Origin of the sequence: Streptomyces sp. GESEQ-4, assembly GCF_017948455.1 — a bacterium.
GTDB lineage: Bacteria > Actinomycetota > Actinomycetes > Streptomycetales > Streptomycetaceae > Streptomyces.
The window spans coordinates 113640-227359 of record NZ_JAFFSU010000014.1; the positions used below are offsets into that span (position 1 = coordinate 113640).

A 113720-nucleotide genomic window follows, 5' to 3' on the forward strand; every position below is an offset into this window, starting at 1 on the left:
CGCCCGGCCGCGCCAGCTTCAGCACACCGGTACCGAACCAGCGGTCGCGCCGCACGGTCCGCGGCTTGGTGTAGCGCGACCGCAGCGGCTCCTGGTGGACGGGAGTGCCGTCGGCGAGCACCGGCCTGACGCACTCCGTGCCGGGCGCCAGCCAGACGGCGAGAATGTCCGCGTCGTCCCGGACGACGGTCACGGGGCGGGCGATGTGGAAGCGGTCGCCGGCGTTCTCCCGGTAGCGCCACAGGATCCGGCTCCCGGGCGCCCAGAAGGCCGTCGTACCGTCCGCTTCCACTCGTCTCACCGCTCCGTCGTCTGGCATGCACAGATATTAGGTGTCACAGGCATACGACGCTGCGGTGCGCGTCACGGTTCACGCGGGCGGAACCTTTGGTTACGGGTGCGTCATGCGCAGCACGTCCAGGGCCTCGTCCAGTTGCTCCACAGTCAGGTCGCCCCGCTCCACATACCCGCTGTCCAGCACCACTTGACGGATCGTCTTCCGTTCCGCGAGCGCCTTCTTGGCGACCTTGGCGGCTTCCTCGTACCCGATGTACTTGTTCAGCGGGGTCACCACGGAGGGTGACGACTCGGCGTACTCGCGCGCCCGCTCCCGGTGCGCGACGATCCCGTCCACGGTCCGGTCCGCGAGCAGCCGGGAGGCGTTGGCAAGCAGCCGGATCGACTCCAGCACGTTCTTGGCGATGACCGGCAGCATGACGTTCAGCTCGAAGTTCCCGGCGGCCCCCGCGGTGGCGACGGTGGCGTCATTGCCGATGACCTGGGCGCTGACCATCAGGACGGCTTCCGGAATGACCGGGTTGACCTTGCCCGGCATGATCGAGGACCCGGGCTGCAGGTCGGGCAGGCTGATCTCCGCGAGCCCGGTCCGGGGCCCGGAAGCCATCCACCGCAGATCGTTGGCGATCTTGGTCAACCCCACGGCGATGGTCCGCAGCTGCCCGCTCGTCTCCACGATCCCGTCCCGCGCGCCCTGCGCCTCGAAGTGGTCGCGGGCCTCGGTGAGCGGAAGCCCGGTCGCCCTCGCCACTTCCTCGATGACGGCGGCGGAGAAACCGGGCGGGGTGTTGATGCCGGTGCCGACGGCGGTGCCGCCGAGGGGCAGTTCGGCGAGGCGGGGGAGGGAGGCGTACAGCCGCTCGACTCCGTACCGGACCTGGGCGGCGTATCCGCCGAACTCCTGCCCCAGGGTCACCGGCGTGGCATCCATGAGATGCGTCCGCCCCGACTTCACGACGTCGGCGAACTCCTCCGACTTGCGGGTGAGGGAGGCCGCGAGGTGTTCGAGGGCGGGGACGAGGTCACGGGTGACGGCGGCGGTGGCGGCGATGTGGATGGAGGACGGGAAGACGTCGTTCGACGACTGCGAGGCGTTGACGTGGTCGTTCGGATGCACGGCCTTGCCCAGCCGCTCACTCGCCAGCGTGGCGATGACCTCGTTGGTGTTCATGTTGGACGAGGTCCCCGAGCCGGTCTGGAACACGTCGACCGGGAAGTGCTCGTCCCACCGCCCCTCGGCGACCTCACGGGCCGCCTCCTGGACCGCCTCGGCGACGTCCTCGTCGAGCACCCCCAGCCGTGCGTTGACCTTCGCCGCGGCTCCCTTGATCCGCGCGAGCGCCTCGATGTGCGCGCGCTCGATGCGCTGCCCGGAGATGGGGAAGTTCTCGACGGCGCGCTGGGTCTGGGCCCGCCACTTGGCGTCCGCCGGGACGCGGACCTCGCCCATGGAGTCGTGCTCGATGCGGTAGTCGCTCATACCGGCTATAGCGATCGGGGGCGCCGCGATGTTCCGGGACTGGGGCCGAACGGCGACCCGGCTGCTCACCGGGCGAGCACGGGGTGATGGTCGGACAATGAAAGGTCGAGGGGGGAGATCCACCACCCCACAGGAGGCAGGACATGCGCCCCAACCTCAGGCGACTGGCCACGTTCGGGACCTGCCTGGTCGCAGCCGTCGCTCTCGGCGCCTCACACCCCGTGTCCGCCACCGACGGAGACGAGGACTTCACGCTCTACGCCAGGGAGGTCCCCGGCGACGAGGAAGGGGAGGGCGGAGCGCCCGCCCTCGGAGACTCCTTCTCCTTCGCCGACGACCTCTACCGCACCAAAGGCGGCGAGAAGGTCGGCCGCGACGGCGTGACCTGCACCATCGTCCGCCTCGGCAATCCGGGCGACCTGCAGTGCGTCGGCACCTTCGCGCTGTCCGGCGGGTACCTCACCGGTCAGACACTCATGCAGTTCGACCCGGCGAACGAGTCGGCGGAACTGCCCCCGTTCGACATCGCCATCACGGGCGGAACCGGCGACTACGAAGAGGCGCGCGGTTCCATCCGCTCGACCGACGACGGGGAGTACTCGAAGCTGGACTTCCGCGTCAGGGGCTGAACTGCAGTGCCGCGGGGGCGAAGGCGCTACGCCAGCCCGGGCCCCCGCACCGGAATCGACGTGAACGTGGGCGCAGGTGCCGGGTCCTGGAAGAAGTCGTTGCCCTTGTCGTCGACGACGATGAACGCCGGGAAGTCCTCGACCTCGATCTTCCAGACGGCCTCCATGCCGAGCTCCTCGTACTCGACGACCTCGACCTTCTTGATGCAGTCCTGGGCGAGGCGGGCGGCCGGGCCGCCGATGGAGCCGAGGTAGAAGCCCCCGTGAGCGTCACATGCGTTGGTGACCTGCTGCGAACGGTTGCCCTTCGCCAGCATCACCTTGGACCCGCCCGCCGCCTGGAACTGCTCGACGTAGGAATCCATGCGCCCGGCGGTGGTCGGCCCGAAGGACCCGGACGCGTACCCCTCGGGCGTCTTCGCGGGCCCCGCGTAGTACACCGGGTGGTCCTTCAGGTACTGCGGCATCTCCTCACCCGCGTCAAGGCGTTCCTTGATCTTGGCGTGCGCGATGTCACGGGCGACCACCAGCGGCCCGGTGAGCGAAAGCCGGGTCTTCACCGGGTACTTGGTCAGCTCGGCGAGAATGTCGTCCATCGGCTGGTTGAGGTCGATGCGCACCACGTCGGAGGCCTCGTCGAGATGCTCGTCCGTCGTCTCCGGCAGGAACCGCGCCGGATCCGTCTCCAGCTGCTCCAGGAAGACACCCTCCGCGGTGATCTTCGCGACGGCCTGCCGGTCGGCCGAGCAGGACACGGCGATGGCGACCGGGCAGGACGCACCGTGCCGCGGCAGCCGCACCACGCGCACGTCATGGCAGAAGTACTTGCCCCCGAACTGCGCCCCGATCCCGATCTTCTGCGTCAGCTCGAAGACCTTCTCCTCCAGCTCCTTGTCCCGGAACCCGTGCCCGAGCGGCGAGCCCTCGGCCGGGATCTCGTCCAGGTAGTGCGCGGAGGCGTACTTGGCGGTCTTGAGGGCGTACTCCGCGCTCGTACCACCCACCACGATCGCCAGGTGGTACGGCGGACAGGCGGCCGTACCCAGCGAACGGATCTTCTCCTCCAGGAACTTCATCATGGAGGCCTCGTTCAGGACGGCCTTCGTCTCCTGGTAGAGGAACGACTTGTTGGCCGAGCCGCCGCCCTTCGCCATGAACAGGAACTTGTAGGCGCCGCCGTCGGTGGCGTACAGCTCGATCTGCGCGGGGAGGTTGGAGCCGGTGTTCTTCTCGTCCCACATGGTGAGCGGGGCCATCTGCGAGTACCGGAGGTTGAGGTTCAGGTACGCGTCGTAGATGCCGCGGCTCAGCGCCTCCTCGTCCCCGCCCTCGGTCAGCACGTTCTGCCCGCGCTTGCCCATGACGATCGCCGTGCCGGTGTCCTGGCACATCGGCAGCACGCCCGCCGCCGCGATGTTCGCGTTCTTCAGCAGGTCCAGGGCCACGAACTTGTCGTTGCCGGACGCCTCGGGGTCGTCGATGATGCGCCGCAGCTGGGCGAGGTGCGCGGGCCGCAGATAGTGCTGGATGTCGTGGATGGCCTCCTCGGCGAGCTTGCGCAGCGCCTGAGGCTCGACCTTGAGGAAGGTGCGCCCGTCGGCCTCGAAGGTGGAGACACCCTCTGAGGTCACCAGCCGGTACGGGGTGTTGTCCTCTCCCATGGGGAGCAGATCGGTGTACGCGAACTCAGGCATGTCGCCCATTCCTCACTCGACAGACGCGACGGCTGACCTCCATCGGCAGCGCCCACCAGCGTAGAACCTGCGTCGGCGGCGGAGCTTGTGAGGTAATCCTCAGTTGGGGTAGTCGCGATCTATCGCGTTTGGGTACGCTGCTGTCGTGGACCTTCAGAAGCACACCGCGCCCGCGCAGACCGCGCCCGCCGCCACCGAGCTACGTGCCTCCGACGCCGACCGCGACCGGGTCGCGGACATCCTGCGCGAGGCACTCGCCGAGGGCCGCCTCACCGCCGACGAGCACGCCGAGCGGGTCGAGGGCGTGCTGGCCGCCAAGACCGTGGGCGAGCTGGACGTCTTCATCCAGGACCTGCCCGCCGCCCACCAGCGCCGGATGCCCCCGGCCGCCGCCCCCAACCGCCCCACCGCCGGCGCCATCCCGGTCGACCCCGATGACAACGTGGTCGCGGTGTTCAGCAGCACCGTCCGCAAGGGCCGCTGGCGCGCGGGCCGCCGTATCCACGCGTACGCGATCTTCGGCAGCGTGGAGATAGACCTCAGCGAGGCCCTCTTCGAGTACCAGCAGGTCGTGATCAAGGCCATCTCGGTCTTCGGCAACGTCGAGGTCCGCGTCCCGGAGAACGTGTCGCTGCGCGGCACCGGCGGCGGTGTCCTCGGCAACTTCGAGGTGGACACGCTGGATTCGACGGAATCGCAGGCGCCGGTCGTCTACGTCGACGGCTGGGCCGTCCTCGGCAACATCGAGGCAAGGCCCAAGCGGGGCAAGCTGGTTGCCGACATCCTCGACCGGGTCCAGCGCAAGGTCGACAAGGGTTTGCGCAAACATCTGGATCATTGACGGTTGTGAACCGGGGCCTGATCCAAGGGGATTCGATCAGTCTCCGGCGCCGCACGGCATCGCGCACGAAGCGCCGTATTCCAGCGGTTCGGAACACAGTGCATAGGCGTACGCACAGCGGGTATCCCTTGCTGCATCGTCTCTCGCTCGCGAAGCCGTCGTCAGGAGTAGACCGTGCTGCAACCGCCGCATTCGTCCCTGCAGGTAGCTGCCGCTCCGGCGCCGCGGGTGCCAGTGCGAGACAGGGACCAAGACGCGCCTTGGCACACCGAGGCGGTGTGCCGGCGCGACGAGGCCGGCCTGTTCTTCGCCCCCTCCAAGGAACCCACCGCCGCACGCCTCTCCCGCGAGGAGGCCGCCAAGCGCGTCTGCGCCCGCTGCCCCGTCATGGTCGAGTGCCGCGAGCACGCACTGCTGCAACCCGAGCCCTACGGCGTCTGGGGCGGCCTCACCGCCGCCGAACGCCGCGTGGTCCTGGCCAGGCGCCGCCGCCGCGACATGGAACTCAAGAAGGCAGCAAGGACAACAACGGACCGCATAGCCCAGGCAGGCTGAGCAACAAAGAAGGGCGCCCCCACCGCACCGGGGGCGCCCTTCTGATTCCGGGGGAGTGGTCCGACCCCCGAGCTATTTGGCGCGATCAAAGTCAATCGCGCTATAAGCCCGCAGCTTGCTCAACCGATGCTCGGAATCAATCCTCCGCACCGTCCCCGACTTCGACCGCATCACGATGGAATCAGTCGTCGCGTTCTCCGACCGATACCGCACCCCCCGCAGCAGCTCCCCATCCGTGATCCCCGTCGCCACAAAGAACACGTTCTCCCCGGACACCAGGTCGTCGGTCATCAGCACCCGGTCCAGGTCATGCCCCGCATCCACCGCCCGCCGCCGCTCCTCGTCATCCTTGGGCCACAACTTGCCCTGAATGGTCCCCCCGAGGCACTTCACCGCACAGGCCGAGATGATCCCCTCCGGCGTCCCGCCGATACCGAGCAGCATGTCGACCCCGGTGCCCTCGCGCAGCGCGTAGATCGACCCCGCGACATCCCCGTCCGAGATCAGCTTGATCCGCGCACCGGCGTCCCGGATCTCCTTGATGATCCCCTCGTGTCGCGGCCGGTCCAGGATGACCACGGTCACATCCTCCGGCGTGGACCGCTTCGCCTTGGCGACCCGGCGGATGTTCACCGAGACGGGCGCGTCGATGTCCACGAAGTCGGCCGCCTCGGGCCCGGTGACCAGCTTGTCCATGTAGAAGACGGCGGACGGGTCGAACATCGACCCGCGATCCGCGGCGGCGAGCACGGCGATCGCGTTCGGCATGCCCTTCGCGGTCAGCGTGGTCCCGTCGATCGGGTCGACGGCGATGTCGCACTCGGGTCCGGTCCCGTCACCGACGCGCTCCCCGTTGAAGAGCATCGGGGCCTCGTCCTTCTCACCCTCGCCGATGACGACGACGCCGTTCATCGACACGGTGGAGACGAGGGCCCGCATGGCGCGCACGGCCGCACCGTCGGCGCCGTTCTTGTCGCCGCGCCCGACCCAGCGGCCGGCGGCCATCGCCGCGGCTTCGGTGACCCTGACGAGTTCCAGGGCGAGGTTGCGGTCGGGGGCCTCGGAGGGGACTTCGAGTTCGGACGGCAGATGATGATGGTTCTCGGTCATCGACACGCACCTTTCTGATACGACGACGGCCGGATGAGGGTATGGCGACGACTCTATCGCCCGACCGACAGAATGAGCAGGGGACCCCACGGATGAGCAGGCCAGGGCACCTGCGACGATAGAGGGCGTGGCAGGTTCGAACGGAAAGCAGAAGACGGTCCGGGACATGGTCCTCTCCCTGGGCCTGATCGGGATCATGGCGGGGGTCATCTACCTCTTCATCCCGCACGACGACTCGGAGCCCGACCTCAAGCGGGTGGACTACCGCGTCGAGCTGCTCACGGCGCGTCGTGCGGCGCCGTACCCGGTGGTCGCGCCGGAGGGCCTGCCGAAGACCTGGAAGGCGACCTCCGTCCGCTTCCAGGGGGACGAGTTCGAGACCTGGCATCTCGGCTTCCACACTCCCGACGGTGAGTACGTGCAGGTCGAGCAGTCGACTCAGAAGCCGTCGGCGTTCATCGACGACTCCACGCAGGGCGCGGAGGCCGCGGACAAGAAGCAGGAGATCGGCGGCCGGACCTGGACCCGGTACACCGGCGGCCGGTACGACGCGCTCGTGCACCAGGCCGACGGGGCGACGACCGTGGTGGCGGGCACGGGCTCGTTCGAGCTGCTGACCGAGATGGCGCAGGCGCTCAAGACGAAGTGAACGTACGAAAGCCCCCGGCGGTGGTGCTGCCGGGGGCTTTCGTCATGTCTGGGATGTCTGCACGACGCGACGTCTATCGTGCCGTCCGTCAGACGGTCGTGACGACCTGCTCGTACGGCAGTCGCGGGGAGCGCGGGAACCAGGCGTCGTCGCCCGGCTTGCCGATGTTGACGACCATCAGCGGGGTGTGGTCGTCGTCCAGGAACTCCTTGCGGACGCCGTCGAAGTCCAGGCCGGTCATGGGGCCTGCGGCCAGACCGGCGGCGCGGACGCCGATGATGAAGTACGCGGCCTGGAGGGCGGCGTTGAGACCGGCGGCACCCTCACGGGCGGCGCGCTCGGCGAAGAAGACGTCCTTGGCCTGCGGGAAGTGCGGGAAGAGCTCGGGCAGCTCCTCGTGGAACTCGTTGTCCGCGGCCAGGATCGCGACCAGCGGGGCGGTGGCCGTCTTCGGCTGGTTGCCCTCGGCCATGTGCTGCACCAGGCGCTCGCGGGCCTCGGCGGAGCGGACCAGGGTGACGCGCAGCGGGCTCTGGTTGAAGGCGGTCGGGCCGTACTTGACCAGGTCGTAGATCGCCTGGACCTGCTCTTCGGTCACCGGCTCGTCGGTGAAGGTGTTCGCGGTGCGGGCCTCGCGGAACAGCAGGTCCTGGGCGGCGGGGTCAAGAACGAGAGTCATACGTGAACCTTCTCGGTGTGTGCGTCGGCCCCGGAAGCGGACCGTGGACCGGTTGACGTCCCCGACGGTACGCGAGTGAAGTTCAACGTTCAACAAAAAGCGGGGCGTGGTGATCCGCTTCACAGTTCACCCAGGCTTTTTACTCGGAGTCGCCCTCGGTCCCCGCCGCTTCCTCCTCGGCCAGCGCCGCGTCCAGCCGGGCCCGCGCACCGTCCAGCCAGCGCCGGCAGACCTTCGCCAGCTCCTCGCCCCGCTCCCAGAGCGCGAGGGACTCCTCCAGCGTCGTACCGCCCGCCTCCAGCCGCCGTACGACCTCGATCAGCTCGTCGCGAGCCTGCTCGTACCCCAGCGCCTCGCCCGCGGCCACGCTCTCCTCCACCTTGCTGGTCATGCGCCCACCCTATGCATCGCTTCGTGCGTCGACTCGTACGGAGAACTCGCCCTCGGCGACCCGCGCGCGCAGTGCCTCGTCCGCCGTCACCTCACCGGGATCCCGGACCACATGCCCGTCGGCCTTCTGCAGCACCGCATAGCCCCGCTGCAGGGTCGCCGCGGGGGAGAGGCCCACCACGCGCGCGTGGGTGTGCGTCAGCTCCGAGTCGGCGCGGTCGAGGAGGTGGCCGAGGGTGCGCCGGCCGCGGTCGGTCAGGGACGCCACATGGTCGGCCCGCTCGTCGATCATGCGGTGCGGATCCTCTATCGACGGCCGGGCCAGCGCATGCGCGAGCCCCCGCTCCTCCCGCTCGATGAAGGCCTCGACACACCGCCGAGCACGGTCACGCAGCAGCCGCACCCGCTCGTATTCCTCTCCCACGTCCGGTACGACCTTCTTGGCGGCGTCGGTGGGAGTGGAGGCGCGCACATCGGCGACGTGGTCGAGGAGCGGGTTGTCGGGCTCGTGTCCGATGGCGGACACGACGGGCGTACGACAGGCCGCGACCGCCCGTACGAGCTGCTCGTCGGAGAACGGCAGCAGATCCTCCACGCTGCCGCCGCCCCGCGCGACGATGATCACGTCCACGTCGTCGATCGCGTCCAGGTCCTTCACCGCCTGCACGACCTGCGGCACGGCGTGCACGCCCTGCACGGCGACGTTGCGCACCTCGAAACGGACGGCCGGCCAGCGGTGCCGGGCGTTCTCCAGCACATCCCGCTCCGCGGCGGAGGCCCGCCCGCAGACCAGCCCGATGAGCTGCGGCAGAAAGGGCAACGGCTTCTTCCGCTCGGCGGCGAACAGCCCTTCCGCGCCCAGTGCCTTCTTCAACTGCTCCAGCCGCGCGAGCAGTTCCCCCACCCCCACGGGCTTTATCTCGGCGGCCCGCAACGACAACTGCCCCCGCGGCGCGTACCACTCCGGTTTCGCCAGTACGACGACCCGGGCGCCCTCACTCACCACATCGGCGACGGCATCGAACACCTGGCGATAACACGTGACGCTCACGGAGATGTCGTACGACGGATCCCGCAACGTCAGGAACACGACCCCCGCCCCCGGTCGCCGCGACAACTGTGTGATCTGCCCCTCGACCCACACCGCCCCGAGCCGGTCGATCCAACCCCCGATGAGCCGCGACACCTCACCGACGGGCAGCGGCGTTTCCGCGGACGTGTTCAAGGCCATGCCGCGAGCGTAACGGCCACCGCCGACAGCACACCTCGCCAGTCGTGTCGAGCGCGGCCTTACGATGGGACGCATGACTGCTTCGCCTGGCCGCCGTGTCCTGCTCGCCGCCCCCCGGGGCTACTGCGCGGGTGTGGACCGCGCCGTGATCGCCGTCGAGAAAGCCCTGGAGCAGTACGGGGCTCCCGTCTATGTCCGGCACGAGATCGTCCACAACAAGTACGTCGTGCAGACCCTGGAGAAGAAGGGCGCCATCTTCGTCGAACGGACGGAGGAGGTCCCCCCGGGGAACATCGTGATGTTCTCCGCGCACGGCGTCGCCCCCGTCGTCCACGACGAGGCGGCGCGCGGCCGGCTCGCCACCATCGACGCCACCTGCCCGCTCGTCACCAAGGTCCACAAGGAAGCCGTCCGGTTCGCCGGCGAGGACTACGACATCCTCCTGATCGGGCACGAGGGCCACGAAGAGGTCATCGGCACGTCCGGCGAGGCCCCCGAGCACATCCAGCTGGTCGACGGTCCCGAGGACGTCGCCAAGGTCGAGGTGCGCGACGAGTCGAAGGTCGTCTGGCTCTCCCAGACGACGCTCTCCGTCGACGAGACGATGGAGACCGTCGACGCCCTCAAGGAGAAGTTCCCGCAGCTCATCTCCCCGCCCAGCGACGACATCTGCTACGCCACGCAGAACCGTCAGCTCGCCGTGAAGGAGATGGGCGCGCAGGCCGAGCTGGTCATCGTGGTCGGCTCCCGGAACTCCTCCAACTCCAAGCGGCTCGTCGAGGTCGCCAAGCTCGCCGGCTCCCGCGAGGCCTACCTCGTGGACTACGCCGACGAAATCGACGAGGCGTGGCTCGAGGGCGTGTCCACGGTGGGTGTCACCTCCGGCGCCTCGGTGCCCGAGATCCTCGTCGAGCAGGTGCTGGAGTGGCTGTCCCAGCACGGCTTCGAGGACGTCGAGCTGGTGAAGGCGGCCGAGGAGTCCATCACCTTCTCCCTGCCGAAGGAACTCCGCCGTGATCTGCGCGAGGAGGCGGCGACGCTGGTCGCGGAGCGCGGCGGGGCGGGTACGGAAACGGGCAGCGGGACCGGCGCCGGCACCGGTTCCGGCACCTCCGGGGAGTGACCGTCAGTCCACCGTCGTAACGTAGGGCCATGCAGATCTTCGGCGTGGACATCGGTGGATCCGGGATCAAGGGCGCCCCTGTGGACCTCGACAGGGGCGACCTGGCTCAGGAGCGCCTGAAAGTGCTCACTCCCCATCCGGCGACGCCCGACACGGTGGCCGACGGGGTGAAGGAGGTCGTCGACCACTTCGGCTGGACGGGCCCGGTCGGCATCACCTTCCCGGGCGTGGTCACCGGCGGGGCGACGATCCGCACCGCGGCCAACGTGGACAAGAGCTGGATCGACACCGACGCGCGCGCACTGCTGGGCGAGCGGCTCGGCGGCCTCCCGGTGACCGTGATCAACGACGCGGACGCGGCGGGCGTCGCCGAGATGCAGTTCGGCGCCGGGCGCGACCGACGGGGCACGGTGATCATGCTCACCTTCGGCACCGGCATCGGCAGCGCCCTCTTCATCGACGGCGTCCTCGTCCCGAACACCGAGCTGGGCCACTTGGAGCTGCACGGGCACGACGCGGAGAAGCGCGCCTCCAGCAAGGCCAAGGAAGACCACGACCTGTCCTGGGAGCACTGGGCCCACCGGGTCCAGGCGTATCTCGCCCATGTGGAGATGCTGTTCTCCCCGGAGCTGTTCATCATCGGCGGCGGCGTCAGCCGTAAGTCGGGCAAGTTCCTGCACTTCATCGAGGGCATCAAGGCCGAGATGGTCCCGGCGCAGCTGCAGAACAACGCGGGGATCGTGGGAGCGGCGATGCGGGCGGCCAAGGAGGGCTAGGGCCGGCGGGAGGGCACTACGCCCGTCGGCGGCGGCGCACCCAGCGGACCCTGCGCACCGTCACGATCACACCGGCGATCAGCGTCCCCCCGTACAGCCATCCCGCCTCGGTGGCGAGCGCCGTGACGAACCCCATCAGCCGCCCGTCGGCCCCGTCGCTCCCGTCGGCGACGGGCAGCAGCCCCACGGCGAAGGCGATCGGCACCACGACCGGCGCCGTCACCAGGTCGGCCTTGCGGATCCACACCGCCGTCAGCACGCACACCGGCAGGAACAGCACGCCGTACACCGTCGTCGACGACCCGAACAGCAACGAGTCGAGACAGCCGGACGCCAGCATCAGCACCCCGCAGAACAGCCCGCCGCCGAGCCCGGTGAGCCGGGGGTTCGGCATCCGGCGCACGGCCCGGGCGATCCGCCGCACGGCCAGCACCACCGGCGGAGCGGGCCGCCGTACGCCCGCCCCCGGCGGCCGCTCCTGAGGCCGGCCGCCCGGGCCCCGGCCCTGCGGGGGCAGCCGGGGTGTGCCGCGTGGCGTTCCGTCTCGGGGGGACCGCGTCCTGTGTTGCTCCACCGGACCAACCTAGGTCGGTTTATGTGCCGAATAGCCCGTCAGACACGCCGTTGGACAGACGTTGGCCAAGCGTTCGATACGACGCCGATACGGGGTTCGGCAGCCCGTAGACTGGTGGATCGGCCCAGGTTTCCACGCCTCAGTCCCCTCAGATCCCTCAGGTCCTCTCACGTACGGGAAGTCGCAACGTGTCGCTCACGATCGGAATCGTCGGTCTGCCGAATGTCGGCAAGTCGACCCTGTTCAACGCCCTGACCAAGAACGACGTGCTGGCGGCCAACTACCCGTTCGCCACGATCGAGCCCAACGTGGGCGTGGTCGGCGTGCCCGACGCCCGGCTCGCGAAATTGGCCGAGATCTTCTCCTCTCAGCGCATCCTCCCGGCGACCGTCGACTTCGTCGACATCGCGGGCATCGTGCGCGGCGCGAGCGAGGGCGAGGGCCTGGGCAACAAGTTCCTCGCGAACATCCGTGAGTCCGACGCGATCTGCCAGGTGATCCGTGCCTTCAAGGACGAGAACGTCGTCCACGTCGACGGCAAGGTCTCGCCCAAGGACGACATCGAGACGATCAACACCGAGCTGATCCTGGCGGACCTCCAGACCATCGAGAAGGTCCTTCCCCGGCTCCAGAAGGAGTCGCGGATCAAGAAGGACGTAGCGCCGAAGGTCGCCGCGATCGAGGCCGCCAAGGAGATCCTGGACAAGGGCGACACCCTCTTCTCCCAGGGCCTCGTCCAGGGCGGCGAGCGCGCGGAGCTCCTGCACGACCTGCACCTTCTGACCACCAAGCCCTTCCTCTACGTCTTCAACGTCGACGAGGACGAGCTGGTGGACGAGGACTTCAAGAACGAGCAGCGCGCCCTGGTCGCTCCCGCCGAGGCGATCTTCCTCAACGCCAAGCTGGAGGCGGACCTCGCCGAGCTGGACGAGGAGGACGCGATGGAGCTGCTGGAGTCGGTCGGCGCCGAGGAGCCCGGCCTCGCCACCCTCGCCCGCGTCGGCTTCAACACCCTCGGCCTGCAGACGTACTTGACGGCCGGCCCCAAGGAATCCCGCGCCTGGACCATCAAGAAGGGCGCCACCGCCCCCGAGGCCGCCGGCGTCATCCACACCGACTTCCAGAAGGGCTTCATCAAGGCCGAGGTCATCTCCTTCGCCGACCTGGTGGAGACTGGTTCGGTCGCGGAGGCCCGTGCGAAGGGGAAGGCGCGGATGGAGGGCAAGGACTACGTCATGCAGGACGGGGACGTGGTGGAGTTCCGCTTCAATGTGTAGTGGGTGACTGGGGTCGTGCCCCTGGTTTTTTCCCGTGCGATGTCCAGAACGCGGCGAGTGGGAGGTGCACGGGCGAACGGCCTCCCCGCGCCTTCTTCGCGGCTCCGAGGCCGAAGCGGATCTGCATCCGTCCGACGTCTTCAATCTCCTGACAGAGGACGGGCGTCGGGTCATTGAGCGTTTTCAGCGCGGTCACCGATCGGGTGACGCCGACGGGGTGCGCAACGCACGAGGCTCCCGTGCCGTTGGGGGAGGTGTTCGAAGTCTCAACCCACAGGCACAGGAGCCCCGTTGGTTCCGTATTCTGCCGCACTCGACCTGCCGCACGCCCTGGTCGAGTGGGTCACGATGCTCATAGCTCTGACGTACCTGCGTAAGCACGACACGCTCGCCCAGATCGCGGCCGGCTTCGGCATTTCGGTGGGCACCGCTCACGCCTACACCACCGCAGTGATCAGCCTGCTGGCAGAGCGTGCACCGGGCCTGCTCAAGGTGCTGCGCGAGACCGACCCCGACTACGTCCTGCTCGACGGCACTCTCGCGGAGTGCGACCGCCTGGGCAACGGCCGGGCCGACTACTCCGCCAAACACCGCCGACATGGCGTCAACGTGCAACTGGTGACCGATCCGTGTGGCCGGCTGCTGTGGATCTCACCCGCACTGCCCGGCCGCGCGCACGACTTGACCGCGGCCCGCACCCACCGGATCATCCGGATCTGCGAACGTCAGGGCGTTCCAGTCCTCGCCGACCGCGCCTACATGGGAGCCGGGCCGTGGGTGACCACGCCCCTCAGACGCCCGCCGGGCCGCGACCTCACGCCAACACAGCAGACCGTCAACAGAGCACGATGCAGCCCGAATCGAATGTCGTCAATCGCCGCGGCCGTCCTCACCCTGGAGCGACTCCGCTGAAAACGCTCAGTTCATGGCGACGTATCACCCGACCATGATCCACTACTGAAGATCATTTGAAGGCACCGCCTAGGTCGCTGGTGATCGGGTCGGCGGTCGTGGTCACGGCTGCCTCGTGCCGGTTGTGGTGGTGGACGGTGGGGGTGTGGCACCGGTCAACGCGCAGCCAGGGCGGGACAGGTCCAACTGTGAGCCCGCGGCCAGGCAGGCGGCAATCTGATAGACCTGCTGGCCATAGCTGCGACCCTTCACTGCGGTCACGGCTCCGTCCTGGCCGACCTCGCACGGGTTGTTGTTGGTGCACTGTTCGCCGTCGCGGTTGTGGGTGTTGTTGATGCCCATGACCGTGTTCCCGTCGGATGCCAGCAGCGCCGTGCCGGAGTAACCGGGCTTGCTGGTGCAGGTGTCGCTGGGGGCGTAGCGCACCGCGTCGTCTTGCTGGTAGCCGTCCTCCCGCAGGTGCGTCACCACGGCCTCCACCGTGCACAGCGGACGGCTGCTCTCGTAGGCCATGAAGAGCTGGTCACCCACGCGCATCGGGGTGGTGGACAACTGGAAGACTTTGGCGCCCTCCGCAGCCAGTTGAGCGTAGGTCTTGTCCAGCCGGTACAGCGCGGTGTCGGTGCCTGTCATCGTCGCGTACACCAGCCGGGTCGCGCGGGCGGTGGTCTGGGTGTAGCCGGCGGGGTCTTTGATGGTGACCGGGCCCTCCAGGTCGGCGGGCTGGTCCACCACCGCTGTCCCGGGCGCGGGCCGCCCGCTCGGCACGCAGTGGCCGTTGGTCAGCGCCAACGCCGGGTCTTCGGGGCGCGCAGTGGCGGCGCGCACCACCGACCCTTGGCAGTCGCCCACCTTGGCCGCGCCTTCCACGTTCGGGATCGGGTCGAATGGGGGCACGTCGGTTCCGGTCACGATGCCGTTGATCCAGCCGGCGTTCTTCGCGACATCGGTGTACATGTCGGGAAAGTCGGCGCCCCTGTCGCCGGGACCGATGACCGTTCCGGCCAGTACCCACTCGTCGCCCACACGGACCAGGGCAGGTCCTCCGGAGTCCGTCACCCCCGGCCCGACGGGAGGATTGGTGCGACCGACGCACAAGGGCAAGGTGTGGCCGTCGTCGTCCCAGCACTGCTTGAGCGGCACGACCTTGGTGTCAGCTTCGCGCAGTTTGCTGGGAAAGCAATTGGGGTCGTTGAAGTCGTCGCAGGATTCCGAAGCCGCGCCCCAGCCGAGGATGCGGACGGGCGTGCCATCGGCGGGCGTGGTCTCGGCGAGCCGCACGGGCTGGGCTCGCACCGGGTTGCGCAGGTGCAGCACCGCGATGTCCTCGCCGGGGGGATCGTACCTGTTGTGGCGCCGGTAGAACTTGTCGATCTCGGCGACTTCGCCACCGCTGGTGGTGTCCAGCGATCCGACGCGGACCTTCCAGCCGCGGGGAACGCCCGCCGTCGCGCCGGTCGGGGTGTTGGCGCAGTGGCCCGCGGTCACCGCCCACTGCGGGGCGATGAGCACCGCCCCGCACCGGTGCCCGTCCGGGCGGGGAGCGTCGTACTGAAGCGAGACCATGAAGGAATACGGCTGGGTGGACTCGGTGCCACCGACGATGGCCTGCGCCGGTAAGACGGCCACCAGGGTCGCGATCGCCGCGACCCCCGTCGTCAGGACGGCGGCCGTCCTGCGGTTCATCCACTTAAGCATGAGTGACTCCCGTTTCGTCCGCCGCCGGACATTGACTCCGGCGGGCTTGTACGGAGGAACAGCACCGGGCCGTTCCGTCTGGCCTCGATCCTGGGCTCAGAGGTCTTCCGGCTGGTCTCGCCCGCGTATCAGGCGCACCACGGCAACCGCTCAGTCGTGTATCAGCCCAGGGGTGAGCGCTGTGGATAGCCAGACATCACCACAGGGCAGCCAAATCCGCCCTCGGTTGAGCTGGGCGCGGGTGAAGCGGACGGCCAGGTAGGTGCCGGCGAAGATGCCGAGGATCTTGCCCGCGACCAGGCCGATGACCACCCCCGAGGGGCTCGGGGATCACCGGTCGAGCGCGGCGTCGCACGGCTCAAGTCGTGGGGATCTTCCGCAGGTCCCGGTGCAGCCCGAATCGAGTGTCGTCAATCGCCAAAGCCGTCCTCACCCTTGAGCGGCAACGCTGAAAAGGCTCATTGAGCCGTCAGGCCGGTTCGCGACCCAGCAGTGTGGCGCGTCGGTAGTACTCGTACAGTCCGTCGAAGACCGGCTTGGTGACGGCCATGGTGTGCTCGTCGTCGCCGATCATGGACAGGCCGCGCAGGACGACGTCCAGGCCGGGGGCCTCGGGGGCGTCGAAGCGTTCGTCGTCCAGGTCGGGCTCGTGGACGATCTCGGCGATGCGACTGAGGGCGGGGTCGGTGGTGAGGTCGTAGCGGCGCAGGATGGTTTCGAAGCTGCAGTCGCCGTGGTGGTGGCCGAGTTCGACGCCGCGCATGTCGAAGGGGGTGGCGTCGGCGGGGACTTCGGCCGGGTCGGTGACGAAGACGAACTCGGCATCGGGATCGATGAAGCGGCGGAGCAGCCAGGCACAGGCGGCGCGGTCGATGTGGATGCCGGCGCGGGTGGCCCACTTCATGCGGAGTTCTCCTCGGGGGCGGGGGGTTTCGTGTTGGCGGGGTTCAGTGCCTGCACCGCGGTCTCGGCGGCGCGGCGCTGCGGTGGGGGGAAGTAGTCGCGGCGGCTGATGCGGCGAAGCTCGGCGCGGAGCCGGCGCAGAGCGCGTTGGCGTTCGTCGTCCGGCTGTTGGCGCGCTTCTTCGGCCTGGATGCGCACCGCCTCGTATTCCGCGGCGCGTGCGTCGGCCATGGCCTGGGCGAGGCTGCGTTCCTCGGCGCGTGCGGCCGGGTGGGCGATCCACAGGGTGGCGGTGCCCCCGAAGTCGGTGATCTCCTCGGCGATCCACTCCAGTTGCTCGCGCGTGCGGGCGTCGGCGGGCAGCGCGATGAGACCGTCGCTGATCTGGGCGACGCCGAGCCGCTTGAGCTTGCGCCAGACGGTGATGCGCGGTGTCGAGGGTTCGCGCGGCAGGCGGTAGGAGAGCAGCACCCATTGGCTCGGAGCGCTGGGTGCCGGAGGGGGCGGGCTGTCGTGGTCGGTCACGTGGAGAGTCCTGGGTGCCGGTGGTTTCCCAACGCCCGGAGGGTACGGCTCGGGCGCGGTTCCGTCGTGGTCGGCCGCTGCAATGAACTGTTCACCTTCACCGGTACCTTCTTGCCTTCCGCCTCACGGCATTGCGAGGTAACCATGGTTGCACTTTGTTGCTGCCGCATGGACGGAGACCTCCGCGGATGACCGCCACTGACCGCCCGACCTCGCAGATGTCGCAGGTCGAGCCCGACCGGGGCGATCTCATACCGTTCCGCGAGGCCCTGCGGACCTGGTTCGCCATTTCGCTGCAGACCTTCGGCGGCCCGGCGGGACAGATCGCCGTGATGCAGCGGACGCTCGTGGAGGAGAAGCGCTGGATCGGCCAGCAGCGCTTCAACCACGCGCTCAGCTACTGCATGGTGCTGCCCGGACCGGAGGCCCAGCAGCTGGCGATCTACACCGGCTGGCTGCTCAACGGCACCCGGGGCGGCCTGGCCGCCGGCACCCTCTTCGTACTGCCGGGTGTCGTGGCGCTGCTCGCGCTGTCCGCCCTCTACGTCGGCTTCGGTACGACCGCCGCGGTCACCGGTCTGTTCGCCGGGCTCGCCCCGGCCGTGGTCGCCATCGTCGCGCAGGCCGTGTGGCGGGTCGGCCGCCGTTCGCTGACGCACCCGCTGCTGGTGGGTCTCGCGGTGGCCTCCTTCGCGGCGTTGGCCCTGTTCCAGGTGCCGTTTCCCGTGGTGATCGTCGCCGCCGGGGCGGCCGGATGGCTCATCGCCCGCTGGGCGCCCGCCGTCTTCAAGCCCGCCGCGCACGGCTCCGGCGACGACGGCCCGGCGCCGCTGATTCCCGACGACGCCCTGCACCACGAGCGCCCGAGCCGCCGCCGTACCGCGCGCATCCTGCTGGCGGGCCTGCTGCTGTGGGCCGTCCCGGTGGCCGCCGTGGCCGTACTGACCGGCACAGGCAGCGTCTTCACCACCCAGGGACTGTTCTTCTCCGGCACCGCCCTGGTCACCTTCGGCGGTGCCTACGCCGTCCTCGCCTACGTCGCCCAGCAGGCCGTGCAGACGTACGGCTGGCTCAGCGCCGGCGAGATGGTGCGGGGGCTTGCGCTGGCCGAGACCACGCCGGGGCCGCTGATCATGGTGGTGCAGTTCGTCGCGTTCCTCGGCGCCTACCGGGACCCGGGCTCCCTCGACCCGTGGGCGGCCGCTCTGCTCGGCGCGCTGCTGACCACTTGGGTCACCTTCGTGCCGTGCTTCCTGTTCATCTTCCTGGGCGCTCCCTACATCGAGCGGCTGCGCGGCAACCCTCACGTCTCCGCCGCCCTCAGCGGCATCACGGCGGCCGTCGTCGGCGTCATCGCCAACCTGGCGCTCTACTTCGCCGAGCACACCCTCTTCACCACCGTCGACAGCCGCACCCTCGGGCCGCTGCACGTGGGGCTGCCGGACCTCACCACCTTCCGCCCTGTCGCCCTCGGCATCGCGCTGGTCGCCGTCGCTCTGATCTTCCGGCTGCGCTGGAGCGTCCTGCGCACGCTGGGCGTGTGCGCCGGCCTCGGCCTGGTAGCGGCGTTTGCCGGGCTGACGGGAAGCTGATCTGTGTCAATCTCCGGGGAGCCGCGCCCTGTCCTCGCCTTGAAGGGGGTGCCCGCGCGGCGCTCCTCCGCGCTGTTGCTCGACGACGTGACCCACCGGTTGCCCGCCGGTGCGTGCACGGTGCTGGTCGGGCCGTCCGGGGCAGGCAAGTCCACGCGCCCGCCGGGGCACCCTCTCCTCCACGCACCACGAGAGCGGCACCCTGTGGCTGGGCGAGGACCCGTCCTCCTCGGTCACGGACGTCTGGGGCCGCCTGCACGAGAGCGACAATCTGCACGCCGTCGGCCCCGCCGTGCTCCCCACCATCGGCTCGCCGAACCCCATGCTGTCCGGCGTCGCCCTCGCCCGCCGCACCGGCGACCATCTCGTGCCCGCGTCCCAGCCCACGGCCCCTGAAAGCGGGTTCCGGTACCTCTTCGACGGCACCGACAAGACCTTCGCCCTCTGGCGCGGCGTCGGCGGCGGCGCCTTCGCCCTGATCGACGGCGCCATCGTCCCGCAGCCCGTCGGCGGCGAACTCGGACTGCTCTACTTCGCCCGCCGGCCCTTCAGCGACTTCATCCTGCGCCTGCAGCTCCGCGTCGGATCCGTCCAGGACAACTCCGGGATCTTCCTACGCTCCCGGGACCCGCGCCGCCCCGTCCCCGACCGGACCGACCCGGCCAAGACGCACGCGTACCTGAACCAGGCATGGGTAGCCGTCCACACCGGCTTCGAGGTCCAGATCGACGACACGGCGGCACCCGACGGACTGGACAAGCACCGCACCGGCGCGATCTACGACATCGAGACCGGGGGCGTCCCCGGTGGCCAGTCCTACCAGCGGCCGGCACCGCTGGTGGCAGGCCAGTGGACGGACTGCGAGATCGAAGTCAGCGGCGACACCTACACGATCCGCCTGAACGGCGCCCAGACCACGGTGTTCACCAACACCGACGCCTGGCGCGGCAAGCCCGCGACCGCCGACCCGGCATCGGGCTTCATCGGACTGCAGGCGCACACCGGGATGGTCGGGTTCCGGAACATCAGGATCAAGGAGCTGTGACTCAGGGGCCAGTCAGCGTGTCCAGCGTCATGGCCGCCAACTGGCCCTCCAGCTCCGTCTGTTCCTACGAGAAGCGGTGAGTGGTCGAGGCCGTCAGCAGATCGGGGCCGGGGGGACGTCCTTGCCGTACTTCGTCAGGGAGCACACGGTCTTCGCGGAGACCTTCCAGGTGTCGTCCTGGAGTACGGACGCCCCCGGGCTGTCCGGCCCGACCTTCCTGTCGCCGGAGAACAGGGTGTAGCCGACCCGTGCGTGCAGGTCGGAGGTGAAGGTCACCGAATCGACGCGTACCCGCAGCGCACGGGTCTTCGGGTCCTTGGCGAGTGCCTCGATCATGAGCTGGTACAAGTCGCCGTCCTCCGCGACGTCCGCCCGGTCTTCGACCGAGGTTTCGGGACTGAAGAAGCGCGCCCAGGCTTCGCGGACCTCCTCCTCGGCCTCGGCCGGTTCCTCGGGGGCGCTGGCGGTCGGGGTCGGGGCCTGAGAGGTGGTGGGAGGCAGTGTCCGCGTCGGCGTACCGGGCGACGCGGGGGTCAGCGGCGGGGGCTGGGGTTCGTCGTCCGTGCATGCGGCGGTGACTGCGAGGAGTACGGCAGCCGCGACGGCGGCGGGAAGTGCTCGCCCTTGTGGACCCATGGTCTTTCCTCCTCGGAGGCCCTCACGGGACCGCGTTCCCAGCCCTGCGGCGACTCATCCTCGGTGCGGAATGCGGCATGGGGCCGTCTCCGGTGGGAATCAGGAGCGTGTGAGCCTGTGGATGCGTCGTGTCGGCCTGGCCGCCGGAGTGGTGGCGGCAGTGATCGTCGTGCTCGTCGCCGCCTACTGGGGCATTCAGCGGCTCTGAGCCGGATGGGGCCGGCGGGCAAGGGCTGCGCGTCGCGCGCTGATCGTGCGTAGCTGATTGATTACGCTGCGCGCGTGATCTCCGTGATGGCCGGCAGCCGCGCTCAGCGTCCCGCGCCATCCGTGCTGCTCATCGGGCTGATCCTGCTGGTTGCGCCCCACTTGCTGGGCGTGGTGCACGGGCCGGGCTTCCTCGGCCCGCACCAGCCGCTCACCGCCGTGGGTGTGGCGCAGTCGGTCGTCCCGCTGGAGGCGGTTGGATCCGACCACGATCACGGCCACGATCACGAATACGTCGAGGACACCGTCGAGCATGCGGTGGACCGGGTCCGTTCCTCCGCCGACGGTCCGGTCCGCACCCCGCAGATCGACGAGCCCGTCACCAGCCGGCTCGCCGCGAGGTCATCGCTCAGCCACACCGGCCCAGAGGCTGGTGTTCCAGAGCTCTCAAGCGGCCGCTCCGCATGTGCACGGCACTGCGTCTGGCGTCAGTAGGCCCGACCCGCACGCCCTGATCGGGGCCACGCCGCCAAAAAGCGGCGCTGGCCCGCGGTCCGGCGTGCCCGCGCGCCCTTGCACCGCCAGCACCGCGCCCGCCCGACCAGCGGGTGCGAAGGAGCCGTACCTTCATGGACCCCACCCTGCTCGCATCCCTCGTCCCCGTCGGGGCCGACGCCCCCGTACCCCCGATCGCCCGCCGTCCGGCCCACCTGGTGGGCAACACCCCGGTCCTGTGGATCGACGAGCCGTTCGCTCCCCAGGGCCGCGGCTTCCACGCCAAGCTGGAAGGCACCAACCCCGGCGGCATCAAGGACCGCCCCGGGCACATGATCCGCGAGGCACGGCGCCGCGGTGATCTCACGCCGGGGGCGCCGATCATCGAGTCCTCCAGCGGCACCCTCGGCCTCGGACTCGCCCTGGCCGGGCTGACGTACGGCCATCCCGTCATCGTCGTCACCGACCACGGCATGGAGTCGTCGATGGTCCGGCTGCTGAGCGCACTCGGCGCGCACGTCGAGAAGGTCGCCGCCCCGCATCCCGACGGCGGCTGGCAGCAGGCCCGCCGCGAACGCGTCGCCGAACTCCTGGCCGACGCCCCGGACGCGTACTGCCCGGACCAGTACCACAACCCCGACAACACCGCCGCCTACCGGCCGCTGGCCGCCGAGCTCATCGCCCAACTCGGCCGCATCGACGTCCTGGTGGCGGCGGTGGGCACGGGCGGACACTCGGCCGGCATCACGGCGGGGCTGCGTAAATCGTGGCCCGAGGTGAAACTGATCGGCGTGGACACGGTCGGCTCGACGATCTTCGGACAGCCTGCGGCGCCGCGCCTGATGCGCGGTCTGGGATCGAGTATCCACCCGTCGAACGTCGACTACGAAGCCTTCGCCGAGGTCCACTGGATGGCGCCGGCCGAGGCGGTGTGGGCCTGCCGACAGCTGGCCCGCCGGCACTACGCGTCCGGCGGCTGGAGCGTCGGGGCGGTGGCACTGGTGGCCGGGTGGGTGGCACGGACGTATCCCGTCGGCACCCGGATCGTCGCGGTCTTCCCGGACGGCCCGCACCGCTACCTGGAGACCGTCTACAACGACGCGTGGTGCCGCGCACACGACCTCCTCGGCCATGAACCTCCGCCGGAACCCGACGAGATCGCCGCGCCGGACGAGTGCGTCGTGACCGCGTGGACGCGATGCAGCCGGGTGCGGGATCCCCTGGGCCGCGAGGCAGCCGCACGGAAGGCGGGCGCGCGATGAGGCGGCTGCGGGCCCAGGTGGCCTCCTTCGACCGTCCGGCTCGGCTGCTGATGATCAACCAGTTCGCCATCAACCTCGGCTTCTACATGCTCATGCCCTACCTCGCCGACCACCTGTCCCACGGCCTCGGACTCGCCGCCTGGACGGTCGGCCTGGTGCTCGGCGTGCGCAACCTCTCCCAGCAGGGCATGTTCCTCATCGGCGGCAGTCTCGCCGACCGCTACGGCTGCAAGCCGATGATCCTCGCCGGGTGTGCCCTGCGGACGGTTGCCTTCGGGCTGCTCGCGGTGGCGGGCAGCCTGCCCGCGCTGATCGTCGCTTCGGCCCTGACGGGCCTGGCCGGGGCGCTGTTCAATCCGGCGGTGCGGGCGTATCTGGCGGCGGAGGCCGGAGAAGAGCGGCGCGTGGAGGCGTTCGCCGCCTTCAACGTCTTCTACCAGGCGGGCATCCTCGTCGGCCCGCTCGCCGGACTCGCGCTGCTGACTTGGGACTTCAGCGTGGTGTGCAGGGTCGCGGCACTCATCTTCGGGGCGCTGGCAGTCCTCCAGGCCCGCGCCCTGCCGACCCGCCCGCCGAAGGACCGGGGCGCCGAGCCCGCCTGGCGCTCGGTGGCCGCCGACTGGCGCACCATCGCCGCCAACCGGCCCTTCCTGCTCTTCGCCGCCGCGATGTCGGGCTCGTACGTCCTGGCCTTCCAGGTCTACCTCGCTCTGCCACTGCGCGCCCGCGAACTCTTCGGCGAGCGGGCCGGGTTGGTGACGGGAGCGGTCTTCGCGGTCTCGGCGCTGGCCGCGCTGTCGGGCCAACTGAAGCTGACGGCCTGGGCGAAGCAGAACCTGTCCGGGCCGCGGGCCATCGTGTACGGGCTGGTGGTGATGGGGGTGGCCTTCCTGCCGTTGCTGCCCAGGTCGTACGACGCCGTGGTCGGGGTCGCCGCCCTGACGGTGTGCGCCGCGCTGCTGGCCTGGGGCGGGGCGCTGCTCTACCCGTTCGAGATGGACACCGTCGTACGGCTCTCCGGCGACCGGCTGGTCGCGACATACTACGGCGCCTACAACACGGCCTCCGGCATCGCGATCTCGCTGGGGAACCTGGCGGTGGGGGCGCTGTTCGACACCGGGGTGCGCTGGCTGCCGTGGGTGGCGCTGGCGGTCACCGGGCTGGTGTGTGCGGGCTCGGTGGAGTGGCTGCACCGCACCGGGTGTCTCGCGGCGCGGCCGACGCCTGTTCCGGCGCCGGGGTAGGCGGGACCGCTGCGCTCAGCGGTGCTCTTGCTGTCTGCTCCTGGAGGTCACCGCGGGCACCGCTCCAGGCAGTGGGCGGTGTCCGCGACGGCGAACGCAGGGCCGAGCACCATGACGGTCGGCAGTACGAGCACGGCCGCCGTGGCGCAGCCGATCAGGACGGGCAGCAGACGGCGGCCCTGTCCCGGGCGGGCGGCAAGGAGGCGGCGGATGCGCTCGGCGGGGTCCGGACCGCTCATCGCCAGTGTTGCGGAGCCCTCGGCCGACGGTGCGACGGAGCACATCTCCAAGAGCCCCACGCCGCACCCACCGAGTCTCCGCCGCCCTCCTGCTCAGCCTGGCGCTGGCGGTCACCGGCTGCGGCAGTCCCGACGCACCCCCGGCCCAGTTGCCCGACCAGAAATCCTCACCGAGTTCCAGCCCCAGCACACCGCCCTCACCGTCCGCGGCCCCCGTGACCAAGGAGGTCACCGTCGAGCAGTGGCAACGCATGGTGGAGTCGGGCATGTGGCGTAAGGGCTGCCCGGCCACCCGCGCAACACTGCGCCGCGTGGAGATCAACTACTGGGACTTCGAGGGCGCGATCAAGCGCGGAGTGCTCGTCGTCAACGAGGACATCACCGCCAGCATCTCCCGGATCTTCACCAAGCTGTTCGACGCGAAGTTCCCGATAGACCGGATGCAGGGCGTCGAGGCGTACGACGGCGACAACAACGCCAGCCTGAGCGCCAACAACACGGCCGCCTACAACTGCCGCCGCCCGAACCAGATCAACGCCCCGGTCGAGGAGTCGCCGCACGCCAACGGCCGGGCCGTCGACATCAACCCGGTGCAGAACCCGTGGCAGGACCTGCGCTGCAAGTGCTGGTCCCCGGCCGCCGGCGCGAAGTACGCCGAACGCGTCCCGGGCAAGGGTGTGATCGTCAAGGGCGGAGTCGTCTGGCGGGCGTTCATCGACGAGGGCTGGGTCTGGCAGAACATCAAGGTGCCCGACTACATGCACTTCGACACCGGATACCCGTCGGCGCCGTTCACCGACCCGGCCTCGGGATGATCGCGGGCGCCGTGGCCGGCCCGGCCCGGTGAACGAGGCCGCCAGGTCCGCCGTACGACATCACGAGCGTCGCACCCCGACAGCAGTACCGCACCGACACCTGAGGAGGCAGGCCCTTGAGCCTCAGGCCAGCTCGTCGTCCGGGTCGCCGAGTGGCAGCCCTCGCCCTGCTCCTGGGTACGGCCCTCACCCTCCTGCTCGCCGGCGCGGGACCCGCCGCCGCACACGCCAAGGTGCGCTCGACGGATCCGGCTGCGGAGACGGTACTGAAGTCCGCGCCCACCCAGGTCACCATGACCTTCACCGAAGCGATGTCGCTCGCCGAGGACTCGATCAAGGTCTACGCGCCCGACGGCAGCCGTGTGGACACGGGAACCACGGACCACGTCGGTTCCGACGCCGCAACCGCCCGGGTGGCGTTGCAGAGCGGTCTCGCCGACGGCACGTACACGGTGTCGTGGAGGGCGGTGTCCGCCGACAGCCATCCCATCGGCGAGGCGTTCGTGTTCTCCGTGGGCAAGCCCTCGCCGACGAAGGCCGTCGATGTCGACGCGCCGCCGGGCGGGGGCCTGGTGGGCACCCTGTACTCCGTCGCCCGGTACCTCGCCTACCTCGGTTACGTCCTCGCGGTCGGCGTCGGCGCGTTCCTGCTGGTGTGCTGGCCGGGCGGCGCCTCTCGGCCCCGGCTGCGACGGCTGCTCCAGGCCGGCTGGTCGGCCCTGCTCCTGTCCGGCCTCGCCCTGCTGTTGCTGCGCGCTCCCTACACCTCCGGCGAGGGGCTCGGTCAGGCCGTCGACCTGACCGCCCTGCGCGCGACCCTCGACACCGGGCCGGGCTCGGCCCTGTTCGTACGGCTCCTGCTGCTCGGCGGCGCCGGTCTCTTCCTGGCCGTACTCGCAGGCTCCGCGTTCCGTCCCGACGGCGACGAGGCCGACGGGTCCGACACGGGGAACCGGCCGCCGCCGAGCAGGAGTCGGCCAGGGCTGATCGGGGTCGGCGCGCTGATCGCCGTGGCGCTGGCCGGGACTTGGGCCGCCACCGGACATGCCGCGGCCGGCTCGCAGACCACGCTCGCACTTGTGGCGGACGCCTTGCACCTGGTGGCCGTCGCGCTGTGGCTGGGTGGGCTGGCCGCGCTGGTCGGCGTTCTCTTCCGTACCCCTGAGGGTGAGCGGGCGCCGGCGGAGGCGGTGACCCGCTTCTCTCGGCTCGCGTTCGCCGCCGTGGTGGCCCTCGTCGTGACGGGCCTCTACCAGTCCTGGCGGCTGATCGGCTCCTTGGACGCTCTCGTCTCCACTCGCTTCGGCACCCTGTTGCTGCTGAAGACGGCCGTCGTGGTGACCATGCTGGGAGCGGCGGCGTACTCGCGCCGCTGGACGGCCCGGCTGCGGAAGCCGGTCGCAGAGCGGGCATCGGGGCGACCGGCACTCGCCATGGCGGCATCGCGCGCGGTGGCGTCCGCGTCCGCGCAGGACGCGGAGAAGGGCCTGGACCCCGAAGCCGGGGCTGTTGCGGCGGGGGCGGGGGACGGCGGGGACACCGGCGGACCGACCCGGCGGCTGCGACGCTCGGTCGCGGTCGAAGCCGTCCTCGCTCTCGTGGTCCTGGGGATCACGACTCAGCTCACCGTCACCACCCCCGCACGCACCGAAGCAACCTCCGCAACCGAGGCTCCGCCCACGGCCGCGGTCGCTCAGCCCACCGGGGTCAGCCGCACAGTCCCCTTCGACACCGGCGCCGAGAACGGCTCCGGCAAGGTTCTCATCACGCTCACCCCCGCGAGCACCGGCCGCAACGACCTCCAGGCCGTGGTCTTCGCCGCCGACAACGGCATCTCCTCCGTCCCCGAACTGCGCATCGCGTTCACCCACGCCGAGCGCGGCATCGGCCCGCTCGACGCCGGTATGAAGGAGGTGGGCGGCTACTGGCGGGCGGGAAACCTCCAGCTCCCCGCGGCCGGGAAGTGGGAGATGTCGGTGACCGTCCGCATCTCCGACGTCGACCAGGCCACGGTGACGACGACCGTCACGGTCAGCTGAGGCGCAGTGGACCGCCCGCGGCGTCACACGCGCCCGGCCGCCACGGGGTGCAACTCGTCCGCCGGGTAGTCGTGGCTGTGCCGCCAACCGTCCGCCACCCGCGTGGCATCGGCGAGATGGGGGTGGTCGTCGTGGAGGTCGGTGTGCTCGTGAGCGACGGGCTCCGGCTCCCGCGCCGGCCACAGTCGCACCGCCAGCAGCGAGGCGAACAGCGCGATCGCACCCAAGGCGACCACGGCTGCGCCCAGCCCGGCCTCGGCGCCGAGCCAGCCCGCCAGCGGATACGTCAGCAGCCAGCAGCTGTGCGAGAGCGAGAACTGGGCGGCGAAGGCGTCCCTGCGTTCCTCGGCCGGTGCCGAGCGGCGGATGAGCCGCCCGGCCGGCGTGAGCACCATCGAGCAGGCGGCACCGAATACGGCCCACAGGGCGAGCAGCGCGGGCCAGCGCCAACTCCCGTCCCGCACAGAGGTGATGGCGCCGAGCCCGGCGAAGACGACAGCGACCAGCAGTGCGCCGCGCAGCATCACCACCCGGTCCGGGGCCCTGTCCAGGATGCGTGGCAGGACGAGCGCCACGACCATCGAACCGGTACCGAACGCCCCCAGCGCGAGGGGTACCGCGCCCGTCGGCAGCCCCAGGAAGTCGCGTACGTAGACGACGGAGTTGACGGTCACCATCGCGCTCGCGGAGGCGACCGCGAGGTGCAGGGCGAGCAGGGCACGCAGTTGCGGGACGGCGAAGAAGAGGCGCGTGCCCGCGGTGGCCTTGCTGTAGGGGCCGCCGGTGCGTGGGGCCAGGGTGGGCTTCGGAAGAACTGCCGAGACCACCAGCACGGCCGAGGCGAGAAAGCCCAGCACAGTGCCGGCGAACAGCCAGTTGTAGGTGATCACGGACAGCAGAGCGGCCGCCAGCGCGGGTGAGAACAGGTTCTCCAGGTCGTAGGCGAGCTGGGACATGGACAAGGCCCGCGTGTAGTCGCGCTCCTCGGGCAGCACGTCCGGGATGACGGACTGGAACGTCGGCGTGAACGCGGCCGAGGCCGACTGGAGCAGGAAGACCAGGACGTACACCTGCCAGACCTGGTCCACGAAAGGCAGCATCAACGCGACCCCGGCGCGTATGAGGTCGGCCGACACCATCAGCGCCCGGCGCGGTATTCGATCGGCGACCGCGCTGACGGCCGGAGCGATCGCCACGTACGCCACCATCTTGATCGCGAGCGCGGTGCCGAGCACCGAACCGGCGTCGGCGCCCGCGATGTCATACGCCAGCAGCCCGAGCGCCACCGTGGCGAGGCCGGTGCCGACGAGGGCGATGACCTGGGCGGCGAAGAGGTGGCGGTAGGTGCGGTTGCGCAGGACGGCGAGCATACGGGCGGCTCCTGGGAGGGGCGGTCCGGGCGGTCTGGTCCGTTCGGGTCTCGACGAGTGTAGCCATCATGTGCGCACCTGTGCACATGATGGCTGGAAGTCGGCGGGCTGCGACTGGACCCGGCCCTTGCCGAGTGGCTCTAGGCTGACCTCATGCCTGAAAGCCACCCCGTCTCACTTGCGGCCGATGCGCATCTGCGCGCTCCGGACAGCGCGCGGCTCGCCGAGGCGACCGGGGTGTTCGCGATGCTGTCGGACGCCACCCGGCTGTATCTGCTGTGGCTGCTCGCGCAGGGCGAGTCGGACGTGGGCTCGCTCACCGAGCGGTGCGACGCGTCGCGCACCGCGGTGAGCCAGCACCTGGCGAAGCTGCGGCTCGCCGGGCTCGTGGACACCCGCCGCGAGGGGCGGCACATCTACTACCGCCTCAGCGACGGGCATCTGCGCCGCCTGGTGGTGGAGGCACTCAGCCACGCGGACCACCGGGTGAGCGGGAAGGCCCCGCACGACTGACATGCCAGGGCCTTTGCACCCCGAACCGCCCGGAGTGCAAGGGCCCTTGAAGCGTGCTCGGCTCTACTGCTGGGCGCTGCCCCGGCGGCGCATCACAAAGACCACGGCCGCCGCTGCGACGAGGATCGCCGCGATGATGCCGGTCCAGGCACCCGCCGACAGCCCGCCGTCGTCATCCTTCTCGGTGTCCGCTGCCTGCGGGGAGGGCGAGATGTCCGTCTCCTCGGCGGTCGGGGTCGGGGAGACGGAGGGGCTCTCCGACTCGCTGGGTGAGGGGCTGACCGGCTTCGCGCCGGGTGCGGCGGCCTTCAGCTCCAGGACGGGAGCCTCGTTGCCGTGGCCGCCGCCGCTGGACTCGCTCAGCTCGATCCAGCGGTCGATCTTGCCGTCGCTGTACGTCTGCAGCGTCTTGAACGCCAGCTCCTTCGCGTCCGGGAGCTGCCGGACGACGACCGAGTACTCGGCGTCCTCGCCGGTCTTCACAGCCGGGCCCTTGACGGTGTAGCCGTCGTCGGTGGCGCTGAACTTCCAGCCCTTGGGGCCCTCGCCGTACGTCACGTCGGTGGGCGCGATGCCCTTGGGCAGGACCACCCGCAGCTCGGTGATGCCGGCCGTGGCGGACTCCGACTCGGCGACGAAGGCGAGTTCGACGTTCTCGGCGAGGGCCTGGGCGTTGTCGGACTCGACCTCCACGTGGGCGGCGGCCGGAGCGGCGGTGAGGAGCAGCAGGGCGGTGGTCGCGCCCGCCGCGAGGGTCAGGCGGCGTGCAGTGCGGTGCTTCGCCTTGATGGCATGGAACATGGATGTCTCCAGGCGTGGGGGAGTGCGGGACGGCGGCGCTCATCGGAACGACCGCCCGGCATGGTCAGGTGGCGAGAGTGAGCCCCGCCTGGGGAGGCCCTCTCCGTACCACCGTGCCCGTGAGCACCGCCTCGTCGGGCGGCGGCCGCTCCAGCCATGCGAGGGCGTGCGCCGACAGCCCTTGATCCGCCGACAGGGCCGGGCGGTCACCGAGCAGCGCCCGGACCGTCGCGATCCGGGCGCGGGCCGCGTCGACCGCCGTCGTCAGCCCGCGCGCCAGTGACCAGCAGACGGTGTCCGCGCGGTGCAGCAGCACGGCGACGAGTACGGCCGCGACCATGTGTACGGCCGTCATCGCCGGCGCGTCGTGCCATGCCTGGTGGGTGTGGGCGGCGTGCTGTGTGTGGCTGGGCATGGACATGGGCGCCGCGGTGGCGTCCGCGTGCGCGGCCATCAGCCACAGATGCAGCCCCGCCTGAGCCACCCCGCACGTCACCACGACCGTGGCCAGGGAACGCGGGCGCCGTGTACCGACGAGACCGATACCGAAGAGCACCAAGGCTGCCGGCGCAGTCTGCCGCCACGGCGTGGTCCCCTCGGCGACCAGCTGGTGCGCGCTCACCCCGAGCACCGTCCCGACGCCCGCGAACACGGCCGCCCGCAGAACGGCAAGCGGCGCGCGGTGCGACGGCGTACGGAGTGAGCTGGGAGTGGTCATGGTCCGCCCATCATCGGGCATCGCTCACTTCGCCCGGAGGCCGGATCCGCAAAGAGACGACTCGTCCGGTATTTCGTCAGTCGATCATCCGAGCGTGACGGCCGCCTGCGCGACGCTCCGCTCGCGTCCTCGTGACGCGACTGTGGGCCGGAATGCCGCATTCGCACCAGGGCTCGCACGAGGTGCGCCATGATTGTCGGACCTGACCTGGCCCCATCGCACTCGCCCGCACCGCAGCGGCACCGCCGGCCGCGCGGTCGGCCTTGCCCTGGCGGCCGTACCCCTGGCCGCCGGACTGCACCAAGCCACGTCGCACTCGTCCCTGTCCTGCACGGCGCTCGGAATCGCGGCGATGGTGCTCGCGGCGTGCGCGCCCTGGCCGCCGTCCAGGCACTCCTGCCCGCCTGGCACCACAACCCGCTGGCCATGGCGGCGTTGTACCTCCTCGCGGGTCTGGCCCTGGTCCAGCTCTTCCGCAGCGCCTCTGCGTGCCGGCACGCCTTGCGTACGCCGTCGCCGCCACCATGCGCCGCCGGTGGGACGGGCTGCTGTACGTCGCTGACCAGCCGTACATGCCGCAACACACCGACGAGGGCAACGGCGTCCTCGAGTTCTTCACCGCGGCGCAGGCCGTCCTCGGTCTTGTGGCGGCCGTGATCGTACTGGCGCTGCTGCTGCTGTCGCTGCGGCCCGGTCGGCGCGGGGCGGGTCGGTTCGCGGCTCAGCGGGGATCGCGCAGGTCGAGGCGCAGGTGCTCGATGTGGTGGACGGCCTGGTCGAGGAGTTGGGCGACGTGGTCGTCGTAGAGGCGGTAGACGATGCGGCGGCCGTCGCGTTGCCCGGTGACCAGGCCCAGGGCGCGCAGCAGCCGCAGTTGGTGGGAGACCGCTGACTGCTCCATGCCGATGGCGGCGGCGAGTTCGGTGACCGAATACGCGGCGTGGCGCAGAGTGGTGAGGATCAGCAGCCGTGAGGGGGTGGCCAGGGCCTGGAGCGTGGTGGCGACGGAGGCCGCGGTGACCTCGTCGAGGCGGGCGGCCGCGATGACGTCACGGCCGCCCACATCCCCGTCGGGGCGTACGGGCTCAGCGGCGTGCACGGGCTCGGGCCTCGCGCGGCGGGCGGACGATCTGCAGCTCCAGTGCGGGTGGGGGAGCGGCGAGGCCGGGTCCGCCCGCGGCGGCCCAGTCCAGCAGGTCGCCGGTGCAGTCGTCGTCCATGGCGAAGCCGACCCAGACCGCTCGGCCACCGGCCCGGCGTCCGGCGGCGGATGGCTGGACGACGATGACGTTGGCCTGGTCGCAGGGGCCCAGGCAGTCTGTCGTACGGACCTGGAAGCCGTGCTCGGCGGCGCCGGCCCGCAGCCGGTCCAGCTGCCAGGCGTGGTCGGTGCCGGGGTACTTGCGTGGATTTCCGCAGCAGCAGCCTCGGCACACGGCCAGCGTGCACGGCCGGTTGGCCGCTCGGATCACCGACCGGTTCACAGTGCCGCCGGCGAGGGCACGGTATAGGCGCGGACGTGTCCGTCGCGGTACGCGGTGACCAGCAGATGCGGCCCCGCCCAGGCCACCGCGGCGACGGACGAGCCCACGTCGTCCAGTACGCGCACGGGCCGCAGCCGGTTGGCGGGCTGTCCGGCGGTGGCGTACCAGAGCGCGACCGTGCCGTTGTGACCGCCGCTGGCGAGATGCCCGCCCGAGCCCGGCCGCCAGGCGAGCGCGGTGATCGTCTCGTGGCAGCGCAGTTGACGCGGTGCGGTGCCGGCTGGGCCCTTGCCGGAGAAGTCCCAGACCGTCAGATCGGGGGCGCCGTCGGCGGCGAGCCAGCGTCCGGTGTCGTCGAAGGCGAGGCGGGAGACCTTCTCCGGGTAGCCGGACATGGTCAGTTCGCTGCCGTCCCGCGTGCGCCAGATATGAATGGAGGCGTCCTGGTTGCCGCTGCAGATCCACTTGCCGGTGGGGGCGACAGCGAGCGCGAGGTGCGAGCCGACGTAGGGGTAGGTCACCACCGGCTGGGGCGTGTGCCTCTCATGTCCGCGCACGGCACCGTACGCGGCAACCGCCAACCGCCGCCCCTGGCGCAGCCACGCCAGGTCGGAGACGGTGGACGCGGCGCGCTCCGTACGCCACAACTCGCCACCGTCCGCGTCCCGTACGACCGCGACCCGCCCGGAGGCGACGGCCACGCGTTCGTCGTCGGCCCAGGCGGCGGACGACGCCCAGGCACCGGACTCGCGGACATGGACGCGTCCGTCCGACCGGCGCCACAGCGCGTACCCCAGGGGTCCGGTGACCGCCAAGTGCACGGCAGTGGAGGAGAGTTCGACCTTCAGGGCGCCGCCAGGAAGCTCAAGTGCCCCCATCTCGGCGCCCATCGCCGCGTCCAGGACCCGTACCGTGCCCTCGGCTCCGGCGACGGCCACGAGGTCGCCACGTGCGCTGAGCGCGACGGGTGCGTCGTCGACGGTGATCTCCCAGGCGATGGACAGCGCCTGGTCGGCTGCGGTGAGGCTCACGCGGCTGCTCCCGCGGTGGCGAGGCAGTCGGTGAAGCCGCGCTCCAGTTCGTCGCGGTCGAGGTTGCGGCCGATGAAGACCAGCCGGTTGCGGCGCGGCTCGTCGGCCCGCCACTGGGCGCCCTCCTCGCCCATGAGCAGCATGTGGACGCCCTGGAAGACGTACTGCCTGCTCGAACCGGCGATCGCGAGGATGCCCTTGGAGCGGAAGATGTCGGCGCCCTTGGTGCGCAGCAGGTTGCCGAGCCAGGCGTTGAGGCGGGCGTCGTCGACCTCGCCGGGCACCTCGATGCCGACCGAGGTGACGGTGGTGTCGTGCTGGTGCTCGGTCTCGGTGAGGAACGACGGGTCGTCCTTCAGCACCCGGTCGAGGTCGAAGGCGCCGACGTCGAGGATCTGCTCTAGGTCGACTTCGGCGTTCCTGGCGCGCAGGATCTGCACCGGCGTGTTGATCGCCTTCACCCGCTTCTCGACCTCGGTGATTGTCGCCTCGTCGACCAGGTCGGTCTTGTTGAGCACGATGCGGTCGGCGAAGGCGATCTGTTCCACGGCCTCGTTCTCCACGCCTTCCGGCTTGACCTCGTCGAGATGCTGGAGGACGTGGGCGGCGTCGACGAGGGTGACGATGGCGTCCAGGCGCAGCTGGCCGGCGATCTCGTCGTCCATGAAGAAGGTCTGGGCCACGGGTGCGGGGTCGGCGAGGCCGGTGGTCTCGATGAGGATGTGGTCGAACTTCTCGCGGCGGCGCATCAGCGCGCCGAGGATGCGGATGAGGTCTCCGCGGACGGTGCAGCAGATGCAGCCGTTGTTCATCTCGAAGATCTCTTCCTCGGCGTCGAGCACGAGGGCGTCGTCGATACCGATCTCGCCGAACTCGTTCTCGATGACGGCGATCCTGAGGCCGTGGTGCTCGGTGAGGATGCGGTTGAGCAGGGTGGTCTTGCCGGAGCCGAGGAAGCCGGTGAGGACGGTGACGGGGACGCGGCCGTCCACGGGGGTGGGGGCAGTCATGCGGAGTGGGCTCCTTCGGGGGCGGTGGTGAGCAGGACGGCCCTGAGGCCGTCCTCCGTGATCTCGTCGGGGGGCTGGTGCAGGGTCCAGCGGCGGGCCGGGCCGTTCATCGGGAGGACGGCGACGACCGTCTCCAGCGGCGGGCAGCCCGGTTCGGTACACGTGAGTTGGCGGATGACGACGGCGGTGTCCTCGTCGAGATCCAGCAGGGTGCGTAGGGTCTCCTTCAGTTCGCGCAGTCGGGGGTTCGGTGTTGCGGGGTTTCCGGCCCTGAATCCCAGGGGCATGGCGGTAGTTCTCCTCAATCGACGGCGGGTTGGCAGCCGTCGCAGACGCCGGTGAGTTCGACGACGTGCTCCACCCCGGCGAATCCGGAGTCGGCGGCGATCTGTCCCGCCCACTCCTCGACGACTTCGGAGTCCACCGGGCGGCTGAAGCCGCAAGCGCGGCAGATGAGGTAGTGGCGGTGCCCGGTGTCGGGCCGCCATCTGTAGAGCCGTTCCCCGGCTGCGGCTTGAGCGACATCGACTTCGCCCGCTGCCTCCAGGTCACGCAGCGCCCGGTAGACGGTGGTCAGGCCGATCCGGGTCCCGTCGTCTGTCATGCGGGTGTGCAGGTCCTGCGCGGAGACGAAGTCACGGCAGTTCGCGAGGGCTTCCAGGAGAGCCGAGCGCTGACGGGTCGGTCGCTGTCGGGCGATGGGGGTGCGCACAGCGGTTTCACCTCCAGCGTGGGTGCTGAGTCGCTGCCGCCAAACGCTAGATGGAAATGAAAGCCATGTCCATATGAATGATAGCTCATGCGTCCTGGGTGTCGGGTATGACCCTTCCATGTGGAGTCAGGGCCTCGCCGCCGCAGAACAGCAGCCGCAGGTCGAGGCAGTCCTGGAGTTGCATCAGCCGGACCAGGCCCAGGCTGTCGTACTGCATCCCGGGTGGGGCGATGACGAGGGTGCCGCCGGCCATCAGCGGCGAGAAGATCTCGTGCAGGGACGCGTCGAAGGCGATCGACGCCTTGTGCAGCACCCGGTCCGTCGCGTCGAAGTGGTACTGGTTCAGCCCCCGCTCCAGGCGGTTGACGAGTCCGCCGTGGTGCAGGCGGACGCCCTTGGGGGTGCCGGTCGAGCCGGAGGTGAAGAGGATGAGCGCGGGCTGCTCGTGGGCGGCGACGACGGGCGCGGTGCCTCCCGGGCCGAGTGCGGGACGGGAGTGGAGCTCGGTGCCCGCGCCGGGCAGGTCGCCGACGTCGGCCCAGCGGTCGGGCCGCAGCGTCTCGTCGGGGTGACGGCCGCCGCTGCCGCGCAGCACGAGCCGGGGGTCTGCCGCGGCGAGAACGTGGTCGATGCGCTCGGCCGGGTACTCCGGGTCGAGCGGTACCGCGACCGCGCCGACGGCCAGCACCGCGAGCAGGGACGTCACATAGTCGGCGGAGCGGAAGGAGAAGAGGCCGACCGCGTCTCCCGGCCCGACGCCCCGCGCGGTCAGCAGCTCCGCCGTCACGGCGATGCGCTGCCACAGGGCGCCATAGCTGAGTTCGCCGTCCGCGCTGACCACGGCGGGCGCGCCGGCCCCGGTCTCCTCGGGGCTCCGCACGAGATCGTGGAGCAGCCCGGCGGTCATCGCGGGTCCGTTCCGGCGATCCTGGTGGAGCCGCGGCGCCGGGTGTGGGTGACGACCTCGCGGAGGACACCGCCGTAGAAGGCCCAGTAGCTGCGTTCGGTGTGCTTGGCGAACCGCAGGACCTCGTCGTGCCGTTCGGGCAGCCGGTTGATCGGGACCGTCATGGCGGCGTGGTGCTCGATGTGCAGGTTGTTTCCGTTGGTGTACCAGGTGCTGAACCAACTACCGCTGATGGAGCGGGTGTTGCGCAGGACGTCAGCGGTGTCGTTGTCGCAGCGGATGTGCTCGGGCAGCTCGACGAGGAAGTGCAGCGGGGTCGAGACCAGCAGCATCGGCAGCAGCCACAGCTGGAGGACGAGAGCGCCGTGGCCGAGCAGGGTCAGACCGGTGGCGGCGAGGACGACGACACCCATCAGGCGGTACTCGGCCACGCTGTCGCGGCGCATCCGGGCCGAAATCCTGTCGTTGTCTGCCTCCCAGGTGCCGCGCCAGCTGCGCCAGCTGTCGCCGGCGACGGCCGCGAGCCGCTGGTAGTCGAACATGCGCAGACTCTCGTGGCGCCGCAGGACGTCCCGCCATGCCATGCACAGGGCCGGGCGGTCCAGCGCGCCGCCGAGCCGCAGCATCAGTGGCGCGTTGAAGGTCGCGTTGGGCCCCTCCAGCCGGTTCGGAAACCACAACCGCTGCTGCGCATAGGACAACGGGATCACTGTTTCTCCTCTGTTCGCGACGTACGACGGGCCATGGAAATGGAATGCCGGACGAATATGGGGCGGCACGTCCTCGCATTCCTGGAAATCCCGTCACGATGCCTCTGTGGCAAGGTTCCGAATTTCATGGCGCCGACTGTCTCCGAGAATGCCGATCGAGGGTCCGGACCCGGCGTCGATCGACGGTATCCCTGATTTCCGGGGTGGTTCCGGCACTCGGGCAGGCATTGATGAGGCAGTTGTCCCGGTGTCCCCGCACACGATCGAGGGGCCCACCGAAGCGGGCCCCTCGATCGCCGTTCCGGCGGTTCAGAGCGCGGGTTGGATGTCCGTCCGGAGCCAGTAGCGGCCGCCCTCGCGGCCGAGCAGGCACAGGTCCACCAGGTAGCGCCGCACGGTCACATGGTCGGTGCCGACGCCCTCGCACCACACCTTCAACTTCTCGTTCACGGTGCGCTCGTCGTAGGTCGTGCCGTCCTTGAAGGTACGGTGGGTGTGGTGCTGCAGCACCACACGGCGGCGCACCCACTGGGACGGGAGGCGGATCAGCCGGTCGTTCCGTACGAATGTCCGCAGCAGCGACTCCACCTCGTCGTTCTCGTAGCCATGGCTCTCCGGCTCCTCGGCGGGCGGACGGGTGGTGCGGACGATGTCCTTGAAGTGCTCGGTCAGGGCGTGGAGTTCGCCGTCGGTCTCCGCCACGAGACCGCCGTCGGTCAGTCGCCGCACGGCCACGGCCGCCTCCTTGACGGAGACGCCGGCCGCCCGGGCCGCGGACGGCAGCGACGTCGCTCCGAGGACGACCGCGGAAAACACCTGAAGCCGGCTGGGCTCGGCGAGCAACGCGACAACTGACTCTGGCCTCATCTGTTTCTTTTCCCATTTCTCTGCGGTGGGCGGAGCTCTGGCGGAATTACCCCTCGACTCGATGCTCCAAGTCGAGCCGCCGTCGCGTCAAGCGATTACCGGAATTTTCCGCGGAGCGCACAGTTCCGGTGTTTTCTTCGACACCGACTCAGCTGGATCTCCATCGTGCGCTGTATGACGAACAGAGCTACGCATGCGTGGCGCGTCGTGCCATCAAGCCCATGCCTCGGACGACCATGCGCCGGGGCAGGAACCTCCCGGCGACGGCGAGGGGGCGGCCGTTGGTGACGACCGACGGCGGTGCGGAGCGCCGGTCGAGGGTGTCGAGGGCCGTCCGTACGACGTGGTCGACGGTGGCCCGTTTCGATCCGTAGTCGGCCGACTGGCTGCCGGCGGCGTCGTAGAACTCGGTCTGAACCGCACCGGGGCACACGGCCAGGACGCGCAGACCCGTGCCGCGGGTCTCCTCCCACAGCGACTCCGTGAAGCTGAGGACGAAGGCCTTGGTGGCGCCGTAGACGCTCAGGTACGGGGTCGGCTGGGCGCGTACCTGCTGCGCTCGCCTGCGAACGCCCGGCGACTCCTCACGGCGTACGAGAACGCCCTCGGGGACATCAATGTGTCGGAGCGCGAGCTGATCGATCCGGACGGGGCGGACCCGGATGCGGGTGCCGCGTGAGGCTCGTCTTCGAGGATCAGGGCTGGGAGGACTACACGTCCTGTCTCAGGAACGATCGCAAGACGCTCGCCCGGATCAACAAGCTCATCGAGGACGTCAAGCGTGACCCCTTCACGGGGATCGGCAAGCCTGAGCCCCTCAAGTACCACTTGCCCGGGGCCTGGTCGAGGCGGATCGACGATGAGCATCGCCTCGTCTACCTGGTCACAAAGCAGGAGATCGTGATCCTCGCGGCTCGCTGTCACTACTGACCTTCAGAGCATGGCCCAGCACCGTCACCCCCGCCGCCAGCAAGCCCAACGCGACGAGTGAGGGGACCAGGGTGATCACCGGGCCCGCCGCCAGGCAGACCGCGGCTGCGGCGAAGAGTGCCGGGGAACGGCGGTTCGAGGTGCGGAGCACGATCAGGGCCGCGGCCAGGAGGAACAGCCCGACGCCTCCGGGGAGGGCCCAGGCGACCACGCCGTGCAAGGGTTCGGACAGGTCGTAGTGGTCCGTGTCGGCGATCTGCTGGAGGGTCTTCTTCATGCCGAGGGCCGTGATGACCACGCCTGCCACCAGCGGAAGGTGAAGGAAGGTGTACACGTCGCGGGCGAGGCGCGTGCGGTCGTCGGCCGTCAAGGTCGTCAGGCGGTGTTCGGCGGAGTCGGCGACCTGGCGGAAGTACAGGTGCCACAGGCCCGCGGCCAGGAACAGGCCCACGGCCGCGGCGCCGACGGTCGGGCCGCTCAGGGGGAAACCGGTGACGCCGACGCCGATCGCCACGATCGACTCGCCCAGGGCGATGATCACGATCAGCCCGTGGCGTTCCGCGAAGTGGCCGGGGGACGACACCCGCCAACCGGACTTGCCCGTGACGAAGATGGCCAGGTAGTCGAAGGCCACCGCCGACAGCCAGATCAGGATCCGGGGTACGCCCGTGAACGCCGTGCCCAGGAGGAGCAGGGCGAAGGGCGGGGCCACCGAGAGGAGGGCCGTACGGCGCAGGACGCGGTGCAGTGCCTGGTCGCCGGGGTCGGAGAGCCAGTACGTGACCAGGTGCAGGACGCGGACGGTGCCGTAGCAGAGGACGAAGAGCAACGGGGTCGGCAGGCCGCCGGGGGCGTCGGAATAGACCTCGGGGACCGCCAGGGAGACGATCAGGACGACCGCCATCACGGCCACCAGCACCGTGAACATCGCGCCCGAATCGGCGCGCACCACGTTGCCCAGCCAGGCGAAGCTGGTCCAGCACCACCACAGAAGCGCCAGTACGACCACTCCGCCGAGCAGGCGCAGCGAGCTCGGGTCGTCCGCCATCAGGGCGGTGACCTGGGTGATGGCGTACACGAAGACCAGGTCGAAGAAGAGCTCCGCCGGTGTCACCCGGTGGCCGCCCTCCGTCGCCACCAACCGGGCACGCTCGCTGTTCGTCGCCACGGCACCCCCAACCGCCCCGCACAGCGCGCCCTTCGCCCGCTGCCCCCATGCGGAACCCTACACACGGGGCATTTGTTCCAGCTGCGGGAGCACCTCACCCGCGATGAGTTCCAGGTGGTCGAGGTCGCTGAAGTCGATCAGACGCAGATGGATCCGGTTCGTCCCGATCGCGGAGAACTCGCCCAGTCGGTCCACGAGTTGGGCCGGAGACCCGATCACCGGGTCCTCCGGTGGCAGTGCGCTCTTGGCGTGCAGCGGGGCGGCCCGCCGCCGCGCCTCCGCGTCGGTACGGCCGATCGCGGCCACGACCCCCGCCGAAAGCACCAGCGGCGGCCGGTCGGCGTCGGCCCGACCGGTCCGCTCGCAGGCCTCGGCGACCCGCCGGTACGCCCGCGCCGTCTCGGCCACCGACTTGAAGGGCATGTTGAACTCGTCGGCGTACCGGGCGGCCAGCTCCGGGGTGCGCCGGGGGCCGCGGCCCCCGACGATGACCGGCGGGGCCGGCATCTGCACGGGCTTCGGCAGGGCGGGCGCGTCGAGCAGTCGGTAGTAGGTGCCGCGGTAGGTGAAGCTCTCGCCGACCGGTGTCCGCCACAGTCCGGTGATCACCGCCAGCTGCTCCTCCAGCCGGTCGAAGCGCTCCCGGACGGGCGGGAACGGGATGCCGTACGAGGTGTGCTCCCGTTCGTACCACCCGGCGCCGAGGCCGAGTTCGACCCGCCCGCCGCTCATCCGGTCGACCTGCGCCACCATCACGGCGAGCGGGCCGGGCAGCCGGAAGGTGGCCGAGGTGACCAGGGTGCCGAGCCGGATCCGGGACGTCTCGCGGGCGAGCGCGGCCAGCGTGAGCCAGGCGTCGGTGGGGCCGGGCAGCCCGGGATCGGCGCCCATCGCCTGATAGTGGTCGGCCCGGAAGAAGCCCTCGAATCCGCCGGCCTCGACGAGCCGTACGAAGCGCAGCTGATCGTCGTAGTCGGCGCCGCGGTGCGGCTCGGTGAAGACGCAGATCCGCAGGGTCATCGCCCCTCCGTTTCGGCCGGCGTGGGCACGTCCCGCTCCATCAGCAGCTCGTGCAGATCGGCGGTGCACCGGGCCACTTCGTCGAGATACGCGGTACGGCCCAGGGTCCTCGGCCGGGGGATGCCGATGTCGACGATCTTGCGGATACGGCCCGGACGCGGGGTGAGCACGACCACCCGGTCGGCGAGCAGCACGGCCTCGTCTATCGAGTGGGTGACGAAGACGACGGTGGCGGAGCTCTCGATGTGGATGCGCTGCAGCTCCACCGCGAGTTCCGCGCGGGTCAGCGCGTCCAGTGCGGAGAACGGCTCGTCCATCAGCAGCACCCGGGGCTCGCCCATCAATGACCGGCACAGCGACACACGTTGCTGCATCCCGCCGGAGAGCTCGTGCGGCCGGTGCTTCTCGAAGCCGCTCAGGCCGGCCGTCTCCAGCAGTTGGTACGCCCGGTCGCGATGCTCGGCCTTGTTCCAGCCGAAGATCTCCACGGGCAGCAGGACGTTGTCGAGGACGGACCGCCAGGGCAGCAGAGCCGGCCGCTGGAACAGCATGGCGACATCCCGCCGGGCTCCGGTGACCCGCTCCCCGCCGATGGTGATCTCGCCCTCGGTGACCGGCAGCAGCCCGGCGATCAGCCGCAGCAGGGTGGACTTGCCGCACCCGGACCGCCCCACCACCGCCACGAACTCACCCTCGGCGATGCGCAGATCGATGCCTTGAAGCGCGACCGTCGAACCAGACCGGCTGATGAAGCTCCGGGACACACCGGTGAGTCTGATCATCCGGCGGTCTCCCCATCCCTGGCGATCGCAACATCCCTGGCGATCGCAATGCCGGCCGGTTCGTGACGCCCGGTCAGGCTACCCGGGACGGGCCGCCCGGCGGTACCTGTCGTCCTGCCGGTGAATCCGGTGAATTCCGCACGCCCGGTTCCACAACTGCGTGGCTCTCGTACGCTGTTGCCCGCACGAAGTGTCATGCCCTCCGGCGGTCGGAAAGGACCTCACTGTGCGCATGAACAGCTTCGCCCGTACGACCGCCGCGGTGGCCCTGGCCACGGTGCTGGCCCTGGTGTCGGGATGCGGCGGCTCGGACTCCGACGACGGTGACGACCCGGACGCCAAGGCACCGCGGAAGGTGACCTACCTGACCTCGTTCGGCAACTTCGGCCGGGACGCGTACGCCTGGGTCGCCAAGGACAAGGGGTATTTCGAAGAGGCCGGTTTCGATGTGCAGATCAGGCCGGGCCAGGGCACCGGCGGTGTGATTCCGGCCGTGGTGAGCGGCCAGGCGCAGTTCGGCCCGATCGACCTGACGGGCGGTCTGCTGACCATGGGCAGCGGACAGGCGAAGGACTTCGTCGCGGTGGCCGCCATCCAGCAGCGCACCATGGCCGCGATCGCCTCCACCGAGGGCAACGGCATCACCGCACCCAAGGACCTGGAGGGCAAGCGGCTCGCCGATACGCCCGGCTCGGTCGTGCGCAACCTCTTCCCGACGTACGCCCGGCTGGCAGGAGTGGACGCGGCCAAGGTGACCTGGGTCAACGGCGACGCGCAGACCCTGATGGGCACGCTCGCCAGCGGCGCGGTGGACGGCATCGGCCAGTTCGTGGTGGGTGAGCCGACCATCGAGGCGGTGACCAAGAAGAAGCCCGTCCTGCTCCCGTACAGCGATGTGATCCCCGATCTCTACGGAAACGTGCTGATCACGTCCAAGAAGCTGGCCGAGCAGGAGCCGGAGATGGTGAAGAGGTTCGCCGCCGCGCTGCTCAAGGGCCTGGAGTACAGCCTGGCGAACTCGAAGGAGGCCGCCGAGATCCTGAAGCGGAACGTGGACGCCACGAATCCGGCCGCCGCGGCAGCCGAGTTGGAGCTGATGGCCGCGTACGTCAGGCCGGAGGGTTCCGGCGCGACGCTGGGGACGGTGGACTCCGGGCGGATCGCGAAGAGCATCGCGCTCCTGGAGGACGCGGACGCGCTGCCGGAAGGGATGACCCCTGAACAGATCATCGACTTCGACCTCGTACCGAAAGCCTGATCGCACCGGCAAGGGGACGAGTGCCGGCGCCGTGCTGCTCCCCTTCGCCGGGCTGCTGGTCGCGCTCGGCGCGTGGTGGCTGCTCACGTCGGTGCTGGAGGTGATCCACCCGGCCATCCTGCCTCCGCCCGGCGCCGTGCTCTCGGCGTTCACCGCGGCCCCGGCCCGGTTCCTGGACCACACCGGCGACACCACGGTGGAGACGGTGGTCGGGTTCGTGCTCTCCAGCGTCTGCGCGGTGGTCATCGGACTGTCGCTGGCCGCCTCGCGGGTGCTGGAGCGGATGTTCACGCCGCTGCTGGTCGCCGTCAACGCGGTGCCGAAGATCGCGCTCGGGCCGCTGCTGGTGGGGGCGCTGGGCTGGGGACAGAAGCCGGTCCTGACCATGGTCTTCCTGCTCTGCTTCTTCCCGATCGTGCTGTCCACCGCGACCGGCCTCACCTCGACCCCGGCGGACCTGGCCGAGCTGGCGCGCTCGCTGGACGCCTCGCGCTGGCAGGCGTTCCGCAAGGTGCGCCTGCCGGCTGCGCTGCCGCAGATCTTCGTCGGGCTGAAGGTGGCCATGCCGCTTGCCGCGATCGGCGCGGTCATCGGCGAGTTCCAGGCCGGTGAGACCGGGCTCGGCTATCTGATCGTGCAGGCCGGCGGGGTGGGCGACACCGCCACCGCCTGGGCGGCGATCATCCTGATCGGGCTGATGAGCATCCTGCTCTACTTCGCCCTGGTGCTGCTGGAACGGTTCGCGCTGCCCTGGGTCAGGGAAACCACCTCGCGCAGCTGACGGAGCTCACTCCGTGACCGCGAACTGCTCGCGCTCGTGCTGCTGCACCCGGAACGCGAGTACACCATCACCGAGCTGGCCACCGACATCGGCGTGACGCCCACCGCCGTCCTGCGCGAGGTCGACCGGCTGACCGGCGGCGGGATTCTCGCCGAGCGGAAAGTGGGACGCAGCCGCCTCGTCAGGGCCCGTACGGACACCCCGCTGTACCGCCCGCTGAGCGACCTCATGTCCGTCTCGTTCGGCCCCCTGCCCGTGCTCACCGAGGCGCTGGCGGGACTCGAAGGCGTTCGGCGGGCCTTCATCTACGGCTCCTGGGCCGCCCGGTACAACGGCGAACCGGGGCCGCCGCCCGCCGATGTGGATGTGCTGGTGGTCGGCGACCCCGACCCCGACGCCCTCTTCGATCTCGCCGAGGACGTCTCCCGTAGGCTCCGCCGCGAGGTCAACGTCCATCGGGTCTCCGGCGAAGCGTGGCACGCGCCCACGGACGATCCGTTCCTCACCAGCGTCCGCGAACGCCCGCTGGTCGAGCTGAACCTTGACGTGGAGGCGTAGTGGAGAGCTGGACTCAAGGGCGGTCGACGATCGACGCGCTCCTCGGCAGCGGGCGGCTCGAACGCGTCCCCGCGTCCCGGCAGGCCGCCGAAGCGGAACTGGTCCGCGCCCGCGTCCATGTCGGCTCCGCACGTCAGCTGGCGGCCCGGGACCCGGAGGGCGCGTACACCCTCGCGTACGACGCGGCCCGCCGAGCGCTGGCGGCGGTACTTCAGAACCAGGGGCTGCGCGCCACCAGCCGGGGCGGCCACCTCGTCATCTACGAGGCGAAAGCGCTCCGCTGATAGTGCCGCGATGTGCCGTCAGTCGGCTGCGACGCCGTCGTGGCTGGTCGCGCAGTTCCCCGCGCCCCTAGGGCGCTGCTGAACCGTCTCCGGCCACCCCCCGGCACGCTCGCGCATACCCCCGCACCAACGGCAGCTCCCCGTCCTCCCTCCGCCACGCCAGGGCATAGCGGCTGGGCGACAGGCCCCGCACCGGTCGGGTGGTCACGCCGCCCAGGGTGATCAGAGGGGCGTTCCCCTCGGCGACTAGGCAGATGCCGAGGCCGGCGACCAGGGCCTCGTACGTCTCCTCGGTGCCGGCGATCTCCGCGCCGATGCGGGGTGGGCGGCCGGCGCGGGCGTCGAGGGCGAGGAAGTGGTCGCGCAGGATGCCGGCGCTGCGGGGGAGGGCGAGGAAGGGCTCGTCGAGGAGGTCGGTGAAGGTGAGGTCGGTGCGGGCGGCGAGCGGGTGGGTGTCGGGGAGGGCGACCAGGCGGGGTTCCTCCGCGAGCACCGTCCACCCGTAGCGCTCGGCGTCGGGCAGTGGCAGCCAGACGAAGGCGACGTCCACCGAGCCGTCCGCGAGTCCCGCGGTGGGGTCGTCCCAGCTGACCTGCCGCACCCGCAGGGCCGTTTCCGGGTGGGCGGCCGTGAAGCGGGAGCGGATCGCCGGGAGCAGACCGCCGCGGCCCGGACTCGTGCTCATCCCCACGGTCAGCGTGGCGCGCTGGACCGCCCTGGCCCGCTCCACCGCCGCCGCGGCCTCTTCCCACGCCGCGAGCACCCGCCGGGCCGGTGCCAGCAGCGCCTCGCCCGCCGCGGTCAGCGCCACGCCCTGCCGGTCCCGGCGCAGCAGCTCCACCCCCAACTGCCGTTCCAGCGCCCGGATCTGCTTGCTCAGCGCGGGCTGGGAGACGTAGAGCCGCTCGGCGGCGCGGGTGAAGTGCAGTTCCTCGGCCACCGTCACGAAATAGCGCAAGTCGCGGCCGTGTACGTCCGAAGTCGCCATAACCATCGGCTATCACGAAGGGTCTTGGACGCGCCACGGGGAGGGCGCACAAGCTGGAAACAGAACGACGGATCCAGTCAGGGTCTACTCATGCTCACGAACCAGGAGGGGTCATGAACAAGGTATGGCTGGTGACCGGCGCGACCAGTGGGTTCGGGCGGGCGATCGCCGAGGCGGCGGTGGCCGCGGGGGACGTGGTCGTGGGCGCGGCACGGCGCCCCGAGGGCCTGGCCGACCTCGTGGCCGCGCACCCCGACCAGGTGGAGGCGCTCCGGCTCGATGTCGCCGACACGGGGGCCGCGGAAGCCGCCGTACAGGATGTGCTGGCGCGGCACGGGCGGATCGACGTCCTGGTCAACAACGCGGGGCGGACGCATGTCGGTGCGTTCGAGGAGACCACCGAGGACGAGCTGCGTGATCTGTTCGAGGTGCATGTCTTCGGGCCCGTCGCCCTCACGCGCGCGGTGCTGCCGGGCATGCGCGAGCGGCGCTCCGGCGCGATCGTGCAGATGAGCAGTATGGGCGGGCAGATGTCCTTCGCGGGCTTCTCGGCGTACAGCGGAACGAAGTTCGCGCTGGAGGGGCTGTCCGAGGGGCTCGCGGACGAGGTCGCGGAGTACGGCATCAAGGTGCTGATCGTCGAGCCGGGCTCCTTCCGCACCGCGCTGTTCGACCCGAGCCGGGCCGGACTCAGCTCGGACACCGGGCTGTACTCCAAGGTGGAGCAGACCCGCGGTTTCATCGCCGGCGGTGACGGCACCCAGGCCGGCGACCCGGCGAAGGCGGCGGCCCTCATCCGCGCCGCCCTGGAAGCCGAGCAGACCCCGCTGCGGCTGCCCCTCGGCGACGACGGCGTCAGCGCGGTCCTGGACCACCTCGACCAGGTCCGGCAGGACGTCGCCGCCTGGGAGAAGCGGACCCGGGCCACGGCGTTCGACGACTGACGCGGACCGTCGGGCCGGCAGGCAGAGCCACGCTTCGTGTACGAAGCGTGGCTTACTTACGTCTGTGCACAGGGCTTGTGCAATTCCTGTGGAAGCCTCAATCTTTCGGCTGACGCACAGGCGCGCGGCCTTGGAATTGACATGATCATGCCCATGGTCGCAGCGCCTTGGCTTCGTGCACCCCCCGCACCACCCCCCACCAACGCACCACCGATTGAGGAGGACCCCTCAGATGGCAGTGATGCGTCAGACCCGGCGAAGATTTGCCGCGATCAGCGTGGCAGCCACCGCGGCACTCGCCGCCGGCCTCGTCTCCGCCCTCCCCGCCGCGGCCGCCCCCGAAGGCCGCATCCAGTACGAAGGCGCCGCGAACGCCGTCGCCGACAGCTACATCGTGACGCTGAAGGCGGACACCAAGGCAGGCTCCGCCCAGGGCAAGGCACTCGCCCAGGAGTACGGCGCCGACATCGAGCGCACGTACACCAAGGCCCTGAACGGCTATGCGATCGAGGCCTCCGAGGCCGAGGCGAAGCGTCTCGCCGCCGACTCGGCCGTCGCCTCCGTCGTCCAGAACCGCACCTTCAGCATCGAGGCGACCCAGCCCAACCCGCCCTCCTGGGGCCTGGACCGCATCGACCAGAAGACGCTTCCGCTCAACAGCAGCTACACCTACCCGGATTCGGCCGGGACCGGAGTGACGGCGTACGTCATCGACACCGGCGTCCGCATCACCCACAGCGACTTCGGCGGTCGCGCCGCCAACGGCTACGACGCCATCGACAACGACAACGTCGCGCAGGACGGCCATGGCCACGGCACCCACGTCGCCGGCACGGTCGCGGGCAACGCGTACGGCGTCGCCAAGAAGGCCAAGATCGTTGGCGTCCGCGTCCTCAACAACTCCGGCCAGGGCACCACCGCCCAGGTCGTCGCCGGCATCGACTGGGTCGCCCAGAACGCGGTCAAGCCGGCCGTCGCCAACATGTCCCTCGGCGGCGGCGCGGACACCGCCCTCGACACCGCCGTACGCAATGCCATCGCCTCCGGCGTCACGTTCGCCGTCGCGGCCGGCAACGAGACCGTCAATGCCTCCACCAGGTCTCCCGCACGCGTGACGGAGGCCATCACCGTCGGCGCCACGACCTCGTCCGACGCCAAGGCGAGCTACTCCAACTTCGGCGCGGTCCTGGACCTGTTCGCCCCGGGCTCGTCCATCACCTCCGCCTGGAACACCAGCGACTCGGCCACCAACACCATCTCCGGTACGTCGATGGCGGCCCCGCACGTAGCCGGAGCGGCGGCGCTCCACCTGGCCGACAACCCCACGGCCACGCCCGCCCAGGTGTCCGCGGCCCTGGTGAGCGCCTCCTCGACCGGAGTCGTCACCAGCCCCGGCACGGGCTCGCCCAACCGTCTCCTCAACGTCGGCGGCGGTACGACGACTCCTCCGGGCCCGCGCTTCGACAACGGCGGTGACTACACGATCAGCGACAACTCCACCGTCGAGTCCCCGCTGACCGTCTCCGGCGTCACCGGCAACGCGCCTTCGGCCCTCGCGGTCGAGGTCCACATCGTCCACACGTACATCGGCGATCTCCAGGTCCAGCTGATCGCCCCGGACGGCACGGCGTACACCCTCAAGGCGTACGGCACCGGCGGCAGTGCGGACAACATCGACACCACGTACTCCGTGAACGCCTCCTCCGAGGCCGCGAACGGTTCGTGGAAGCTGCGGGTCAGCGACAACGCGGCGAGGGACACCGGGCGGATCGACGCCTGGGCTCTGCAGTTCTGATCAACGTTCTGACCAACCGCTCCTGAAGCAGCAGGCGGCGGTGCGGTGTGCGGACGGCGTGCTTACGATGCGCGCAGCATCAGTCCCGCATCGCGCCGCCGCCTGAACCAGGAGCACGGTACCCGTGTCCATACCTCCGCCCCCCGGGCCCCACCAGCCGCAGGAGCCCTACGGGCAGTACCCGCAGGCGCCGCAGTACCAGCAGGGCCCGTACTACGGGATGCCGTACCAACCCTGGGGGCAGGGCTACCACCCGTTCAACCAGCCGGCGCCGGTCAACGGCGTCGCCATCGGCTCGCTGGTCACCGGGCTGCTCTGCTTCATGCCGGGCGTGGGTCTGGTCCTCGGGCTGATCGCGCTGAGCCAGATCAAGCGGCGGGGCGAGCGCGGGAAGGGCATGGCGGTCGCCGGAACGGTGCTGTCCTCGGTCGGACTGGCCCTGTGGGCGCTGTCGTTGGCGACCGGGGCCGCCTCCGTGTTCTGGGAGGGCTTCAAGGAAGGCGCGCGCGACGACTCGAGCCTCTCGCTGGCGAAGGGGGACTGCTTCAACTCGCCCGGCGGCCTCGAGGGCTTCACCTACGACGTCGACTCCGTGCCCTGCGCCGGCCGGCACGACGGCGAGGTGTTCGCGGCCGTGGAGATGCCCGGCGGCTCCTTCCCGGGCGACGACAAGGTCTCCCAGGTCGCGGACGACAAGTGCTATGCCCTCCAGGACAGTTACGCGATGGACGCCTGGGCCCTGCCCGACACCGTCGACATCTACTACCTCACCCCGACCCGGCAGAGCTGGCAGCTCGGCGACCACGAGATCACCTGCGTCTTCGGCCACACCGACGGCACGACCAGCCTGACGGGCTCGCTGCGCAACGACGCGACGACACTCGACGAAGACCAGATCGCCTACCTGAAGGCGGCGGACGTCTTCGACACAGCCATGGATGCCGCTCCCGCCGAGGAGTACGTCGAGGACGACCTGCCGGGCTACAAGAAGTGGGCGGAACGCGTCGCGGACGCGCTGGCCAAGCAGGCCGGGATGCTCCGCGACCACCCGTGGCCCGCCGACGCCAAGACGCCGGTCGGCGAGACCGTCAAGGACCTGGAGGCCGCCCGGAAGGAGTGGGCCGCGGCCGCCGAGGCCGCCGACGTGGACGCCTTCTACGAGCACTACGACGAGGGCTACGCCCTCACCGCCCCGGAGAAGTCGGTCACCGCGCGCGAGGCTCTGGGTCTGGCCACCACGGTGCCGTCGTACGACTACGACGACGGCGGCTCGGACAGCGGTGGAGGGGACGCCGGGATCGAGGTGTGATCGCGGCCCCAGCGGGGAGAAAGTGCCTGCGTAAAGCCCTCCCGGCGAGTAAGTCATCACATCGAGTGATTCCCTGGCCTTCGCTTGCACCGGACAACCCACGGTTGCCACGCTGTTGCTGTCTGTACAACCTGATGGGAGCGGCCAGTGACATTCGGTGAGCAGCCGGCGTACCTGCGCGTCGCGGGTGATCTCCGCAAGAAGATCGTCGACGGCTCACTGCCCCCGCACACCCGCCTCCCGTCACAGGCCAGGATCCGCGAGGAGTACGGCGTCTCGGACACCGTCGCCCTGGAGGCCCGCAAGGTGCTGATGGCCGAGGGCCTGGTCGAGGGCCGCTCCGGCTCCGGGACGTATGTGCGCGAGCGGCCCGTGCCCCGCCGTATCGCCCGCTCGGGATTCCGTCCCGCCTCAGGTGCCACCCCGTTCCGGCAGGAGCAAGCCGACGGCGACGCGCGCGGCACCTGGGAGTCCAGCAGCCGCCAGGCCGAGGCGAGCGGGGCCGTCGCCGAGCGGCTCGCCATCCAGCCCGGGGACCGCGTGATGTGCACCAAGTACGTCTTCCGGGAGGCCGGCGAGGCGATGATGCTCTCCACCTCCTGGGAGCCCCTGGCCGTCACCGGCCGCACCCCCGTGATGCTGCCCGAGGAGGGTCCGCTCGGCGGCATGGGCGTCGTCGAGCGCATGGCCGCCATCGACGTGATCGTGGACAACGTGACGGAGGAGGTCGGCGCGCGTCCGGGCCTCGCCGAGGAACTGCTCGCTCTAGGCGGCGTCCCCGGCCATGTCGTCCTGGTCGTCTCGCGCACGTACTACGCCTCGGGCCGTCCCGTGGAGACGGCCGACGTGGTCGTCCCGGCCGACCGCTATCGGGTCGCCTACCACCTTCCTGTGAAGTAGCGCACGCCGTCACGGCAGTTGCCCCGGCCCCCGCCCAACGGGCGCCGGTCCACTCAGCGTTGGAATCCGGTCGTTCTCGCAGGTCGCCCCGGCAGGTGCGGCAACTCGCTGACCGGATGCGCGAACGCGTCCGCACGGCGCACTCGTCGTCGTGCGCCCCCTGCGTCTTGGCTGGTTGCGTACCTCTTTGTGAAAAGCCGTATTCGCTGCGTGAAGGTTAGGCGTAGGCTCAGGCATATGCGGATTGCGGTTTCCTTGGCGGGCGGGGCACGGCACAGGCCGCGGGCCGGACTCGTGCGGTCGTGGGCGGGAAGGAGCGGTGGGGCGGAATGAACGACAGCACGATCACTCTTCCCTGGCTCGTCATACGGCAGGACGACAACGGCAACCGCTACCGCGTGGGCCGGTACGCGACCCGGGCCGAGGCCCAGAAGATCGCCGACAGCCTCGACACCCGCGGACTCAAGCAGCTCTACTGGGTCGAGCGCATCGGGCAGAACGGATCGGGCGCGACCGACGACTGAGTAGGCGCCTCCCGTAGGCTCCCGCCCATGACGCAACCGATCGTCGTCGTGGGGGCGGCCCTCCTCGACACCGGCCGCCTCCTGGCCGCCCGCCGCAGCGCACCCCCCGAACTGGCCGGCCGCTGGGAACTCCCGGGCGGCAAGGTGGAGCCGGGCGAGACGCCCGAAGCGGCCCTGGTCAGGGAACTGCGCGAGGAACTGGGCGTCGAGACGGAGATCACCGGCCGCGTACCGGGCCAGTGGCCCCTGAAACCCCCGTACGTCCTCCAGGTTTTCCTTGCAGGCCTGCTGCCTGGCTCCCCCGACCCCAAGCCCCTCCAGGACCACGACGAACTGCGCTGGCTGACCCCCGCTGAGTTCTGGGACGTCCGGTGGCTGGACCAGGACGTACCGGCGGTGCAGGAGATCGCAGGCCGACTGAGGTAGCCCCGCAAGGGGCGCGGGGAACTGCGCGACCAGCCACAGCGAACCCGCACTCGCACGACAACACATCACCCCCGAGCTATTAGGCGCACCCAGCTAAACCCGAGGAGCACGCGGTACTGCCGCCGCGATATCGGGTATGTGCCCATTAACCCCATGAAACCGGACGTGCGTGGGCTGCTGGCCTGGGAAGTGATCGGCGTGATCGACACCGATGGCGACTGCGCCGAGTGGACCTTTCCCGCGGACCCCGGCGCCGTACGCGCCGCCCGCGCCGCCGTCCGCGCCAGACTGCACGCATGGGACCTGGAGAGCGTCGCCGACATCACCGCCCTGCTGGTCAGCGAACTGGTCACCAACTCCCTGCGGCATGCCACCGGCCCCATCGGCGTACGCCTGGTCCGCCCCGCGGACGTGGGGGACGTCCTGCTGGTCGAGGTCTCCGACCCGCTCCCGGACCCGCCGCGCGAGCGTGAGGCCCGGCCCGAGGACGAGAGCGGGCGCGGACTCCAGCTCGTCGCCCGCTCCTCGCACCGCTGGGGAACCCGGCCCGGCGAGGCGGGCAAGACGGTGTGGTTCGAACTGGCCGTACCGGGCTGACCGGGTGTACAGCCGCGGACGCACTGTCCGGTGACTGGTTCAGGCCAGTGGCGGTTGTCCCGTCGCGTGATTCGACGGCGTGTCCGCTGGTTAGAAGACTGGAAGTGTTGTCGCAGTGAGGACCGAAAACCGTCGGGACCGTGCTGTGATCGTGAACACCGTGTCAGGCGGCGTCGTAGTGCTGGATACTGCGGGCAGCCGCCCCCGGTGACCGGTGCCGGGCGCGGTGAGCTGGAGGGGACGGTTCGCGTGAGCGAGATACCAGCGAAGGCCACGGAGTCCAAGGACCCGTCGGGCGGCGCGACGACGGGAGCCGCGGCTGCCGCCGCGGCCGACGCGACGAGAGCCTCCGGCGCCGGGCGGCCCGGCGACGACGGGTCCTTCGGGGCTGTGCCGTCCGCCGACGCGCCCCCCGGTGACGCCATGTGGCAGAGCAGCCCGCCCGGCTCCATCTACGACTACATCAAGGTCGCGTCCTTCTCCATCGGTGCCGACGGCCTCGTCGACCAGTGGAGCCTGCGCGCCGAGCAGCTCTTCGGCATCCCCGCCGAGCGGGCCCTCGGCATGGATCCCATCGAGGCGTTCGTCGACCCCGACCTGCATGAGCAGGGCCAGCGGAAGATGACCGAGATCCTCGACGGCCGGGAGTGGACCGGTGTGATCCCCTTCCGGAAGCCGGACACGGCCGACGGAGAGGGCGGCGAGGCCCTCGCCGAGGTCTATGTCATGCCGACGCGCACCGAGGACGGCGAGAAGGCCGCGGTCTGCATCGTCGTCGATGTCCGCACCCTGCGCCGGATCGAGACCGACCTCGCCGCCTCGCAGTCGATTTTCGGCCAATCTCCGTTCGGCTTTCTGCTCATCGACCCCGACCTGCGGGTTCGCCGCGCCAACCAGCGGTTCGCCTCCGTATTCGGTGGCACCCCGGACGACCATCGCGGCCGCGGCGTGAACGACTATCTGACCCGGCCGGAGGCCGAACGGGTCACCGCGGTGCTGCGCCGGGTCCTGGAGACCGGCGAGACCATCACGGACATGCATGTCACGGGCTTTCTGCCGGGCTCCGACGAGCGCCGCCACTGGTCCATCAACCTCTATCGCGTGCACAGCGGCACCGGCCGTCCCATCGGCATCGCCTGGCTCTCGACCGACATCACCGCCCGCCGCGCCGCCGCCCGCGAGGCCGCCGCCGCCCGGCGCAATCTCGCCCTTCTCAATGAAGCGGGCGCCCGGATCGGCAACTCCCTCGACCTGGAGACCACGGCCCGCGAACTCCTCGACGTCGTCGTCCCCGGCTTCTGCGACCTGGCGACCGTCGACCTCTACCAGGGCCTGCTGGCCGGCGACGAGACCCCGCCCGGGCTCGCCGACGGCAGCGCGGCGCTGCGCCGGGTCGCCTACGCCAGCGCGGTCTCCGACGCGCCGTTTCTCAGCGGCGGCACACAGGTCGCCGTCGGGGCCGTCCACCACTACCCCTTCAACTCCCCTTGTGCGGACGCCCTGCGGACCGCGAAGCCGCGGCGCGTCCCGCCCGAGGAGGGCGGCCTCGTCCAGTCCACGCTCGCCGTCCCGATGGTCGCCCACGACACCGTCGTAGGACTCGCGCAGTTCTCCCGTACGAAGGGCAGCGAGCCGTTCGGCGACCGGGACCGGGAGCTGGCGGTGGAGCTGGCGGCGCGGGCGGCGGTCTGCATCGACAACGCGCGGCTGTATCGGCGTGAGCACGAACGGGCCCTGATACTGCAGCGGTCCCTGCTCCCGCCGGGCGACCCCGTGGCCTCCGGCCTCGACATCGCCTGCCGCTATCTGCCCGGCAACTCCTCGGCCGACCGGCCCAGCGAGGTGGGCGGAGACTGGTTCGACGTGATCGAACTGCCGGGCCACCGTACGGCGTTGGTGGTCGGGGACGTGATGGGACGCGGGCTCAGGGCGGCGGTGGCGATGGGCGAACTCCGCTCGGCCGTCCGTACCTTGGCCCTGCTGGACCTCGAACCGGCGGAGGTCCTCTCCGCGTTGGACGAGATCGCGCGGGGCCTCGGGGCGCCGGGCGGCGTCCAGCAGGCGACCCGCGCGGCCCGCCGCCCGCGTGAGGCGGACCTGTCCGAGGTGTATCTGGCGACGTGCGTGTACGCGGTCTACGACTCAGTGACCAGGCGCTGCACCTTCGCGAACGCGGGGCATCTGCCGCCCGTCCTGGTCGAGCCCGGCGAGGACGCGCTGATGCTGGACGTGCCGCCGGGCATGCCGCTGGGCGTCGGCGGGGAGCCCTTCGAGGAGGTGGAGGTCGAACTACCCGAAGGTGCGCTGTTGGCGCTCTACACGGATGGACTGGTCGAATCCCGCGATCATCCCCTCGACGAGGGGCTGCAAGCCTTCGTCGGCGCGCTGACGGACCCGTCCGCCCCCCTGGAGGACGTCTGCGACCACGTCCTCAACACCCTCGACACCCACCACGGCGAGGACGACATCGCGTTGCTGATGGCCCGCGTCCAGGGCCTGCCGGCGGACTCCGTGGGCGACTGGACGCTCGCCCGCGAGCCCCGCAGCGTCGGCCGCGCCCGTGAGTACGCGCGCGGGCAGCTGCTGAGCTGGGATCTGGAGCCGCTGGTCGACACGGCCGAGCTGCTGGTGAGCGAGCTGGTCACCAACGCGTTGCGCTACGGCGAAGGGGAGATCAGGCTACGGCTCCTCCTGGACCGCACGCTCGTCTGCGAGGTCTGGGACTCCGGCCTGGTCCAGCCCCGCCGCCGCCGCGCCCGCGACACGGACGAGGGAGGCCGGGGCTTGCAACTGGTCGGCCTGCTGTCGGCGGCTTGGGGCTCGCGACGCACCCCGCGCGGCAAGACGGTCTGGTTCGAACTCCCGCTACCGGACGGGGAGACGGGGCTGGCGGATCCGGCGGAGGCGTTGCTGAGTCTGTTCTGAGGGGCCGGCTGGGCTCGGCTGGGCTGGGGTCGGCTGGGCTCGGCTGGGCTGGGGTCGGCTGGGCTCGGCTGGGCTGGGGTCGGCTGGGCTCGGCTGGGCTCGGCTGGGCTCGGGTTGGCTGGGTCGGCTCGGCTCGGCTCGGCTCGGCTGGCTCGGCGGTTCAGGTGGTTGTGCTGCCGCCTCGGCGGGCCCGGGTGCGGGGTCCGCCGAAGCTCGCGGGTGGGCCGCCGCCGTCCGAGGCGCCGCCCAGCAGAATCCCGCCGAGGAGGGCCCCGCCGACGCCCAGTTCGCGCTCCGCGGCCCCGTCGACCGGGTTGCCGTGGACACGGACGTCCTGCTCGGCGAGTGCGTGGGCGTGCCGGGCGAGGGTGTCGGCCGTGACGCGATCGCCGGTCACGGTGCGCGTGGCCGCCGGCATCCGCCCCAGGCCAGGCACACGCCGCTGGTCCACGCCGGCCCGCGCCCGCAGCCCGGCCGCCACCCGCTCCTCCGGCCCCGCCGCGAGCAACCGCACCGCCTCCGCCAGCCGCGTCCGCGCCTCACCGCCCACCGCACCCCGGTGCGTCACTACGAACCCGTCCGCAAGCCCGACCGACTCCCGCGCGGCGAGCAGGGCAGCCGCCGCCACAACCCCCACCCGCCCCGACTCCACCGCCACGACCGCCCGCACGATCCGCCGCAGAGCATCGAGCGGATCGTACGACCCACCGACCACCTCTTCCCGTACGCCGGCCAGCACCCCGTCAGCCTGCCGAATCCGCGCCCGCAACTCCCCGACACCCATCCCAGAAACCCCACCCACAGGCCCAACGGCACCCCCCGAAATCACCCCCGGCACGCTGCCGCCGGACGCCTCGCCCGCCCCGTAACCGGTTGGCGTGCCCACCCCGCCCGCCTCACCGCCGGTGGCCGAGCCCGAGCTGCCGGTTCCGTCGCCGCTCCGCGTGCCTGGGCTGCCCGCCCCGCGCCCAGGCGCCCTGCCCGTCCCGTGATCGGACGGTGAGTTTGGCCCGCCCGCCTTACCGCCCTCCGCCTCGCCGTCACTCGGTGTGCCGCCGCCCGGCGCCCCCGCCCCGTCGTCGGCGGGCGTGCTCACACTGCCCGTCGCGCCATCGGTGGCCGAGCCCGGGCTGCCGATTCCGCCGCCGCTCCGCGTGCCCACCCCGCCCGCCCCGCGCCCAGGCGCCCTGCCCACCCCGCCATCGGACGCCAAGCCCGGTCCGCTCGCCCCGTCATCGGCCCACGTACTGATGCCGACTGACCAGCCGCCGGGCGTCCAGTCCGCCCCGTCGCCCGGCTCAGTCTCCGTCCCGCTCATGCCCCCGTTTCCGCCCGTCGGTCCCATCGCGCCCTCCGCCTCCGCCAGCCACCCCCGTGCCTCCGCAAGTTCCACCTCCGCGCCGGTGAGGGTGGCCGGGACGATGGTCGCGGCCTCGGTGAGGGACTGGGCCAGGCGGTCGAGGGTGTTGAGGAAGGCCGTGGCCTGGGCGATGGCGCTCTCGGCGGCGCGTAGGTGTTGTGCCGCGCGGTCGTTCTCGTCGGCGTCGGCGGCCTGGTGGGCCTCGTTGAGGCGGGACGTGGCGAAGACGAGGCGGTCCTTGGCCTGTTCGACGTGGCCGGCGACGGCGGCGGTCGCGGAAGGTGCGTACCGCTTGCCGAGGTCCGTGAGGGTGGCCTGCACGGCAGCCGTGCGGGACGTCAGTTCCCGGAACCGGGTCTCCGCGACCTCCAGCGCCTCGCCCACGCCCTGCTCCAGGCCACGCAGTTGATCGAACCCGGCCGCCTCCGCGTCCAGCCGCCGCCCCGCCTCCTGGCACCGACCGACGATCCCGGCCAGCGCATGCCGCCGGGCCGCACCGTCGGCCGGGACTCCGTCGTCGTACTGCTGCCGCATCCGGAAGGCGGCCGACAGCTCACCCTCCGCATCCCGCACGGCCCGCGCGAAGGGCGCAACGGCCGCCGTACCGAACCGGGCCTGAGCGAACCCCAGTTCCTCACGGCTGGTGCGGACCCAGTCGTCGGCCTCGACCAGCAACGCCCGTGCTCGCTCGTCGAGTTCGGCGAGGGGCGGTGGCGGGACGACGACGGGGATGCCGCCGGGCGTCGTCCGTGTACGCGCCCGCCTTGTCCGTCGTAGATACGCGTACCCGGCCAGTCCGACCGCCGCACTGGCTGCTACGAGCGGCAGCACAAGGTCGGCGGTGGACGTCTCGTCCACTTCCTGCGATACCTGCACGACCGTCCCCGTCGGGGCCGCCGGAACCGGATCACCGGCACTGATCGTCATCCCCGGCAACACAAGCCACACCAGCCCGGCCGCACCGCCCAGCCCGGCACGCGCCACCCATACGGCGGCACGCCGTCGCCGGTTCCGGATCAAGGATGACGTCACATTTCGGAGCGTATGACCGGGTATGCGGGCGCGCGAGCGGGGGACGTCGGGAGGGGACACGGGGATGGACGAACCGATGGCTGACGCAGAAGGCAAAGACGAACCGAAAGCCGCCGATGGTGAGAACCCCCCACAGGGGCCACCCGCACCCGACGACGAAAGCCGCACGGGTGGTGCGGGTGGGAACAAATGGCTCCGCCGGACCCGCCGCACCGCCGTCACCCTCCTCCTGCTCATCCTCCTCCCCACCCTCACCGCCGAAACAGCCCTCTACATCAACCACACCGGCGACATGGCCCCCGGCACCCACACCCGCAACCGCGACGCGATCTGGCTCGGCCACGCCTGGGTGGACGGCCGTAAGAAGGACGCCGACGTGACCGCGCTCGCCCGGCAACTCGACACCACCGGCATCAGGGACCTCTACGTCCACGCGGGCCCCCTGGAGCACGACGGAACGCTGCCGGAGTCGTCGTATCCGAGGGCCCGTTGGTTCATCGACGCGGTGCACGAGGAGATGCCCGGCATCCGGGTGCAGGCCTGGCTCGGTGACGTGCTGGCCACCGAGAGCCCGGACGGCATGCGGCTGGAGCGGCCGGAGACGCGCGCGGCGGTCGTCGGCTCGACCCGCCAGATCCTCGCGGCCGGCTTCGACGGCGTCCACTTCGACCTGGAGCCCCTCCACTCGGACGACGGCGACTACCTCACGCTCCTCGACGCCCTGCACCGCGTCACGAGCGCCCAGGACGCGCCACTCTCCGTCGCCGCCCACCAGATCGACCCGCTCCCCGGCTTCCACTCCTTCTGGGGCACGACCACCGGCCACCCCAAGTGGTGGTCGCAGAAGTTCTTCGGCCAGGTGGCCCGCCGCGTCGACCAGATCGCCGTGATGTCGTACGACACCATGCAGCCGCTGGAGAGCACCTACGGCGGCTATGTCGCCCAGCAGACCTCCCTCGCCCTGGAGGCCACCCCGCCCACCACCGACCTCCTGATGGGCCTGCCGTTCTTCCACGAGAACCGGTTCGGCCACTGGGCCCACGCCGAGACCGTGCCCGCCGCCGTACGCGGTGTCCGCCTCGGTCTGTCCCGCACGGACGCGGACCGCCGCAACTTCGGTGTGGCGCTCTACGTCGACTTCGCGGCGACCGCGGACGACTGGACGGCGTACCGGGTTGCCTGGGTCAATAAGCCTTGACCAGCATCTTCCTTCAACGTGACTGTTCCGTTATCGATTCGTCATGCGAACTTTCCCCACAGGGGTCCTTTAGTTTGTTGTGGACGTGCTGTGACCGCCCCTAGGGTCCACATCTCCTATCCCTGTGAGGTCGCACATTCATGCGAGCGCTAATCACCAGCAAGGCCGCCCGGCGCGCACTGCGCCCGATCGCCGAACTCATCGACCAGCGCATCGAACGTCAAGTCCGCCGTGTGGTCGAGCAGTCCGCCCGGGCCGACGTGACGCAGGAGGAACTGAAGAAGCTGCGTAACCGTCAGCGGCCACTGGAGCTGTTCTTCGACGGGACCGGACGGGGCGCGTCGCGGCTGCCGTCGGCGCCTCATCTCAACCGCACCATCGCTGAGTTGGTGGAGGTGTCCGGCGTGGACAGGGATGCCGCCGAGCGCAATGTGGCCCAGGCGTTCCGGCTGCTCATCGCGTTGGAGGCGCTCGGCGTCGGCCGTATCGCGGGCGGCACGATGAACATCGTCGGCAAGCTGTCCGCCGTACCGCTGCTCGATCCGCCGAACGACGAGATCCTTGAAATCGGCACGCTGTACGGGATGTTCGGCGCCGCTCTCATCCGGATGATGGAGCGGGCCGGGCGTGCGCCCAGCCTGACCATCGTCGATCCGCTCGCCGGAACGCAGCTGCAGCCCGGCGCCACCATGGGCACCGACGCTTCCGGCACCCCGGTGAACGGCGCAGCCGTGCGCACCAATCTGGCCCTCGCGGGCGCGGCCGGTGCCGCCGCCAGGATCCAGCAGGGCTTCTCGGAGGACCCCGAGGTGCGCGCCCTGGTCGCCGACCGCGCCTACGGCGTGGTCATCGTCGACGGTGACCACTCCGCCGCCGGTGTCGCCGCCGACCTGGAGTGGGCCGAGCAGATCGTCGCGCCCGGCGGCATCGTCGTACTCGACGATTTCGGGCACCCCAAGTGGCCCGGGATCAAGGAGGCTTTCGAGAAGCACATGACCACGGACACCCGGTTCAAGTACCTCGGCCAGGTGGCCCACTCGGGGTATCTGCGGGCCCAGGCCCAGTAGTACGACTCAGGAACGCCGCCGAATCTTGTTCCCCAGCCACACCAGGGGGTCGTACTTGCGGTCGACCGCGCGTTCCTTCAACGGGATCAGCGCATTGTCCGTGATCTTGATGCCCTCGGGGCAGACCTCCGTGCAGCACTTGGTGATGTTGCAGTAGCCGAGACCGTGTTCGTCCTGGGCGGTGCGTTTGCGGTCCAGGCCGGACTCGGCGGCGGCGTCCAGCGGGTGCATGTCGAGCTCCGCCACCCGCATGAGGAAGCGGGGCCCGGCGAACGCCGTCTTGTTCTCCTCGTGGTCGCGGACGACATGGCAGGTGTCCTGGCACAAGAAGCACTCGATGCACTTGCGGAACTCCTGCGAGCGGTCCACGTCCTCCTGCATCATCCGGTACTCGCCCGGCCCGAGACCGTCGGGCGGTACGAAGGCGGGCACTTCGCGCGCCTTGGTGTAGTTGAAGCCGACGTCCGTGACGAGGTCGCGGACGACCGGGAAGGCGCGCAGGGGCGTGACCGTGATCGTCTCGTCCGGCGTGAAGACGGACATGCGGGTCATGCACATCAGCCGCGGGCGGCCGTTGATCTCCGCCGAGCACGAACCGCACTTGCCCGCCTTGCAGTTCCAGCGGACGGCCAGGTCGGGCGCCTGGGTGGCCTGGAGGCGGTGGATGATGTCCAGGACCACCTCGCCCTCGTTGACCTCGACCTTGAAGTCCTCCAGGTCGCCGCCCTTGATGTCGCCGCGCCACACCTTGAAGCGGGCCTCGTAGCTGCTCACTCGTAGAGCTCCTCTTCGGCGAGGTACTTGACCAGCTCCTCCTTGTCGAAGAGGGCGAGCAGGTCGGAGCGGATGGGTTCGGTGGTCTCGCGCAGCAGGTCGATCTGGCCGCGCACCGGGTCGGTGGCCGCCAACCCGCCGGTGGGGTCGGCCAGTTGGCACAGCAGGTTGATGTTGCGCCACTTGCGGTCCATCGCCGGGTGGTCCTCGCGGGTGTGGCCGCCACGTGACTCCGTGCGCTCCAGCGCCGCCCGTGCCACGCATTCGCTGACCAGCAGCATGTTCCGCAGGTCCAGGGCGAGATGCCAGCCCGGGTTGAACTGGCGGTGCCCCTCGACACCGGCCCGCCGGGCCCGTACGCGCAACTCGGCGAGCTTGTCCAGCGCGTGCTGCATCTCGCCCTCGCGGCGGATGATGCCGACCAGGTCGTTCATGGTCTGCTGGAGTTCCTGGTGGAGGGTGTACGGGTTCTCCGGCGTGCCCTCTTCCGGGCCCTCCGCGGAGAACGGGCGCAGTGCCTCCGCCGCCGCCGCGTCGATCTGGACGTCGTCCACCGGCGGCCGCTCGAAGGCCTGCGCCGCCGCGTACTCCGCCGCGTGCCAGCCCGCCCGGCGTCCGAACACCAGCAGGTCGGAGAGCGAGTTGCCGCCCAGCCGGTTGGAGCCGTGCATACCGCCGGCCACCTCACCGGCCGCGTACAGCCCCGGCACCCCGCGCGCGGCCGCCGTGTCGGACTCGACCGCGATACCGCCCATCACGTAGTGACAGGTGGGCCCGACCTCCATCGCCTCCGCCGTGATGTCGACGTCGGCCAGCTCCTTGAACTGGTGGTACATGGACGGCAGCCGTCGCTTGATCACCTCGGCGGGCATCCGTGTCGACACGTCCAGGAACACGCCGCCGTGCGGGGAGCCGCGGCCGGCCTTGACCTCGGAGTTGATCGCGCGGGCTACTTCGTCGCGCGGAAGCAGCTCGGGCGGGCGCCGGTTGTTGTCCGGGTCCTCGTACCAGCGGTCGCCCTCCTCCTCCGACTGGGCGTACTTCTCCTTGAAGACGTCGGGGATGTAGTCGAACATGAACCGCTTGCCGTCGGAGTTGCGCAGCACCCCTCCGTCGCCGCGCACCGACTCCGTGACGAGGATGCCCTTCACCGACGGCGGCCAGACCATGCCCGTCGGGTGGAACTGCACGAACTCCATGTTCAGCAGGGGCGCGCCCGCGAGCAGCGCCAGTGCGTGCCCGTCGCCCGTGTACTCCCACGAGTTCGACGTCACCTTGAAGGACTTGCCGATGCCACCGGTGGCGATGACGACGGCGGGCGCTTCCAGGACGAAGAAACGGCCGGTCTCACGGTCGTAGGCGAAGACTCCGGAGACCTGGTTGCCGTCTTTCAGGACCCGGGTGACCGTGCACTCCTGGAAGACCTTCAGGCGTGACTCGTAGTCCCCGGTCTCCTTCTTGTCCTGCTGCTGCAAGGAGACGATCTTCTGCTGGAGCGTCCTGATCAGCTCCAGGCCGGTGCGGTCGCCGACGTGGGCGAGACGCGGGTACTCGTGGCCGCCGAAGTTGCGCTGCGAGATCCGGCCGTCCTTCGTACGGTCGAACAGGGCGCCCCAGGTCTCCAGCTCCCAGACCCGGTTCGGCGCCTCCTGGGCGTGCAGCTCGGCCATCCGCCACTGGTTGAGGAACTTGCCGCCGCGCAGGGTGTCACGGAAGTGCACCTGCCAGTTGTCGTGCGGGTTCGCATTGGCCATCGCGGCGGCGATGCCGCCCTCCGCCATCACCGTGTGCGCCTTGCCGAACAGCGACTTGCAGATCACGGCCGTACGGGCGCCCCGCTCGCGCGCCTCGATCGCGGCCCTGAGGCCCGCGCCCCCGGCGCCGACCACGACGACGTCCCACTCCTGCCGGTCCACCACGGACATCAGAAAAACCTCGGATCGTCGAAAGCGCCGGACGCGACGAGATACACGTAGAAGTCGGCGAGCGCCACGCTCACCAACGACGCCCAGGCGAGCAGCATGTGACGGTTGTTCAGCTTCCCCACCCACTGCCACATGCGATAGCGCACAGGATGCTTGGAGAAGTGCTTGAGCTTGCCGCCGACGATGTGCCGGCAGGAGTGGCAGGAGATCGTGTACGCCCAGATCAGCACGATGTTGACCAGGAAGACGAGCGTGCCGAGGCCCATGTGGCCCCACTCGTAGTTCTCGTCGCGGAAGGCGAGCACGGTGTCGTACGTCAGGATCCCGGCGACCAGGATCGCGGCGTAGAAGAAGTACCGGTGGATGTTCTGCAGGATCAGCGGGAAGCGGGTCTCACCGGAGTACTTCTTGTGCGGCTCCGCCACCGCGCAGGCCGGGGGCGAGGCCCAGAAGCCCCGGTAGTAGGCCTTGCGGTAGTAGTAGCAGGTCAGGCGGAAGCCGAGCGGGAAGATCAGGATGATGATCGCGGGGGAGATGCCCCACCAGCTCCCGAAGATCTCCCAGTTGGGGCCGGCGTGCATCGGCTCGCAGCGCTCCGCCAGACAGGGGGAGTAGAACGGCGAGACATACGGCGCCGCGTAGTAGTCCGCGTCGACGAAGGCCCGCCACGTCGAGTAGACGATGAACGCGAGCAGACCGGCCGCGGTGGCGGCGGGCGCCAGCCACCAGCGGTCGGTCCGCAGATGCGGGGCGTCGATCGCGGCGCGCGTACGGGTGCGTACGCCGCCGCCGACGGGATGGGGTTCAGTTGTCGGTGGTTCCGTACCAGTGGCCAACTCAGGACTCCGGTCGGTTCGATCGGCTCTAGCGGTTCGAACGGTTCGAGGGTTCAGGGGGCGTGGCGGTCACGGGCGCCGAGTCCCTCGTCGTCCGTGTCGATCCACAGAGAGTCGTCGTACGGGGTGTCGGGGATGGTGACGAGATCGGGGCGCTTGGGCGCCGCGGGGGCGGAGGCCGCCGCCTTCAGCAGGGCGGCGCTCTCACGCAGGTGATCGCAGTCGGTGCGGACCCGGCGGATGTCCAGCCCGCCGCTGCCCATCTGCTGTTCCAGGCGGCTGACGGACCTGGACAGGTCGTCGAGGCTGCGCTGGATGGACGTCAGTTCGTCGTGCACGGACATGACGTTTCCTCACTTCCGTAGGCCGGGCGGCCTTGGGCGGCAACGTTCATGCGCCTGCGAGTGTTGCGCGTCACACCTGCCGGTGGGAAGTCGTGTGCACCGATTGGCCGATGTTCGGTTGCGTTCACAGGTGCGAGCCCATTGGGCCGAGCGGGTGGGCTTCCCCTGCTCGCCGCCGTGTCGCACTCCGTTGCTGAACCCTTTCCTCTTAGGTGGCCGCATACGTGTGATCAGCTCCATATACCGCCAAAAGTGATCATAACGCCCTGTGGCCCCGGAGGTAAGAGATGTCCCGTCCTGAGCTGCGGTTGGGCAGCGCCCCAAAGGGGCGCGGGGAACTGCGCGACCAGCCACGACGCGCCCGCGGACGATCGACGGCCATCCGCGCTACGGCCTTCCTCAGCGCTGGCGCCCTCGCTGTGACCGGCTGCAACTCCAAGGACCCGGCCGGCAAGCCGCTCGCCCGGCAGGACATCGTGCCCGCCGCCCGCGCCCAGATCGCCGACGGCGGAACCCTGCGCTGGGCCGTGGACTCCGTACCGGAGACCCTGAACACCTTCCAGGCCGACGCCGACGCCACCACCAGCCGCGTCGCGCAGGCCGTCCTGCCGTCGATGTTCCGGCTGGACGCGAAGGGGAGCCCGGAGATCAATCCCGGGTACCTGGAGTCCGCGAAGGTCGTCGACACCGAGCCCAAGCAGGTCGTCCTCTACAAGCTCAGCCAGCAGGCGGTGTGGAGCAACGGCCGGGAGATCGGCGCCGCCGACTTCGCCGCCCAGTGGCGTGCCCTGTCCGGCAAGGACAGCTCCTACTGGACCGCCCGCAACGCCGGCTACGACCGCATCGAGCGGATCCAGCGCGGCGACAACGACCTCGAGGTCAAGGTCACCTTCGCCCGGCCCTACGCGGACTGGCGCTCGCTGTTCACACCGCTGTATCCGAAGGAGGTCATGGGCACGCCGGACTCCTTCAACGACGGGGCGCGGCGCAAGCTCAAGGTCACGGCGGGTCCCTTCCTGGTGAAGAAGATCGACCGCAAGGCCGACCGGATCACCCTCACCCGCAATCCGCGCTGGTGGGGACGGCCTGCCAAGCTCTCCCAGCTCGAGCTGCGCGCCGTACCGCGCGACGAGCGCGCCGACGAGCTGGCCGCGGGCAAGCTGGACCTGGCCGAGATCGAGCCCGGCCTGGCGCACCGCATCGTCCTCGCCGCCCGTCCGCAGGGCACCGGCACCCCGCTCCAGGGCCCCGACGGCTCGGACGACGCGGCGGCCCTGCGCGGCTTCGAGGTCCGTAAGTCCTTCGAGCCCGCCTACACCCAGCTCGCCCTCAACGGCGCCGACGGCCCGCTCGCCGACGAGCGCGTACGCCGCGCGGTGGCCCGCGCCCTCGACCGCGAGGAACTGGCCAAGGCCGTCCTCAAGCCGCTGGGCCTGCCCGCCGTCCCCGTCGGCAGCCACCTGGCCCTCGCCGGCCAGCCCGCCTACGCCGACAACAGCGACGCCCTCGGCGGCCAGGACACCAAGGAGGCGCAGGCGCTGCTCGCGGACGCCGGGTGGGTGCGGGGCGGTCCCGTCACGGACCAGCAGAAGAAGGGCGAGAAGGCGGCCGGCTCCAAGGGGAAGAAGTCCGAGGACGAGTCGCAGGGCGGCGACGACGGGACGTACATCGTCGGCGAGGACAACAAGGCGCGGGCGGCGGACCACAAGGCGCCGGGCGAGGCCGACCGGGAGAAGAAGCACCCCGAGAAGCGCAAGGAGCACTTCGCCCAGGACGGCGGACAGCAGCTGAAGCAGGGCGGTGCGCCCGGCGCGTACGCCCCCATGGGCACCGCCGCTCCGGCCGTCGCGCCGGCCGGGCCGGTCGCCAAGAACGGCAAGCCGCTCACCTTGACCTTCGTCCTTCCGACGGGCGACGGCGCGGAGACCCTCCGCACGGTGGCCGACCGGATCCGGCGGATGCTGGACCGGGTGGGCATCCGTACGAAGCTGAAGAAGGTCTCCGACGACAGCTACTTCAAGGACCACATCGCCTCCGGCGAGTACGACCTCGCCCTCTACTCCTGGCCCTCCTCCGCCTTCCCCGCCACCGACGCCCGCCCCATCTACGCCAAGCCCGTCCCCGCCGCCGACGGCTCCCTGAACGTCGAGCAGAACTACACCCGCGTAGGCACCGACCAGGTCGACCAGCTCTTCGACCAGGCCCTCTCCACACTCGACGAGTCCGAGTCCCGCTCCCTGATCCGCAAGGCCGACTCCCGCATCTGGGCCACCGCCGCGTCGATCCCGCTCTACCAGCGCCCCCAACTGACAGCAGCGAAGAAGAACCTGGTCAACGCGGGCGCCTTCGGCTTCCAGACGCCGGTGTATGAGGACATGGGGTTCTTGAAGAAGGGGGCAAAGGCGTCGGCGGGGCCGACGTCCAAGGGCTGAGGCGGTAAGCGGATTGCGGCTGTCGAGCGGGTCGGTGCACGATCGGGTGATCCTCTGGCTGGTCAGCCCCAGGCAGTCGACGGCCGTCATAGCGTCGATGTTATGAAATGGGGTACCGTCGAACTTGAGCCAGAGGTCGCCGTATGGCTGGCCGGGCTCGACGACAAACGCTGGGCACAGGCTCTGATGCACCTCGACTTGCTGGAAGAGCGGGGAGTCCACCTCGGTGAGCCGTACACACGTCAGCTCGACGGCAAACTCAGAGAGCTGCGCTTCTACTGCGGTGGCGAACGGCTGCGAGTCACGTACTGGATCGCGGAGGGACGCCGCATCATCATGCTGACCGTGTTCTCCAAGACGCGGATGCGCGAGTTCGCCGAAGTCGATCGGGCGCGTCAGGCCATGAAGCGGTGCCAGGCCGAAGGCCACACTGTGGATGAGGAGGAGCTGTGACGGAGACCGGGCGAACCAGCCTCGACGAGGCCCGCCGGGCCCGGGCTATGACTCCCGAGATCGAGGAGGAGTACGCGGCGGCGCAACTGCGCTTCGCGCTCGGTGAGGCCGTACGCAAACAGCGGCAGGACCTCGGGCTGTCCCAGCAGGAACTCGGCCGAAGGGCAGGCATGGCTCAGTCGGCTGTCGCTCGTTTCGAGGCGGGCGGCACTGTACCGACGATTCCGGTGCTCGACCGCCTTGCCCGGGCGCTGGGGCTCGAACTCAGGGTGGAGCTGGCACGACAGGCCAGGAGCGCTTGACGCCTGCGGTCGCCGACTTGGCTGCGAGGCGGACTCCACGGCCGCCAAGGGGGTCTGACCAGCAGCGGAGGCATTCCGCTGCGCAGGTCACACCGTCCCGCGGAGGCCCGCACCGTGGGACCCCCGTACGATGGGGTAAGGCCGTGGCATGTTCAGCCCGGCAGGGCCCGCGTGACACAGACGTACGCGTAGGCCGTCCTCACCACTCCGGGAGTACGCCACATCATGGCCACGCGCCACGACATCCGTAACGTAGCCATCGTCGCCCACGTCGACCACGGCAAGACGACCATCGTCGACGCCATGCTCAAGCAGGCCGGCTCCTTCGCCGCGCACGCCGCCGAGTCCCTCGACGACCGCATGATGGACTCGAACGACCTGGAGCGTGAGAAGGGCATCACGATCCTCGCCAAGAACACGGCGGTGAAGTACCACCCCAAGGCCGGCGGGGACGTCATCACCATCAACATCATCGACACCCCCGGCCACGCCGACTTCGGCGGCGAGGTCGAGCGCGGTCTGTCGATGGTGGACGCGGTCGTCCTGCTCGTGGACGCCTCCGAGGGCCCACTGCCGCAGACCCGCTTCGTGCTCCGCAAGGCGCTCCAGCAGCGTCTGCCGGTCATCCTCTGCATCAACAAGACGGACCGGCCGGACTCCCGGATCGACGAGGTCGTCAACGAGACGTACGACCTCTTCCTCGACCTGGACGCCGACGAGGAGCAGATCGAGTTCCCGATCGTCTACGCCTGCGGCCGTGACGGCATCGCCTCGCTGACCAAGCCGGAGGACGGTACCGTCCCCGCCGACTCCACCAGCCTGGAGCCCTTCTTCTCCACCATCCTGGAGCACGTTCCGGCCCCGTCGTACGACGAGGCGGCCCCGCTCCAGGCCCACGTCACCAACCTGGACGCCGACAACTTCCTCGGCCGTATCGCGCTGCTCCGTGTCGAGCAGGGCGAGCTCAGGAAGGGCCAGACGGTCGCGTGGATCAAGCGTGACGGAACGATCAGCAGCGTCCGCATCACCGAGCTGATGATGACCGAGGCGCTCACCCGCAAGCCCGCCGAGAAGGCCGGCCCGGGTGACATCTGTGCCGTCGCCGGTATCCCGGAGATCATGATCGGCGAGACCCTCGCCGACCCCGAGAACCCGATCCCGCTCCCGCTGATCACGGTCGACGAGCCCGCGATCTCCATGACCATCGGCACCAACACCTCGCCGCTGGTCGGCCGCGGCGGCACCGGCAAGGGCGCCGAAAACAAGGCGGCCGTCAAGGACCGCAAGGTCACCGCCCGCCAGGTCAAGGACCGCCTCGACCGCGAGCTGATCGGTAACGTCTCGCTCCGTGTCCTCGACACCGAGCGTCCCGACGCCTGGGAGGTTCAGGGCCGTGGTGAGCTGGCGCTCGCCATCCTGGTCGAGCAGATGCGCCGCGAGGGCTTCGAGCTGACCATCGGCAAGCCGCAGGTCGTCACCAAGGAGGTCGACGGCAAGACGTACGAGCCGGTCGAGCGCATGACGATCGACGTCCCCGAGGAGCACATGGGCGCGGTCACGCAGCTCATGGGCGTCCGCAAGGGCCGGATGGACAACATGTCCAACCACGGCTCGGGTTGGGTGCGTATGGAGTTCGTGGTCCCCTCCCGCGGTCTCATCGGGTTCCGGACCGAGTTCCTGACCCAGACCCGCGGCACCGGCATCGGCCACTCCATCCACGAGGGCTTCGAGCCCTGGTTCGGCACCCTGCAGACCCGTAACAACGGCTCGCTGGTCGCCGACCGCGCCGGTTCCGTCACCGCCTTCGCGATGACGAACCTCCAGGAGCGCGGCGTGCTGTTCACCGACCCGGGTACCGAGGTGTACGAGGGCATGATCGTCGGCGAGAACTCGCGCTCCGACGACATGGACGTGAACATCACCAAGGAGAAGAAGCTCACCAACATGCGGTCGTCCTCGGCCGACTCGTTCGAGGCGATCGTGCCGCCCCGCAAGCTCTCCCTGGAGCAGTCCCTGGAGTTCTGCCGCGACGACGAGTGCGTCGAGGTCACCCCGGAGGCCGTGCGCATCCGCAAGGTGAACCTGGACGCCCGCGAGCGCGCCCGCGCCGCGAGCCGCGCCAAGCACGGCTGACCCACCGCGTCGTACGACCGCGCCGGGCCCCTCCGTCAAGAGGAGCCCGGCGCAGTCGCGTTCGAGCAGACATAGGGAAAACCCTTCGTCTTCACCCAGGAAGCTCACAGGCCACACGAAACGGTTACCCTGCTGCCGACGCGCCTTCTCTCTCGCCCTGACGTCTCGTCAAGGGCCGCGCGTCCGGCCTCGCGGGCATGCCGATGGCACCCCGCGCATGGATCACCGTAATCGCAACTGGTTTTCTCCACCGGATCGTCCGGTATACGGACGCCTGCGACCGATAGATGTGTAACAAGTCCGTTTCGCAGGGATCTTTCGGCAAACCCTTTGTCCGGATTTTGGAAGATGTACGCACGAGGTGTGATCGAACCGAGACCTTGAGGGTGTGGTTCGGCCATCGGCCCATGGCAGATAGTTAGGCGCGTAGAGCTCGGATAAACGGGTCACGCGCTGCAGGCGGCGCCGACTCACGAGCGTGGGGGCACCTGACTATTTCCGGCACCGGTGACGGTGGCGTGTCGTGTGCTCCCCCTTGCGGTGAACCAATGGACTCATGAGGAGGAACCCATGCGTGGTGCCAAGAGCGCCAAGTGGGTCGCGATAGCCGCGGTTGTGGCGCTGGCCGCGACCGCCTGTGGTGGCAGTGACAGCGACAGTGGCGACGACAGCAACGCCGCCATCGATCCGAACGGCAAGTTCTCGATCGAGGTCGGCGAGCCCGAGAACCCGCTGCAGCCGGCCAACACCATGGAGTCCAACGGCAGCATCGTCACCCGGGCGCTGTTCTCCACGCTCGTGGACTATGACGCCAGCGGCAAGATCGTCATGGTCAACGCCCAGTCGGTGGACACCTCGGACAACAAGACCTACACGGTCAAGCTGAAGTCCGGCTGGAAGTTCCACGACGGCACCCCGGTGACCGCCGAGTCCTACGTCAAGGCGTGGAACTGGGCCGCCGCCCCGGCGAACAAGCAGACCAACAGCTTCTGGTACTCCGACATCGAGGGCTACTCCGACGTCGCCCCCGAGAAGGGCAAGCCGAAGGCCACGGAGATGAAGGGCCTGAAGGTCGTCGACGACAACACCTTCACCATCACGCTCACCAGCTCGCTGCCCTACTTCGTCTACAAGCTGGGCTACGAGGTCTTCTCGCCGCTGCCCGAGTCCTTCTACAAGGACCCGAAGGCCGCCGGTGAGAAGCCGGTCGGCAACGGCCCCTACAAGTTCGTCAGCTGGGACCACAAGAAGCAGATCGAGGTCGCCCGCAACGACGACTACCAGGGTCCGAACAAGGCCAAGAACGGTGGTGTGATCTTCAAGAACTACACCAACCTGGAGACGGCCTACGAGGACCTGAAGTCCGGCAACGTCGACGTTCTGCGTCAGGTCGCGCCCAGGGACCTCCCCGTCTACAAGCAGGACCTCGGCGACCGCGCCGTCGACCAGGCCTACTCCTCGATCCAGACGATCGCCCCGGCCTTCTACACCGACCAGTGGAAGGACATCGACCCGAAGGTCCTGCAGGGCCTGTCGATGGCGATCGACCGCAAGACCATCACCACCACCGTGCTTCAGGGCACCCGCGAGCCCGCCACCGGCTGGGTCGCCAAGGGCGTCACCGGCTACCAGCCGAGCCTGGGCACCGACATCTTCACGTACGACCCGGCCAAGGCCAAGGCGCTCATCAAGGAGGGCGGCGGCGTTCCGGGCAACAAGATCTCCATCCAGTTCAACGCGGACGGCGGTCACAAGGAGTGGGTGGAGGCGGTCTGCGGTTCCATCACCAAGGCCACCGGCATCGCCTGCACCGGCGACTCCAAGGCCGACTTCCAGGCCGACCTCCAGGCGCGTGACGCGCAGGAGGTCAAGTCGATGTACCGCTCCGGCTGGGTGCTCGACTACCCGTTCAACGCGAACTTCCTGCGTGACCTGTTCGGCACCAACTCGTCCGGCAACCAGAGCGGCTTCTCCAACCCGGAGGTCGACAAGCTGATCAAGGAAGCCGACGCCGCCAAGACGCAGGACGAGTCGGAGAAGCTGTACCAGGAGCTCGAGAAGAAGCTCCCCGAGTACATGCCGAGCATTCCGCTCTGGTACTACAAGGTCAACGCGGGCTACTCGGAGAAGGTCACCGGCGTCAAGTACGCCCAGGACGGAGACCCGATCCTGACCGGCGTTCAGGTCAAGAAGTAACCGCAACGACCGTTGTCCCGGGCGCGGCCTGACCCGCCCGGGGAACGGCAGCGGCCGGGGGGCCCTTTCCACCCGCATCTTCAGGTGATGCGCGGGGAAAGGGCCCGTCGGCTGCCGCCGTGACTGACATGGAGGCACGATGGGGCGCTACGTCGCACGACGACTGCTCCAGATGATCCCGGTGTTCATCGGGACAACTCTGCTGATCTTCCTCATGGTCTACGCCCTGCCCGGTGACCCCGTGCGCGGGCTCTTCGGCGACAAGGCCGGCAGCCCGCAGCTCATCGCGGCGCTGAGACATGAGTACGGCCTGGACCAGCCGATCCTGGTGCAGTACTGGAATTACATGAAGGACATGATCCTGCATGGCGACTTCGGCACGCAGGTGGCCAGCGGACGCCCCGTCACGGATGTGCTGGGCGACGCGTTCCCGGTGACACTCCGCCTCGCTGCCCTGGCCTTCTCCATCGAGTTCGTCCTGGGTATCGCCCTGGGCATCGTGGCGGGCCTGCGCGCCGGGCGGCTCACCGACAACGTGATCCTGGTGATCACGCTGCTGTTCATCTCGATCCCGGTCTTCGTCCTCGGGTTCATCTGCAAGCTGATCTTCGCCGACCAACTCGGTTGGGTGGAGTCGAACGTCCAGGACTCCACGAACTACGGCCAGTTGCTGATGCCGGCCATCGTCCTGGCGACCGCGTCACTGGCCTATGTGACCCGTCTCACCCGTACGTCGATCGCCGAGAACCGCCGCGCGGACTACATCCGCACCGCGATCGCCAAGGGGCTGCCCAAGAGCCGTGTGGTGGGCATCCACCTCATGCGCAACTCGATGATTCCCGTGATCACGTACCTGGGCACCGACATCGGTGCGCTGATGGGCGGCGCCATCGTCACCGAGGGCCTGTTCAACATCCAGGGCGTGGGCGGCACGATCTATGAGTCCCTCGTCCGCCGCGAGGGAACCACTCTCGTCGGCCTGGTGACGATCCTCGTCCTCGTCTACCTGCTTGCCAACCTGCTCGTCGACCTGCTTTACGCGGTCCTTGACCCGAGGATTCGCTATGCCTGACCTGACCAAGACAGAAGCAGAGGCCGGTGTGGCGGACTCGGTGGATTCCACGGACGCGATCCCGACGCCCCAGCCCAAGCCGGAGAAGACCCGCAGCCTGTGGGGCGACGCCTGGGCCGACCTGCGCCGCAGCTGGATCTTCATCACCTCCAGTGTGCTGATCTTCATCCTGCTGCTGATCACCTTCTTCCCGGGATGGTTCACCAGCGCGCAGCCGTACCTCGGTGACCTGTCCAATCACTACCTGCAGAAGCCCAAGCTGGGTGAGGTCGGTTCGGCCGACTGGCTCGGCTACGACCAGCAGGGCCGCAGCGTGTACGCCCGTGTCATCTACGGCACCCGGGCCTCCATAGCCGTCGGATTCGGCACCACCATCGTCGTCACGATCCTGGGCGGCGTGCTGGGCATGATCGCCGGGTACTTCGGCGGCATCGTGGACTCGATCCTGTCCCGGCTGACCGACGTGTTCTTCGGTATCCCGTTCCTGCTCGGCACCATGGTCGTGCTCAACTCCTTCCCGGAGCGCACGACCTGGGTCGTCATCGGCGCGCTCGGCTTCTTCGGCTGGACACAGATCTCCCGGGTGATGCGCGGTGCGGTGATCACCACCAAGCAGGCCGACTACGTGCAGGCGGCCAAGGCCCTCGGCGCGAGCACCCCGCGGATCATGTTCCGGCACATCCTGCCGAACACCCTCGCCCCGGTGATCGTCGTCGCCACCATCTCGCTCGGCGTCTACATCACGGCCGAGGCGACGCTGTCCTTCCTGGGACTGGGGCTCAGCGGCGTCTCGTGGGGCAACGACATCTCCGACGGCGGCAACCAGATCCGTGTGGCCCAGTGGATCATGATTTACCCGTCGATCATGCTCAGCATCACGGTGCTGGCGTTCATCATGCTCGGTGAGGCCGTACGCAACGCCCTCGACCCGAAGATGCGCTGAGGGAGGCGTACGTGACCGTCATCGAAGAAACATCCGTGCCCTCGCCCCGCGACGGCGACGGCTCCCCGTTGCTCGAAGTGCGTGACCTGCACGTCGAGTTCCACACCCGCGAGGGCCTGGCCAAGGCCGTCAACGGCGTCAACTACAGCGTCAGCGCGGGCGAGACGCTCGCCGTGCTCGGCGAGTCCGGCTCCGGCAAGTCCGTGACGGCGCAGGCCATCATGGGCATCCTCGACATGCCCCCGGCGCGGATCCCGAAGGGCGAGATCCTCTTCCGCGGCCAGGACATGCTGACCATGTCGGGCGAGGAGCGCCGCAAGATCCGCGGACAGAAGATCGCCATGATCTTCCAGGACGCGCTCAGCTCGCTGAACCCGGTGCTCAGCGTCGGCTACCAGCTCGGCGAGATGTTCCGCGTCCACCAGGGCCTGTCCAAGAAGGACGCCAAGGCCAAGGCGATCGAGCTGATGGACCGGGTGAAGATCCCGGCCGCCGCGGCGCGGGTGGGCGACTACCCGCACCAGTTCTCCGGCGGTATGCGCCAGCGCATCATGATCGCCATGGCGCTGGCCCTGGAGCCGGACCTGATCATCGCCGACGAGCCGACGACGGCCCTCGACGTGACCGTGCAGGCCCAGGTCATGGATCTGCTCGCCGAGTTGCAGCGCGAGTACAACATGGGCCTGATCCTGATCACCCACGACCTCGGTGTGGTCGCCGACGTCGCGGACAAGATCGCCGTGATGTACGCGGGCCGGATCGTGGAGCGTGCCCCGGTGCACGAGCTGTACAAGCGCCCCGCGCACCCGTACACGCGGGGTCTGCTGGACTCGATCCCGCGCCTGGACCAGAAGGGCCAGGAGCTCTACGCGATCAAGGGTCTGCCGCCCAACCTGCTGCGCATTCCGTCCGGTTGCGCCTTCAACCCGCGCTGCCCCAAGGCGACGGACCTGTGCCGTACGGAGATCCCGGACCTCAAGCCGGTCACCGAGCAGGACGGCACCGAACTGGTCGGCCGCGGTTCGGCCTGCCACTTCTGGAAGGAGACGATCCATGGCTGAGATCGGCAAGAACGACGAGCCGCAGGACGCCACGCCGAACGTCTCCGAGGTGGAGACCGTGGCCGCCGACACCGAGTCGGAGTCGGTCGCGGCCATCGAGGCCCCGGTCGAACGCGGTGAGCCGATTCTCCAGGTGCGCAACCTGGTGAAGCACTTCCCGCTCACCCAGGGAATCCTGTTCAAGCGGCAGATCGGCGCCGTCAAGGCCGTCGACGGCATCTCCTTCGACCTGTACCAGGGCGAGACCCTGGGCATCGTGGGCGAGTCCGGCTGCGGCAAGTCCACCGTCGCCAAGCTCCTGATGAACCTGGAGAAGGCGACCGCCGGCGAGATCTTCTACAAGGGCCAGGACATCACCAAGCTGTCCGGCCGCGCGCTGAAGGCGGTCCGCCGGAACATCCAGATGGTGTTCCAGGACCCGTACACCTCGCTCAACCCGCGGATGACGGTCGGCGACATCATCGGGGAGCCCTTCGACATCCACCCCGAGGTGGCCCCGAAGGGGGACCGGCGCAAGCGGGTCCAGGACCTGCTGGACGTCGTGGGCCTGAACCCGGAGTACATCAACCGCTACCCGCACCAGTTCTCGGGCGGCCAGCGCCAACGCATCGGCATCGCGAGGGGGTTGGCGCTCAACCCGGAGATCATCATCTGCGACGAGCCGGTGTCGGCCCTTGACGTATCGGTCCAGGCGCAGGTCATCAACCTGATGGAGCGCTTGCAGGACGAGTTCAACCTCTCCTACATCTTCATCGCGCACGACCTGTCGATCGTCCGGCACATCTCGGACCGGGTCGGGGTGATGTACCTCGGGAAAATGGCCGAGATCGGCACGGACGAGCAGATCTACGACCACCCGACGCACCCCTACACCCAGGCGCTGCTCTCCGCGGTCCCCGTCCCGGACCCGGACGCCCGCGACCACCGCGACCGGATCATCCTGACCGGCGACGTCCCGTCCCCGGCCAACCCACCCTCCGGCTGCCGCTTCCGCACCCGCTGCTGGAAGGCGCAGGACAAGTGCGCCGAGGAGGTCCCCCTCCTCGCCGTCCCCGAGCGGTTCCGCACCGAGGACACCCCGGCCGCCCACGAGTCGGCCTGCCACTTCGCGGAGGAGAAGGACGTCGTCCACGCGGCGTGACGAACCTCCACACAGGTTCCCGGCACCTCATCCAGGGTGCCGGGAACCGGCATTTCCACGGGAGAGCCGGATGCTCCATCACATCGAGCTGTGGGTACCCGAGCTGCCGCGCGCGGTACGCGAGTGGGGCTGGCTGCTCGGCAGGCTCGGCTATCACCCGTACCAGGAGTGGGAGCACGGTCGCAGCTGGCGGCACGGGGCGACGTATCTCGTCGTCGAGCAGTCGTCGGCCATGACCGACGGCGCACACGACCGGATGCGTCCGGGGCTCAACCACCTCGCGTTCCACGCCGGAAGCCATGAGCAGGTCGACGCGCTCGCGGCCGAAGCTCCCGCCCACGGCTGGACGCCGCTCTTCGCGGACCGCTACCCGTTTGCGGGCGGTCCGGAGCACTACGCGGCCTACCTCGCCAATACGGACGGGTTCGAGGTCGAGCTGGTGGCCGTCACGTAGCGACCCGCGCCCGCGCCCAATGGCACGCCACCTGTGCCCCGCCACCCCCGTCGAGGATCTCCAGGTCCTGTGTCCGGCACGCGTCCGCGACGCCCGCTGCCTCTGCCTCGCCGCCGGCCAGGATCTGGCAGCGGGCGTGGAAGCGGCAGCCGGAGGGGATGCGGGAGGGGTCGGGGGGTTCGCCGGTGAGGACCACCGGGGTGCCGGGGGACTCGGGGACGACGGACAGCAGGGCCTGGGTGTACGGGTGTTGGGGTGCCGTCAGGACGTCCTCGACCGCGCCCGTCTCCACGATCCGGCCCAGGTACATCACCGCGACCCGGTCGGCGATGTTCCACGCCAGGCCGAGGTCGTGGGTCACCACCAGCGCCGCCAAGCCCAGTTCGTCGCGGAGCCGTAGCAGCAGGGCGAGGATCTCGCCGCGTACGGAGGCGTCGAGGGAGGCCACCGGCTCGTCCGCGATGATCAGTTCGGGGTTAAGGACCAGCGCTCCGGCGATCACCACGCGCTGCCGCTGGCCGCCGGACAATTCGTGCGGGTAGCGCAGGAAGAAGCGCTCGGGTGGGCGCAGTCCGGCCCGGGAGAGGGCCTGCGTCACCGCCTCCCGCTCGTCACCGTCGTAGCCGTGGATCCGCAGGCCCTCCGCCACCGCGTCGTACACGGTGTGCCGTGGGTTCAGCGAGCCGGACGGGTCCTGGAGCACCAACTGCACGCGCCGGCGGTAGGACTTGAGCGCCCGGCAGGTGTACGACAGCGGCTCCCCGGCGAATCCGACGCGCCCCGCCGTCGGCGTCACCAGCCCGAGCAGCGCCCGCGCCAGCGTCGTCTTGCCGCACCCCGACTCGCCGACCAGCGCCACGATCTCCCCGGCCCGGATGTCGAGGTCGACACCGTCCACGGCCCGCGCGGAAGCGGCGCCGTGGCGGCCGGGGAAGGTGACGTGCAGCCCTTGGGCGGTGAGCAGGGGCGGGGATGTCGTCATGAGGCGCTCCTCGGGTCTCCGGTCGCCGTCGCCGACCCTTTCGTCTCCGCAGCCGACCCGGCGGTCGGGCCACCGGCGTCCCCCTTCGTGGAGGCACCTCCGCCGACCGTCGCGGGCCCTCCGGAACTCGGTGGCCCCACATGCACACACGCCGCCCTCCGCCCCGGCCCCGCTTCCCGCAGCACCTGGTCCTCCGACGCGCACTCCGTCAGCGCCACCCCGCACCGGGGATGGAACGCACACCCGGAGGGGAGGTCCGAGGGGTCCGGCGGGTCGCCCGCCAGGCCGCGTGGCGCGAACCGCGACGACGGGTCGCCGATGCGGGGGAACGCGGAGGACAGGGCCTCGGCGTACGGGTGGCGCGCGTTCTCGTAGACCTCCTGGGCCGGTCCCTCCTCGACGACGCGGCCCGCGTACATCACGGCGAGCCGGTCGCAGGTGTCGGCGAGGACGGCCAGGTCGTGGCTGATCATGATGAGGCCGAGGTCCTGCTCGGCGACGAGGCCCTCGATGAGCCGCAGGATCTGCGCCTGGATCATCACGTCGAGGGCGGTGGTCGGCTCGTCGGCGACGACCAGCTGGGGGTCGCAGGCCAGGGCCATGGCGATCATCACGCGCTGTCGTTGGCCACCGGAGAGTTCGTGCGGGTACGCCCTCGCCCGGGCCGCCGGAAGGCCCACGTGCTCCAGCAGCTCACCCGTCCTCTTCCGCGCCGCCGCCGCGGTACCGCCGCCGTGCAGCAGGATCGGCTCGGCGATCTGGTCGCCGATGCGGTGGACGGCGTTGAGGGAGTGCATCGCCCCCTGGAAGACGATCGAGGCGCCCGCCCAGCGCACGGCCCGCACGCGCCCCCACTTCATGGTGAGCACGTCCTCGCCGTCCAGCAGTACCGATCCGCCGATCCTGGTCCCGGCCGGCAGAAGCCTCAGCAGCGCCAGCGCCAGCGTCGACTTCCCGCACCCGGACTCGCCCGCGATGCCGACCTTCTGCCCGGCGTCCACCGTCAGGTCGACGCCCCGCACCGCGGCGGCCCCGCCGGGGTAGGTCACCTCCAGGTTCCGGACCTCCAAAAGCGTCAACGGGACACCCCCAGCCTCGGGTTGAGCACGGTCTCCACCGCGCGCCCGCACAGCGTGAACGCCAGCGCGACCACGGCGATCGCGATGCCCGGCGGCACCAGGTACCACCAGTCGCCGGAGCTGACCGCGCCGGCCTCGCGGGCCTCCTGGAGCATGCCGCCCCAGGACACCACCGTCGGATCGCCCAGGCCCAGGAAGGCGAGGGTGGCCTCGGCGAGGATGGAAGTGGAGATCATCAAGGTCGTCTGGGCCAGGATCAGCGGCATGACGTTCGGCAGGACGTGCCTCGACATGATGTGCCAGTGCCCGCCGCCGAGCGCCTTCGCGCGTTCGATGTACGGCCGCGATTCGACGGCCAGCGTCTGCGCCCGCACCAGCCTCGCCGTCGTCGGCCAGATCGTCACGCCGATCGCCAGCACGACCGTACCGAGCGACCGGGACATCACCGTGGCCAGCGCGATCGCCAGCACCAGCGTCGGCATCACCAGGAACCAGTCCGTGATCCGCATGACCACGGTGGCGTACGGTCCGCGGAAGTGCCCGGCCGTGATGCCGACCAGCCCGCCGATCAGCACCGACAGCACCGCCGCCAGCAGGCCCACCAGCAGTGAGACCCGCGAGCCCCAGACCAGCAGGCCGAGCAGATCGCGCCCGAACCGGTCGGTGCCCAGCGGGAATTCGGCGCTCGGGCTCTCCATCGGGTTGCCCGGCGCGTCGGTCACGCTCGCGACGTCGGAGCCGACCGTCAGCGGCGCGGTCAGCGCGACCAGCACGAAGAGGGCGAGGGCGGCCATGCCCACCAGACCCGCGCGGTGCGTGCGGTACTGCTTCCAGAAGCGGGCGGCGGAGTCCCGGCGCCGCTGCCAGGCAAGCGTCGTAGCCGTCGTCATCGGCCCACCCTCGGGTCGAGCAGCGGATAGATCAGGTCGGCCAGCGTGTTCATCACGATTACCGCCGCCGCGAAGACGAAGAACAGGCCCTGGACCAGGGGGAGATCGGGCACGCTCAGCGCCTGGTAGAAGAGCCCGCCCAGGCCCGGCCACGAGAACACGGTCTCCACCAGGATCACGCCGGCGACCGTCCGGCCCAGGTTCACGAAGATCAGCGTCACCGTCGGCAGCATCGCGTTGGGCACGGCATGCCGCCGTCGGACCAGGTCGTCCCGGAGGCCCTTGGCGCGCGCGGTCGTCAGATAGTCGCTGCCCATCTCGTCCAGCAGCGCCGAGCGGGTGACGAGCAGCGTCTGGCCGTACTCGACCGCGACCAGGGTGATCACCGGCAGTACGAGATGGTGGGCGACGTCGATGACGTACGCGAAGCCCTCCTCGTTCCCCGACTCCATGCCGCCGGTCGGGAACAGGCCCGGGATCGGGCCGATGCCCACCGCGAACACGATGATGAGCAGCAGGCCGAGCCAGAAGGACGGGATGGAGTACAACGCGAGCGCCAGGCCCGTGTTCAGGCGGTCGCCGAGCCCGCCGTGCCGCCAGGCAGAGCGCGTGCCGAGGACGATTCCCAGCACCGTGTAGAGGACGAATGCCGTACCGGTGAGGATCAGCGTGTTCGGCAGCGCCTCGGTGATCTTGTCGATGACAGGGGCCCGGAACTGGTACGACGTGCCCAGGTCGCCCGTGAGCGCCTTGCCGCAGTAGTCGACGAACTGCTCCCACATCGGCAGGTTGAGGCCGAACTCGCGGCGGTAGGCGGCCAGTTGCTCGTTGGACACCTGACGGCCGCCGGTCATGTACTTCACCGGGTCGCCGGGGATCAGCCGGAACAGGAAGAAGCTGGTGACCAGGACGGCGAAGAGCGAGACCGCGGCGCCGCCGACCTTGCCCGCCCCGTAGCGGAGATACCCCGTGCCCGGGCGCTCGGTCTTCTTCGGCGCCGCCGCGGCTGCCGTGTCAGTGGCCATGGACGCTACTCACGGTCGTCGGCGGTGGCGCGCCGCCGCAGCCCGAAGAAGACGCCCGCAGCCACGAGGACCACGGCTCCGGCCGCGATGCCCACGACCACGCCCGTCGAGCTCGACGAGTCGTCGGAACCGGACGCGGCCGGCACCGCCGACCACCAGCTCCAGTAGCCGTCCTGACCGAAGATGTTGCCCGCCTTCTGAGGCATGGTGGTGATCGACTCGATCTGGTCCGTGCGGTACGCCTCGACCGCGTTCGGGTACGCCATGACGTTCATGTACCCGAGGTCGTACAGCCGCGACTCCATCTGCTTGACGATGTCGGCCCGTTTGGGGGGGTCGTACTCGGCGAGCTGCTGGGCGTAGAGCTTGTCGTAGGTCTTGTCGCAGATGAAGTTGTCGGTCGCGCCCACGTCGTCCGGGGTGGCGGGCAGGGCGCCGCAGGTGTGGATCGACAGCACGAAGTCCGGGTCGGGGTTGACGGACCAGCCGTCGAAGGCGAGGTCGTACTCGCCGGCGAGCCAGGGGTCGCTCACGTTGTCCAGGCAGTCGAGCGTGATGCCGATGCCGAGGTCGGCCCACCACTCCTGGAGGTACTGGCCGACGGCTTTGTCCTCGGGGTCGGTGGCGTGGCACAGGACGCGGTAGTTGATCGGCTTGCCGTCCTTGCCGACCCGCTTGCCGTCGCCGTTCTTCTTGTAGCCCGCCTGGTCGAGGAGCTGAGCCGCCTTCGCGGGGTCGTAGCCGATCTCCTGGTCGGCCGACGGCTTCCAGGAGTACGTCGAGAAGCGCGGCGGGATGTAGCCCTCGCCCATCACGGCGTGGCCCTGGAAGACCTTGTCGATGATGGTCGTACGGTCGACCGCCATGAACAGCGCGTGCCGTACCCGCTGGTCCAGCAGGGAGGGGTCGCCGTTGCCGAACTTCTCGCCGTTCGCGGCGCGGGCGCCCGGGTTGGTGGCGAGGGCGTAGAAGCGGCGGCCGGGCGCGTCGTTGACCTTGATGTTCTGCTGGCCCTTGAGTGCGGATGCCTGAGCGGGCGTCAGGTCGCTGACGAAGGACACCTCGCCCTTCTGCAGGGCCGCGACGGCCGCGTCACCGTCCTTGTAGTACTTGAACAGCAGCTCGTCGAACTTCGGGGCGCCGCGCCAGAAGTTCTTGTTGGGCTCCAGGCGTACATAGCTGTCGGCCTTGTAGCCGGTGAGCACGTACGGGCCGTTGCCGACGACGGGGAAGTCCTTGTCGTTGTTGAACTTGGAGAAGTCCTTGACCTTCTCCCAGATGTGCTTGGGCACGATCGGCACGTCGAGGGCGGCCATCGTGGCCTGCGGCTTGTTCAGCTCTATGACGAGCTGGGTGGGGCTGGTGGCCGTCACCTTCTTGAAGTTGGAGACGAAGCTGCCGTTGGCGGTCGCGGCATTCTCGTCGGTCATCATCTTGTTGAACGTCCAGGCCGCATCCTCGGCGGTGACCGGCTTGCCGTCGGACCACTTGGTGCCGGAGCGGATCGTGTACGTCCAGGTGAGCTTGTCCGCGGACGGCGTCCACTTCGTGGCGAGACCCGGGATCGCGTGGGCGTCCTTGGGGTCGTAGTTGGTGAGGTACTCGTACATCAGCCGGTGGATGCTGGTGCTGACCAGACGGCTCGCCAGGAAGGGGCTCAGCGAGTCCACGCTCTGCGAGACGGCGACCGTGAGGACCTTCTTGTCGTCCGCGGCGGTGGCGGGCCGGGGGACCAGGACCGCCGTCATCGTCGTCATCGTGAGGAGCGCGGCGACCATCAGGGGAATGCGGGTCCGGAGTCTGACGTATCTCTTCAGCTGCATGGAACCTGACCTCGCGTCATCGCTCGCACCGGCGGACAGTTTTCCGGTGTCTATCAGCGCCGCTCCGGGGCCGTCAATGGCGCCTGCACCCCTGGTGGCCTGCGGAAATAACAAGTTGATACGACTGGAACCCTCAGAGGTCCAGACCGGTGAAGCCTCCCTGGTGAGGGGCTGACGGCCTGTTCGGGCCGGTCCGCACCCGGACGGGTGGCGCCGAGGTGCGAGTGATCCATTCCGGGCCGATATTGGCCGATAACGAACGGATCTTCACTCGGACCCGCACCGGGAGGCACTCCATGCGCAGAGCCACGCACGCCAAATGGGCCGCATGCGCGGCGGCGGCAGCGCTCGCGGCGACGGCCTGCGGGGGTGAGGACAGCGGCGGCGGCAGCGACACCGGCGCGGTGCTCTCCTCCTCCTGGGGCGACCCGCAGAACCCGCTGGAGCCCGCCAACACCAACGAGGTGCAGGGCGGCAAGGTCCTCGACATGATCTTCCGGGGACTGAAGCGCTACGACCCCGAGACCGGCGAGGCGAACGACATGCTCGCCGAGAAGATCGAGACCACCGACTCGCAGAACTTCACCATCACCATCAAGGACGGCTGGACCTTCAGCAACGGCGAGAAGGTCACCGCGAAGTCCTTCGTCGACGCCTGGAACTACGGCGCCAGCCTGAAGAACAACCAGAAGAACGCGTACTTCTTCGGCTATATCGAGGGCTACGACAAGACGCACCCGGAGGACGGCAGCAAGCAGTCCGCGGACACCCTCTCCGGCCTGAAGGTCGTCGACGACAAGACCTTCACCGTCAAGCTCAGCCAGAAGTTCTCGACCTTCCCCGACACCCTCGGCTACCCCGCCTACGCCCCGCTCCCGCAGGCATTCTTCGACGACCACGCCGCCTGGCTGAGCAAGCCCGTCGGCAACGGCCCGTACACCATCGACTCGTACACCAAGGGCTCGCAGATGTCGCTGCGCGCCTGGGACGCCTACCCCGGTGCGGACAAGGCGCAGAACGGCGGCGTCGACCTCAAGGTCTACACCGACAACAACACCGCCTACACCGACCTGATGGCCGGCAACCTCGACCTCGTCGACGATGTCCCCGCCGCGCAGCTGAAGAACGTCAAGGCCGACCTCGGCGACCGCTACCTCAACACGCCCGCCGGCATCATCCAGACCCTCGCCTTCCCGTTCTACGACAAGAACTGGAACAAGCCCGGGATGGAGAAGGTCCGTACGGGCCTGTCCCGGGCCATCGACCGGGACCAGATCACCGACACCATCTTCCAGAAGACCCGCACACCGGCCACCGACTGGACCTCCCCGGTCCTCGGCGAGGACGGCGGCTTCAAGGAAGGCCTGTGCGGCGACGCCTGCGAGTACGACGCCGCGGAGGCGAAGAAGCTCATCGAGGAGGGCGGCGGGCTTCCCGGCGGGCAGGTCAAGATCACGTACAACGCGGACACCGGCTCGCACAAGCAGTGGGTCGACGCCGTCTGCAACTCCATCAACAACGCTCTCGGCAACGACCGGGCCTGCGTCGGCAACCCGGTCGGCACCTTCGCCGACTTCCGCAGCCAGATCACCGACCTGAAGATGAGCGGCCCGTTCCGGGCGGGCTGGCAGATGGACTACCCGCTCATCCAGAACTTCCTCCAGCCGCTCTACTACACCAACGCCTCCTCCAACGACGGCAAGTGGTCCAACAAGGAGTTCGACAAGCTCGTCGACCAGGCCAACGCCGAGACCGACACCGCCAAGGCCGTCGGACTCTTCCAGGACGCCGAGGAAGTCCTACGGGACAACATGGCCGCCATTCCGCTCTGGTACCAGAACGGCAGCGCCGGCTTCTCCGAGCGGCTGTCGGACGTGAAGCTCAATCCGTTCAGCGTCCCCGTCTACAACGAGATCAAGGTCAGCTGACCCGCCGTGGGACGGTACGTCGCCCGGCGGCTGCTCCAGATGATCCCGGTCTTCATCGGGGCCACGCTGCTGATCTTCCTGATGGTGAACGTGATGGGCGACCCCATCGCGGGCCTGTGCGGCGACCGGCAGTGCGACCCGGCGACAGCGGCCCAGTTGCGGAAGGAGTTCGGTCTCGATAAGCCGGTCGTGCAGCAGTACCTGACGTACATGGGCAACGTCTTCACCGGCGACTTCGGCACCGCGTTCAACGGCCAGCCCGTCACCGAGCTGATGGCGTCGGCGTTCCCGGTGACCATCCGCCTGACGGTCGTCGCCATCCTCTTCGAGATCGTCATCGGCATCACCCTGGGCGTGGTGACGGGCCTGCGCCGCGGCCGCCCGATCGACACGTCCGTCCTCCTGGTCACCCTCGTCGTGATCTCCGTCCCCACCTTCGTCACCGGTCTGCTGCTCCAACTGCTCCTCGGCGTCGAGTGGGGCTGGATCAAGCCGTCGGTCTCCACGGACGCGACTTTCGGCGAGCTGATCGTGCCCGGCCTGGTCCTCGCCTCGGTCTCCCTCGCGTACGTCACCCGCCTGACCCGCACCTCCATCGCGGAGAACAAGCGGTCCGACTACGTCCGTACGGCGATCGCCAAGGGCCTGCCCCGGCGCCGGGTGATCACGAAACACCTGCTGCGCAACTCGCTCATCCCCGTCGTCACCTTCATCGGCACCGACATCGGCGCGCTGATGGGCGGCGCGATCGTCACCGAGCGGATCTTCAACATCCACGGCGTCGGCTACCAGCTCTACCAGGGCATCCTCCGCCAGAACACCCAGACCGTCGTCGGCTTCGTGACCGTCCTCGTCCTGGTCTTCCTGGTGGCCAACCTGCTCGTGGACCTCCTGTACGCCGTACTCGACCCGAGGATCCGCTATGCCTGAACCGAAGGAGCCTCAGGGCGCCATCGCCGGCACCGGAATGGGAGGCGCGATGGACCTGGCGGCCAGCGAGGCGGAGACCCTGGAGAAGACGCCGGGCGGCCCGCAAGGTACGGGCCCTCAGGGCAAACCCCGCTCCCTCTGGTCCGACGCCTGGCGCGACCTGCGCGGCAACCCCGTCTTCATCATCGCCGGGCTGGTCATCCTGTTCCTGGTCGTCATCTCGCTCTGGCCGTCGGCCATCGCCTCCGGCAACCCCCTCAAGTGCGACCTCGCCAAGGCCCAGGAGGGCTCCCAGCCCGGCCATCCCTTCGGCTACGACGGTCAGGGCTGCGACGTCTACACGCGCACGGTGTACGGCGCCCGGAACTCGGTCTCGGTCGGGGTGTGCGCCACGCTCGGCGTAGCGATCCTCGGCAGCGTGCTGGGCGGGCTGGCCGGGTTCTTCGGCGGGGTCTGGGACTCGATCCTCTCCCGCATCACCGACATCTTCTTCGCGATCCCGGTCGTGCTCGGCGGTCTGGTGCTGCTGTCGGTGGTCACCAGCAGCACCATCTGGCCGGTCATCGGGTTCATGGTGCTGCTCGGCTGGCCGCAGATCTCCCGCATCGCCCGCGGCTCCGTCATCACCGCCAAGCAGAACGACTACGTCCAGGCGGCCCGTGCCTTGGGTGCCTCCAACTCCCGCCTGCTCCTACGCCACATCACGCCCAACGCAGTGGCACCGGTCATCGTCGTCGCGACCATCGCGCTCGGCACGTACATCGCGCTGGAGGCGACCCTGTCGTACCTGGGCGTAGGCCTGAAGCCGCCCACGGTCAGCTGGGGCATCGACATCTCCGCCGCGTCCCCGTACATCCGCAACGCCCCGCACGCCCTCCTGTGGCCCTCCGGCGCCCTCGCCCTCACCGTCCTCGCGTTCATCATGCTCGGCGACGCGGTACGCGACGCCCTCGACCCCAAGCTGAGGTGACGGCGCATGTTGCTCGAAGTGCGGGATCTGCACGTGGAGTTCAGGACTCGAGACGGGATTGCCAAGGCCGTCAATGGGGTCAGCTACGAAGTCGATGCCGGCGAGACACTCGCCGTGCTCGGGGAGTCCGGGTCCGGGAAGTCCGTGACCGCGCAGACGATCATGGGGATCCTCGACATGCCGCCGGGGCGGATCACCGGCGGTGAGGGTCTTTTCCAGGGCACGGATCTGCTCACGCTGAAAGAGGAGGCGCGGCGGAAGGTCCGCGGCGCCGAGATGGCGATGATCTTCCAGGACGCGCTGTCGTCGCTGAACCCCGTGCTCTCCGTGGGCGACCAGCTCGGCGAGATGTTCGTCGTCCACCGGGGCATGTCGCGCAGGGACGCGCGGGCCAAGTCGATCGAGCTGATGGACCGGGTCCGTATCCCGGGGGCCTCCCAGCGCGTCCGCGACTACCCCCACCAGTTCTCCGGCGGCATGCGCCAGCGCATCATGATCGCGATGGCGCTCGCCCTGGAGCCCGCGCTGATCATCGCCGACGAGCCGACGACCGCCCTCGACGTGACCGTCCAGGCCCAGGTCATGGATCTGCTCGCCGAGTTGCAGCGCGAGTACAACATGGGGCTCATCCTGATCACGCACGACCTCGGCGTCGTCGCCGACGTCGCCGACCGCATCGCGGTGATGTACGCGGGCCGGATCGTCGAGTCGGCGCCGGTCCACGACATCTACAAGGCGCCCGCCCACCCGTACACCCGCGGCCTGCTCGACTCCATCCCGCGCCTGGACCAGAAGGGCCAGGAGCTCTACGCCATCAAGGGCCTGCCGCCGAACCTCATGAACATCCCGCCGGGCTGCGCCTTCCACCCCCGCTGCCCAATGGCCCAGGACGTGTGCCGCACCGACGAGCCCCCGCTGTACGAGGTCTCCGAAGACCGGGGCAGCGCCTGCCACTTCTGGAGGGAGTGCCTGCATGGCTGAGCCGATCCTGGAAGTGCGCGGGCTCGTCAAGCACTACCCGCTCACCCAGGGCATCCTCTTCAAGAAGCAGGTCGGCGCCGTCAAAGCCGTGGACGGCGTGGACTTCGAACTCACCCGCGGCGAAACCCTCGGCATCGTCGGCGAGTCCGGCTGCGGCAAGTCGACGGTCGCCAAGATGCTGGTCAACCTGGAGAGACCGACGTCCGGGTCGATCAAGTACAAGGGCGAGGACATCACCAAGCTGTCCGGCAAGGCCCTCAAGACCGTCCGCCGCAACATCCAGATGGTGTTCCAGGACCCGTACACCTCCCTCAACCCGCGCATGACGGTCGGCGACATCATCGGAGAGCCGTACGACATCCACCCCGAGGTGGCCCCGAAGGGCGACCGGCGCAAGCGCGTCCAGGACCTGCTCGACGTCGTAGGCCTGAACCCGGAATACATCAACCGCTACCCGCACCAGTTCTCCGGCGGCCAGCGTCAACGCATCGGCATCGCACGGGGGTTGGCGCTGCGCCCCGAGGTGATCGTCGCCGACGAGCCGGTTTCCGCCCTCGATGTCTCGGTCCAGGCGCAGGTGATCAACCTGATGGAGCGGCTGCAGGACGAGTTCGACCTCTCCTACATCTTCATCGCGCACGACCTGTCGATCGTCCGGCACATCTCGGACCGGGTCGGGGTGATGTACCTCGGGCGGATCGTGGAGACCGGACGGGACGCCGAGATCTACGACCATCCGACGCACCCCTACACCCAGGCGCTGCTCTCCGCGGTGCCCGTCCCGGACCCCGAGGCGCGCGAGCACCGGGAGCGGATCATCCTCGCCGGCGATGTCCCGTCCCCGACGAACATCCCCTCCGGCTGCCGCTTCCGCACCCGCTGCTGGAAGGCACGGGAGCGCTGCGAACTGGAAGTGCCGCCGCTCGCGGTGCCCCCGGAGTTCAGGGCAGGCGGCCCCGCGGCGCACGACTCCGCCTGCCACTTCGCGGAGGAGAAGCAGGTCGTACCGGCCGAGAACACGGAGTAACACAGAGGCAACTCGGACGACCCGTTTCCGATATACGGACGCGCCAATCTCTACAACGTACGGCCGTGCGGGTGCCGTAAACGGGCTGGGACGCGCCATGTCGTCCCAGCCCGTTGCCGTCTAGGCCAACCCCAGCGAGCGCTTCAGGAAGTCCACCTGAAGCAGCAGCAGATTCTCGGCGACCTGTTCCTGCGGGGTCATGTGCGTCACCCCGGACAGCGGCAGCACCTCGTGCGGGCGGCCGGCGGACAGCAGGGCCGAGGAGAGGCGGAGGGCGTGGGCGACGACCACGTTGTCGTCGGCCAGGCCGTGCACGATCATCAGCGGGCGGTGCGGCTCGGCGGGGGAGGACAGACCGTCGTCCGTCACCAGGGAACTCTTCGCGTACGACTCCGGGTGCGTGGCCGGGTCGCCCAGGTACCGCTCCGTGTAGTGCGTGTCGTACAGCCGCCAGTCGGTGACCGGGGCGCCCGCGATGCCCGCGTGGAAGACGTCCGGGCGGCGCAGCACCGCGAGCCCGGCGAGCCAGCCGCCGTAGGACCAGCCGCGGATCGCCACCCGGGTCAGGTCCAGCGGGTGGCTCTTCGCGAGGTCGTGCAATGCCTCGATCTGGTCGTCGAGGGAGACGGTGAGGTCGTGGTGGATGGCCTTCTCCCAGGCGGGGGAGCGGCCGGGGGTGCCGCGGCCGTCGGCGACGACCACCGCGAAACCCTGGTCGGCGAACCACTGCGAGGTGAGGTGCGCGTTGTGCGCGGCGACCACGCGGGGCCCGTGCGGACCGCCGTACGGATCCAGCAAAACCGGAAGAGGGGCATCCCCTCGGTGGTCCTGAGGCAACAGCACGGCGCACGGGATACGCCGTGCGCCCCCTTCGGTGAGGACCATGCGCGGCGACATTCCGGGATCTTCGGCGTACGAGGGGATGATCGCCGCCCTCTTCCCGTCCCGCAGCACCTGCACCTGGGCGCCCGGTTTGTCCGGCACCGCCGACACCAGGACCGTCACGCCCCCGGAGCGCACGGCCGAGTGCACGCCGGGCTCCTGGGAGACGCGCTCCATGCCGAGCTCGTTGACCCGGTAGACGTGCACTTCGCCGGTCTCCGGGGCGGCCGCGTCCTCGCCCGCCGACGCCGAGACCAGCACGTCGTCGTCGGCGACGTCGAGCACGGCGCGCAGGTGCAACTGCGGTCCGGTCAGCGGGCGTTCACCGACCGCGAGGACCCGGGCGCCGCCCTCGTCGGCGATCCGCACGAGCCGTCCGGAGGGGCTCCAGCAGGGCACGCCGGGGAAAAGTTCAAGCCATGTTGGATCTTCGTCCGCGTGCACCATGCGGGTGGCCCCGGTGTCCGGGTCCACGGCCAGGAAGAGCTGGCTGCGCTGGTCCCGGGCCTGGACGAGTAGCAGCGGTGCACCCGCCGCTGACCAGTGCACATGCGCGAGGTAGGGATAGCGCGCCCGGTCCCAGACGACCTCCGTGCGGGTCCCGTCGAGGCCGATCACGAACAGCCGGACCTCCGCGTTGGCGCTGCCCGCCACCGGATACGCGACGTGGTTCGGGTCACGTTCCGGATGGGCCGGGTCGGAGATCCACCAGCGCCGCACCGGCGTGTCGTCCGCGCGGGCGACCAGCAGCCGGTCCGCCTCCGGCGCCCACCAGAAGCCCCGTGACCGGCCCATCTCCTCGGCCGCGATGAACTCGGCCAGTCCGTACGTCACTTGCTCCGACTCCGGCTCCGCGAGCGCCCGGTCACCCTCGCCCTCGGCGCCCACGACCCGCAGGGCGCCCCGGACGACGTAGGCGATATGCCGTCCGTCGGGGGCGGGGCGCGGGTCGATCACCGGTCCTGGGACGGGGAGTTCGCGTGCCGTGCCGGCCCGTAGCTCGGCCGTGAAAAGCCGCCCTGACAACGTAAAAGAGGCCAACTCGACGGCCGTGTCGGTGGCGTAGCCGACGATGCCGGCGCCGGACTCGCGGCTGCGTTCACGGCGTGCGCGTTCCTCGGGCGACAGGTTCTCCGACGTGCCGCCGAGCAGGGCGCGCGGCTCGGCCGCCACGCGCTCCCCGGCGTCCGGCAGGTCCAGCACCCAGAGCGAATTCGCACGGTCTGTACCGGAACCCGAGCGCAGGAACACGACTCGGGAACCGTCGGGCGCCACGGTGAACGAACGCGGCGCGCCGAGCGTGAATCGCTGGGTGCGGGCGTGCCGTCGGGGGAAGGAGTCGGGCTCTGTCGTCATGCCCCGACCATATTGGCCATGCGCCCCCTTGTGCGGCCGTGCGCCGACGGATGCGCATGCGTCGATAGTTATGATCACTGGCGTCGCGTGGGTATGAACCTGCTGGCTGTCGTATGGATTTACAAGGTGCCCTGCTCTGACTGGAGGTGAGCCGCCGTGGCACTCTCGATCTCGGCGGTGGTGCTGCTGGCGATCATCGTCTTCCTGCTGGTCAAGAAATCAGGCCTCAAGGCGGGACACGCGGTCGTCTGCGTGCTGCTGGGCTTCTATCTCGCCTCCTCGACCGTCGCTCCCACCATCGACGAGCTGACGACGAACCTTGCCGGGATGATCAGCAGCATCAAGTTCTGATCCACACCTTTAGGGTGGGTGCCATGACGGACCTGCCCGCTCGACGTCTGCTGCTGGTGCACGCGCACCCGGACGACGAGTCGATCAACAACGGCGCGACCATGGCCAAGTACGCCGCCGAGGGCGCCCAGGTGACCCTGGTCACCTGCACCCTCGGTGAACTCGGCGAGGTCATCCCGCCCGAACTGCGCCACCTGACCGGCACCGCCCTCGGCGAGTACCGGCAGCGCGAGCTCACCGCCGCCATGGCCGAGCTCGGCGTCGCGGACTTCCGTCTCCTCGGCGGCCCCGGCCGCTACCGCGACTCCGGGATGATGGGCCTGGCCGACAACGACGACCCCGCCTGCTTCTGGCAGGCGGACGTCGACGAGGCCGCCGCCCATCTCGTCGAGGTGATCCGCGAGGTACGGCCCCAGGTTCTCGTCACCTACGACAGCAACGGCGGCTACGGGCACCCCGATCACATCCAGGCCCACCGGGTGGCCATGCGCGCCGCCGAGCAGACCGGCCTCGGCATTCGGAAGGTCTACTGGAACCGCGTACCGCGCCCCGTCGCCGAGGCCGCCTTCGCCCGGCTCCAGGACGACCTGCCCGGCCTGCCCTTCGACAAGTCGGCCGCCGTCGACGACGTACCGGGTGTGGTGGACGAGACAGAGGTCACCACCGCGATCGACGGCACCCCGTACGCCGCCGCCAAGGCCGCCGCGATGCGCGCGCACGCCACGCAGATCGACGTGGCCGAGCCCTACTTCGCGCTCTCCAACGAACTCGCGCAGCCCCTCTTCACCACGGAGTACTACCAACTGGTCCAGGGGGAACCCGCCGTTCCGGGAGAGACCGACCTGTTCGCCGGAATCGAGGAGGCGTCATGACCCAGCAGGGCTCCATGCTCGCCCAGCCCATGCACCGCCCGTCCGCCGTGCGGGCCGCCGCCTATCTGGGCCTCTTCGTGCTCGGCGCGGTCGTCGGCGTGGCCGGGGCGCTGGTGCAGTCCGCGTGGATGCCGGGCGGGCTGCTGCTCGCTCTCGCCGGTGAGGCCGGGGCCTGTCTCGGCGGAGCGCTCGCCGCGCGCAGCAGAGGCGGGGCCGTCGCGCCGGCCGGCGGCTGGATGCTCGCCGTCATCCTGCTCACCGCCAGCCGTCCCGAGGGCGACTTCGTGTTCGCCGCGGAAGGCGGCTCCTATCTCTTCCTGCTCGGCGGTATGGCTGTGGCTGTGATCTGCGCCACCCTTGGCCCGGGGCGGCAACCGGGCGGAGGCCCCGCCCGACTTGGGAAATGACGTAACACTTCGCCGTTTCTTGCTCGTGTTGGTCCCGTGTGGGTTTCCGAGGCGGTCGTGGGATACGGGCCGGAAGTGGCCAGTATGGTGGTGGCCGCCGCCGAGCCGCCCGAACTGTGTTGAGGTCGAAACGGGCGGCGGAGCCAACCGGGAGAACCTGCCTTGAGTCGTGAAACTGACAGTCCGTCCTCCGGGCCCAACGGGCGCGGAGCCGCCTACCCCTCGGGCACGCCGCCGTACGGGACCCCCGCGGTCTCCGGCGACGGTCCGGACACGGGCCGCGCGGCCACGCAGCCGGAGGAACGCAAGACCGAGACCACGCTGACGACCCGGGTGCGGATCAACATCCCCGGGTCACGGCCCATTCCGCCGGTCGTCGTGCGCACACCCGTCGCGGACTCCGGCACCGCGGACGACACGGACGCCCCTGCGCCGGGGCCCGGTTCCGCCACGTCCATGGGCGCGGGCACCGTCGAGGCTCCCGCCGAGCCCACGGCGCCCCAGCCGGGTGCCGAGGAGAAGACGAGCGACTGGTTCGCGCCACGCCCGACCTCCAAGGGCAAGGCCGGTCCGAGTGGTCCGAGTGGCCCCTCCTCCAACGGGGGCGCACCGTCCGGTGGTTCGGGCGCGGGCGCTCCCGGTCGTACGGGCGCTCCCGGCGGTCCGCGTCCGGGCGGTGCCGGTACCGGTCGGCCCGGTGGTGTGGTCGGCTCCATGGGCGTGCCGGGCGGATCCCGGCCCGGCTCCACGAACGGCGCCGGGCTGTCCGGCGCCACCGGCGGACCCGTCGCCCCCGGCCACGGCGGCGGCACCGGTTCCTTCGACGTGACCGAGGCGCTGGCGGCCGGGCCGCGGGGCAACGGGGCGCGTCCGGGTTCGGGCGACGGCGAACCGACCCGCGACGACCTGCCGTACTTCTCGGAGAACGAACGCACCGGCCAAGGCGGTTCGGGCGGCTACGGCGCCCAGAACGGTCAGGCCGGCCCCGCGGGTCCCGGCGGGCCGAGCGGCTTCAACGGACCGGGCGGCCGTGGCGGCCCCGGCGGACCCCAGGGCCCCGCGGGCCCGACCGGCGGTCCGGTCACCGGCGACGGCCCGATGGTGCCGCCGATCGGCGTCGGACCGGGCGGTGGCCCGGACGGCTTCGGTGGCGGGCCCAGCAACGGTCCCGACGGCTTCGGTGGTGGTCCCGGCAACGGTCCGGACGGATTCGGTGGAGCGCCGGGCGGCTCGGGGCGTGACTTCGGCGCTCCGGGCGGCCGGGGCGGCGACTTCGGCGGTCCGGGCGACGGGCGCGGCGGTCGAGGCGGCGCGGGCAATGCGTCCGGTGGCTACGGCGGTCCGGGCGGCCCGTCCGGCACTCCGGGCGTGTTCACCGGCCCCGGTGGTCCTGGCGGTCCCGGTGGTCCTGGCGGTCCCGGTGGCCCGGGCGGCCCTGGTTCCGGCGGCCTCGGTGGCCCCGGCGGTCCCGGTACTCCCCCTCACGGCGTCCCCCAGGCCGGCATCGGCGCTCCTGGCTCCGGTCCCGGAGGGCTCGGTCCCGGCGGCGGTCTGAGTGACGACACGGCGATCCTCACTCCGCAGAAGCACGTTCCCGAGCCGGGTGCGCAGGGCTACCCCGCCCCGGACAACGTCTCCGGACACACCGTCACCAGCGGCATCCCCGTGGTGCCGCCCGGCGCCGCGAACTCCCCGTTCGCGCCCGGCACGCACCCCGACGGCCCGCTGCCGCACACGCCCCCGAAGCTGCCCGAGCCGGACGAGAAGAAGGCCGCGCCCGCGGCGGCGCCCAAGAAGAAGGGCCGCAACAAGCTGGCCCTGGTCGGCGTCGGCGTGTTCGTCGTCGCCGGTGTCGCCTACGGCGCCGGCCTGCTGATGAACCACTCGGACGTACCCAAGGGCACCTCCGTGCTCGGCGTCGAGATCGGCGGCGGCACGCGCGACGACGCCGTCAAGAAGCTCGACGACGCCTTCGGCGACCGTACGAACCAGGCGCTGAAGCTGTCCGTCGACGGCAAGACCGTGTCGCTCAAGCCGGACCAGGCGGGCCTCCAGTTCGACGAGCAGGCCACCGTCCGCGCGGCCGCGGGGAGCGACTACAACCCGGTCTCCGTCATCGGCTCGCTCTTCGGCAACCACCGCGTCGTCGACCCGGTCATGCCGGTCGACGAGGAGAAGCTGAAGGCCGCCCTGGAGGACGCCGCGGGCGGCGCCGGCTCGGTGACCGAGGGCACGATCAAGTTCGAGTCCGGCAAGGCCGTCCCCGTCTACGGCAAGGCGGGCAAGGGCATCGCCGTCGGCCAGTCGACCGACGCGGTCGAGGAGGCGTACCGCGACCAGGTGGAGACGGGCAAGGCCACTCCGGTCGAGCTGCCGACCACGACCCAGCAGCCGACGGTTTCGAACGCCGAGGTCGACCGGGTGATGAAGGAGTTCGCGGAGCCCGCGATGTCCCAGATCGTCACCATCACGGGCGGCAGGCAGCCCATCGACTTCGGCCCCGTGTCGCTGCCGAAGATCCTCGGCTTCAAGGCCGTCGACGGCAAGCTCGTGGAAACGTACGACCTCAAGGCGCTCCAGGAGGCGTACGGAACCACCTTCGACGGCGTGAAGGTTCAGACCGCGAGTGGGGAGCGTGACGTCTCGCCGCAGGTCGTCGTCGCCGCGCTGCGCGAGGCTCTGCGCGGTAAGACGGAGGCGGAGCGCACCGTGGCCATCGAGACCAACGGGAGCTGACCCGCGACGAGTGCCGCCTGACATGACATCCGTCATGCGGCACTCCGGACGGCCGACACTGCCCGCGTCGGCACGCCCGAAGCCACCATGGCCGTATGACTACGACATCCTCGGTGGTCGCATTCGACCAGGTGAGCAAGGTATACGGCACCGTGCGGGCCGTGGACGGACTGAGTCTGACCCTGCGCCCGGGGGAGACCGCGGCGCTGCTGGGGCCCAACGGAGCCGGTAAGTCGACGACGCTCGATCTGCTGCTCGGCCTCAAGCAGCCCGACAGTGGCACGGTCCGGGTGTTCGGGACGGGGCCGCGTGAGGCCATCGTCGCCGGGCGGGTGGGGGCGATGCTGCAGAGCGGCGGGCTGATGGATGAGGTCACGGTCGCGGAGCTGGTACGGCTGGCCTGCGCGCTGCACCCGAGGCCGTACCCGGCGAACGACGTCCTCGCCCGCGCCGGGATCGCGCAGATCGCCGACCGCAAGGTCAACAAGCTCTCCGGTGGCCAGGCCCAGCGCGTCCGCTTCGCCCTCGCGACCGCCGGCGACAGCGACCTGATCGTCCTGGACGAGCCGACCACCGGCATGGACGTCACCACCCGCCAGGCCTTCTGGGCGACCATGCGCGAGCAGGCCGACCAGGGACGGACCGTGCTCTTCGCCACGCACTACCTGGAGGAGGCCGACGCCATCGCCGACCGGGTGCTGGTGCTGCACCGGGGCCGGCTGCTGGCCGACGGCACGGCGGCCGACATCAAGGCGAAGGCGGGAGCACGGAGGATCTCCTTCGACCTCTCCGACGGCTCCCTCGACGAGGCCGCGCTGCGGGCGCTGCCCTTCCTCACGCGTCTCGACGTGTCCGGCCACACCGTCCGCATCCAGTCCGCCGACGCCGACGCCACCGTCCACGCCCTCTACGGCCTCGGCGCCTACCCCCGCAACCTCGAAGTCGCCGGGCTCGGCCTGGAGCAGGCGTTCGTGGCCATCACCGAGGCCGAGGAGGCCCGTACGCGATGAACAGTCTCATCGGGCTCGAACTGACCCGCGCCCTGCGCAACCGCAAGTTCCTGTTCTTCTCCGTGCTGTACCCGTCGGTCCTCTTCCTGCTCATCGCGGGCAGCGCCGACAGCACCACGAAGGTCGACGGGACGGGCCTGACGCTCCCGACGTACATGATGGTCTCCATGGCCTCCTTCGGCGCCCTCACCGCCGTCCTCATGGGCAACAGCGAGCGCATCGCCAAGGAGCGGGAGAGCGGCTGGGTACGGCAGTTGCGGCTGACGCCGTTGCCGGGCCGCGGCTATGTCCTGGCGAAGACGGCGAGCGCGGCCGTGGTGAGTCTGCCGTCGATCGTGATCGTCTTCGTGGTCGCCGCGATCGTGAAGGGTGTACGGCTGGACGCCTGGCAGTGGCTCGCCCTGACCGGCGCGATCTGGGCCGGCAGCCTCGTCTTCGCGGCGCTCGGCGTGGCCATCGGCTATCTCGCGAGCGGGGACGCGGTCCGCCCGATCACGATGATCACGTACTTCGGGCTGTCCATCCTCGGCGGTCTGTGGATGCCGACGACGACCTTCCCGGACTGGCTGCAGGACATCGCCGAGTGGGTGCCCACGCACGCGTACGCTGCCCTGGGGCAGGCGATCGAGCAGAGCCAGGCGCCGCACGCCGAGGACATCGCCGTCCTCGCCGTCTTCTTCGCCCTGTTCACCGGCGGCGCGGCCTGGCTGTACCGGAAGGACACGCTGAAGGCGTGAGCGGCATCGGCATCGGGCAGCGCCCGCAGAACCGCCGGCAGAAGGCCGTCAAGCTGCTGTGGATCGGCATCTGGCTCGCCTACCTGAGCGCGCCCGTCTCCGACCTGCTGCACGGCGGCCACAGCGACGGCGTCCGCGTCCTCGGCTGGATCGGCCTGGTCGCCTTCGTCGCCTGGTACTTCGCCCTGATCTTCCGCACCGGACGCGGCGAGACCAACGGCGTGGTCCTCGCCTCGGTGGCTGTGCTGGCCGCCCAGTCGACGGTCCTCTCCCTCACCCTGGGCCGCGAGTGGCTCGTCCTGTTCGTGTATGTCGCGATCTCGTCCGGCGCGGCCCTCCCCTTCCACCTCGCCCGCTGGACCATCCCGGCCGTGTCCGCGCTGCTGACCGGCGTCGCCCTCGCCGTCCCCGGCGGTACGTCCTACCTGGCGGGACTGCTCTTCCCGGCCCTCCTCGGCGGCTACTCCATGACCGGCATCCGCGAACTCGTCCGTACGACCATCGAGTTGCGCGAGGCCCGCGCCACGGTCGCCCAACTCGCCGCCAACGAGGAACGCCTGCGCCTCGCCCGTGACCTGCACGACCTGCTGGGCCACTCCCTGTCGCTGATCACGCTGAAGAGCGAACTCGCCGGCCGTATGCTCCCCGCCCACCCCGACAAGGCGGCCCAGCAGGTCGCCGACATCGAACACGTCAGCCGCCAGGCCCTGGTCGACGTACGCGAGGCGGTGTCGGGCTACCGCCGCCCCCGCCTCTCCGCTGAACTGGCAGGCGCCCAGGTCGCGTTGGCCACCGCCGGTATCACCGCCGACCTGCCGCCCGCCGACCCAGGCCGCACCGACCTCACCGGCATCCCGGAGGACAGCGAGACCGCCCTCGCCTGGGCCCTGCGCGAGGCGGTCACCAACGTCGTACGGCACAGCGGCGCCCACCGCTGCACGGTGCGACTCCTCCGCCGCCAGACCCTCGACGGTCCGATACTCGAACTCTCCGTGGAAGACGACGGCTCCGGCAGCCCCGGCAGCAGCCCCGGCCACGGCCTCACGGGCCTCACCGAGCGCCTGGAGAAGGCGGGCGGCAGCCTCGAGGCAGGCCACGTCGGCCACGGCTTCCGCCTGATCGCCCGGGCCCCCGCCGGCCGGACCACCGACGTAGGATCCGGCCCATGAGCCGCACGATCAAGGTCCTGCTGGCCGAGGACCAGTCGATGGTCCGCGAGGCACTGGCCGCACTGCTGGGCCTGGAGGACGACATCGACGTCGTCGCCCAAGTGGCGCGAGGCGACGAGGTACTGGCGGCGGCCCGCGCCCACGACATCGACGTGGCCCTCCTGGACATCGAGATGCCGGGCATGACGGGCATCGAGGCGGCGGCCCAGGTCCACCGGGAACTCCCGGCCGTGAAACTCGTCGTCCTCACCACCTTCGGCCGCCCCGGCTACCTCCGCAGCGCCATGGAGTCCGGCGCCGACGCCTTCCTCGTCAAGGACGCCCCGGCAGCCCAGTTGGCGCAGGCGATCCGCAAGGTACTGGCGGGCGAGCGCGTCATCGACCCGACCTTGGCGGCAGCGGCACTGGCGGAGGGCGCGAACCCCCTGACGGACCGCGAGCGAGAGGTGCTACGAGCGGCGGAGGACGGCTCGACGAACGCGGAGCTGGCGGCAGCCATGCACTTGTCGCAGGGCACGGTCCGCAACTACCTGTCGACGGCGATCCAGAAACTGGCGGTACGGAACAGGGCGGAGGCGGCGAGGATCGCGAGGGAGAAAGGCTGGCTCTGAACGCAGGCCAGGGGCAGCGTCCCTAGGGGCGCGGGGAACTGCGCGACCAGCCCCCACGCACCCGCACCCGCACCCGCACCCGCACCCGGCTCAGTTCAACATCGCACGAGCCGCATGCGCCTGCCCCCGCACCTTCACAGCCGCCCCCTCATCAACCGCCCCCATCACCTCCGCATACGCCTCCAACTCAGCCGCACCCCGGAGAAACTCCCCCCGCCGCACCAGCAACTGCGCCCGCTCATACCGCAACCGAGCCGGATGCGAAGGCAGCAGCAGCGACAACTCCACCCCCCACAACGCCACATCCGACCGCTCAGGCCGAGCCGCGGCCCAGGCCCGCACGTTGTTGAGGATCCGCACGACCACCTCCAACGGATCGGCCGGCGCCAACATCGACGGATGCAGCGCGGCCCCCGTCGCCCCCGCGACCATCAACTCCACATCACCCCCGCTCAACACCCGCCCCCCGTCAAAGGGATCAGCGAGCACCTGCTCCTCCGCGTCCCCGACCCCGACCACGAAGTGCCCCGGCAACGCGACGCCGTACACATGCGCCCCCGCCCGCCGAGCCACCTCCATCCACACCACCGACAGCAGAATCGGCAACCCACGCCGCCGCCGGAGCACCTCATGCAGCAACGACGACTCAAGCCGCCGATAGTCCGCGGCGGAGCCGCGAAACCCGCACCGTTCCCCGAGCAGCTCCCGCAACGCCACCGCCCACGCCCGCGGCCCCCCGGGCCGGAACGGCAGCCGCCCCGCCAACTCGTCCAGCTCGATCTGCGCCGCGTCGATCCCGGCCTCGTCCAGCGCCCCGTCCGCCTCCGCGCCGACCAGGAGGCAGAGCGTCGACAGATCGGGCCGTTCGGAACGTGCCTCTTCGGCGAACCGCCGCCGCAGCTCGGCGGACCGTTCCGGCGGGGGAGGGTAGGGGGGACGCATAGCTGGCTCGTGCCCTCTCACGGCGATCCGTACCGGCCGGTGTCGTTCGCCTCGTCCGTCGCGACCTCGTCCGAGGCCGGCTCGCGGTAGTGGTGGTACGAGTGATGCGCACCGAAGCCCATCCCGCCGTACAACGCCCGCGCCCCCTCATTGTCCGCCTCGACCTGCAGCCACGCAGCCGACGCGCCCTCGTCGAGGGCCTGCCGGGCCAGCGCGGCCATGACCTCGGTGGCCAGCCCCTCCCGCCGCCGCCCGGGATCGACCTCGACGGCGGCGAACCCGGCCCACCGCCCGTCCACGACCAACCGCCCGATGGCGGCGGGCGCGGCCCCGCCCGCACCGGGCACCGTCGCGAACCACACCGACGGCCCGCTTCCCAGCACCTGCAGCGCCACCTCACTCACGCCCTTGCGCTGATAACGCCCCAGCCACTGGGCATCGGCAGCCCTGGACAGCACGACCCCGGCCCCCGCCGCCCGGTCGGCGACCGGCGCAAGCCCGCCGATCCACATCTCGGCCGTCACCTCCCGGGCCCACCCGCGCCGCTCCAGCTCGGCGCACAGCAGCTCCTGCGTGCCCTCGGCCCCGGTCGCGGTCTGGATGTACGCGGGCAGCCCACGGTCGCCGTACCACCGCCGTACGACGGTGAGCGCCTCGTCGAGCGGGAGGCCGGGGTCGCCGAGGGGCAGGACGGAGTTGGCCCGCCGGGTGAACCCGGACGCGGCCCGCAGCTCCCACTCGCCGAGCCGCTCGCTCTCCACCGGCCGCCAGGCCCGGGCGGCGACGTGGGCCAGCTCCTCGTACGAGGCGGCGGGACCGCGTCGGCGGGCGGGTGCGGTGGGCACCACCTTGCCCGCCACCAGCGAGGACTCCGGAATCCGGACGGACTGTCCGTCCCGCCGCGTGATCACCAGTTCACCGGTGTCCCATGATGTGAGAACACCCACCGTGTCGGTGAATTTCTCGTGCGCGCTTCCACGCGTGCTCAAGCACCGCACCGATACGCGTTTGCCCACGTCAGCAGTGGTGATACGGATCTCAAGGCGCCCGGCCGCGGAGATTTCCACAGGTCAGTTCACCCCTCCTGTTCGGATCATGCCCAAGAACGGAGATACTAGGTGCGGGCATCGACGACGCCGCGCTCCCGCGCGCCAGGCGGCGGAGCCTGAGGAGGCCCGCCAGCGCCCTATCGAGGAGGAACGACAGCGTGACCTACGTCATCGCGCAGCCTTGTGTCGACGTCAAGGACAAGGCGTGCATCGAGGAGTGCCCGGTCGACTGCATCTACGAGGGCTCCCGGTCCTTGTACATCCACCCGGACGAATGCGTCGACTGTGGTGCCTGTGAGCCGGTCTGCCCGGTCGAGGCGATCTTCTACGAGGACGACACTCCTGAGGAGTGGAAGGACTACTACAAGGCGAACGTCGAGTTCTTCGACGAGCTCGGCTCCCCCGGCGGCGCGAGCAAGCTGGGCCTGATCGAGCGCGATCACCCCTTCATCGCCGCGCTGCCGCCGCAGAACGGCTGAGAGCGGCCCGCGTCACTCGCGCCGCCTCGGTCCCGTACGGCCTGATCGCCTTGATCGCCGTACGGGGCCGAGGCGTTTGCCGTACCGAAGAAAGTGAGCCGAGCACCGTGTCCGCAGTCTCCGACCCCCCGCCCGTCGCCCGCCACCGCCCTTCCAACGAGTCGCTTCGCGACCGCCTTCCTGACTTCCCGTGGGACAAGCTGGCGCCGTACAAGAAGACGGCCGCCGCCCACCCGGACGGCATCGTCGACCTGTCGGTCGGCACCCCGGTCGACCCGGTCCCCGAGCTGATCCAGAAAGCGCTGATCGCCGCGGCCGACTCCCCGGGCTATCCGACCGTCTGGGGCACGCCCGAGCTGCGCGACGCGATCACCGGCTGGGTGGAGCGCCGGCTGGGCGCCCGCGAGGTCACCCACCACCACGTCCTGCCGATCGTCGGCTCCAAGGAACTGGTCGCCTGGCTCCCGACCCAGCTGGGCCTCGGCCCCGGCGACCGGGTCGCCTACCCGCGCCTGGCGTACCCGACGTACGAGGTCGGCGCCCGTCTGGCGAGGGCGGAGTACGAGGTGTACGACGACCCGACGACGCTGGACCCGGCGAACCTGAAGCTCCTCTGGCTCAACTCGCCCTCCAACCCGACGGGCAAGGTGCTGTCCAAGGCCGAACTGACCCGGATCGTCGCCTGGGCCCGCGAGCACGGCATCCTGCTCTTCTCCGACGAGTGCTACCTGGAGCTGGGTTGGGAGGCCGACCCGGTCTCGGTCCTGCACCCGGACGTGAACGGCGGCTCGTACGAGGGCATCGTCGCCGTCCACTCCCTCTCCAAGCGCTCCAACCTGGCGGGCTACCGAGCGGCCTTCCTCGCCGGCGACCCGGAGGTCCTCGGCCCTCTCCTGGAGATCCGCAAGCACGGCGGCATGATGACCTCCGCGCCCACCCAGGCCGCTGTGATCGCCGCCCTCTCCGACGACGAGCACGTCCGCATCCAGCGCGACCGCTACGCCGCCCGCCGCGAGTCCCTCCGCACCGCCCTCCTCACCCACGGCTTCCGCATCGAACACAGCGAGGCCAGCCTCTACCTCTGGGCCACCAGAGACGAGTCCTGCTGGGACACCCTCGCCCACCTCGCCACCCTCGGCATCCTGGTCGCACCGGGCGACTTCTACGGCGAGGCAGGCGAAAGGTTCGTACGAGTGGCTCTGACAGCGACGGACGAAAGGGTACGGGCGGCGGTACAGCGCCTCTGAGAGGCATGGCTGTGGGCAATCGTTCCGCAGGGCGGAACGGGTGGGCACAGCCTGCAGCGCCGGGCACCGGCTGAACACGCCCCAGCCCTTGCCGACGTAGACACGCAAAAGCGACGGGGCCCAGGAAACGTCCCTGGACCCCGTCGCGGCCAAACCCAGGCGGTTAGCCGATCGGCAGGCCCTTCACAGGCACGGACGGCGCAGCCGGCAGCCCACCCTGCGTGAGGGACCCCGTCGACACGCCACTGTCCGCCGCCGCAGCGGTCGCGTCACCGAGAAGGGCCCCGGCAGAACCGGCCGCGTCCCCGGCGGTCTTCTGCGCCGCCGGCGTCGCCTTCTTGACCGCCTTGCCGCCGGTCTTGCCCGCGGCCGGCACCGCGTTCTTGACCGCGTTGCTGCCGGCTTCACCCGCGAGCCCGGTGACGTGCTGCGCCGCACCGTCGACGCTGTCGCCGACGCTCGCCCCGTCCAGGGCGGTCAGCCCGCCGAGGTTCGGGGTGGCCGGCAGTTCGGGGGCCGCGCTGGCGGAGCCGGCCGCACCGACCCCGGCTGCCGCTCCCGCTGCGACGAGCAGCGCGGTACGGGCGATCCGGCGGGTCAGGGGGAGGGACATAATGCTCCTTTGACGGGAGAGAACGTTGGAGTGTCCGACCTTGCCCGGCAGTTGATCCCCCTCCGCGACCGACTGGCCGTCGGCCTGCGGTGGTTGACCGAGCGGGCTCGGACGCAGTGACTACCGCTCGAAGCCCGCGAAGGTTGCGGCGGGACAACGTAAAGAGTTGGCAATGCGTCGCATTATCGGCTGCGGATAAAAACGGGCAAACGGGTGCCCCGCTCAAAACTCTGCCGAATCCTTACAGCCCTTTGTCCTCAAGGGATTTGGCGGATACGAGGGTGACGGCGCGAAAACCTGAGCACACCGTCGCCCGGGCGTGCCGCGCATAACTCCCGCGGGTGACCTGCCGTACTACTGCGCGGTCACGACTCGGACCGAGTCGGCCGTGTCCGCCGTGCCCTTCTCCGCACCGGCGGCGCCCGCGCCGACCTCCGGCCGCCACCGGCTGTCCGTGTTCCCGGCGGTCCACACCCGCCCGGCGTAGGAGACGCGTTCGATATGGAGCTCGGAGGCGTTGGCCACGGCCCAGTGCGCCAGCTGCCAGCCGCGCTGCGTCAGGCTGCGCCGGGTGCCGTCGTCGGAGTCGTCGGAGTCGTCGGTCACGGGCAGTGTCAGAGTCCGTCCGTTGCTCTCGACGCTCGGGGAGGACGTGGGCGTCGCCGCCGCCGCGTCGCTCACCACCGCGCCGGCCGGCTCCAGCTCCTCGCCGCCGAAGTCCCGGGCGAACGCGGACCGTACCGCCTCGGTCCCTTCCGCGGGGGTGGCCCCCGGGCGTCCCGCACAGGTCAGGGTGGCCGCCGAGCGTCCGGTGAGAGCGGCGGCGAGCAGCGCGGCGTCCGGCTCGTGCTTGGCGTAGGCGTCCGGAAAGCCGCTGCGCTGCACGCGCTGCGCGGCCACGGTGAGCGGGAGGCGGGTGTAGTCGGGGACCTTGACCAGATGCTCGTAGAACTTGTCCGCCGCGTACGTCGGGTCCATGATCTGCTTCTGCGTGCCCCAGCCCTGCGAGGGCCGCTGCTGGAACAGGCCGAGCGAGTCCCGGTCGCCGTGGTCGATGTTGCGCAGTGCCGACTCCTGGATCGCGGTCGCCAGCGCGATCGCCACCGCCCGCTCGGGCACGCCGCGCGCGGTGCCGACGGCGGTGATCGTCGCCGCGTTCACCGCCTGCTCGGGCGTGAACTCGTACGTCGTCCCGTCGCCTTGGTCCGACACCACCTTGCAACCCGGTGTGCCGGTACCGCCGGTGATGTACTGCATCACGAGATAACCGGCGAGGGACATCAGGACCACGAAGGCCGCCCCGAAACGGAAGAGGCGGCCGCGGCGTCGTCGAGTAGGGGATGGCGCTGGCATTCCTACAAGGTAGCTGAGGTTACTGGGGGGTATGGGTCCGGTGGGGAAAGTGGGCGGAAGGCCTGGCGCGTTAGGGTCGAGTCCATGGCCGATACCCTGCTTGACCTCACGTTGGACGCCGCGCGGCTGACCGCGCAGCTCGTCGACTTCCCCTCGGAGAGCGGCACCGAGAAGCCCCTCGCCGACGCGATCGAGGCCGCTCTGCGCGCCCTGCCGCACCTGACGGTCGAGCGGTACGGCAACAACGTCGTCGCCCGTACGAACCTGGGCCGCGCCGAGCGCGTGATCCTCGCCGGCCACATCGACACGGTGCCGATCGCCGAGAACGTCCCGTCGCGGCTGGACGAGGACGGCGTCCTGTGGGGCTGCGGGACCTGTGACATGAAGTCGGGCGTCGCGGTCCAGCTGCGCATCGCGGCCACCGTCCCCTCCCCGAACCGCGACCTGACCTTCGTCTTCTACGACAACGAAGAGGTGGCGGCGGAGCTCAACGGTCTCAAGCACGTGGCCGAGGCGCGCCCCGATTGGCTGGAGGGCGACTTCGCCGTGCTCCTTGAGCCGTCGGACGGGCAGGTCGAGGGCGGCTGCCAGGGCACCTTGCGGATGCTGCTGAGGACGAGCGGCGAGCGGGCCCACTCCGCGCGCAGCTGGATGGGCTCGAACGCGATCCACGCGGCGGCCCCGATCCTGGCGCGGCTGGCGGCCTACGAGCCGCGCTACCCGGTGATCGACGGCCTGGAGTACCGCGAGGGCCTGAACGCGGTGGGCATCTCGGGCGGCGTCGCCGGAAACGTCATTCCGGACGAATGTGTCGTCACCGTCAACTTCCGCTACGCACCGGACCGCACGGAGGAGGAGGCGATCGCCCACGTCCACGAGGTGTTCGCGGACTGCGGGGTGACCGAATTCGTGGTGGACGACCACAGCGGCGGCGCCCTCCCCGGCCTCTCCCATCCGGCGGCCGCGGCCTTCATCGAGGCGGTCGGCGGCACCCCGATGCCCAAGTACGGCTGGACGGACGTCTCCCGTTTCAGCGCCCTGGGTGTCCCCGCGGTGAACTACGGCCCGGGGAACCCGCACTTGGCCCACAAGCGTGACGAGCGCGTGGAGACGGCGAAGATCCTGGCGGGGGAGAAGCGTCTGAAGGCCTGGCTGACGGCGTGACGACGCGGCGGATGCGGGCGGCGGACATGCCGATGTCCCCCGTCCGTAACCAGCCTGGATCTACGCTGAGGTGGAAAGACCGCAAGCGGAGGGAGCGCACATGGCTACCGGGAACCCCGAGGGCAAGAAGCAGCCACCTCAGGAGCAGCGCCTGGGACCGGTCCTCCGACGGCGGGGTCAGGTCACGGCGAGCACGACCGACCAGCGGCTGCTGGACGCCGGCGGCCCCTCGGACTGGGTCCACACCGACCCCTGGCGCGTCCTGCGCATCCAGTCGGAGTTCATCGAAGGCTTCGGCACCCTCGCCGAACTCCCGCCCGCGATCAGCGTCTTCGGCTCCGCCCGTACGCCCGTGGACTCACCGGAGTACGACGCGGGCGTCCGCCTGGGTCGCGGCCTGGTGGAGGCCGGCTGGGCGGTCATCACGGGCGGCGGCCCCGGCGCCATGGAGGCAGCCAACAAGGGCGCATGCGAGGCCAAGGGCATCTCCGTCGGCCTGGGCATCGAGCTCCCCTTCGAACAGGGCCTCAACCCCTACGTCGACATCGGCCTCAACTTCCGCTACTTCTTCGTCCGGAAGATGATGTTCGTCAAGTACGCCCAGGGCTTCGTGGTCCTCCCCGGCGGCCTGGGCACCCTCGACGAACTCTTCGAGGCCCTCACCCTCGTCCAGACCCAGAAGGTCACCCGCTTCCCCATCGTCCTCTTCGGCAGCGCCTACTGGGGCGGCCTCATCGACTGGCTCACCAACACCCTCATCGCCCAGGGCAAGGCCTCCGAAAAGGACCTCATGCTCTTCCACGTGACGGACGACGTGGACGAGGCGGTGGCGCTGGTGTCGAAGGAGGCGGGACGGTAGCGGGCTGATTGTCTGAGCCCCTCCGGCGGCTGATGCTTTCCAGCCCCTCCGGCGTTTGAGGAGCGGGGGTCCGGGGGCTGGCCCCCGAAACGGGGTCGAAGGGGCGGAGCCCCTTCAGGATGGGACGGGTAGGGGCGGCGGGGGCGAAACAGTATCCATTAGCGGCTCCGCCGCGGGCCCTACGCCAGCCCCCGCCGGGCCACAGCCGGAGCCCGATGCCCAGCGATGGCCGCAACCATGTCCAGCACCTGCCGAGTCTCGCCGACCTCATGCACCCGATACACCTGCGCCCCGAGCCACGCGGACACCGCGGTCGTCGCCAACGTCCCCACCACCCGCTCCTTCACGGGCCGATCCAACGTCTCCCCCACAAAGTCCTTGTTGGACAAGGACACCAACACCGGCCACCCCGTCCCGACCATCTCCCCGAGCCGCCGCGTCGCCTCAAGACTGTGCCGCGTGTTCTTCCCGAAGTCATGCCCAGGATCGATCATCACCGACTCCCGAGGCACCCCCAGCGACACCGCCCGCTCAGCCAGCCCCACGGTCACCCGCAGAATGTCGGCCATGACATCGTCGTACGTCACCCGATGCGGCCGCGTCCGCGGCTGAGCCCCACCCGCGTGCGTGCACACCAGCCCAACCCGGTACCGCGCCGCAACCTCCGCGAGCCGCGGATCGACCCCGCCCCACGCGTCGTTCAGCACATCCGCCCCGGCCTCGCACACCGCCTCCCCGACGTCGTGCCGCCACGTGTCCACGCTGATGATCACGTCCGGGAAGCGCCGCCGCACCTCCGCCACGAAGCCGACCGTCCGCCGTGCCTCCTCCTCGGCCGACACCTCTTCGCCCGGCCCCGCCTTGACCCCGCCGATGTCGATGATCGCAGCACCCTCTGACACCGCCTGCTCCACGCGCGCGAGGGCGGGCTCGTCACGGAAGGTGGCCCCCTGGTCGTAGAAGGAGTCCGGGGTCCGGTTCACGATCGCCATGATCACCGGCTCGTGCGGCCCGAATTCCCGCCTGCCCAGCCTGAGCATCCCCTGTGACCTCTCTTAGTGCTTCCCTGGTACATCCAGGCTTTGGGCCGCCTGCGACCCCGACTGTCAGACTCGCATGGCACGATCGGACCCTGATACACCCGACACATCCGACCGATCTCGTGGGGACCCTCAGCGATGGTTATGTTCTTGTTCCTGGTCGTCGCGCTCGCCGTGGTCGTCGCCGCGGTGACCCTCGCCGTGCTGGGCGGCGGCGAGAACGGCCCGCTGCCCGAGGTCGCCCCCGAGCGCCTCCAGGACCCGCTGCCGCTGGACCGCCCGGTCAGCCGCGGCGACGTGGAGGGCCTCCGCTTCCCGCTCGCCGCCCGCGGCTACCGCATGGCCGACGTGGACGACGCCCTCAGCCGCCTCGGCGCGGAGCTGGCCGAGCGCGACGCCCGTATCGCCGACCTGGAGTCCGCACTGGCCGGCGCGCAGGCCGCCCGCCACTCCATGGACAAACACGCCGAGGGGAACCAGCAGTGAGCGAGGGCCAGGCCGTCGCCGGCCCGGACGGCGCCCTGCGCTGCCCCTGGGCCCTGTCCACGCCGGACTACGTGACGTACCACGACGAGGAGTGGGGCCGCCCGGTCCACGGCGACGACGCCCTCTTCGAACGCCTCAGCCTGGAGGCCTTCCAGTCCGGCCTGTCCTGGATCACCATCCTGCGCCGCCGCCCCGGCTTCCGCTCCGCCTTCGCCGGCTTCGAGATCGCCAAGGTGGCCACCTTCACGGACACCGACAGAGACCGCCTCCTCGCCGACCCCGGCATCATCCGCAACCGCGCCAAGATCGACGCAACCCTCTCCAACGCACGCGTGCTGTCCGACTGGCCCCCGGGCGACCTGGACACCCTCATCTGGTCCCACGCCCCGGACCCGACGACCCGCCCCGTCCCGAAGTCCCTCGCAGACGTCCCGGCGGTCACTCCGGAGTCGACAGCCCTGTCAAAGTCCCTGAAGAAGCGCGGCCTGCGCTTCGTAGGCCCCACAACGGCCTACGCCCTGATGCAGGCATGCGGCTTGGTGGACGACCACTTGGAATCATGCGTCGCCAGAATCGCCCCTTCAGGGGCGCGGGGAACTGCGCGACCAGCCCCCACGGACCCGCACACTTAGACGGCGCTTCGGTCCCCCGAACTCACCGGCCCAAATACTTGGGCTGCTCCTTGTTGACGAAGGCCTGCACAGCGATCGCGTGATCCTCGGAGGAACCGGCCCGCGTCTGCAACTCGTCCTCCTTCTCCAACGTCTCCGCGAGCGAGTGCGACATGCCGAAGGCCACCGCCTCCTTGATCGCCCCGTAAGCCACCGTCGGCCCCGCCGCCAACGCCCGAGCCGTCTTCTCGGCCTCCGCCCGCAGCTCGGCGGCCGGCACGACCCGGTTCGCGATCCCCAGCTCGTACGCCTCCTGCGCCTTGATGCTCCGCGGGAAAAGGAGCAGATCGGCGGCGCGCCCGGGCCCGACGACACGCGGCAGCGTCCACGAGATCCCGGAGTCGGCGGTCAGCGCGACCCCCGCGAACGACGTATTGAAGGCGGCCGAGTCGGCCACGACCCGATAGTCCGCGGCCAGCGCGAACCCGAACCCGGCCCCCGCCGCGACGCCGTTCACCCCGGCCACCACGGGCTTGCGCATCTCCGTCAGCGCCCGCGCGATGGGGTTGTAGTGCTCCCGCACCGTGGTCATGGTCTGCCGCGAGCCGGTCTCCCGGTCGGCCGCCAGCAGGCCGATGTGCTCCTTGAGGTCCTGGCCCACGCAGAACGCCCGGTCACCGGCGGAGGTCAGCAGCACGGCCCGTACGGCGTCGTCGGCGGCGGCCGCCAGCACCGCGTCGCGCAGCGCGACCTTCGTCGCGATGTTCAGCGCGTTCATCGCCTCGGGGCGGTTCAGGGTGATCGTCGCGAGCCCGTCGCTGACCTCGTAGAGCACGGTGTCGGCCATGGCGTATCCCCTCCGGTTGCGGCTCCGGCGTACTCGTCGGTACGTCCCTGTCTGAGGACAGCATGGCGTAGATCACCGATGACGGACCGGAACGGACGTGTGACCTGCGTCAAAGAATTCATGACACGATTCGTGCGGCGGCGGTGGCAGCGGCGGCGCAGTATCGCAGTCACATCGCCGAATTGAGTGGTTTTGCTCGCGCGCGTTGCCCAAGCGATGCCGACTGATGTTGGTCATCGGGTCCTGAGATGCGGGATAATGGCTTGGAAGCAATGTGTTCGATGCCGGTGTCGCGTGTCCTGCGCCTTTTGGGCAGGGGCCGCGCATGCCCTCCAGGGCCGTCGGCTTTGACTATGAGCTGGTTTCAGGAAGGGGAACGAGCATGGCGGCCATGAAGCCGCGGACGGGCGATGGCCCGCTCGAGGTGACCAAGGAGGGGCGGGGCATCGTCATGCGCGTTCCGCTCGAAGGCGGCGGTCGGCTCGTCGTCGAGCTGACCCCTGACGAGGCCGACGCGCTGGGCGATGCCCTCAAGAAGGTCGTCGGCTGAGGCGCAAGCGACCATACCCTTTCAGCCGCCCCGGCATCGTATGAGATGCCGGGGCGGCTGTTTGCCGTACGGCCGTCAGGGCCGGACCGGGATACGGGGTCAGCGCTTGACCGCGCAGAGCAGCCCGTCGCCCACCGGCAGCAGCGACGGCACCAGCTCCTGGCTCTCGCGCACCGCGCGCAGCAGCTCCCGCAGCCGCAGCACCTCGGTCGGCTGCGGTCCTGAGTCCACCGTCCGGCCGTTGGCGAAGACGCCCTCGAAGACGACCAGGCCACCGGGGCGCAGCAGGCGCAACGATTCAGCGAGGTAGTCCATGACCTCCTGCCGGTCACCGTCGCAGAAGACGAGGTCGTAGCCGACATCGGCGAGACGGGGCAGGACGTCGAGGGCGCGGCCGGGGATGAAGCGGGCCCGGTTGCTGGCGAAGCCGGAGGCGCGGAAGGCCTGGCGGGCGAATTGCTGGTGCTCCGGCTCGGGGTCCACGGTGGTCAGCACGCCGTCCGGCCGCATACCGTGCAGCAGATGGATCCCGGAGACGCCGGTGCCGGTACCGATCTCCGCGACCGCCTTGGCGTCCACGGTGGCGGCGAGCATCCGCAGCGCGGCGCCCGCGCCGGGCGACACCGAGCGCAGCCCCGCCTCGCGGGCCCGGTCACGGGCCCAGCGCAGGGCTTCGTCCTCGGCGAGATAGGCGTCGGCGAACGCCCAGCTCGTCTGCCGGTTGCCGGTAATGGCCCTCTCCTGTCCCCGTGTATGCCTGGGCGCGACTGTATCCGTTGCGCCCGGGAACCCGCAGATGGGACCGGGCGTTTAAGGGGGTGGGAGACAAGAGCGGGGGACACGGATGGATCACGAAGAGATGCGGGACGGCGAGCAAGTGCTGACGCAGCCGCATGAGCCGTATCAGCCCAGATCAATTTCTCGTAAAACCGCTTATCCGGAGCTAACGGGCGAGGTGGCTATGGTAGGGGCTCCACTGGACACCACCAGAGCCGACAGGGGAGGTGCGGCTGCGCCTGGGGATCGGGGCGGAGTGCTGCGGCGCTTCCTCGGATCGGCAGGCAAGCCGAAATCCGTGAACGACACAGCTGCTGACCACCGCCACGCCGGCGACTACGCCCAGACCGCGACCTTCTCCAGCGACGCGGACGGGCAGGCGTGGACTCCGCCCACCTGGGAGGAGATCGTCAGCACCCACAGCGGCCGGGTCTACCGCCTGGCCTACCGCCTCACCGGCAACCAGCACGACGCCGAGGACCTCACCCAGGAGGTCTTCGTCCGCGTCTTCCGCTCCCTGTCGACCTATACGCCGGGCACCTTCGAGGGCTGGCTGCACCGCATCACCACGAACCTGTTCCTGGACATGGTCCGCCGCAAGCAGCGCATCCGTTTCGACGCGCTCGGCGACGACGCGGCGGAGCGCCTGCCCAGCCGCGAGCCGAACCCGCAGCAGATCTTCAACGACGCGCACTTCGACGCGGACGTCCAGCAGGCCCTCGACACCCTCGCGCCCGAGTTCCGCGCCGCGGTCGTCCTGTGCGACATCGAAGGCCTGTCGTACGAGGAGATCGCCGCGACCCTCGGGGTCAAGCTCGGCACGGTCCGGTCCCGTATTCACCGCGGCCGCTCGCAGCTGCGCAAGGCTCTGGCGCACAGGTCGCCCGAGGCCCGGGCCGAGCGCCGCTCCTTCGCGGCTCGTGTCCCGGTACTGGGGGGAGGGGGCGCGTCCGCGTGAGTGGATCACGGCCCAAACCCGCCGAGGGGCACCTCGCGGAACAGCACCTGGGAGACCGACTCGCCGCGCTGGTCGACGGCGAGCTCGGTCATGAGGCGCGCGAGCGTGTGCTCGCGCATCTGGCCACCTGCTCGAAGTGCAAGGCAGAGGCCGACGCGCAGCGCCGTCTGAAGAACGTCTTCGCGGAAGCGGCCCCGCCGCCCCCTTCCGAGAGCTTCCTGGCCCGCCTCCAGGGGCTGCCGGGGGGAGATGACGGCGACGGTGGCTCACGGCTGGACGGGTTCGGTGACGGACTCTCCGGACGGCCCGCGGCCGCCGGCGTCTTCGGGATGAAGCGGAGCGAGCGCTTCGAGTTCGGCTACGTCCCCGCCCGCGCGCACGACTCCATGCTTCCGTCGGCGGGCCGCGGCTTCCGTATACATGACGTCAGCCGTCATGAGGCCGAGCGGTCGGCCTCGCGCGGCATGCGGTTCGCGTTCGTCGCGGCCGGGGCGGTGTCGCTGGCCGCGATCGCGCTCGGCGGGGTCACCGCCGGCACCGGCGAGACCACGAACGCCGCGCGGGACGGCTCCGGCGGCAGCAATGTGACACCGATGCGGACACAGGGCTCCGGGGCCGCTACGGCGCCCGAGAGCCAGCGCCGCCGGGGTGTCGGCGTCGGCCCGCTGCTGGCCCAGGGCGGCCAGCAGACGCCGCTCGGTCAGACCCCGGTCGCCCCGACCGCCGTCTCGGCCCCCCTGCTGCCCGGCGTTCCGGCGCCCGGCGGCGGACACGTCCAGCAGGCCGCGGCACATCCGCTGACCACGCCGGTGGTCGCCGGTGCGGCCGCCATGTCTCCGCTGATACGTCCGCTCAACTCCACCCCGCCGCTCACCCTCACCTCGTGGTCCACCGACCCGGAGATCACGCACCCCGGCCTGTTCGCCGCGCCCGTCCCCGACGCGACCTCGTCCGGCTCCCCCGGCACGGGCCGCTGACCCGCCCTCTGCGCCACGGCGCGTGAACCTGGTTGAATCCAGGGAGGGTCGCGCCCAGGCAGGCAGCCGGGCGCGGAGTAGACGATCTGCGGCCACCGCCGACGAGCCGTGCCGCGGCCAGCTGTGGGGAGCGCATGAACGAGGGGAAGCCCACGAAGGCGAAGTGGTGGAGCCGACCTCGCCCGCAACCCCTTGCGGGCGCTGCGGCCCAGGACACTTCCCCGACGCAGGCCGAGGCGGCACCGGCCGAGGCGGCGGCTGAGGGCGACTTCGAGTTGGCTCCGCTGTCGGGGGTGAGCGGCGGTGAGAGGGCCTCGGGGGATGGGGACTTCGAGCTGGAGCGGCCTGTGGGGGCTCGCGGTGGTGACGCGGTTTCGGCTGAGGGCGACTTCGCGTTGGAGCTGCCTGCGGCGGGTCGCGGCGGTGAAAGGGTCTCGGGGGATGGGGACTTCGAGTTGGGTCGGCCTGTGGGGGGTCGGGGTGACGACGCGGTTTCGGCTGGGGGTGACTTCGAGTTGGAGCAGCCTGGCGGAGGTCGGGGCGATGCGGGCTCGTCCGAGGGGGACTTCGAGCTGCGGCTTCCTGAGGAGGCGGGGGCCGAGGACGACTTCGGGCTGGCTCAGCCCTCTGTGACGCCGGTTTCGCAGGCGGACAGCGAGTCGGAGTCGGCCACCGAGCGCCCCAAACCCCTGCATGACCCCGACCCGTACAGCACCCCTCCGTACGGCGAGCCCGGCCCCTGGGCACCCGCCCCGCCGGTCCAACACCCGGCGACCACACCGGCCGAGGGCACGCCGACGCCTGCGGCTCCGCAGGACGCGTCGGCGCCAACGCCTGTGTCGACGCCGATGCCGACGAACGGCACGTCCGCCGCGCCCGCGCCGACGCCGGCTCACGGCACATCGGGGTCGGCGCCGACCTCGCCCCCGACCCCGACCCACGGATCCTCAGTCCCGCCCGTGCCGACGCCGACCCCCGCCTCGCCTCCCCCCGCGCCACCCCTCACCGCGCCCCCCGCCGCCCCCGCTCCGCCCACCGCCCCCTTCCCACCCCCCGCCAACCCCTGGCAGAACTACGACCCCTGGGCCCCCGTCACCGGCCCCCTCCAGCAGAACGGTGCGGCCGTACCCACCGCCACCCAGCGCCGTAAGCGCACGCGTAAGGCTCTGCTCGGCGGTGCCCTGCTGCTGGCGCTGGTTTCCGGGGGCGTCGGGGGTGCCGTAGGGGCGTACCTCGAGCGGAATGGTGGTGTGGGGAGTGTGGAGTTGCCGCAGGCCGAAGCGGAGCCCACCGGGCGGCCGGTGGACAGTGTCGCGGGGATCGCCGCGCGGGCGCTGCCCAGTGTGGTCACCCTGCATGTCAGCGGCAGCGAAGCACAGGGCACCGGCACCGGCTTCGTACTGGACGACCGCGGCCACATTCTCACCAACAACCACGTCGTGGAACCGGCCGGAACAGGCGGCGAGATCTCCGTGACGTTCCACAGCGGCGACACCGCCAAGGCCACGGTCGTAGGCCGGGACGGCGGCTATGACCTCGCGGTCGTCAAGATCAGCGGCGTCACAGGCCTCAAGCCCATGACGCTCGGCAACTCCGACAACGTCCAGGTCGGCGACCCCGTCGTCGCGATCGGCGCCCCCTTCGACCTGGCCGGCACGGTCACCTCCGGCATCATCAGCGCCAAGGAGCGGCCCATCACCGCGGGCGGCGAGAGCGGCGACGGAAGTGACGTGTCGTACGTCGACGCCTTGCAGACCGACGCGCCCATCAACCCCGGCAACTCCGGTGGTCCCCTCCTCGACGCCGAGGCCCGCGTCATCGGCATCAACTCCGCCATCCGCTCCGCCGGCGACGGCTCAGACCTGGACGGCGGACAGGCCGGTTCGATAGGGCTCGGCTTCGCCATCCCCGTCAACCAGGCCAAGCGCGTCGCCGAGGAGCTGATCAACACCGGCAAGGCGACCCACCCGGTCATCGGCGTCACCCTCGACATGGAGTACGCCGGCGACGGCGCCCGCGTCGGCACGCAGGACACCGGCGGCGGCCCCGCGGTCAACGCGGGCGGCCCCGGCGACAAGGCCGGCATCAAGGCGGGCGACGTCATCACCGAGGTCGACGGCCAGCGCATCCACTCCGGCGAGGAGCTGATCGTCAAGACCCGCGCCCACCGCCCCGGCGACCGTCTGGAGCTGACGCTGGAGCGCGGCGGCAAGGAGATCCGGATCGCGCTGGTGCTCGGTTCCTCCGCCGCCGACTGAAACACTGCGAAAACCGTGATCCGCCGAGACTCACAGAAATGTCACAGTCCGGACCCCGCCAAGCCGCCCATCAGCGCCCCCACAAGGCAAACAACTCCGAAAACCGCACTCCCACCCGCACTCGGAGGCCTCGGGACAGTACCGGTCGTACGGCATCGCCGGGTACCGTGGACCCGGCCCGGACCACGGACGACCCACACAGACCACCGAGGGCCGAGGACCGAAGGACTCGCGAGGAGCTTCAGGTGTTCAATGACATAGGACCGCTCGAGCTGATCACGCTCGTTGTCCTCGCCGTGCTCGTCTTCGGTCCGGAAAAGCTTCCGAAGGTCATCCAGGACGTCATGCGGACCGTCCGTAAGATCCGTGAGTTCTCGGAGAGCGCCAAGCAGGACATCCGTGAGGAACTCGGGCCGGAGTTCAAGGACTTCGAGTTCGAGGACCTCAACCCCAAGACGTTCATCCGCAAGCAGATGGACAACGACGAACTGGGGATCAAGGAGATCCGCAACGGCTTCGACCTGAAGAAGGAGATGGCCGAGGTCACGGACGCGGTCCACGGCCGCGACGCCGACTCCTCGTCGTCCTCGTCCGCCGCCGCGTCGTCGGGTTCGTCCGGCTCCCGCATCGACATGACGAAGAAGCCCGAGAGCCCGAGCGACGAGCGCCCGCCGTTCGACTACGACGCCACCTGAGCGTTCGTACGACACCCTCTGAGACGACGCCCTCTGAGCAGTGCGTACGACGCCGCCAGAGCCGTACGACCGCGGCGCCCGCCGGCGTCGTACGTGA

Annotated in this window: 113 protein-coding genes and 4 pseudogenes (1 of these 117 only partly in view); 67 read left to right on the top strand and 50 right to left on the bottom strand. The window is 70.2% G+C overall.

Going from position 1 to position 113720, the window contains the following annotated elements; genetic code table 11:
• Positions 1-319, bottom strand: the 5' end (the start) of a protein-coding gene (locus KCH48_RS25770; protein ID WP_210577111.1) for a DUF402 domain-containing protein. Its footprint begins 374 nt before the window's first position; only the first 319 of its 693 coding nucleotides appear in the window; its start codon is at positions 317-319; the stop codon falls past the left edge of the window.
• A 72-nt stretch (positions 320-391) separates the two neighbouring features.
• The gene (locus tag KCH48_RS25775) at positions 392-1777 is read right to left on the bottom strand and encodes an aspartate ammonia-lyase (protein ID WP_210577112.1); all 1386 of its coding nucleotides are present in this window, start codon (positions 1775-1777) and stop codon (positions 392-394) included.
• A 143-nt stretch (positions 1778-1920) separates the two neighbouring features.
• Here KCH48_RS25775 and KCH48_RS25780 point away from each other — a divergent pair, with 143 nt between their 5' ends.
• Positions 1921-2406 (top strand): hypothetical protein, encoded by a 486-nt coding sequence (locus KCH48_RS25780; RefSeq protein ID WP_210577113.1) that lies wholly within the window; start codon positions 1921-1923, stop codon positions 2404-2406.
• Between the two features lie 26 nt (positions 2407-2432).
• On the opposite strand, the gene KCH48_RS25785 is transcribed toward KCH48_RS25780, so the two are convergent.
• Positions 2433-4100 carry a fumarate hydratase gene (locus KCH48_RS25785; protein WP_210577114.1) on the bottom strand — a complete coding sequence of 556 codons (1668 nt, stop codon included), beginning with the start codon at positions 4098-4100 and terminating at the stop codon, positions 2433-2435.
• 145 nt (positions 4101-4245) lie between these two features.
• On the opposite strand from KCH48_RS25785, the gene KCH48_RS25790 reads away from it, so the two are divergent.
• Together KCH48_RS25790 and KCH48_RS25795 are read left to right on the top strand one after the other, a co-directional pair.
• A complete protein-coding gene (locus KCH48_RS25790; protein ID WP_210577115.1) occupies positions 4246-4941 on the top strand; it encodes a DUF1707 domain-containing protein in 696 nt (231 codons plus the stop codon).
• A gap of 174 nt (positions 4942-5115) precedes the next feature.
• Positions 5116-5496, top strand: a complete 381-nt coding sequence (locus KCH48_RS25795) for a WhiB family transcriptional regulator (RefSeq protein WP_210577116.1) — start codon at positions 5116-5118, stop codon at positions 5494-5496.
• Between the two features lie 72 nt (positions 5497-5568).
• Here the strand turns inward: KCH48_RS25795 and glpX are convergent, their stop codons facing one another.
• The gene (gene glpX / locus KCH48_RS25800) at positions 5569-6606 is read right to left on the bottom strand and encodes a class II fructose-bisphosphatase (protein WP_210577117.1); all 1038 of its coding nucleotides are present in this window, start codon (positions 6604-6606) and stop codon (positions 5569-5571) included.
• A 127-nt stretch (positions 6607-6733) separates the two neighbouring features.
• Between glpX and KCH48_RS25805 the strand changes: the two genes are divergently transcribed.
• Positions 6734-7255, top strand: a complete 522-nt coding sequence (locus KCH48_RS25805; protein ID WP_210577118.1) for a DUF4245 domain-containing protein — start codon at positions 6734-6736, stop codon at positions 7253-7255.
• A gap of 88 nt (positions 7256-7343) precedes the next feature.
• Here KCH48_RS25805 and KCH48_RS25810 read toward each other — a convergent pair whose 3' ends face one another.
• The 3 genes from KCH48_RS25810 to xseA form a co-directional block, all read right to left on the bottom strand.
• On the bottom strand, positions 7344-7934 hold the full coding sequence (locus tag KCH48_RS25810) for a malonic semialdehyde reductase (protein WP_210577119.1): 591 nt from the start codon (positions 7932-7934) through the stop codon (positions 7344-7346).
• Positions 7935-8073: 139 nt separating this feature from the next.
• Complete coding sequence (locus KCH48_RS25815) at positions 8074-8325, bottom strand: exodeoxyribonuclease VII small subunit (RefSeq protein WP_210577120.1); 252 nt, start codon at positions 8323-8325, stop codon at positions 8074-8076.
• Positions 8326-8334: 9 nt separating this feature from the next.
• The gene (gene xseA, locus KCH48_RS25820; RefSeq protein WP_210577121.1) at positions 8335-9555 is read right to left on the bottom strand and encodes an exodeoxyribonuclease VII large subunit; all 1221 of its coding nucleotides are present in this window, start codon (positions 9553-9555) and stop codon (positions 8335-8337) included.
• 64 nt (positions 9556-9619) lie between these two features.
• Between xseA and KCH48_RS25825 the strand changes: the two genes are divergently transcribed.
• Both KCH48_RS25825 and ppgK read left to right on the top strand, forming a co-directional pair.
• A complete protein-coding gene (locus KCH48_RS25825; RefSeq protein ID WP_210577122.1) occupies positions 9620-10678 on the top strand; it encodes a 4-hydroxy-3-methylbut-2-enyl diphosphate reductase in 1059 nt (352 codons plus the stop codon).
• A 29-nt stretch (positions 10679-10707) separates the two neighbouring features.
• A complete protein-coding gene (gene ppgK, locus KCH48_RS25830; protein WP_210577123.1) occupies positions 10708-11454 on the top strand; it encodes a polyphosphate--glucose phosphotransferase in 747 nt (248 codons plus the stop codon).
• Positions 11455-11470: 16 nt separating this feature from the next.
• Here the strand turns inward: ppgK and KCH48_RS25835 are convergent, their stop codons facing one another.
• Complete coding sequence (locus KCH48_RS25835; protein WP_210577124.1) at positions 11471-12028, bottom strand: DUF6542 domain-containing protein; 558 nt, start codon at positions 12026-12028, stop codon at positions 11471-11473.
• 188 nt (positions 12029-12216) lie between these two features.
• On the opposite strand from KCH48_RS25835, the gene ychF reads away from it, so the two are divergent.
• Positions 12217-13305 (top strand): redox-regulated ATPase YchF, encoded by a 1089-nt coding sequence (gene ychF, locus KCH48_RS25840; RefSeq protein ID WP_210577125.1) that lies wholly within the window; start codon positions 12217-12219, stop codon positions 13303-13305.
• 291 nt (positions 13306-13596) lie between these two features.
• A complete protein-coding gene (locus KCH48_RS25845; protein WP_210577126.1) occupies positions 13597-14217 on the top strand; it encodes a transposase family protein in 621 nt (206 codons plus the stop codon).
• A 102-nt stretch (positions 14218-14319) separates the two neighbouring features.
• Here the strand turns inward: KCH48_RS25845 and KCH48_RS25850 are convergent, their stop codons facing one another.
• Positions 14320-15903 carry a trypsin-like serine protease gene (locus KCH48_RS25850; protein WP_210577127.1) on the bottom strand — a complete coding sequence of 528 codons (1584 nt, stop codon included), beginning with the start codon at positions 15901-15903 and terminating at the stop codon, positions 14320-14322.
• A gap of 222 nt (positions 15904-16125) precedes the next feature.
• Positions 16126-16242 (bottom strand): annotated as a pseudogene (locus KCH48_RS25855) (Na+/H+ antiporter NhaA); the annotation flags it as partial.
• Here KCH48_RS25855 and KCH48_RS25860 point away from each other — a divergent pair.
• A pseudogene (locus KCH48_RS25860) lies at positions 16237-16367 on the top strand (IS5/IS1182 family transposase); the annotation flags it as partial. The pseudogenes KCH48_RS25855 and KCH48_RS25860 sit on opposite strands and share 6 nt — an antisense overlap.
• A 17-nt stretch (positions 16368-16384) precedes the next feature.
• On the opposite strand, the gene KCH48_RS25865 reads toward KCH48_RS25860, so the two are convergent.
• Entirely contained in the window at positions 16385-16819 is a 435-nt protein-coding gene (locus KCH48_RS25865; RefSeq protein WP_210577128.1) for a chromate resistance protein ChrB domain-containing protein, read from the bottom strand.
• Positions 16816-17343: a Chromate resistance protein ChrB gene (locus tag KCH48_RS25870; RefSeq protein ID WP_210577129.1), complete on the bottom strand. Its 528-nt coding sequence runs from the start codon at positions 17341-17343 to the stop codon at positions 16816-16818. Before KCH48_RS25870 ends, KCH48_RS25865 begins: the two co-directional genes overlap by 4 nt.
• 188 nt (positions 17344-17531) lie before the next feature.
• On the opposite strand from KCH48_RS25870, the gene chrA reads away from it, so the two are divergent.
• On the top strand, positions 17532-18935 hold the full coding sequence (gene chrA, locus KCH48_RS25875; protein WP_210577130.1) for a chromate efflux transporter: 1404 nt from the start codon (positions 17532-17534) through the stop codon (positions 18933-18935).
• Between the two features lie 109 nt (positions 18936-19044).
• The gene (locus tag KCH48_RS25880; RefSeq protein WP_210577131.1) at positions 19045-19980 is read left to right on the top strand and encodes a family 16 glycoside hydrolase; all 936 of its coding nucleotides are present in this window, start codon (positions 19045-19047) and stop codon (positions 19978-19980) included.
• A 93-nt stretch (positions 19981-20073) separates the two neighbouring features.
• Here KCH48_RS25880 and KCH48_RS25885 read toward each other — a convergent pair whose 3' ends face one another.
• The gene (locus KCH48_RS25885; RefSeq protein ID WP_210577132.1) at positions 20074-20616 is read right to left on the bottom strand and encodes a hypothetical protein; all 543 of its coding nucleotides are present in this window, start codon (positions 20614-20616) and stop codon (positions 20074-20076) included.
• A gap of 282 nt (positions 20617-20898) precedes the next feature.
• On the opposite strand from KCH48_RS25885, the gene KCH48_RS25890 reads away from it, so the two are divergent.
• The 3 genes from KCH48_RS25890 (at position 20899) to KCH48_RS25900 (ending at position 23824) form a co-directional block, all read left to right on the top strand.
• Positions 20899-21318, top strand: coding sequence for a hypothetical protein (locus tag KCH48_RS25890; RefSeq protein WP_210577133.1), 420 nt, complete (start codon positions 20899-20901; stop codon positions 21316-21318).
• Between the two features lie 134 nt (positions 21319-21452).
• A complete protein-coding gene (locus KCH48_RS25895; protein ID WP_210577134.1) occupies positions 21453-22580 on the top strand; it encodes a PLP-dependent cysteine synthase family protein in 1128 nt (375 codons plus the stop codon).
• Positions 22577-23824, top strand: a complete 1248-nt coding sequence (locus tag KCH48_RS25900; protein ID WP_210577135.1) for an MFS transporter — start codon at positions 22577-22579, stop codon at positions 23822-23824. Before KCH48_RS25895 ends, KCH48_RS25900 begins: the two co-directional genes overlap by 4 nt.
• A gap of 47 nt (positions 23825-23871) precedes the next feature.
• Here KCH48_RS25900 and KCH48_RS25905 read toward each other — a convergent pair whose 3' ends face one another.
• Positions 23872-24123 (bottom strand): hypothetical protein, encoded by a 252-nt coding sequence (locus KCH48_RS25905; RefSeq protein ID WP_210577136.1) that lies wholly within the window; start codon positions 24121-24123, stop codon positions 23872-23874.
• 155 nt (positions 24124-24278) lie between these two features.
• On the opposite strand from KCH48_RS25905, the gene KCH48_RS25910 reads away from it, so the two are divergent.
• A complete protein-coding gene (locus KCH48_RS25910) occupies positions 24279-24878 on the top strand; it encodes a M15 family metallopeptidase (RefSeq protein ID WP_307840950.1) in 600 nt (199 codons plus the stop codon).
• Between the two features lie 152 nt (positions 24879-25030).
• Complete coding sequence (locus KCH48_RS25915) at positions 25031-26917, top strand: copper resistance protein CopC (protein ID WP_307840951.1); 1887 nt, start codon at positions 25031-25033, stop codon at positions 26915-26917.
• A gap of 23 nt (positions 26918-26940) precedes the next feature.
• On the opposite strand, the gene KCH48_RS25920 is transcribed toward KCH48_RS25915, so the two are convergent.
• Positions 26941-28287 (bottom strand): MFS transporter, encoded by a 1347-nt coding sequence (locus KCH48_RS25920; protein WP_210577137.1) that lies wholly within the window; start codon positions 28285-28287, stop codon positions 26941-26943.
• 153 nt (positions 28288-28440) lie between these two features.
• Between KCH48_RS25920 and KCH48_RS25925 the strand changes: the two genes are divergently transcribed.
• A complete protein-coding gene (locus tag KCH48_RS25925) occupies positions 28441-28800 on the top strand; it encodes a metalloregulator ArsR/SmtB family transcription factor (RefSeq protein ID WP_210577138.1) in 360 nt (119 codons plus the stop codon).
• A gap of 63 nt (positions 28801-28863) precedes the next feature.
• On the opposite strand, the gene KCH48_RS25930 is transcribed toward KCH48_RS25925, so the two are convergent.
• The 13 genes and pseudogenes from KCH48_RS25930 to KCH48_RS43215 all read right to left on the bottom strand — a co-directional run.
• The gene (locus KCH48_RS25930) at positions 28864-29601 is read right to left on the bottom strand and encodes a DUF1775 domain-containing protein (RefSeq protein ID WP_210577139.1); all 738 of its coding nucleotides are present in this window, start codon (positions 29599-29601) and stop codon (positions 28864-28866) included.
• Positions 29602-29665: 64 nt separating this feature from the next.
• Positions 29666-30319, bottom strand: coding sequence for a hypothetical protein (locus tag KCH48_RS25935; protein ID WP_210577140.1), 654 nt, complete (start codon positions 30317-30319; stop codon positions 29666-29668).
• A 721-nt stretch (positions 30320-31040) separates the two neighbouring features.
• Positions 31041-31418 carry an ArsR/SmtB family transcription factor gene (locus KCH48_RS25940; RefSeq protein WP_374104712.1) on the bottom strand — a complete coding sequence of 126 codons (378 nt, stop codon included), beginning with the start codon at positions 31416-31418 and terminating at the stop codon, positions 31041-31043.
• A complete protein-coding gene (locus tag KCH48_RS25945) occupies positions 31405-31791 on the bottom strand; it encodes a (2Fe-2S) ferredoxin domain-containing protein (RefSeq protein ID WP_210577141.1) in 387 nt (128 codons plus the stop codon). The genes KCH48_RS25940 and KCH48_RS25945 overlap by 14 nt, the downstream gene beginning before the upstream one ends.
• 8 nt (positions 31792-31799) lie before the next feature.
• A complete protein-coding gene (locus KCH48_RS25950) occupies positions 31800-32834 on the bottom strand; it encodes a WD40 repeat domain-containing protein (RefSeq protein WP_210577142.1) in 1035 nt (344 codons plus the stop codon).
• The gene (locus KCH48_RS25955) at positions 32831-33844 is read right to left on the bottom strand and encodes a GTP-binding protein (RefSeq protein ID WP_210577143.1); all 1014 of its coding nucleotides are present in this window, start codon (positions 33842-33844) and stop codon (positions 32831-32833) included. The genes KCH48_RS25950 and KCH48_RS25955 overlap by 4 nt, the downstream gene beginning before the upstream one ends.
• Entirely contained in the window at positions 33841-34131 is a 291-nt protein-coding gene (locus KCH48_RS25960; RefSeq protein ID WP_210577144.1) for a hypothetical protein, read from the bottom strand. Before KCH48_RS25960 ends, KCH48_RS25955 begins: the two co-directional genes overlap by 4 nt.
• A gap of 14 nt (positions 34132-34145) precedes the next feature.
• On the bottom strand, positions 34146-34556 hold the full coding sequence (locus KCH48_RS25965; protein ID WP_307840952.1) for a transcriptional repressor: 411 nt from the start codon (positions 34554-34556) through the stop codon (positions 34146-34148).
• A gap of 85 nt (positions 34557-34641) precedes the next feature.
• A complete protein-coding gene (locus KCH48_RS25970; RefSeq protein WP_210577146.1) occupies positions 34642-35463 on the bottom strand; it encodes an AMP-binding protein in 822 nt (273 codons plus the stop codon).
• Positions 35460-36173, bottom strand: coding sequence for a fatty acid desaturase (locus KCH48_RS25975; protein ID WP_307840953.1), 714 nt, complete (start codon positions 36171-36173; stop codon positions 35460-35462). Before KCH48_RS25975 ends, KCH48_RS25970 begins: the two co-directional genes overlap by 4 nt.
• Before the next feature lie 309 nt (positions 36174-36482).
• Complete coding sequence (locus KCH48_RS25980; RefSeq protein WP_210577147.1) at positions 36483-37040, bottom strand: DUF2087 domain-containing protein; 558 nt, start codon at positions 37038-37040, stop codon at positions 36483-36485.
• A 187-nt stretch (positions 37041-37227) separates the two neighbouring features.
• The gene (locus KCH48_RS25985; protein ID WP_307840958.1) at positions 37228-37473 is read right to left on the bottom strand and encodes a hypothetical protein; all 246 of its coding nucleotides are present in this window, start codon (positions 37471-37473) and stop codon (positions 37228-37230) included.
• A gap of 18 nt (positions 37474-37491) precedes the next feature.
• Positions 37492-37566: pseudogene (locus KCH48_RS43215) on the bottom strand (hypothetical protein); the annotation flags it as partial.
• A gap of 9 nt (positions 37567-37575) precedes the next feature.
• On the opposite strand from KCH48_RS43215, the pseudogene KCH48_RS42385 reads away from it, so the two are divergent.
• Positions 37576-37719, top strand: a pseudogene (locus KCH48_RS42385) (type II toxin-antitoxin system prevent-host-death family antitoxin); the annotation flags it as partial.
• Positions 37716-37970, top strand: coding sequence for a Txe/YoeB family addiction module toxin (locus KCH48_RS25990; RefSeq protein WP_210577148.1), 255 nt, complete (start codon positions 37716-37718; stop codon positions 37968-37970). The pseudogene KCH48_RS42385 and the gene KCH48_RS25990, both read left to right, overlap by 4 nt.
• Here KCH48_RS25990 and KCH48_RS25995 read toward each other — a convergent pair.
• The 3 genes from KCH48_RS25995 to KCH48_RS26005 are packed head-to-tail and all read right to left on the bottom strand — an operon-like array spanning position 37924 to position 40940.
• Positions 37924-39138: a low temperature requirement protein A gene (locus KCH48_RS25995; RefSeq protein WP_210577149.1), complete on the bottom strand. Its 1215-nt coding sequence runs from the start codon at positions 39136-39138 to the stop codon at positions 37924-37926. The genes KCH48_RS25990 and KCH48_RS25995 overlap by 47 nt on opposite strands.
• 57 nt (positions 39139-39195) lie before the next feature.
• Positions 39196-40158, bottom strand: a complete 963-nt coding sequence (locus tag KCH48_RS26000) for an LLM class F420-dependent oxidoreductase (protein WP_210577150.1) — start codon at positions 40156-40158, stop codon at positions 39196-39198.
• Positions 40155-40940: an ABC transporter ATP-binding protein gene (locus KCH48_RS26005; RefSeq protein ID WP_210577151.1), complete on the bottom strand. Its 786-nt coding sequence runs from the start codon at positions 40938-40940 to the stop codon at positions 40155-40157. The genes KCH48_RS26000 and KCH48_RS26005 overlap by 4 nt, the downstream gene beginning before the upstream one ends.
• 232 nt (positions 40941-41172) lie before the next feature.
• On the opposite strand from KCH48_RS26005, the gene KCH48_RS26010 reads away from it, so the two are divergent.
• From KCH48_RS26010 to KCH48_RS26025, 4 genes are read left to right on the top strand one after another with little or no spacing between them, the layout of a single operon-like run.
• Positions 41173-42198 (top strand): ABC transporter substrate-binding protein, encoded by a 1026-nt coding sequence (locus KCH48_RS26010; protein WP_210577152.1) that lies wholly within the window; start codon positions 41173-41175, stop codon positions 42196-42198.
• A 31-nt stretch (positions 42199-42229) separates the two neighbouring features.
• Positions 42230-42979, top strand: coding sequence for an ABC transporter permease (locus tag KCH48_RS26015; protein WP_210577153.1), 750 nt, complete (start codon positions 42230-42232; stop codon positions 42977-42979).
• A gap of 36 nt (positions 42980-43015) precedes the next feature.
• The gene (locus tag KCH48_RS26020) at positions 43016-43537 is read left to right on the top strand and encodes an ArsR family transcriptional regulator (protein WP_307840954.1); all 522 of its coding nucleotides are present in this window, start codon (positions 43016-43018) and stop codon (positions 43535-43537) included.
• Positions 43537-43821 (top strand): hypothetical protein, encoded by a 285-nt coding sequence (locus KCH48_RS26025; RefSeq protein ID WP_210577154.1) that lies wholly within the window; start codon positions 43537-43539, stop codon positions 43819-43821. Before KCH48_RS26020 ends, KCH48_RS26025 begins: the two co-directional genes overlap by 1 nt.
• Positions 43822-43888: 67 nt before the next feature.
• On the opposite strand, the gene KCH48_RS26030 is transcribed toward KCH48_RS26025, so the two are convergent.
• A complete protein-coding gene (locus KCH48_RS26030) occupies positions 43889-44809 on the bottom strand; it encodes a LysR family transcriptional regulator (RefSeq protein ID WP_374104713.1) in 921 nt (306 codons plus the stop codon).
• A gap of 113 nt (positions 44810-44922) precedes the next feature.
• Here KCH48_RS26030 and KCH48_RS26035 point away from each other — a divergent pair, with 113 nt between their 5' ends.
• The 8 genes from KCH48_RS26035 (at position 44923) to KCH48_RS26070 (ending at position 54229) form a co-directional block, all read left to right on the top strand.
• Positions 44923-45753: an oxidoreductase gene (locus KCH48_RS26035; protein ID WP_210577156.1), complete on the top strand. Its 831-nt coding sequence runs from the start codon at positions 44923-44925 to the stop codon at positions 45751-45753.
• 232 nt (positions 45754-45985) lie between these two features.
• Positions 45986-47548 (top strand): S8 family peptidase, encoded by a 1563-nt coding sequence (locus tag KCH48_RS26040; RefSeq protein ID WP_210577157.1) that lies wholly within the window; start codon positions 45986-45988, stop codon positions 47546-47548.
• A 124-nt stretch (positions 47549-47672) separates the two neighbouring features.
• On the top strand, positions 47673-48857 hold the full coding sequence (locus KCH48_RS26045) for a DUF4190 domain-containing protein (RefSeq protein ID WP_210577158.1): 1185 nt from the start codon (positions 47673-47675) through the stop codon (positions 48855-48857).
• Between the two features lie 147 nt (positions 48858-49004).
• Complete coding sequence (locus KCH48_RS26050; protein WP_210577159.1) at positions 49005-49757, top strand: GntR family transcriptional regulator; 753 nt, start codon at positions 49005-49007, stop codon at positions 49755-49757.
• A 329-nt stretch (positions 49758-50086) separates the two neighbouring features.
• Positions 50087-50281, top strand: a complete 195-nt coding sequence (locus KCH48_RS26055) for an SPOR domain-containing protein (RefSeq protein ID WP_210577160.1) — start codon at positions 50087-50089, stop codon at positions 50279-50281.
• A 27-nt stretch (positions 50282-50308) separates the two neighbouring features.
• Positions 50309-50707, top strand: a complete 399-nt coding sequence (locus KCH48_RS26060) for a (deoxy)nucleoside triphosphate pyrophosphohydrolase (RefSeq protein WP_210577161.1) — start codon at positions 50309-50311, stop codon at positions 50705-50707.
• A gap of 153 nt (positions 50708-50860) precedes the next feature.
• The gene (locus KCH48_RS26065) at positions 50861-51304 is read left to right on the top strand and encodes an ATP-binding protein (protein ID WP_210577162.1); all 444 of its coding nucleotides are present in this window, start codon (positions 50861-50863) and stop codon (positions 51302-51304) included.
• Between the two features lie 249 nt (positions 51305-51553).
• A complete protein-coding gene (locus KCH48_RS26070) occupies positions 51554-54229 on the top strand; it encodes a SpoIIE family protein phosphatase (RefSeq protein ID WP_210577163.1) in 2676 nt (891 codons plus the stop codon).
• 160 nt (positions 54230-54389) lie between these two features.
• On the opposite strand, the gene KCH48_RS26075 is transcribed toward KCH48_RS26070, so the two are convergent.
• A complete protein-coding gene (locus KCH48_RS26075) occupies positions 54390-56621 on the bottom strand; it encodes a hypothetical protein (protein ID WP_210577164.1) in 2232 nt (743 codons plus the stop codon).
• Between the two features lie 76 nt (positions 56622-56697).
• On the opposite strand from KCH48_RS26075, the gene KCH48_RS26080 reads away from it, so the two are divergent.
• Together KCH48_RS26080 and KCH48_RS26085 are read left to right on the top strand one after the other, a co-directional pair.
• Complete coding sequence (locus KCH48_RS26080; RefSeq protein ID WP_246885861.1) at positions 56698-57819, top strand: hypothetical protein; 1122 nt, start codon at positions 56698-56700, stop codon at positions 57817-57819.
• Between the two features lie 140 nt (positions 57820-57959).
• Entirely contained in the window at positions 57960-58886 is a 927-nt protein-coding gene (locus KCH48_RS26085; RefSeq protein WP_210577165.1) for a class I SAM-dependent methyltransferase, read from the top strand.
• Between the two features lie 6 nt (positions 58887-58892).
• Here the strand turns inward: KCH48_RS26085 and KCH48_RS26090 are convergent, their stop codons facing one another.
• The 4 genes from KCH48_RS26090 to KCH48_RS26105 are packed head-to-tail and all read right to left on the bottom strand — an operon-like array spanning position 58893 to position 62765.
• Complete coding sequence (locus tag KCH48_RS26090; protein WP_210577166.1) at positions 58893-59660, bottom strand: succinate dehydrogenase/fumarate reductase iron-sulfur subunit; 768 nt, start codon at positions 59658-59660, stop codon at positions 58893-58895.
• The gene (locus tag KCH48_RS26095; protein ID WP_210577167.1) at positions 59657-61585 is read right to left on the bottom strand and encodes a fumarate reductase/succinate dehydrogenase flavoprotein subunit; all 1929 of its coding nucleotides are present in this window, start codon (positions 61583-61585) and stop codon (positions 59657-59659) included. Before KCH48_RS26095 ends, KCH48_RS26090 begins: the two co-directional genes overlap by 4 nt.
• On the bottom strand, positions 61585-62421 hold the full coding sequence (locus KCH48_RS26100; RefSeq protein ID WP_210577168.1) for a hypothetical protein: 837 nt from the start codon (positions 62419-62421) through the stop codon (positions 61585-61587). Before KCH48_RS26100 ends, KCH48_RS26095 begins: the two co-directional genes overlap by 1 nt.
• Positions 62422-62474: 53 nt before the next feature.
• Positions 62475-62765, bottom strand: coding sequence for a hypothetical protein (locus KCH48_RS26105; RefSeq protein WP_210577169.1), 291 nt, complete (start codon positions 62763-62765; stop codon positions 62475-62477).
• Between the two features lie 287 nt (positions 62766-63052).
• Between KCH48_RS26105 and KCH48_RS26110 the strand changes: the two genes are divergently transcribed.
• The 10 genes from KCH48_RS26110 to KCH48_RS26155 all read left to right on the top strand — a co-directional run bounded on the left by KCH48_RS26110 (position 63053) and on the right by KCH48_RS26155 (position 74952).
• Positions 63053-65197 carry an ABC transporter family substrate-binding protein gene (locus KCH48_RS26110; protein ID WP_210577170.1) on the top strand — a complete coding sequence of 715 codons (2145 nt, stop codon included), beginning with the start codon at positions 63053-63055 and terminating at the stop codon, positions 65195-65197.
• Positions 65198-65299: 102 nt separating this feature from the next.
• Positions 65300-65650 (top strand): type II toxin-antitoxin system RelE/ParE family toxin, encoded by a 351-nt coding sequence (locus KCH48_RS26115; protein WP_210577171.1) that lies wholly within the window; start codon positions 65300-65302, stop codon positions 65648-65650.
• Positions 65647-65952, top strand: coding sequence for a helix-turn-helix transcriptional regulator (locus KCH48_RS26120; RefSeq protein ID WP_307840955.1), 306 nt, complete (start codon positions 65647-65649; stop codon positions 65950-65952). The genes KCH48_RS26115 and KCH48_RS26120 overlap by 4 nt, the downstream gene beginning before the upstream one ends.
• 225 nt (positions 65953-66177) lie before the next feature.
• Complete coding sequence (typA, locus tag KCH48_RS26125) at positions 66178-68085, top strand: translational GTPase TypA (protein WP_210577172.1); 1908 nt, start codon at positions 66178-66180, stop codon at positions 68083-68085.
• A 570-nt stretch (positions 68086-68655) separates the two neighbouring features.
• On the top strand, positions 68656-70281 hold the full coding sequence (locus tag KCH48_RS26130; RefSeq protein ID WP_210577173.1) for an ABC transporter substrate-binding protein: 1626 nt from the start codon (positions 68656-68658) through the stop codon (positions 70279-70281).
• Between the two features lie 139 nt (positions 70282-70420).
• Positions 70421-71353, top strand: coding sequence for an ABC transporter permease (locus KCH48_RS26135; protein WP_210577174.1), 933 nt, complete (start codon positions 70421-70423; stop codon positions 71351-71353).
• Positions 71346-72296: an ABC transporter permease gene (locus KCH48_RS26140; RefSeq protein ID WP_210577175.1), complete on the top strand. Its 951-nt coding sequence runs from the start codon at positions 71346-71348 to the stop codon at positions 72294-72296. Before KCH48_RS26135 ends, KCH48_RS26140 begins: the two co-directional genes overlap by 8 nt.
• An 11-nt stretch (positions 72297-72307) precedes the next feature.
• Positions 72308-73357 (top strand): ABC transporter ATP-binding protein, encoded by a 1050-nt coding sequence (locus KCH48_RS26145; protein WP_210577176.1) that lies wholly within the window; start codon positions 72308-72310, stop codon positions 73355-73357.
• The gene (locus tag KCH48_RS26150) at positions 73350-74498 is read left to right on the top strand and encodes an ABC transporter ATP-binding protein (protein ID WP_210577177.1); all 1149 of its coding nucleotides are present in this window, start codon (positions 73350-73352) and stop codon (positions 74496-74498) included. Before KCH48_RS26145 ends, KCH48_RS26150 begins: the two co-directional genes overlap by 8 nt.
• Before the next feature lie 70 nt (positions 74499-74568).
• Complete coding sequence (locus KCH48_RS26155; RefSeq protein WP_210577178.1) at positions 74569-74952, top strand: VOC family protein; 384 nt, start codon at positions 74569-74571, stop codon at positions 74950-74952.
• On the opposite strand, the gene KCH48_RS26160 is transcribed toward KCH48_RS26155, so the two are convergent.
• The 5 genes from KCH48_RS26160 to KCH48_RS26180 are packed head-to-tail and all read right to left on the bottom strand — an operon-like array spanning position 74945 to position 80685.
• On the bottom strand, positions 74945-75934 hold the full coding sequence (locus KCH48_RS26160; RefSeq protein ID WP_210577179.1) for an ABC transporter ATP-binding protein: 990 nt from the start codon (positions 75932-75934) through the stop codon (positions 74945-74947). The genes KCH48_RS26155 and KCH48_RS26160 overlap by 8 nt on opposite strands.
• Positions 75931-77013 carry an ABC transporter ATP-binding protein gene (locus KCH48_RS26165; protein WP_210577180.1) on the bottom strand — a complete coding sequence of 361 codons (1083 nt, stop codon included), beginning with the start codon at positions 77011-77013 and terminating at the stop codon, positions 75931-75933. The genes KCH48_RS26160 and KCH48_RS26165 overlap by 4 nt, the downstream gene beginning before the upstream one ends.
• Positions 77010-77903 carry an ABC transporter permease gene (locus KCH48_RS26170; RefSeq protein ID WP_210577181.1) on the bottom strand — a complete coding sequence of 298 codons (894 nt, stop codon included), beginning with the start codon at positions 77901-77903 and terminating at the stop codon, positions 77010-77012. Before KCH48_RS26170 ends, KCH48_RS26165 begins: the two co-directional genes overlap by 4 nt.
• A complete protein-coding gene (locus KCH48_RS26175; protein WP_210577182.1) occupies positions 77900-78928 on the bottom strand; it encodes an ABC transporter permease in 1029 nt (342 codons plus the stop codon). The genes KCH48_RS26170 and KCH48_RS26175 overlap by 4 nt, the downstream gene beginning before the upstream one ends.
• A gap of 5 nt (positions 78929-78933) precedes the next feature.
• The gene (locus KCH48_RS26180) at positions 78934-80685 is read right to left on the bottom strand and encodes an ABC transporter substrate-binding protein (RefSeq protein ID WP_374104714.1); all 1752 of its coding nucleotides are present in this window, start codon (positions 80683-80685) and stop codon (positions 78934-78936) included.
• 362 nt (positions 80686-81047) lie between these two features.
• Between KCH48_RS26180 and KCH48_RS26185 the strand changes: the two genes are divergently transcribed.
• The 5 genes from KCH48_RS26185 to KCH48_RS26205 are packed head-to-tail and all read left to right on the top strand — an operon-like array spanning position 81048 to position 86587.
• The gene (locus tag KCH48_RS26185) at positions 81048-82679 is read left to right on the top strand and encodes an ABC transporter substrate-binding protein (RefSeq protein ID WP_210577184.1); all 1632 of its coding nucleotides are present in this window, start codon (positions 81048-81050) and stop codon (positions 82677-82679) included.
• Between the two features lie 6 nt (positions 82680-82685).
• Positions 82686-83609 (top strand): ABC transporter permease, encoded by a 924-nt coding sequence (locus tag KCH48_RS26190; protein WP_210577185.1) that lies wholly within the window; start codon positions 82686-82688, stop codon positions 83607-83609.
• A complete protein-coding gene (locus KCH48_RS26195; protein ID WP_210577186.1) occupies positions 83602-84579 on the top strand; it encodes an ABC transporter permease in 978 nt (325 codons plus the stop codon). Before KCH48_RS26190 ends, KCH48_RS26195 begins: the two co-directional genes overlap by 8 nt.
• Positions 84580-84585: 6 nt before the next feature.
• Entirely contained in the window at positions 84586-85560 is a 975-nt protein-coding gene (locus KCH48_RS26200; RefSeq protein ID WP_210577187.1) for an ABC transporter ATP-binding protein, read from the top strand.
• Entirely contained in the window at positions 85553-86587 is a 1035-nt protein-coding gene (locus tag KCH48_RS26205; protein WP_210577188.1) for an ABC transporter ATP-binding protein, read from the top strand. The genes KCH48_RS26200 and KCH48_RS26205 overlap by 8 nt, the downstream gene beginning before the upstream one ends.
• 120 nt (positions 86588-86707) lie before the next feature.
• Here the strand turns inward: KCH48_RS26205 and KCH48_RS26210 are convergent, their stop codons facing one another.
• A complete protein-coding gene (locus KCH48_RS26210) occupies positions 86708-88825 on the bottom strand; it encodes a S9 family peptidase (protein WP_210577189.1) in 2118 nt (705 codons plus the stop codon).
• Between the two features lie 156 nt (positions 88826-88981).
• Here KCH48_RS26210 and KCH48_RS26215 point away from each other — a divergent pair, with 156 nt between their 5' ends.
• From KCH48_RS26215 to KCH48_RS26250, 8 genes are all read left to right on the top strand, one after another.
• Positions 88982-89176, top strand: a complete 195-nt coding sequence (locus KCH48_RS26215) for a hypothetical protein (RefSeq protein WP_210577190.1) — start codon at positions 88982-88984, stop codon at positions 89174-89176.
• 23 nt (positions 89177-89199) lie between these two features.
• Positions 89200-90048 carry an N-acetyl-1-D-myo-inositol-2-amino-2-deoxy-alpha-D-glucopyranoside deacetylase gene (gene mshB, locus KCH48_RS26220; protein WP_210577191.1) on the top strand — a complete coding sequence of 283 codons (849 nt, stop codon included), beginning with the start codon at positions 89200-89202 and terminating at the stop codon, positions 90046-90048.
• Complete coding sequence (locus KCH48_RS26225) at positions 90045-90455, top strand: DUF6113 family protein (protein ID WP_210577192.1); 411 nt, start codon at positions 90045-90047, stop codon at positions 90453-90455. Before mshB ends, KCH48_RS26225 begins: the two co-directional genes overlap by 4 nt.
• Positions 90456-90617: 162 nt before the next feature.
• Positions 90618-93191 (top strand): hypothetical protein, encoded by a 2574-nt coding sequence (locus KCH48_RS26230; RefSeq protein WP_210577193.1) that lies wholly within the window; start codon positions 90618-90620, stop codon positions 93189-93191.
• Positions 93192-93286: 95 nt separating this feature from the next.
• Positions 93287-94201: an ABC transporter ATP-binding protein gene (locus KCH48_RS26235; RefSeq protein WP_210577194.1), complete on the top strand. Its 915-nt coding sequence runs from the start codon at positions 93287-93289 to the stop codon at positions 94199-94201.
• Entirely contained in the window at positions 94198-94938 is a 741-nt protein-coding gene (locus KCH48_RS26240) for an ABC transporter permease (protein ID WP_210577195.1), read from the top strand. The genes KCH48_RS26235 and KCH48_RS26240 overlap by 4 nt, the downstream gene beginning before the upstream one ends.
• A complete protein-coding gene (locus tag KCH48_RS26245; protein ID WP_210577196.1) occupies positions 94935-96107 on the top strand; it encodes a sensor histidine kinase in 1173 nt (390 codons plus the stop codon). The genes KCH48_RS26240 and KCH48_RS26245 overlap by 4 nt, the downstream gene beginning before the upstream one ends.
• A complete protein-coding gene (locus KCH48_RS26250) occupies positions 96104-96718 on the top strand; it encodes a response regulator transcription factor (protein ID WP_210577197.1) in 615 nt (204 codons plus the stop codon). Before KCH48_RS26245 ends, KCH48_RS26250 begins: the two co-directional genes overlap by 4 nt.
• Positions 96719-96808: 90 nt before the next feature.
• Here KCH48_RS26250 and KCH48_RS26255 read toward each other — a convergent pair whose 3' ends face one another.
• Positions 96809-97660 carry a transglutaminase-like domain-containing protein gene (locus KCH48_RS26255; RefSeq protein WP_210577198.1) on the bottom strand — a complete coding sequence of 284 codons (852 nt, stop codon included), beginning with the start codon at positions 97658-97660 and terminating at the stop codon, positions 96809-96811.
• A 17-nt stretch (positions 97661-97677) separates the two neighbouring features.
• A complete protein-coding gene (locus KCH48_RS26260) occupies positions 97678-98727 on the bottom strand; it encodes a GNAT family N-acetyltransferase (protein ID WP_210577199.1) in 1050 nt (349 codons plus the stop codon).
• A gap of 140 nt (positions 98728-98867) precedes the next feature.
• On the opposite strand from KCH48_RS26260, the gene fdxA reads away from it, so the two are divergent.
• A complete protein-coding gene (gene fdxA / locus KCH48_RS26265; protein WP_003985062.1) occupies positions 98868-99188 on the top strand; it encodes a ferredoxin in 321 nt (106 codons plus the stop codon).
• 107 nt (positions 99189-99295) lie between these two features.
• The gene (locus KCH48_RS26270) at positions 99296-100435 is read left to right on the top strand and encodes a bifunctional succinyldiaminopimelate transaminase/glutamate-prephenate aminotransferase (RefSeq protein ID WP_210577200.1); all 1140 of its coding nucleotides are present in this window, start codon (positions 99296-99298) and stop codon (positions 100433-100435) included.
• A gap of 163 nt (positions 100436-100598) precedes the next feature.
• Here the strand turns inward: KCH48_RS26270 and KCH48_RS26275 are convergent, their stop codons facing one another.
• A complete protein-coding gene (locus KCH48_RS26275; RefSeq protein ID WP_210577201.1) occupies positions 100599-101048 on the bottom strand; it encodes an ATP-binding protein in 450 nt (149 codons plus the stop codon).
• 354 nt (positions 101049-101402) lie between these two features.
• Positions 101403-102401, bottom strand: coding sequence for a heavy metal transporter (locus tag KCH48_RS26280; RefSeq protein ID WP_210577202.1), 999 nt, complete (start codon positions 102399-102401; stop codon positions 101403-101405).
• Between the two features lie 84 nt (positions 102402-102485).
• Between KCH48_RS26280 and dapE the strand changes: the two genes are divergently transcribed.
• Positions 102486-103565 (top strand): succinyl-diaminopimelate desuccinylase, encoded by a 1080-nt coding sequence (dapE, locus tag KCH48_RS26285; protein WP_210577203.1) that lies wholly within the window; start codon positions 102486-102488, stop codon positions 103563-103565.
• A 100-nt stretch (positions 103566-103665) separates the two neighbouring features.
• Complete coding sequence (locus KCH48_RS26290) at positions 103666-104424, top strand: TIGR00730 family Rossman fold protein (protein WP_210577204.1); 759 nt, start codon at positions 103666-103668, stop codon at positions 104422-104424.
• Positions 104425-104603: 179 nt separating this feature from the next.
• Here KCH48_RS26290 and folP read toward each other — a convergent pair whose 3' ends face one another.
• Entirely contained in the window at positions 104604-105464 is an 861-nt protein-coding gene (folP, locus tag KCH48_RS26295; protein WP_210577205.1) for a dihydropteroate synthase, read from the bottom strand.
• A 138-nt stretch (positions 105465-105602) separates the two neighbouring features.
• On the opposite strand from folP, the gene KCH48_RS26300 reads away from it, so the two are divergent.
• Together KCH48_RS26300 and KCH48_RS26305 are read left to right on the top strand one after the other, a co-directional pair.
• Positions 105603-105950 (top strand): DivIVA domain-containing protein, encoded by a 348-nt coding sequence (locus KCH48_RS26300; protein WP_210577206.1) that lies wholly within the window; start codon positions 105603-105605, stop codon positions 105948-105950.
• Complete coding sequence (locus KCH48_RS26305; RefSeq protein ID WP_210577207.1) at positions 105947-106582, top strand: DNA-3-methyladenine glycosylase I; 636 nt, start codon at positions 105947-105949, stop codon at positions 106580-106582. The genes KCH48_RS26300 and KCH48_RS26305 overlap by 4 nt, the downstream gene beginning before the upstream one ends.
• Before the next feature lie 22 nt (positions 106583-106604).
• On the opposite strand, the gene KCH48_RS26310 is transcribed toward KCH48_RS26305, so the two are convergent.
• The gene (locus tag KCH48_RS26310) at positions 106605-107408 is read right to left on the bottom strand and encodes an enoyl-CoA hydratase/isomerase family protein (protein WP_210577208.1); all 804 of its coding nucleotides are present in this window, start codon (positions 107406-107408) and stop codon (positions 106605-106607) included.
• 382 nt (positions 107409-107790) lie between these two features.
• Between KCH48_RS26310 and KCH48_RS26315 the strand changes: the two genes are divergently transcribed.
• Positions 107791-107958 carry a DUF3117 domain-containing protein gene (locus KCH48_RS26315; RefSeq protein WP_003966491.1) on the top strand — a complete coding sequence of 56 codons (168 nt, stop codon included), beginning with the start codon at positions 107791-107793 and terminating at the stop codon, positions 107956-107958.
• Between the two features lie 99 nt (positions 107959-108057).
• On the opposite strand, the gene KCH48_RS26320 is transcribed toward KCH48_RS26315, so the two are convergent.
• Positions 108058-108756 carry an O-methyltransferase gene (locus KCH48_RS26320; protein ID WP_307840957.1) on the bottom strand — a complete coding sequence of 233 codons (699 nt, stop codon included), beginning with the start codon at positions 108754-108756 and terminating at the stop codon, positions 108058-108060.
• Between the two features lie 235 nt (positions 108757-108991).
• Between KCH48_RS26320 and sigE the strand changes: the two genes are divergently transcribed.
• The 4 genes from sigE (at position 108992) to KCH48_RS26340 (ending at position 113623) form a co-directional block, all read left to right on the top strand.
• Positions 108992-109693, top strand: coding sequence for an RNA polymerase sigma factor SigE (sigE, locus tag KCH48_RS26325; RefSeq protein WP_210577209.1), 702 nt, complete (start codon positions 108992-108994; stop codon positions 109691-109693).
• Positions 109690-110670, top strand: a complete 981-nt coding sequence (locus KCH48_RS26330; protein WP_210577210.1) for an anti-sigma factor — start codon at positions 109690-109692, stop codon at positions 110668-110670. Before sigE ends, KCH48_RS26330 begins: the two co-directional genes overlap by 4 nt.
• Positions 110671-110804: 134 nt before the next feature.
• Positions 110805-112928, top strand: a complete 2124-nt coding sequence (locus KCH48_RS26335) for a S1C family serine protease (RefSeq protein WP_210577211.1) — start codon at positions 110805-110807, stop codon at positions 112926-112928.
• Positions 112929-113173: 245 nt separating this feature from the next.
• Positions 113174-113623, top strand: coding sequence for a sec-independent translocase (locus tag KCH48_RS26340; protein ID WP_210577212.1), 450 nt, complete (start codon positions 113174-113176; stop codon positions 113621-113623).
• The last annotated feature ends 97 nt before the right edge of the window (positions 113624-113720 follow it).

Excerpts from the sequence above, each read along its gene's own strand:
- KCH48_RS26080 (WP_246885861.1), top strand. The coding sequence starts at position 56,698 with ATGGCTGACGCAGAAGGCAAAGACGAACCGAAAGCCGCCGATGGTGAG.
- KCH48_RS25825 (WP_210577122.1), top strand. The coding sequence starts at position 9,620 with ATGGGACGCATGACTGCTTCGCCTGGCCGCCGTGTCCTGCTCGCCGCC.
- KCH48_RS25930 (WP_210577139.1), bottom strand. The coding sequence starts at position 29,601 with ATGTTCCATGCCATCAAGGCGAAGCACCGCACTGCACGCCGCCTGACC.
- KCH48_RS26310 (WP_210577208.1), bottom strand. The coding sequence starts at position 107,408 with ATGGCCGACACCGTGCTCTACGAGGTCAGCGACGGGCTCGCGACGATC.
- KCH48_RS25955 (WP_210577143.1), bottom strand. The coding sequence starts at position 33,844 with ATGACTGCCCCCACCCCCGTGGACGGCCGCGTCCCCGTCACCGTCCTC.
- KCH48_RS26195 (WP_210577186.1), top strand. The coding sequence starts at position 83,602 with ATGCCTGAACCGAAGGAGCCTCAGGGCGCCATCGCCGGCACCGGAATG.
- chrA (WP_210577130.1), top strand. The coding sequence starts at position 17,532 with ATGACCGCCACTGACCGCCCGACCTCGCAGATGTCGCAGGTCGAGCCC.
- KCH48_RS26005 (WP_210577151.1), bottom strand. The coding sequence starts at position 40,940 with ATGATCAGACTCACCGGTGTGTCCCGGAGCTTCATCAGCCGGTCTGGT.
- KCH48_RS26300 (WP_210577206.1), top strand. The coding sequence starts at position 105,603 with ATGGTTATGTTCTTGTTCCTGGTCGTCGCGCTCGCCGTGGTCGTCGCC.
- dapE (WP_210577203.1), top strand. The coding sequence starts at position 102,486 with ATGGCCGATACCCTGCTTGACCTCACGTTGGACGCCGCGCGGCTGACC.
- KCH48_RS26010 (WP_210577152.1), top strand. The coding sequence starts at position 41,173 with ATGAACAGCTTCGCCCGTACGACCGCCGCGGTGGCCCTGGCCACGGTG.
- KCH48_RS26235 (WP_210577194.1), top strand. The coding sequence starts at position 93,287 with ATGACTACGACATCCTCGGTGGTCGCATTCGACCAGGTGAGCAAGGTA.
- KCH48_RS25885 (WP_210577132.1), bottom strand. The coding sequence starts at position 20,616 with ATGGGTCCACAAGGGCGAGCACTTCCCGCCGCCGTCGCGGCTGCCGTA.
- KCH48_RS26150 (WP_210577177.1), top strand. The coding sequence starts at position 73,350 with ATGGCTGAGATCGGCAAGAACGACGAGCCGCAGGACGCCACGCCGAAC.
- folP (WP_210577205.1), bottom strand. The coding sequence starts at position 105,464 with ATGCTCAGGCTGGGCAGGCGGGAATTCGGGCCGCACGAGCCGGTGATC.
- KCH48_RS26170 (WP_210577181.1), bottom strand. The coding sequence starts at position 77,903 with ATGACGACGGCTACGACGCTTGCCTGGCAGCGGCGCCGGGACTCCGCC.
- KCH48_RS25935 (WP_210577140.1), bottom strand. The coding sequence starts at position 30,319 with ATGACCACTCCCAGCTCACTCCGTACGCCGTCGCACCGCGCGCCGCTT.
- KCH48_RS26210 (WP_210577189.1), bottom strand. The coding sequence starts at position 88,825 with ATGACGACAGAGCCCGACTCCTTCCCCCGACGGCACGCCCGCACCCAG.
- xseA (WP_210577121.1), bottom strand. The coding sequence starts at position 9,555 with ATGGCCTTGAACACGTCCGCGGAAACGCCGCTGCCCGTCGGTGAGGTG.
- KCH48_RS26315 (WP_003966491.1), top strand. The coding sequence starts at position 107,791 with ATGGCGGCCATGAAGCCGCGGACGGGCGATGGCCCGCTCGAGGTGACC.
- KCH48_RS26225 (WP_210577192.1), top strand. The coding sequence starts at position 90,045 with ATGACCCAGCAGGGCTCCATGCTCGCCCAGCCCATGCACCGCCCGTCC.
- KCH48_RS26205 (WP_210577188.1), top strand. The coding sequence starts at position 85,553 with ATGGCTGAGCCGATCCTGGAAGTGCGCGGGCTCGTCAAGCACTACCCG.
- KCH48_RS26065 (WP_210577162.1), top strand. The coding sequence starts at position 50,861 with ATGAAACCGGACGTGCGTGGGCTGCTGGCCTGGGAAGTGATCGGCGTG.
- typA (WP_210577172.1), top strand. The coding sequence starts at position 66,178 with ATGGCCACGCGCCACGACATCCGTAACGTAGCCATCGTCGCCCACGTC.
- KCH48_RS26175 (WP_210577182.1), bottom strand. The coding sequence starts at position 78,928 with ATGGCCACTGACACGGCAGCCGCGGCGGCGCCGAAGAAGACCGAGCGC.
- KCH48_RS26160 (WP_210577179.1), bottom strand. The coding sequence starts at position 75,934 with ATGACGACATCCCCGCCCCTGCTCACCGCCCAAGGGCTGCACGTCACC.
- KCH48_RS25900 (WP_210577135.1), top strand. The coding sequence starts at position 22,577 with ATGAGGCGGCTGCGGGCCCAGGTGGCCTCCTTCGACCGTCCGGCTCGG.
- KCH48_RS26280 (WP_210577202.1), bottom strand. The coding sequence starts at position 102,401 with ATGCCAGCGCCATCCCCTACTCGACGACGCCGCGGCCGCCTCTTCCGT.
- KCH48_RS25960 (WP_210577144.1), bottom strand. The coding sequence starts at position 34,131 with ATGCCCCTGGGATTCAGGGCCGGAAACCCCGCAACACCGAACCCCCGA.
- KCH48_RS26115 (WP_210577171.1), top strand. The coding sequence starts at position 65,300 with ATGAAATGGGGTACCGTCGAACTTGAGCCAGAGGTCGCCGTATGGCTG.
- KCH48_RS26240 (WP_210577195.1), top strand. The coding sequence starts at position 94,198 with ATGAACAGTCTCATCGGGCTCGAACTGACCCGCGCCCTGCGCAACCGC.
- KCH48_RS25785 (WP_210577114.1), bottom strand. The coding sequence starts at position 4,100 with ATGCCTGAGTTCGCGTACACCGATCTGCTCCCCATGGGAGAGGACAAC.
- KCH48_RS26030 (WP_374104713.1), bottom strand. The coding sequence starts at position 44,809 with ATGGCGACTTCGGACGTACACGGCCGCGACTTGCGCTATTTCGTGACG.
- KCH48_RS26000 (WP_210577150.1), bottom strand. The coding sequence starts at position 40,158 with ATGACCCTGCGGATCTGCGTCTTCACCGAGCCGCACCGCGGCGCCGAC.
- KCH48_RS25895 (WP_210577134.1), top strand. The coding sequence starts at position 21,453 with ATGGACCCCACCCTGCTCGCATCCCTCGTCCCCGTCGGGGCCGACGCC.
- KCH48_RS26085 (WP_210577165.1), top strand. The coding sequence starts at position 57,960 with ATGCGAGCGCTAATCACCAGCAAGGCCGCCCGGCGCGCACTGCGCCCG.
- KCH48_RS25920 (WP_210577137.1), bottom strand. The coding sequence starts at position 28,287 with ATGCTCGCCGTCCTGCGCAACCGCACCTACCGCCACCTCTTCGCCGCC.
- KCH48_RS26060 (WP_210577161.1), top strand. The coding sequence starts at position 50,309 with ATGACGCAACCGATCGTCGTCGTGGGGGCGGCCCTCCTCGACACCGGC.
- ppgK (WP_210577123.1), top strand. The coding sequence starts at position 10,708 with ATGCAGATCTTCGGCGTGGACATCGGTGGATCCGGGATCAAGGGCGCC.
- KCH48_RS25970 (WP_210577146.1), bottom strand. The coding sequence starts at position 35,463 with ATGACCGCCGGGCTGCTCCACGATCTCGTGCGGAGCCCCGAGGAGACC.
- KCH48_RS26185 (WP_210577184.1), top strand. The coding sequence starts at position 81,048 with ATGCGCAGAGCCACGCACGCCAAATGGGCCGCATGCGCGGCGGCGGCA.
- KCH48_RS26275 (WP_210577201.1), bottom strand. The coding sequence starts at position 101,048 with ATGTCCCTCCCCCTGACCCGCCGGATCGCCCGTACCGCGCTGCTCGTC.
- KCH48_RS25865 (WP_210577128.1), bottom strand. The coding sequence starts at position 16,819 with ATGAAGTGGGCCACCCGCGCCGGCATCCACATCGACCGCGCCGCCTGT.
- KCH48_RS26105 (WP_210577169.1), bottom strand. The coding sequence starts at position 62,765 with ATGTCCGTGCACGACGAACTGACGTCCATCCAGCGCAGCCTCGACGAC.
- KCH48_RS25775 (WP_210577112.1), bottom strand. The coding sequence starts at position 1,777 with ATGAGCGACTACCGCATCGAGCACGACTCCATGGGCGAGGTCCGCGTC.
- KCH48_RS26095 (WP_210577167.1), bottom strand. The coding sequence starts at position 61,585 with ATGTCCGTGGTGGACCGGCAGGAGTGGGACGTCGTCGTGGTCGGCGCC.
- KCH48_RS26200 (WP_210577187.1), top strand. The coding sequence starts at position 84,586 with ATGTTGCTCGAAGTGCGGGATCTGCACGTGGAGTTCAGGACTCGAGAC.
- KCH48_RS26040 (WP_210577157.1), top strand. The coding sequence starts at position 45,986 with ATGGCAGTGATGCGTCAGACCCGGCGAAGATTTGCCGCGATCAGCGTG.
- KCH48_RS26335 (WP_210577211.1), top strand. The coding sequence starts at position 110,805 with ATGAACGAGGGGAAGCCCACGAAGGCGAAGTGGTGGAGCCGACCTCGC.
- KCH48_RS26130 (WP_210577173.1), top strand. The coding sequence starts at position 68,656 with ATGCGTGGTGCCAAGAGCGCCAAGTGGGTCGCGATAGCCGCGGTTGTG.
- KCH48_RS26135 (WP_210577174.1), top strand. The coding sequence starts at position 70,421 with ATGGGGCGCTACGTCGCACGACGACTGCTCCAGATGATCCCGGTGTTC.
- glpX (WP_210577117.1), bottom strand. The coding sequence starts at position 6,606 with ATGACCGAGAACCATCATCATCTGCCGTCCGAACTCGAAGTCCCCTCC.
- KCH48_RS25925 (WP_210577138.1), top strand. The coding sequence starts at position 28,441 with ATGCCTGAAAGCCACCCCGTCTCACTTGCGGCCGATGCGCATCTGCGC.
- KCH48_RS25780 (WP_210577113.1), top strand. The coding sequence starts at position 1,921 with ATGCGCCCCAACCTCAGGCGACTGGCCACGTTCGGGACCTGCCTGGTC.
- KCH48_RS25980 (WP_210577147.1), bottom strand. The coding sequence starts at position 37,040 with ATGAGGCCAGAGTCAGTTGTCGCGTTGCTCGCCGAGCCCAGCCGGCTT.
- KCH48_RS26155 (WP_210577178.1), top strand. The coding sequence starts at position 74,569 with ATGCTCCATCACATCGAGCTGTGGGTACCCGAGCTGCCGCGCGCGGTA.
- KCH48_RS25810 (WP_210577119.1), bottom strand. The coding sequence starts at position 7,934 with ATGACTCTCGTTCTTGACCCCGCCGCCCAGGACCTGCTGTTCCGCGAG.
- KCH48_RS26250 (WP_210577197.1), top strand. The coding sequence starts at position 96,104 with ATGAGCCGCACGATCAAGGTCCTGCTGGCCGAGGACCAGTCGATGGTC.
- KCH48_RS26180 (WP_374104714.1), bottom strand. The coding sequence starts at position 80,685 with ATGACGACGATGACGGCGGTCCTGGTCCCCCGGCCCGCCACCGCCGCG.
- KCH48_RS26255 (WP_210577198.1), bottom strand. The coding sequence starts at position 97,660 with ATGCGTCCCCCCTACCCTCCCCCGCCGGAACGGTCCGCCGAGCTGCGG.
- mshB (WP_210577191.1), top strand. The coding sequence starts at position 89,200 with ATGACGGACCTGCCCGCTCGACGTCTGCTGCTGGTGCACGCGCACCCG.
- KCH48_RS26055 (WP_210577160.1), top strand. The coding sequence starts at position 50,087 with ATGAACGACAGCACGATCACTCTTCCCTGGCTCGTCATACGGCAGGAC.
- KCH48_RS26110 (WP_210577170.1), top strand. The coding sequence starts at position 63,053 with ATGTCCCGTCCTGAGCTGCGGTTGGGCAGCGCCCCAAAGGGGCGCGGG.
- KCH48_RS26140 (WP_210577175.1), top strand. The coding sequence starts at position 71,346 with ATGCCTGACCTGACCAAGACAGAAGCAGAGGCCGGTGTGGCGGACTCG.
- KCH48_RS26035 (WP_210577156.1), top strand. The coding sequence starts at position 44,923 with ATGAACAAGGTATGGCTGGTGACCGGCGCGACCAGTGGGTTCGGGCGG.
- KCH48_RS25850 (WP_210577127.1), bottom strand. The coding sequence starts at position 15,903 with ATGAACCGCAGGACGGCCGCCGTCCTGACGACGGGGGTCGCGGCGATC.
- KCH48_RS25815 (WP_210577120.1), bottom strand. The coding sequence starts at position 8,325 with ATGACCAGCAAGGTGGAGGAGAGCGTGGCCGCGGGCGAGGCGCTGGGG.
- KCH48_RS26290 (WP_210577204.1), top strand. The coding sequence starts at position 103,666 with ATGGCTACCGGGAACCCCGAGGGCAAGAAGCAGCCACCTCAGGAGCAG.